We start from the raw sequence: 111,676 nt of genomic DNA, 5'->3' as shown, positions 1-111,676 counted from the left end.
AAGGCGCGCTTCAGGCGTCCAATAAGAATATCGCTGAAGCGGTCAACTCTGTCCTGACTGACACCATCGCCGATATGGCGCAGGACACCAGCGTTCACGAGTTCATCAAGCAGAACGCCCGTTAATCTCACCTTCACTGGCCCGGCATGCCGGGCCAGCTTTTTATTATGCCCATGTCCAGTCACGCGCTTCGTATCTTTCAGCAGCCTAAATCCGCCATCCTCCTGATGCTGGGCTTCGCCTCCGGTTTGCCGCTTGCGCTGACCTCCGGCACCCTTCAGGCATGGATGACTGTCGAGAATATCGATCTGAAGACTATCGGCTTTTTCTCGCTGGTAGGGCAGGCCTATGTCTTTAAATTCCTCTGGTCGCCGCTGATGGACCGCTATACGCCGCCGTTGTTTGGCCGTCGTCGCGGTTGGTTGTTGTTGACGCAAGTTCTCTTACTGATTGCTATCGCGGCCATGGGTTTCCTCGAACCGGCCACTCACCTGCGCTGGATGGCGGCGCTGGCTGTCATTATCGCCTTCTGCTCCGCTTCGCAGGATATTGTATTCGATGCCTGGAAAACGGACGTTTTGCCTGCGCAAGAGCGCGGCGCGGGCGCGGCTATCAGCGTACTCGGCTACCGCCTCGCCATGCTGGTTTCCGGCGGGCTGGCGTTATGGCTTGCCGACCGCTGGCTTGGCTGGCAAGCGACTTACTGGCTGATGGCCGCTCTGCTTATTCCCTGCATTATCGCCACGCTATTTGCGCCAGAGCCGCACGACGCTATTCCCGTACCGCGCAGCCTTGAACAGGCGGTGGCGGAGCCGCTGCGTGATTTTTTCGGCCGAAATAACGCCTGGTTAATCCTGCTGTTGATCGTGCTTTACAAGCTCGGCGACGCCTTTGCCATGAGCCTCACCACCACATTTTTGATTCGCGGCGTGGGGTTTGATGCAGGCGAAGTGGGCGTCGTAAATAAAACGCTGGGGCTGTTTGCGACCATTGTCGGCGCGCTCTATGGCGGCATATTAATGCAACGACTGTCGCTGTTTCGCGCACTGCTGATTTTCGGCGTGCTGCAGGGAGCGTCTAATGCTGGTTACTGGCTGCTCTCCATAACGGATAAACATATGGTGAGCATGGCGGCGGCGGTATTTTTTGAAAACCTCTGTGGCGGCATGGGCACCGCCGCTTTCGTCGCCCTGCTGATGACGCTGTGCAACAAATCTTTCTCCGCCACGCAATTCGCCCTGCTTTCCGCGCTTTCAGCCGTAGGCCGGGTCTATGTCGGGCCGATTGCAGGCTGGTTTGTGGAAAGCCACGGCTGGCCGAGCTTTTACCTCTTTTCCGTCTTCGCCGCCGTGCCGGGCATTGTGCTGCTGCTGATTTGTCGCGATACGCTGGAATACACTCAGCGAACCGAAGGCTTCCTGCAACGCCGCGCTTTCCCGCAGGCTTATCGCTTCTCGCTCTGGTTGCTTGGCGCAGGCGCTTTGCTGCTGGGCATAGGGTTATCAGGTCTTATCGCTGATGCACTGGATGCCATCGTTTTCGTCCATAGCGCCATTTTGCTGGAAGGCGGCGCGCTGCTGGCATTGGCAGGCGTCGTGCTGGGCGCAACGCTTGACTATCTGGCGCTGCGTAAACAGACCTGACGGCATTTTTACTCCTTAATGGGTAGCCATAATAAAAAGTTATTTGCCGTGGCAATCACGAAGGGGAATTATAGCGGTGAAATAAGCAACAATTTATTTACCAACATTTTTGTTTTTTTGTGCGACTAAAAACGATGAAAATTAATCAATCGAAAAATATGAATAAATTGCCTTTATCGATTCAGCTCAGGTAATATTAATTTTAAGTTCTTTAATTGTCCTTTTATTGATAATTAATTGTTAATTATTTGTGTGTTTAAATTCCTGTTTATGCCCTTGTCCCGCGCGTTCCTCCTTTGAAAGCCTCTTTCGTTATAAGCCTTCTCAGCAGCCCATTCCTTGTATAAATTTGAAATGCGCTGAAACAGCTGTGACCTATGCGGCAGAAGCCACTAACACGGGCCTGACAGTACTTCAACCATGTTTACAGTAATGTAACCTTCCCGTAAAATGCCGCCACACTTTAAGCGACAATAGAGCCCCCTGAATTGAGGTCGTTAAATGAGACTCAGGAAATACAATAAAAGTTTGGGATTGTTGTCATTATTCGCAGGCACTGTATTACTCAGTGGTTGCGATTCTGCACTTCTCAATCCAAAAGGACAGGTTGGACTGGAGCAACGTTCGCTGATACTGACAGCCCTCGGGCTGATGTTGATTGTCGTTATTCCGGCCATCGTAATGGCGATTGGCTTTGCCTGGAAATATCGGGCAACCAATAAGGACGCTAAATACAGCCCCAACTGGTCGCACTCGAACAAAGTTGAAGCTGTAGTCTGGACCATTCCTATCCTTATCATCATCTTCCTTGCGGTACTGACGTGGAAAACTACACACTCACTCGAACCCAGCCGTCCGCTGGCAAGCGATGTGAAGCCGGTTACCATCGAAGTAGTCGCACTGGACTGGAAATGGTTTTTCATTTATCCGGAGCAGGGTATCGCTACGGTGAATGAGATTGCCTTCCCGGCAAACACCCCGGTGGAATTCAAAATCACCTCTAACTCGGTGATGAACTCCTTCTTTATTCCGCGCCTTGGTAGCCAGATCTATGCGATGGCGGGCATGCAGACTCAGCTGCACCTGATCGCCAACGAAGCCGGCACCTATAACGGTATCTCCGCTAACTACAGCGGTCGCGGCTTCTCCGGCATGAAGTTTAAGGCCATCGCCACGCCGGATACCGAAACCTTCAACCAGTGGGTAGCGAAAGCGAAGCAGTCTCCGAACGCCATCAATGACATGGCGACCTACGAGAAACTGGCGGCGCCGAGCGAATACAACAAGGTTGAATACTTCTCCAGCGTCAAACCGGGTTTGTTTAAGGATGTTATTAACAAATTCATGGGACACGGGAAAAGCATGGACATGACCCAGCCGGAAGGGGAACACGCATCCCATGAAGGTATGGAAGGCATGGACATGAGCAAAGCGGAAACCTCTCATTAAGGGGCCGAGGAATATTACGATGTTCGGAAAACTTACACTGGATGCAATCCCGTACCATGAGCCGATTATCATGGTTACGGTGGCTGCGATTCTCGTCGGGGGACTGGCGTTAGTTGCAGGCCTCACTTACTTCGGTAAGTGGTCTTATTTGTGGAATGAGTGGCTCACCTCCGTGGACCACAAGCGCCTCGGGATTATGTATATTCTCGTGGCAATCGTTATGCTGGTGCGCGGCTTCGCCGACGCCATCATGATGCGTACCCAGCAGTTGCTGGTTTCCGCCGGCGAGCAAGGCTTCTTGCCACCGCACCACTACGACCAGATCTTTACCGCCCACGGCGTTATTATGATCTTCTTCGTAGCGATGCCGTTCGTTATCGGTCTGATGAACCTCGTGGTGCCGCTGCAAATCGGCGCTCGCGACGTGGCCTTCCCGTTCCTGAACAACCTGAGCTTCTGGTTCACCGTTGTTGGGGTTATCCTGGTGAACGTATCGCTGGGTGTGGGCGAGTTCGCGCAGACCGGTTGGGTTGCTTATCCGCCGCTGTCGGGCATTGAGTACAGTCCGGGCGTGGGCGTTGACTACTGGATCTGGAGCCTCCAGCTCTCCGGTATCGGTACAACGCTGACCGGTATTAACTTCTTCGTTACTATCCTGCGCATGCGTGCGCCGGGCATGACGATGTTCAAAATGCCGGTATTTACCTGGGCGGCGCTCTGCACCAACGTGCTGATTATCGTCTCCTTCCCGATCCTGACCGTGACTATCGCGTTGCTGACCCTGGACCGCTATCTGGGCACCCATTTCTTCACCAATGATATGGGCGGCAACATGATGATGTACGTGAACCTGATTTGGGCCTGGGGCCATCCGGAAGTGTACATCCTGGTTCTGCCGGTATTCGGTGTCTTCTCTGAAGTTACCGCGACCTTCTCCAAAAAGCGTCTGTTTGGTTATACCTCACTCGTTTGGGCGACCATCGCGATTACCGTGCTGTCGTTCATCGTGTGGCTGCACCACTTCTTCACCATGGGCAGCGGTGCGAACGTTAACGCCTTCTTTGGTATCACCACGATGATTATCGCCATCCCGACCGGGGTGAAGATCTTCAACTGGTTGTTTACCATGTACCAGGGTCGTATTCAGTTCCACTCCGCCATGCTGTGGACCATCGGCTTCATCATCACCTTCTCCATCGGTGGTATGACCGGCGTACTGCTTGCAGTACCAGGCGCAGACTTCGTTCTGCACAACAGTCTGTTCCTGATTGCCCACTTCCATAACGTGATTATCGGTGGTGTGGTATTTGGTTGCTTCGCCGGTATGACCTACTGGTGGCCGAAAGCCTTTGGTTACACCATGAACGAAACCTGGGGCAAACGCGCCTTCTGGTTCTGGATAATCGGCTTCTTCGTGACCTTTATGCCGCTGTACGCTATGGGCTTCATGGGTATGACCCGTCGCGTGAGCCAGGACATCGATCCGATGTTCGAACCGCTGATGATTGTGGCTGAAATCGGTGCGCTGCTGATTGCCTGCGGTATCTTCAGCATCATCATGCAGATCTACACCTCTGTTCGCGATCGTGACCAGAACCGTGATCTGACCGGTGACCCGTGGGGCGCGCGTACGCTGGAGTGGGCAACCTCTTCTCCGCCGCCGTTCTACAACTTTGCCGTAGTGCCGGAAATCCAGGAGCGCGACGCGTTCTGGGAAATGAAGAACAAAGGCGAAGCGTATAAGCAACCGACGCATTATGAAGAAATTCATATGCCGAAAAACAGCGGCGCAGGCGTGATTATCGGCTTGTTCAGCACCATCTTCGGTTTCGCCATGATCTGGCATATCTGGTGGCTGGCGGCGCTGGGCTTCGTAGGTATCCTGGTTACATGGATTGCGAAAAGCTTCGATGAAGACGTGGATTACTACGTACCGGTCGCTACCGTTGAGAAACTGGAAAACCAGCATTTCGATGAAATTAGCAAAGCAGGGCTGAAAAATGTCAACTGATTCACTTGCACACTCTGGAGCCCATGCGCACGACGTAGGGCACCACGATGCGGGAGCCAATAAGGTCTTTGGCTTCTGGATCTACCTGATGAGCGACTGCATTCTGTTTGCAACGCTGTTCGCTACCTATGCCGTTCTTGTGAACGGCACGGCGGGGGGCCCGACCGGGAAAGATATTTTCGAGCTGCCGTTTGTGCTGGTTGAAACTTTCCTGCTGCTGTTCTCCTCCATTACGTACGGCATGGCGGTTATCGCCATGAACAAAGACAACCGCAGCCAGGTTATGGCCTGGCTCGGTCTGACGTTCCTGTTTGGCGCAGGCTTCGTCGCTATGGAAATTTATGAGTTCCATCATCTGATCGCCGAAGGCTTCGGTCCTGACCGCAGCGGCTTCCTGTCCGGGTTCTTTACCCTGGTAGGCACCCACGGCGTTCACGTAACCTCCGGTCTTATCTGGATGGCGGTGATGATGTTCCAGATTTCCCGTCGCGGCCTGAACAGCATGAACCGCACTCGTCTGATGTGCCTGAGCCTGTTCTGGCACTTCCTGGACGTCGTGTGGATTTGCGTATTCTCTGTTGTCTATCTGATGGGGGCGATGTAATGAGTCATTCTACCGATCACGCAGGCGCCCATCACGGCAGCGTAAAAACCTATCTGACCGGCTTTATCCTCTCCATCATCCTGACGGTCATCCCGTTCTGGATGGTGATGAATGGCTCTGCGTCTCACACGGCTATTCTGGGTACCGTCCTGGTCACGGCAGTGGTTCAGATTCTGGTTCACCTGGTGTGCTTCCTGCACATGAACACCTCCTCTGAGGAGCGCTGGAACCTGGTGGCCTTTGTCTTTACCGTGCTGATTATCGCCATCCTGGTAGTAGGCTCAATCTGGATTATGTGGAGCCTCAACTACAACATGATGGTTCACTAAGAGCGGCGAGTATGTTTAAGCAATACCTGCAAGTAACGAAACCAGGCATCATTTTCGGCAACCTGATCTCCGTGATCGGGGGGTTCCTGCTGGCCTCCAAGGGCAGCATCGACTATCCCCTCTTCCTCTTCACGCTGGTTGGGGTGTCGCTGGTAGTGGCGTCGGGTTGTGTGTTCAACAACTACATCGATCGCGATATCGATCGCAAGATGGAAAGGACCAAGAATCGGGTGCTGGTGAAAGGCCTGATCTCTCCGCAGGTCTCGCTGGTGTACGCCGCGTTGCTGGGTATTGCTGGCTTTATGCTGCTGTGGTTTGGCGCCAATCCCCTGGCCTGCTGGCTGGGGGTGATGGGGTTCGTGGTCTATGTGGGCGTTTATAGCCTGTATATGAAACGCCACTCCGTCTATGGCACGCTGATTGGTTCGCTCTCCGGCGCTGCGCCGCCGGTGATTGGCTATTGCGCCGTGACCAATGAGTTTGACAGCGGCGCGCTCATCCTGCTGGCTATCTTCAGCCTGTGGCAGATGCCTCACTCCTACGCCATCGCGATTTTCCGCTTTAAGGATTATCAGGCGGCGAATATTCCGGTTCTGCCGGTGGTGAAAGGCATCTCTGTCGCCAAGAACCATATCACGCTTTACATCATCGCTTTTGCTGTCGCTACGCTGATGCTGTCGCTTGGCGGTTACGCCGGCTACAAATATCTGGTGGTTGCGGCGGCGGTGAGCGTCTGGTGGCTCGGTATGGCCCTGCGCGGCTATAAAACCGAAAACGACAAGGTGTGGGCGCGCAAGCTGTTCGTCTTCTCCATTGTCGCCATCACTTCGCTTAGCGTGATGATGTCGGTCGATTTTATGGTGCCTGACTCACATAATCTTCTGACTTACGTCTGGTAAGACGCCAGTCTGCTAAAAGGGTGCTTCGGCACCCTTTTTTATTAGCAGCATCAATAGATAACCTCTGAAATATTTCCTAAATAAGCGATTATTTACCCTCCCCCGCCGTGGCACTACACTAGGGCCTGCTTTTTATCTGAGGTGGTAATGAACGATAACAAAATGACGCCCGTCGAGCTGCGAGCGACGTGGGGTTTAGGGACGGTGTTCTCGCTGCGCATGCTCGGCATGTTTATGGTGCTGCCGGTTCTTACTACTTACGGAATGGCGTTACAGGGCGCGAGCGAAGCGCTGATTGGCTTCGCGATTGGCATCTACGGCCTGGCGCAGGCCATCTTCCAGATCCCTTTCGGCCTGCTTTCCGACCGTATCGGCCGCAAGCCGCTGATTGTGGGCGGTCTGGCGATTTTTGTGGCCGGCAGCGTGCTGGCCGCGCTTTCTGATTCTATCTGGGGCGTTATCCTCGGGCGCGCGCTCCAGGGCTCCGGCGCGATAGCCGCCGCCGTCATGGCCCTGCTTTCCGATCTCACCCGCGAGCAAAACCGCACCAAAGCGATGGCATTTATCGGCGTGAGCTTCGGCGTTACCTTCGCTATCGCCATGGTGTTAGGGCCGATTATCACTCATGCGCTGGGGTTGCAGGCGCTCTTCTGGATGATAGCTCTGCTGGCGAGCTGCGGCATCGCCCTTACTCTGTGGGTTGTGCCGAACAGCACCACGCACGTGCTGAACCGTGACTCCGCGATGGTCAAAGGCTGCTTTACCAAAGTGCTGGCGAATCCGCAGTTGCTGAAGCTGAACTTCGGCATTATGTGTCTGCATATTCTGCTGATGTCGACATTCGTTGCCCTGCCCGGCCAGCTTGAAGCCGCCGGTTTCGCCGCCGCTCAGCACTGGAAAATCTATCTTTGCACCATGCTGATTTCCTTTGTCTCCGTCGTGCCTTTCATTATTTACGCCGAAGTGAAACGCCGCATGAAGCGCGTATTTCTGTTCTGCATAGCGGTTCTGCTGATTGCCGAAATCGTGCTGTGGGGTTCAGGACCGCACTTCTGGGAGCTGGTGGCGGGCGTTCAGCTTTTCTTTCTCGCCTTCAACCTGATGGAAGCGCTGCTGCCTTCGCTTATCAGCAAAGAAGCCCCGGCGGGCTATAAGGGCACCGCTATGGGCATCTATTCCACCAGCCAGTTCCTCGGCGTGGCCATTGGCGGCTCGCTGGGCGGCTGGATTGACGGTCTTTTTGATTCCCAGACCGTGTTTCTGATTGGCGCGTTGCTGGCGACATTCTGGCTGCTGGTGAGCTCTACCATGAAAGAGCCGCCCTATGTCAGCAGCCTGCGCATTGCCTTGCCTGAAGGAATTGAAATCGGCAGCGCGTTGCAGCGGCGCCTGCTGGAGAAGGAAGGGGTGAGCGAGGCGGTGATTGTGCCGCAGGAGCGCACCGCTTACGTGAAAATTGACAGTAAAGTCACCAACCGGTTTGAAATCGAACAGGTTGTCAAAGGAGCATAAAAAAGGGCGGAATTTCCGCCCTTTCCTTTTGCTTAATCGCGGAAGTTTTTGAACTGGAACGGCTGCCCCAGGTTTCCGCCGCGCACCAGCGCCATGGCTGACTGAAGGTCGTCGCGGGATTTCCCCGTTACGCGAATTTCTTCGCCCTGAATCTGGGTTTGCACCTTCAGTTTGCTGTCTTTAATCAGCTTAACGATTTTCTTCGCTACGCTGGCTTCGATGCCCTGCTTGAGCTTCGCTTCCACGCTCCAGGTTTTACCGCTGTGCACGAACTCTTCCGGTACGTCCAGCGAACTGTTTTCAATGCCGCGTTTAAGCAGCTTCGCACGCAGAATATCCAGCAGCTGATTTACCTGGAAATCGGACTCGCTCGTGACTTTTATCGTCTTACTGGCGTCATTGAGCTCAAAGCTTGCGGTCACGTTACGAAAATCGAAGCGCGTATCCAGTTCACGGGTCGCATTTTCCACCGCGTTACGCACTTCCTGCAGATCAACTTCCGACACAATATCAAAAGATGGCATGTTTTCTTCTCCCTCTCTTTTTGTTGCGATGCATAATACCCGCAAAGTTGCATAAAACAACCCGTAATCGGGCCGCCAGACGCAGCCTGGTCGACAACGCTATAATAGACGCAATATAAAACGCCTGGCGCCGTTGCAGGTGGGGAGGAGCAATGAAAATTACCGTACTGGGGTGCGGTGCGCTGGGGCAACTGTGGCTTTCCGCGCTAATAAAGCAAGGCCACGACGTACAGGGATGGCTGCGGGTACCGCAGCCTTTTTGTCAGGTAAACCTGCGTGAAACCGACAACACGGTGTTCAACGCCTCGCTCATGGCCAATAACCCGGATTTCCTGGCGCAGAGCGATCTGCTGGTGGTGACGCTGAAAGCCTGGCAAGTCTCCGGCGCGGTGAAAGCGCTGGCTGAACGTCTGCCGGCCAGCAGCCCTGTGCTGCTCATCCATAACGGCATGGGCACGATAGAGGAACTGAAAAACCTGGCGCAGCCGCTGCTGATGGGGGTAACCACCCACGCTGCGCGCCGTGAAGGCAACCTGATCATTCATGTTGCGAACGGCATTACCCATATCGGCCCGGCCTCCTCCTGCCGTCAGGATTACAGCCAGCTTGCGGCGGAACTCCACCACGCCCTGCCTGACGTGGCCTGGCATAACGACATCAGCGCCGCCTGCTGGAAGAAGCTCGCGGTAAATTGCGTGATCAACCCGCTGACCGCGCTCTACGACTGCCCGAACGGCGAACTGCGTCATCGGCACGACGAGATCCGGGAAATTTGCGAAGAGGTCGCGCAGGTTATGGTGAGTGAAGGTCTTCACACTTCGGCCGAAAGCCTGTTCCTCTATGTGGAGAGGGTCATGGAGAGCACCGCGCAGAACATCTCATCCATGCTGCAGGACGTACGCCAACAGCGGCATACCGAAATCGACTATATCACCGGCTATGTGTTGCGCCGCGCCCGGGCGCACGGGCTAACGCTGCCTGCCAACACCCGCCTGTATGAACACATCAAGCGTAAGGAGAACCATTATGAGCGCATCGGCACTGATCTGCCTCGCACCTGGCACTGAGGAGACCGAAGCGGTCACCACCATCGACCTGCTGGTGCGGGGCGGCATTCGCGTTACGACCGCCAGCGTGGCGAGCGATGGCGATCGGGTCATTACCTGTTCACGCGGCGTGAAGCTGCTGGCGGATGCGCCGCTGGTGGAAGTCGCAGATGGCGATTATGACGTTATTGTTCTGCCGGGTGGGCTGAAAGGGGCGGAATGTTTTCGCGACAGTCCGCTGTTGGTGGAAACCGTACGCCAGTTCCATCTTTCAGGTCGCCTCGTCGCCGCCATTTGCGCGGCGGCCGGCACGGTGCTGGTTCCGCATGATCTCTTTCCCATCGGCAACATGACCGGTTTCCCGGGGCTTAAAGACCGCATTCCACAAGAGAAGTGGATGGATAAACGCGTGGTATGGGACCCGCGCGTCAAGCTGCTGACCAGCCAGGGCCCCGGCACAGCGATGGATTTCGCGTTGAAGATTATCGATCTGCTGGCGGGTCGCGAGAAAGCGCGGGAAGTGGCGGCGCAACTGGTGCTGCCGCCCGGCATTTACAACTATCACGACTAATAAAAAAGCCTCCGCAAGGGAGGCTTTTTGTTTACAGACAATCCATAACACGTTAAGGGCGATACACTTTCACGTTTTTAAAGCCCTGTTCGTGCAGATAGAGCGCCTGCAGGCGGCTCATCACGCCACGCTCGCACCACAGCAAGTACGTTTTGCTCTGGTCGAGGTCGCCGAATTTAGTGCTGAGCTTATAGAACGGCAGGCAAACTACCTCTACTCCTTCGACTTGCAACGGCTTGTCGTCCTGTTCGTCGACAGAGCGGATATCCAGAATCGCGTCGTCAGGGCCAAAACCGTTTACGGTTTCCACCTCCACCACGTCCTGTTCGGTCTGCTCGGCGATTTCACGAATATCGACGTTAGTCGCGTTTTCCACAACGCTATCGAGGATAGAGAAATCGAAGTTCGCCTCTTCCGCTTCAATCTTCGCTTTTACCGCTTTCACGGTCGGGCTTTTTGAAATCACGCCGCAATATTCCGGCATGGTGCGGGCAAAATCTTCGGTGCCGATTTTTCTTGCAATATCAATAATATGCTCTTTGTCGTGCGAAATAAGCGGACGCAAAATCAGCGTATCGGAGACATTATCGATAAGGCGCAGGTTGGTCAGCGTCTGGCTGGAAACCTGCCCCAGCGCTTCGCCGGTCACCAGCGCCTGCACGCCGTAGCGTTCGGCGACTTTCGACGCGGCGCGCACCATCATGCGCTTGAGCACCACGCCCATCTGGCCGTCGTCCACTTTCTCGAGAATTTCGCCGACCACTGGCTCGAAGTTAATGGCGACAAAGCGAACGCGATGCGAGCTGCCGAAGCGGTTCCACAGATAATGCGCGACCTGACGCACGCCGATTTCGTGCGCCGCGCCGCCCAGATTAAAGAAGCAATAATGCACACGGCAGCCGCGGCGCATCAGCATATAGCTGGAGACGCTGGAGTCGAAGCCGCCGGAGATAAGCGACATCACATCTTCCTGCGTGCCGATCGGGAAACCGCCAATCCCTTCGTAACGTCCTTTTACCAGCAGCAGACGATCGTCTTCGATTTCAAGATGCACGGTGACGTCCGGGTGCGTCAGCTTCACTTTCGCCGATTCAATATGCTGATTGAGACCGCCGCCGACGTAGCGTTCTACTTCAATAGAGCTAAACTCATGCTTGCCGCGACGCTTTACGCGTACGCAGAAGGTTTTGTTCTGGAGCTTTTCGCGCCAGTCGGCGAGCGTTTTTTCGAAAATATCGTGCAGGTCGGTAAAGGGAACATCCTCTACCTCCAGAATATGGTGAATGCCCGGGATACGGGTCAGGGCGTCGCGCACGGCGGGACGCTGGTTTTCATCTTTAGCGCGAACTTCGATGTGGTCCCAGTGACGAACGACAGCGATCTCTTCGCTGTAAGGCTTCAGAACGTTACGAATGTTCCCGGTCAGGATTTTAATAAAGCGCAAACGCACAGATTGGCTTTTAATGGTGATTTCCGGGAACAATTTAATGATAAACTTCATGGCGGCTATGATTCGTTGGCAAGCCCTTTGGGCTTAGAAAGTAGTACCGCAAGGCAACCATCGCGCTTGCATCGTGAGCGCGCAAGTATATCACCATCGTGATGCGACTGCGCACATAACCAACCCACAAGGCGTTATTTGCTAATCAATTCGTCTCCGCTACCATGCAGTGTTGCGAAGATGATAATTAACCCAAGAGTCAGACATTCACTATGCCGAAGAAAAACGAACGCCCGGCCAGCTTTGAAACGGCGCTGGCGGAGCTTGAGCAGATTGTCAGCCGTCTGGAAAGTGGCGATCTGCCGCTGGAAGAGGCGTTAAACGAGTTTGAACGCGGCGTGCAGCTGGCGCGCCAGGGGCAGGTGAAGCTGCAACAGGCCGAACAGCGGGTACAGATCCTGCTCTCTGACAGCGAAGAGGCGCCGCTGACGCCTTTCACTCCGGACGCTGAGTAATTCAATGGATTTTAATCAACAGCTCAAGCGGCAGGCTGAACGGGCCAACGCCGCGCTACAACACTTTCTTGAACCCCTGCCGTTTCAGAACAGTCCACTGGTTGAAGCGATGCACTACGGCGCACTATTAGGCGGTAAGCGCCTGCGCCCGTTCCTGGTTTACGCCACTGGCGAGATGTTTAACGTATCGCCTCAGGCGCTGGACGCGCCCGCCGCCGCCGTTGAGTGCATTCACGCCTATTCGCTGATGCACGACGATCTTCCTGCAATGGACGATGACGACCTGCGCCGCGGTCAGCCGACCTGCCATATTAAATTTGGCGAAGCAAACGCAATTCTCGCCGGTGACGCGCTGCAAACGCTCGCTTTCTCTATACTTACGGATGCGCCGATGCCCGACGTGGCGCTGCGCGACCGACTGGCGATGGTGTCTGAACTGGCCCGCGCGAGCGGCGTCGCAGGCATGTGCGGCGGCCAGGCGCTGGATCTGGATGCGGAAGGCAAGCAGGTATCGCTGGAAGCGCTTGAGCGCATTCATCGCCACAAAACCGGGGCGCTGATCCTGGCGGCGGCGCGCATGGGCGCGCTTTGTGCAGGCGACGCCGGACGTGAAGCGCTGCCTTATCTTGACCGCTACGCGCAGAGCATCGGTCTGGCCTTCCAGGTACAGGATGACATTCTGGATGTGGTGGGGGATACTGCGACCCTTGGTAAACGCCAGGGCGCCGATCAGCAACTTGGCAAAAGCACCTACCCCGCCCTGCTGGGTCTTGAGCAAGCCCAGGCCAAAGCGCGCGATCTCTGCAATGAAGCCCTCGCGGCCCTGCAACCTCTGGCCGCACAGTCGCTGAATACCGCGACACTGGAAGCGTTAGCGAATTATATAATTCAACGTGATAAATAACGTATAAACACCACAACGAGTCTCTGATGAGTTTTGATACAGCCAAATACCCGACCCTGGCACTGGTGAACGCCACGCAGGAGTTGCGCCTGTTGCCTAAAGAGAGCCTGCCGAAGCTGTGCGACGAGCTGCGTCGCTACTTGCTCGACAGCGTGAGCCGCTCCAGCGGCCATTTCGCCTCCGGGCTTGGCGCAGTGGAACTGACTGTGGCGCTGCATTATGTTTACAACACGCCATTCGACCAGCTTATCTGGGATGTCGGCCATCAGGCTTACCCGCACAAAATTCTCACCGGGCGTCGCGATCGCATCGGCACCATCCGTCAGAAAGGCGGCCTGCACCCCTTCCCATGGCGCGGCGAGAGCGAGTATGACGTATTAAGCGTCGGCCACTCTTCTACCTCCATCAGCGCAGGCATTGGCGTGGCAATCGCCGCGGAGAAAGAAGGTAAAGATCGCCGTACCGTCTGCGTGATTGGCGATGGCGCCATTACGGCGGGCATGGCGTTTGAAGCGATGAACCACGCGGGCGATATTCGCCCTAACATGCTGGTTATCCTCAACGATAACGAAATGTCGATTTCAGAAAACGTCGGCGCGCTGAATAACCATCTGGCGCAGCTGCTTTCCGGCAAACTCTACTCCACGCTGCGCGAAGGCGGAAAAAAGGTCTTCTCCGGCGTGCCGCCGATCAAAGAGCTGCTTAAGCGCACCGAAGAGCATATTAAAGGTATGGTGGTTCCCGGCACGCTGTTTGAAGAGCTGGGCTTTAACTATATCGGCCCGGTGGATGGCCATGACGTGCTGGGGCTGGTGCATACCCTCAAGAACATGCGCGACCTGAAAGGCCCGCAGTTCCTGCATATCATGACTAAAAAGGGCCGTGGCTATGAGCCTGCGGAGAAAGATCCCATCACGTTTCACGCCGTGCCGAAGTTCGACCCGAAAAGCGGCACGTTGCCGAAAAGCAGCGGCGGTCAGCCGAGCTACTCGAAAATTTTTGGCGACTGGCTTTGCGAAACAGCGGCGAAAGACGACAAGCTGCTGGCCATTACGCCTGCGATGCGCGAAGGCTCCGGCATGGTGGAGTTTTCCCGCCAGTACCCGAGCCAGTATTTCGACGTGGCGATTGCCGAACAGCATGCGGTAACGCTGGCGGCGGGCTTCGCCATCGGCGGTTACAAGCCGGTTGTCGCCATCTACTCGACCTTTTTGCAGCGCGCCTACGACCAGGTTATCCACGATGTCGCTATCCAGAAGCTGCCGGTGCTGTTCGCTATCGATCGCGCCGGTATTGTCGGCGCCGACGGACAAACTCACCAGGGCGCGTTCGATCTCTCGTTCCTGCGCTGCGTGCCGGATATGGTCATCATGACCCCGAGCGATGAAAACGAATGCCGACAGATGCTTTTCACCGGCTACCACTATAACGACGGTCCCAGCGCGGTGCGTTACCCGCGCGGCAACGCCCTCGGCGTAGCGCTTCAGCCGCTGCAAAAGCTGCCGATTGGCAAAGGGGTTATCAAGCGTCAGGGCGAGCAAGTCGCCATCCTCAACTTCGGCACCCTGCTGCCGGAAGCGGCAAAAGTGGCCGAGGCGCTCAACGCGACGCTTGTGGATATGCGCTTTGTGAAGCCACTGGATGAAGCGTTAATTCTGGAACTGGCTTCTCGCCATGCGTCGCTGGTCACCGTGGAAGAAAACGCCATTATGGGCGGTGCGGGCAGCGGCGTAAACGAAGTGTTGATGGCCCACCGCAAACCGGTGCCGGTACTCAATATCGGCCTGCCGGACTGGTTCATCCCGCAAGGCACTCAGGATGAGGCTCGTCAGGAGATAGGCCTTGATGCCGCCGGTATGGAAGCGAAAATTCGCGCCTGGCTCGCCTGAGCCCTTCCGCCCTCCCCTTTCCGCTCCTGCTATGCTTAAAGGTAATCTTTGTTACCCTATGGCAGGAGTGGAACCATGCAATACAACATGTTAGGAATAACGGATCTCAGGGTTTCCCGGCTGTGCCTTGGCTGTATGACCTTTGGCGAACCCGATCGCGGCAAGCACGCCTGGACGCTTCCCGAAGAGAGCAGCCGCCTTATCATCAAGCATGCCATTAACAGCGGCATCAACTTTTTCGACACCGCAAACAGCTATTCCGACGGCAGTAGCGAAGAGATCCTCGGTCGTGCGCTGAAAGATTTCGCCCGCCGCGATGACGTGGTCGTCGCCACCAAGGTTTATCACCAGGTGGGGGACTTACAGGAAGGGCTTTCCCGCGCGCAGATCCTGCGCTCCATTGATGACAGCCTCACGCGGCTCGGCATGGATTATGTTGATCTCTTTCAGATTCACCGCTGGGACTACAACACGCCGATTGAGGAGACGCTGGAAGCGCTTAACGATGTGGTAAAAGCGGGCAAAGCGCGCTATATCGGCGCCTCATCCATGCACCCTGAGCAGTTTGAGCAGGCGCTGAAGCTTCAGCAAAGCAACGGCTGGGCGCGCTTCGTCACTATGCAAAACCATTACAACCTGATTTACCGTGAGGAAGAGCTGGAGATGCTGCCGCTCTGCCTGCGAGAAAATGTGGCGGTCATTCCCTGGAGCCCGCTGGCCCGCGGCCGTCTGACTCGCCCCTGGGGCGAAGCCACGGCTCGCTCGGTATCGGATGAATTTGGCAAAACGCTCTATAACGAAAATGACCAGACCGACGCGCAGATTGCCGAGCGTCTGGGACGCATCGCAGAAGATAAAGGGCTGACCCGCGCGCAAGTGGCGATTGCCTGGGTGCTCAGCAAGCCTGGCATTGCCGCGCCGATTATTGGCGCGTCGCGTGAAGAGCAGCTTGAAGAATTAGCGCAGGCGGTGGATGTGACGCTTACCGATAGCGAAATCGCCGAGCTGGAAATGCCTTACCAGCGCCACGCCGTGGTGGGTTTCCGCTAAAAAAGCCTTCCCCCTCCCCTGACGGCGAGGGGGAATAACTCAGAGGATGCCAATCGGCCAATGGTGGCCAATGTAGTAGAGGATCCCGGCCGAGATAACCCCGGCGACAATATCATCCACCATGATCCCCATGCCGCCGTGCACGTTACGATCGAACCAGCGGATCGGCCACGGCTTCCACATATCCAGAATGCGGAAAATAACAAACCCCGCGGCGACCCATTGCCAGTCGCCAGTGGGCAGCGCCATCAGCGTTATCCACATGCCGATAAATTCATCCCAGACGATAGCGCCATGATCGTGCACGCCCATATCTCTGGCGGTCTGATGACACAGATAAACGCCAAGGCTAATGCCTAGCATTATTACCAGCGAGTAAAGCTGCCAGGGTAAAAAGGTCATCAGATACCAGAACGGGATAGCGGCAAGCGACCCCATGGTGCCGGGCACCCAGGGACTTAGCCCACTGCCGAATCCCGTCGCCAACAGATGCCAGGGATTACTGAGTTTGAGGCGGCTTTTCGCCACATCCTTAAGCGGTTTTGAAGTGGTCATAGCCTTTCCAGTTTAGTGTTACCGGCTCGCCGTCGCGCACAAACTGCATGCCTTCCGAAGGCGGCATGACCTGGCCGATACAGGTAAACGGCACGCCCAGATGACCGAGCGCCACATCCAGCGCGCCGCGGTTAAGCTCCGGTACGGTGAAACAGAGTTCATAATCTTCGCCGCCGGAAAGCGCCCAGCGCTGCGCCTGTTCGAGCGTCGTCACGCTGCGCAGCTGTTCCGATAACGGCAGATCGTTGAGTTCTACGCGGGCGCCGCAATCGCTCGCCTTAAGGATATGACCGAGATCAGAGATAAGCCCGTCAGAGAGATCGATAGCGGCGCTGGCGCGATCGCGTAGCGCCTGGCCCTGCAGCACGCGCGGCGTCGGCCGCAGGTGACGCTGCACCAGGTAGTCAGCGCATTGCGCATCGGAAACCTGAAGCTGCTTTTGTAAAATCGCCAGCCCGGCGGCGCTGTCGCCCGGCGTGCCGGTCACATAAATCCAGTCGCCCGGACGCGCGCCGGCGCGCTTAAGCGCGCGACCCACCGGCACCAGGCCGTGAATGCCAAGCGTCATGGAGAGCGGGCCGCGGGTCGTGTCGCCGCCAATCAGCTGCATTTCGTAATAGCTCAATTGCTCAAACAGGCTATCGCTGAATGCCGCAAGCCAGGCCTCGTCCACTTCCGGCAAGGTCAACGCGAGCGTCAGCCATGCGGGCGTCGCGCCCATGGCGGCCAGATCGCTTAAGTTCACCGCCAGCGCTTTATAGCCCAGATCGCGCGGATCGATATCCGGCAAAAAATGGATGCCCGAAACCAGCGTATCGGTGCTTATCGCCAGCGTCTGTTTTTCCGGCACGTTCAGCAGCGCGCAATCGTCGCCAATACCGGTTTCCACATCCAGGCGGGCCGTTCTGACGCGATCAAAGTAACGAGCAATCAATGAAAATTCGCCGCAAGCCATACGTTATGCCTCAGCAGGAAAAGAAGAAAGGGCCGGAAAACCGGCCCTGAGATTACTTTTTGTGGGGGCGGATCTGCGGGGCGGCTTTATCGAGAACGCCGTTGACGAACTTGTGGCTGTCTTCAGCGCCGAAGGTTTTCGCCAGTTCGATCGCTTCGTTGATGGCGACTTTGTAGGGCACATCGTCACGTTTAGAGAGTTCGAACAGGGCGATACGCAGCACCGCTTTCTCGACCTGGCCCAGCTCTTCGAGCTGACGGGACAGGTAAGGCTTCATCAGCCCATCGAGATATGCGCTGTTGGTCGCCACCCCGGAGAGCAGTTCGCGGAAATACATGACGTCCACATCTTTTACGTCCTGTTCCGCCAGGAACTGGTATTCAACATCAGCGATGTCGTTCTGGGACAACTGCCAGGAGTAGAGCGCCTGGACGGCACACTCACGGGCGCGGCGACGAGCAGCAGGTTTCACGGAATTCCCCTTACAAAATTCAGGCTTGGATAGCTTTCAGGACATTAATCATTTCAAGCGCGGTCAGCGCCGCTTCGGCGCCTTTGTTGCCGGCTTTGGTGCCAGCGCGTTCGATGGCTTGTTCAATACTTTCAGTGGTGAGTACGCCAAAGGCTACCGGGATTTCGCTCTCCTGGGCTACGTGAGCCAGGCCATTGCTGGCGCCGCCTGCCACATATTCAAAGTGGGCGGTGCCGCCGCGAATCACCGTACCGAGCGCGATAACCGCGTCGTATTTACCGGTTTTTGCCAGCGCCTGCGCCGCGAGCGGCAGTTCATATGCGCCTGGCACCCAAACCACGGTGATATTTTCATCTTTTACCTGGCCGATGCGCTTGAGCGCATCGACAGCGCCTTCAAGCAGGCTGTCGTTGATGAAGTTGTTAAAACGCGCGATGGTGATGGCGACGCGAGCGTCCGGGGCAGCAACGGTAGCTTCAATAATGTTCATACTCTTACCTTAGGGTTATGTAGCCCCCGCAGGGGGGCGGATTTTATCATAATCTTTGCAGCACTGCTTACGTTTTACCGCACCGGTTTCACGCAGGCGTTAAATGCAGACAGATATCAGGGCCAACGGGACGTATCTCGTTGAATGCAAACTGCGGCGCATCGGCAAGCCGCTCAAGGCCCGGCAGTTGAAAAAGACCGCGCGCATTATCGCCCAGCAGCGTCGGCGCGAGGTAGACGATAAGCTCATCCACCAGCCCCGCCTGCAGCAGCGCGCCCGCAAGCTGCGCGCCAGCTTCCACCCAGACGCTGTTAATCTGCCGCTTGCCAAGCTGCATCATCAGCAACACCAGGTCGAGGCGGCCGTTATGCTCCGGCACAATCAGCTGTTCGACGCTCTGCGGCCATAGCGCGTCATCCGCCCGGGTGCGCGCAAGCCAGGTTTCTCCCGGCTGCTGCACAACGCGATGCTGCGGCGTAACGCGGTTATGGCTGTCGATAATCACGCGCAGCGGCTGGCGAAGATTCTCCTGAGGATAAAGCGCCTGCGTATCCGCGCCGAGCTCTTCCCGGCGCACCGTCAGCGCCGGGTCGTCCGCCAGCACCGTTGCGCTGGTGGAGAGAATGGCGTGGCTCTGCGCGCGCAGACGCTGTACGTCGCGGCGCGCTTGCGGTGAGGTTATCCACTGGCTTTCGCCGTTCGCCATCGCCGTGCGGCCGTCGAGCGACGCGCCAAGCTTCAACTGAATATAAGGAAAGCCGGTGCGCATGCGTTTAAGAAAACCTTTATTAAGCCGCTCGGCTTCACTCATCATCAGCCCGTGGCTGACTTCGACGCCCGCCTGTTGCAAGCGATAAAGGCCGCGCCCCGCGACCTGAGGATTCGGGTCCTGCATCGCCGCGACGACACGGGTTACTCCCGCCGCAATCAGCGCTTCGCAGCAGGGCGGCGTGCGCCCATGATGACTGCAGGGCTCAAGCGTGACGTACGCCGTCGCGCCTCGCGCTTTCTCCCCAGCCATCCGTAATGCATGCACTTCCGCATGCGGCTCGCCCGCCCGCAGGTGAAACCCCTCGCCGACGATGTCGCCATCCTTAACAATGACACAACCGACGTTAGGGTTAGGATGCGTGGTAAAGCGTCCGCGGCTCGCAAGCTTAAGCGCGCGCGCCATGTAAATTTCATCGGACATGCGTTAATCCTGTAAGCGGGCGATCTCTTCGCCAAATTCGCGGATATCTTCGAAGCTGCGGTAGACCGAGGCGAAGCGGATATAAGCCACCTTATCGAGCTTTTTCAGCTGATCCATCACCAGGTTGCCGATCATTTTGCTGGGCACTTCGCGCTCGCCGGTGGCGCGCAGGTGCGATTTGATATGGTTGATAGCCATTTCCACGTCATCAGAGCTGACCGGACGCTTCTCCAGCGCCTTCTGCATGCCGCTGCGCAGCTTGTCTTCATTGAAAGGCTCGCGCACGTCATTGCTTTTTACCACGCGCGGCATAACCAGCTCCGCCACTTCAAAGGTGGTGAAGCGCTCGTGGCAGACCAGGCACTGGCGGCGGCGGCGAACCGAGGAACCTTCGCCTACCAGGCGGGAATCAATGACTTTGGTGTCCACAGCGAGACAAAATGGGCAATGCATAGCGCTTCCTGAAAGACAAAGTTAACTTCCCGTAGTTTACCCTGAACTGCCGGGACTACAAAGGCGCAACGTTTTGAGAATAAATCGCTATGGCAACAAGGGTAGCCCGTTCTACGCTTAGCAGAGGCTATTTTTAAGGAATTTCTACTATGACAAGACGTTACCTGAAGCTGTTAACCGCCGCCAGCGTGCTGGTGTTAAGTGCCTGCGCCCCGCAAAGCGAGGTGCGCCAGATGCACCAGAGCGTGAGCACGCTAAACAGCGAAATGACGCAGCTGAAAAAAGAGACTGTAAAAATCACCCAGCAAAACGCACTTAATGCGAAATCCGCCAGCGGCGTTTATTTGCTGCCGGGCGCCAATACCCCGGCGCGGCTCAACAGCCAGCTTGGCATGCTGCGCATGTCAGTAAGCAACATTAGCGCCACCGCGAATGGCACGCAGGCCACGCTGAATATTCATGGCGAATCAAACACGGCGCTGCCCTCTTTTACCGGCACCGTTGAATGGGGACAACTGCAGGGCACGACCGAAAATTACCAGGAAGTGAACGTGCAGAACCAGCAGTTCAGCGCCCCGGCGAGCCAGCTTGCGCCGAGCGATATCGCCATTCCGCTGACGCTCCATGGTATTACGCCGGAACAGCTGGGTTTCTTGCGTATCCACGATATTCAGCCGCTTTTGCAGGATTAACGCACTCACAGGCCGGCAGAGAAACCGGCCTTGCGTTTTGTTACAAAGCACAGCACAGAAAGCTTATCCCCCGCCTTGCCTTTTTCGCACAAATTTCATTCAACCGTCATCCTTTGATGCCGTTTTGTTTGGCTTGGAAAACCAAAGCCGCTAGAATCGCGACGTTCAATGTACGCAAACGTGAACGCAATCGATTACGTACATGAGAAGAATGTGAAACAACACATATTTTTGTGAGCGAGGATTTCTATAATAGGGGCCTCATCCAGACGGTAACGGTTGTTCGCGAATTACCGGGTGCGTTTTACTCTTCCCGCTTACGGGATTTCCTTAAAACAGTGGCATAATTATGAAAAAAATTATTCTGGCTGCCGGTGCTGCGCTGGCGCTTTCCGCTTCTTTCGCTGCAAACGCTGCTGATACCAGCAACAGCGAGTTCGTTTCTGACTGGTGGCACCAGAGCGTTAACGTTGTAGGGAGCTATCACACCCGCTTCGGACCGACTATCCGCAACGATACCTATCTGGAATACGAAGCCTTCGCTAAGAAAGACTGGTTTGATTTCTATGGTTACCTGGACGCTCCGGTGTTCTTCGGCGGCAACACCGACGCTAAAGGTATCTGGAACCATGGCTCCCCGCTGTTTATGGAAATCGAACCGCGTTTTTCTATCGACAAGCTGACCGGCACCAGCCTGGCGTTCGGTCCGTTTAAAGAGTGGTATTTCGCGAACAACTATATCTATGACATGGGTCGCAACGAGTCGGGCCGCCAGAGCACCTGGTATATGGGTCTGGGTACCGATATCGACACGGGCCTGCCGATGAGCCTCTCTCTGAACGTGTATGCTAAATACCAGTGGCAGAACTACGGGGCGGCAAACCAGAACGAGTGGGACGGTTACCGTTTCAAAGTGAAATACTTTGTGCCGATCACCCAGCTGTGGGGCGGCAACCTGAGCTATATCGGCTTCACCAACTTTGACTGGGGTTCAGACCTCGGCGATGAATCCGGTTATGCCCTGAACGGCGTGAAGTCGCGCACTAATGACTCCATCGCCTCCAGCCATATCCTGGCGCTGAACTATGACCACTGGCACTACTCCGTAGTGGCGCGTTACTGGCACAACGGCGGTCAGTGGAATGACGATGCTGAACTGGCCTTTACCCGCTACAACACCCGCACTACCGGCTGGGGTGGTTACCTGGTGGTCGGTTACAACTTCTGATTTGCCAACGCCAGCCGTTATCCAGCGGCTGGCTTTTTATTCCCTCTCCTTTTCCCGCTTTTCCCGCTTCTGCCGTCGTAAAAAGTCCTGTAGCGATAAATCCGCGCGCGGCGAAAACGCCCTGCCCGCAAGGCTTATGTCACTGCAGCGATCAAGCCGAAAGCAGCGGTAATCCTCACGGGTTTCGCACCAGCTCACCATGACCCAATGCTCGCCCCAGAAAGACAAACCGAGCGGATATATATTTCGCTGCGTCGCTCTCCCCTGCTCGTCCTGATAGCGGATATGTAAAACCTGAAGGCTATTGATAGCTTCATGGCAGACGTCAAACCAGCGGCGGACCTGGGGATAGCGGTCAAAATCGGGGGCCAGAATGCGGCTTCGTTCGGCGATGAGGCGCCGCTCGGGTGAGAGCACGGCAAGCAGCTTTTCATGAGCCGACTCCGCCGCCTGGGCCATCGCATTTCCGCTCCAGGTTTGCACCATTCTCAGCGCGGCGATCGTCGCTTCCACCTCCCCAGGCGTCAGCATTAACGGCGGCAGGTCGAAGCCGGCAAGCAGGCTGTAACCGCTCCCCGCCTCGCCCCGTACCGGCACGCCGGAAAGCGAAAGGTCCTGGATATCGCGATAAATAGTGCGCTCTGAAACCGCTAACCGCTCGGCCAGCAGCCGCGCGGTGACGTGTCGTTTTCCACGTAAAATCTGCACTATCTGAAAAAGCCGGTCAGCTCGTCTGCTCATGGAACGCCTTTTGTTGAAGCCCTGCCCGGTATGCAGGCAGGGCTGGCGAGTATATCAGCCGTCAGGCAGGCTGATGCAACCCAACGCGGTTGCCTTCGCTGTCGATAATCATGGCTATCTTGCCGATATTATGCGGCAGCGCCTGTGGGGGCATACAGCAACGACCGCCCGCCTCCTGCACTTTCTCAAGCGCCGCCTGAAGGTCAGGCGTGTGCAGATAAACCACCGTGCCCTGGTCGCCGGGCGTAAGCCCCGCCATTTTTACCAGCGCGCCCCCGGTTGCAGGCTTAACGTGCGGGAAAACAGCCATGTCGATACCGGCTATCGTTTCGCGTCTGAAAGCAGCATCGAACAGCTTTTCGTAAAAGGCGATAGCGCGATTTAAATCTTCTACAGGAATTTCAAACCAGTTGATTGGGTTATTCATTGCGTTGTTCCTCTGTTGATTAGCGACAAGGCAGCGTAACCCCCTGCTCCTGACAGCATCCTGTCAGGAGCCTTTTTGCAGACGAAAAAAAACCGCGAAACAGGTTCGCGGTTTTTTCAGTTTCCAGGCCTTACGGCAGGATTGAGGGCTGGTCCGCCCCTTCTTTCTCGACCTTCTGCTGCAGCATGTGTTCACGCTTCATACCCAGCTTCAGCGCCAGCGCAGAAGCCACGTAGATAGACGACGCGGTACCGATGGAAACACCGATAAGCATTGTCAGCGAGAAGCCCTGCAGCATCGCGCCGCCGAAGAGGTAGAGCATCAGGATCACCACAAGCGTCGTGCCGGAGGTGATTAAGGTCCTGTGCAGCGTCTGGGTCAGCGACACGTTAAAAATTTCGTAAGGCGTTCCGCGGCGGATCTTACGGAAGTTTTCACGAATACGGTCGGAAACCACGATGCTGTCGTTCAGCGAGTAACCGATGACCGACATCAGCGATGCGATGATGGTCAGGTCAATCTCAATATGGAAGAGCGACAGCACGCCCATGGTGATCACCACGTCGTGCGCCAGCGCGATAACCACGCCCGCCGCCAGACGCCATTCGAAGCGAAAGCCGACGTAAACGAGGATGGAGATCAGCGCCACCAGCAGGGCCATCGCCCCCGCCTGGGCGAGGTCGGCGCCGACGCTCGGGCCGACAAACTCGATACGTTTCACCGCGGCGTTCTGGCTGGTGGCGTCATTAATGACGCTCACCACTTTGCTGCCGAGTTCCTGGCCCCCGGTTTCGCCCTGGGCAGGCGGCATGCGCACCATAATATCGCGGCTGCTGCCGAAGTTCTGCAGCAGCGGCTCTTCAAAGCCCGCTTTCTCCAGCGCTTCACGCATCAAATCCATATCCGCCGGTTTTTCCAGCGAAATTTCAATGACTGTACCGCCGGTGAAATCCAGCCCCCAGTTAAAGCCGCGCACGCCCATGATGATGATGGAAGCGACGAGCAGCAGACCAGAGATGGCGAAGGCCCAGTAGTCCCAGCGCATAAAGTCATAGACTTTACGGCCGTGGTTCAATTGTTCAACGGTATATTCCTGTGCCACAACGCACTCCTCAGATAGACAGCTTGTTGATGCGTTTGCCGCCGTACAACAGGTTTACGATGGCACGGGTGCCGACGATGGCAGTAAACATAGAGGTCGCCACGCCGATGCCGGTAGTAATGGCGAAGCCTTTAATCGCGCCGGTACCCACCGCATACAGGATGATAACCTTGATGAGCGTCGTCACGTTCGCATCAAAAATCGAGCTGAACGCGCCGCGGTAACCTTCATCGATCGCCTGCTGCACCGTACGCCCGTTCTTGAGCTCTTCTTTGATACGCTCGTTGATAAGCACGTTGGCGTCCACCGCCACCGCAAGGGTTAACACAATGCCCGCAATACCCGGCATGGTCAGCGTCGCCCCCGGCAGCAGCGACATGATGCCGACAATCAGCACCAGGTTGGCAATCAGCGCGGTAGTCGCGATAAGACCAAACTTCTTATAGAAGAAGACCATGAAGATAATGGAGACAGCAAGACCGGCGAGGCATGCTTCCAGACCCTGCTTGATGTTTTCCATACCAAGGGTTGGGCCGATGGTGCGCTCTTCAACAATCTGAATCGGCGCAATCAGCGCGCCCGCACGCAGCAGCAGCGAAAGCTGACGCGCTTCGTTCGGGTTATTGATGCCTGTGATGCGGAAGCTGTTGCCAAGACGCGACTGAATATTCGCGACGTTGATAACCTCTTCCTGCTTCACCAGCACCGCGCGGCCATTAGCGTCTTTCTTACCGCTGTCCTTGTACTCCACAAACAGGGTCGCCATCGGCTTGCCGATGTTGTCCTTGGTGAAGTTAGACATGATGTTGCCGCCCGCGCTGTCCAGCGAAATGTTAACCTGCGGCTGGTTATATTCATCAGTGCTGGAAGTGGAGTCGGTAATATGATCGCCGGTCAGGATAACGCGCTTATAAAGTACAACCGGCTGGCCTTCACGCGTCTGTTTCACTTCCGAATCACCCGGCACGCGGCCGGACGCGGCGGCGGCCTGATCAACGTTGGTGTTTACCAGACGGAACTCAAGCGTGGCGGTCGCGCCCAGAATCTCTTTAGCGCGCGCGGTGTCCTGAATACCTGGCAGCTCAACCACGATGCGGTCTGCGCCCTGGCGCTGCACCAGCGGTTCAGCAACGCCGAGCTGGTTTACGCGATTACGCAGGATGTTGATATTCTGCTGCACCGCATATTCACGGGCTTCTTTCAGACGAGCGTCGGTCATCACCGCGCGCAGGCTGTTGTCGCCCTGGTTGGAGATAACCAGATCGCGGTGGCGGCCTGTCAGGTAAGTGACCGCGTTATCACGCGCCGACGCGTCGCGAAACGCGATGGTCACGCCATAGTTATCCGCTTTGCGAACGTTGGTATAAGCAATGCCTTTTTCGCGCAGGTCACTACGCAGGCCATCGATATTCTGCTCCTGAAGCTTGCCGAGAGCGGTGTCCATATCCACTTCCATCAGGAAGTGAACGCCGCCGCGCAGGTCAAGACCCAGCTTCATCGGTTCAGCGTTGAGCGCCGTCAGCCAGCGAGGGGTTGCAGGCGCGAGGTTCAGCGCGACGACATAGTTGTCGCCCAGCACGCCCATCAGCGCTTCGCGGGCGCGCAGCTGCGTGTCGGTGGAGTCAAAACGGGCGAGAATAGCGCCCTCTTCCAGTGCCACAGACCTGGCGGTAATTTTTTCTTCTTTTAAGGTGTTCTGGACCTGGATCAGCGTTTGCTCACTGGCGGCGACGCCGCGCGCGCCAGTGATCTGAACAGCCGGATCCTCACCATACAGGTTGGGAAGTGCGTAAAGCAGGCCGACGAGAATCACGACGACCAGCATGATGTACTTCCACAAAGGATAACGGTTTAACACGGCAGTTCCCTTTGGGAAAACGAAAGATTACAGCGCCTTCATGGTGCCTTTCGGCAGGACGGCTGCGACGAAGTCACGTTTGATAACCACTTCGGTGGTGTCGTTCAGCGCGATTGCAATGTAGCCGTTTTCAGCCACTTTGGTCACGCGGCCCACCAGGCCACCGTTGGTCAGCACTTCATCGCCTTTCGCGATGGAGTCCATCAGCTTTTTATGCTCTTTGGTGCGCTTCTGCTGCGGGCGCAGGATCATGAAATAGAAGATCAGACCAAAAACCACCAGCATCAGGATCAGTGACATCGGGCTGCCCTGCGACGGAGCACCAGTCGCCGCTACCGCATCAGAAATAAAAAAGCTCATTAAAATTCCCTCATTATTAAATTAATCAACGTTCAACGGAGGCACCGGCCGCCCCTGACGTTGGTAGAAGTCCGCTACGAAGTGCTCTAATTTACCCTCTTCAATAGCCTTGCGTAAACCAGCCATTACGCGCTGGTAATAGCGCAGGTTATGAATGGTATTCAGGCGCGCGCCCAATATTTCGTTGCAACGATCGAGATGATGCAAGTAGGCGCGTGAATAATTGCGACAGGTATAGCAATCACACTCTTCATCAAGCGGCGCCGTGTCGCTTTTGTACTTCGCGTTACGGATTTTTACCACGCCGGTGGTGACGAAAAGATGGCCGTTGCGGGCGTTGCGCGTCGGCATAACGCAGTCGAACATATCGATGCCGCGACGCACCCCTTCGACCAGATCTTCCGGTTTGCCCACGCCCATCAGGTATCGTGGCTTGTCCGCCGGGATCTGCGGGCAGACATGCTCCAGAATGCGGTGCATATCTTCCTTCGGTTCGCCGACCGCCAGGCCGCCGACAGCGTAGCCATCAAAGCCTATTTCCACCAGACCCTTAACGGAGATATCGCGTAAATCTTCGTAAACGCTGCCCTGAATAATGCCGAACAGCGCGTTTTTGTTGCCGAGCGAGTCAAAACGGTCGCGGCTGCGTTTCGCCCAGCGCAGCGACATCTCCATTGAGCGTTTAGCGTAATCCCAGTCCGCCGGGTAAGGCGTGCACTCGTCGAAGATCATGACGATGTCGGAGCCAAGATCGTACTGGATCTCCATCGACTTTTCCGGGTCAAGGAAGATAGCGTCGCCGTTGATCGGGTTGCGAAAGTGAACGCCCGCTTCGGTGATTTTACGGATATCGCCCAGGCTGAAAACCTGGAAGCCGCCGGAGTCGGTCAGGATCGGGCCTTTCCACTGCATAAAATCGTGCAGGTCGCCGTGCAGCTTCATAATTTCCTGACCCGGGCGCAGCCACAGGTGGAAAGTGTTGCCAAGGATAATCTGCGCGCCGGTGGCTTCCACCTCTTCCGGCGTCATCCCTTTTACGGTGCCGTAGGTACCAACGGGCATAAAGGCCGGCGTTTCCACCACGCCGCGATCGAAAATCAGACGGCCGCGGCGCGCGCGCCCGTCAGTGGTTTGCAGTTCGTACTTCACATTTCCTCCAGCATCAGAGAAACAGTCTGATGAGTAAACAAGCGCCGCAGAGAGATTCTGCGGCGCGGTATGCTGTATAAATTTATCGCCGCCAGCCCGACAAGCGGCTGCGCATCGGCCTTTCCCGCAAGGTTACTCGCCGGGGCGTTCGTTTACGGCCTGCGGATTATGCGTGATAAACATCGCGTCGCCGTAGCTGAAAAAGCGATATTCCGCTTTTACCGCCTCTTTATAGGCGCGCATGGTGTGCTGATAACCGGCAAAAGCGGAAACGAGCATGATAAGCGTCGATTCCGGCAGGTGGAAGTTGGTGACCAGCGCATCAACGACTTTCCACTGGTAGCCCGGATAGATAAAGATCTGCGTGTCGCCGAAGAAGGGTTCGATAAGGCTGTTTTTCGCCGCCTGCGCCGCGCTTTCCAGCGAGCGCACAGAGGTCGTACCCACGGCCACCACGTTGTTGCCGCGCGCTTTCGCGGCCAGCACCGCATCCACCACATCCTGCGGCACTTCGGCATATTCAGAGTGCATGATGTGATCTTCAATGCTGTCCACGCGCACCGGCTGGAAGGTGCCTGCGCCTACGTGCAGCGTCACAAACGCCATCTCGATGCCTTTTTCACGCAGCGCGGCGAGCAGAGGCTCATCAAAATGCAGGCCCGCCGTCGGCGCCGCGACCGCGCCAGGCTTCTGGCTGTAGACGGTCTGATAAAGCTCGCGGTCCGCCTCTTCGTCCGGGCGCTCGATGTAAGGCGGCAGCGGCATATGGCCGATGGCGTTAAGGATATCCAGCACCGGGCGTTCGTCGTTAAACTTCACTTCGAACAGCGCGTCGTGGCGCGCCACCATGGTAGCCTGTACGCTTTCATCATCGCCCAGCAGCAGCTCAGCGCCCGGCTTCGGCGCTTTCGACGCGCGAATGTGCGCCAGCACGCGGGTTTCATCCAGCATGCGCTCTACCAGCAGTTCGATTTTGCCGCCGCTGGCTTTACGGCCATACAGGCGCGCCGGGATAACGCGGGTGTTGTTGAACACCAGCAGGTCGCCAGGCTTGAGCTTATCGAGCAGATCGGTGAAAGTGCCATGCGTGAGCTGCCCCGTTGGTCCGTCCAGCGAGAGCAGACGGCAGGCGCTGCGTTGCGGTTGAGGATAATGAGCAATCAGGGATTCAGGCAGTTCAAAGGAGAAATCAGCTACGCGCATGGCAAGAAACTCAGACGTAAAAAACAAGCGGCTTAGTCTAGTGCCGGGGCGCTTTCCCTGCAACCAGTAAGCCGCTTTATGGCCCATTTCGGAAAAGAGAATTATGAATTTCCTTGCACACCTCCACCTTGCCCACCTTGCTGAAAGCTCGCTGCTTGGCAACCTGATGGCGGATTTTGTCCGCGGCAATCCCCATGACGAGTGGTCTGGCGAGGTGGCGGCGGGCATCCAGATGCACCGTCGCGTTGACGTGATGACCGATAACCTGCCGGAAGTGCGCGAGGCGCGAGAGTGGTTTCGTCCACAAACGCGCCGCGTGGCGCCCATCACGCTTGACGTGATGTGGGACCATTTTCTTTCGCGCCACTGGGAGACGCTCTCCCCGGCGCTGCCGCTTGGCGATTTTGTCGCGCTCTCGCGCGAGCAAATCGTTCCGGCGCTGCCCTCTACTCCGCCCCGCTTTGTGAATCTCAATAACTTTCTGTGGTCGGAGCGCTGGCTTGAGCGCTACAGCGAAATGGATTACATCGCAGGCGTGCTCGACAGAATGGCTATCCGCCGCCCGCGCCTCGCCGCGCTGGGCGACTCCTGGCACGACCTGGACGCCCACTACGATGCGCTTGAAGCGAAATTCTGGCAGTTCTACCCGCGCATGATGGCGATGGCGCAGGAGAAAACGCTCTGAGTCAGACCGCTTTCCCTGCGTTGACCTCCCGCCACAGCCGCCAGGCGAGCAGCAGCAGCCCGGCGGCGCCCGCCACCAGCACGCCCCAGATAAGCCAGGTTTGCAGCTGGTTGCGCTGCGCAGCCGGGTCTTTCGCCGTCAGGCGCGCCTCGCCGCCCAGTTCAACCTGCTTACCGGTCTGAGCGTAAGGCAGCGCGTCCAGGCTCGCCGCCTTATTTGCCTTTGCAGGTATGAGCGCCTGCAATGCCAGCGTCTGGGGCGTCGCCGCGCCGTTGCCCCAGGCAAGCAGGAACGGGCCGTTGCCCTGGGCGTTAAAGATAAGGGTCTTTTCATCGCGCTCGCCGGTCACCTCTACAAGCGTGTCTCCCAGGCGCTGGTTGATTGCCTTCACGCGAACGGCTGCAATCGGTTCGCCCTGAAGGGGCACAGACACGGCAGGACTATCCGGAAGACGATAAATCACGGTGCGGGCCAGCGGTCGCCACGGCGCTTTCTCATCGCTGCGGTACTCAATTTCCACCGGCATGACGGCATTCTCCTGCGCCGGGCGCAGCGTCAGCGCATCCAGCGGCTGCGGCCGCGCCCAGCGATAGACCGCCGTGTCCTCCGCGGTTTTTTCGCCTTGCGCCGGTAAAGCGATACGCGCCGGTTGCAGGTGCGCAGTCTGCCATTCTCCGCTGACGGCGGTGAAATCGAGCGGTGCGCTGGCGTTTTTTACAATCACCAGCAGGTACTTAGCGCCGGAAAGCGCCAGACCTGCGTCAAAGTCCAGCTTATCGAGCAACAGCCGGTTATCGCCGGAGGTCAGGTCCATCAGCGGCGCATCGCTTATCTCCGGCTGCCAGTGGCGCAGCCCTTCGCTGCTGTAGATATCGACGCGCGCCTGCCAGCCCTCGCGCTGGCGCGGCCAGCTAAAGCGCAGTTGCTTCAGTGCGCTCCCGGCTTCGCCTTCTCCCAGCGGGATAAGCCAGGTACCGCTCAGCGTTTCATCACGTTGGCTGGCGAGGCGGATCTCCACGCCCTCTGGCGTTTTCAGCAGCACGGCGCGGTTACCCTCTTCATCCTTTTGCTGTAAAGGCTGCGATTCAAGCTTATACAACGTCAGCGGCGCCGTCTGCGGCGCTGGCGCAGGCGGGACGGTGGTTTCCAGCGCAAAAGGCAGGCTCTCCCCTTGCTGATTAAAGACCCGGATGTCGCGCAGATCCGCCCAGGCGCTTTGTTGATAGACCGCCTCAGGCAGCGGAACCTGGTACCAGGGAGAGCCGCCTTGCGCGCTTAGCTCCACGCCGCGCAGGTAATCCTGCGGGCTTTCCGGCGCGTTTTGCCCGTAGCAGACGGCGGAAAACGCCGCCATCGCGCCAATTACGCCTGCGTATAACCTTTTCATTGCGCATCTCCTTGATCCGCAGAAACCGGCTGCGCCGCTTTGGGCGGCAGCGGAGAAAAATAGCCGACGATGAGCACCAGCACCGCCACGCCAATAAAAGCCACGGCGCGCGCCAGTCCGCCACCGCCCGCGCTGTCCACCAGCATGAGTTTCACGATGACCACGCCCAGCAGCCCGGCTCCGCAAAACCAGCTCTGGCGCGCGCGACGCCGGGTAGCGCGCACCATCAGCAGCAGCGCGAGCAGCATCCACAGCAAGGCGAAAGTGGTCTGCACCAGCCTTGATCCCCAGAGCGTCTCCATCTGCCAGGGAATGGCGTCTGCCCAGGCGAGGGTCCGCAACACCACGCCATTGCCCCACCAGAAAAGCAGCGCCGGTAAAACCAGCGGTGTCCATGAGGCCGTCTGGCGCAGCCGCGCGGCCCACCAGCGCGAGAGCAGCCGCCACCATACCGCCAGCGCCAGCAGCCCGAACCCAGCGCCGAGCTCAAGCGGGTTGATAAGCGGCAGGTAACGCCACGTCGTCATCACGCCATCCATCAGGTTGGCGGTTATCAGCAACAGCAGCAGGCCGGGCGCCAGCGGTAATAAACCGGGTCCGCAGTAAAGCGCAGGCCAGCGGGCGAAGGGCCACCACTGACGGCGAATCGCCTGATTCACCAGCAGCACGATAAGCGCGCTGAACGCCAGTATGATACCGGCTCGCCACTCCTCGCTGCCCCAGGGCAGGCTTTGCGTAAAGCGCCAGATCTCCGCGCCGAACGCCAGCAGCACTAACCAGAAAAGCGTAAGGTGCAGCCCCTGTTGAAGCCTGACGGAGAGCGCGGCGGCGTCTTTTCTCAGCAGCCATAACGCCGAGGGGAGCGCCAGACACCAGACGAGGCTCGGCCAGCCCGCCCGCAACAGCGTGCCATCAAGCAACAATTGACAGGCAAGCGTCGCCGCCATGCCCGGCCACAGCAGCCAGACGGCGAGTGAAAGATCGGGCCAGCGGAACCGAAGCGCGCTGAATCGCCATAGCCAGACGGAGAGCGTCAGCAGCGCCAGCATGCAGGCGACGCCGGCGCCCGGCGCGTTAAACGGCCAGCGCGCCAGTTGCAGCAGCGCCGTCAGCCAGAAAAACAGGCCGCCGCCAAGCAGCGTCCGGCTGAGAATGCGCAGCGGCTCTCGCCACAGCCAGCCGCCCGCCAACCAGCAGAGCGCCAGCACGGCGCTGATAAACGAGGCGTTCAACACCCCCAGACCGTTGCTCCAGGCGTAAACGCCGCTCGCCGCCGCCAGCACCAGCAGCGCGCTGCCGCTGTAGCTCATGCGACGCTGCCCCTGCTGCATTCCAAACCACAACAGCCCCAGCCCTTCCAGCGCCCAGGCCATCGCCGTCCAGCGCGCCGAAAGCGCGAGCGGGATAGCTAACGTGACAAACGCGCCGCCCAGCGCCAGCCCACCGAGCGCCAGCATTTTGCCCTGGTCGGGATAGCGGCGCAGCGCCATTCTTGCGAGCAGTAAATAGACCAGCCCATAACCGAGCGCCGAAAAGGCGGGGCCATAAGCCCAGTGGCGCGTAATGGCATACTGCATGCCAAAGCCCACCAGCGGCGGAACGAACAGCAACACGCCGTCGATAATCTTTTGCTGTTTTTGCGCGCGCAGCGACAGCGCCACGCACAGCACGCCGAAAAGCAGAATATTGGCTATCAGGAAGAGCTGGCAACTCAGCCAGTCGCCGGGCTGCCAGGCCCGCATTCCCCACAGACCGGCGACCCCGAAGGTAAACAGCAGCCCCAGCAGGTTAAGCTCCCGCCAGTGCTGCCAGAAACTTATCGCCGCAATACCAAGCGACAAAAGCAGATAGAAAGAGAAGAGCGCGATATGGCTCCCGCCGCCGCTTGAGAGCAGCAGCGGCGCAAGATAGCCGCCAAGGCTTGCCAGCATCGCGAGGCTCAACGCCCGCTGCAGCACCGCGAGCGCCACGCTCGCCGCGCAGACGACAAGCATCAGGCCGAAGGCGAGCGGCATCGGCAGCATCTGCCAGAGCCGAAAAGCGCCAAAGAGCGTGATATAGAGCGCGCCCACCGCGCCGCCCTGCAAGATCAACCCATACAGCGGCGCTTTGCGACGCAGCCGCCAGCCGAACGCCAGCAACGCCAGCGCGGCGACGCCCGCGCCCGCCACGCGCAGCTCCAGCGGCAGCAGGTCGCGCTCGACGCCATAGCGCAGCAAAAAAGAGAGACCAAGGAAGAGCAAAATAACGCCAATTTTGGCGAGCGGATTGCCCTGCATAAACCAGCGCAGCAGACTGGAGAGAAGGCCGCCCGCCGCCCGGCCGGAAGCCTCTTCCTGCGGGCTCGCGCCGCGGCGCGGGAAGGCTTTACGCAGGTTTTCTGCCGCCTCTTGCCGTACAACGCGAACCGCCCGCGACCAGACCGGGGATGCCGACTCACTGGCTGCCGCTGGTTCGGGTGCGGGTTCAGGTACAGAGGTCAAAGCAGGCGACGGCGCAGTCTGCGGTGCATCCGCCGTTTCGACGGTGACAGAGACGTGGCCCGCGGTTTCGCCTGCGGCGGCAGGCGGCGCGGCGGCAAGCCGCGCTTCCAGCTCCTCAACCCGCGCGCGCAGGCGAGCAAGCTCAAATTCGTTACGCCCGCTTTTGTTGAGCGCCATGATGGCAAGCGTCGGCACCACCACGACGCAAAAAAGCCCAAGCAATGCGGCAAAAACAAAAATCTCATCCATTGATTTCAGACCCTGCGGCGAAAGTGCGGCTACTTTCCCATATCTGAGCAAAAAGCGGTATTCCTTTACCGCTTTCCCCCTAAGGCTAGTAGTCGGAGCGCAACACCGCCGCCGTGTTTGCTGCAAGCCGTAAAGACAGCCCGGCTATTTCCCCCGCTCCTTCCAGACGTTGCCATTCACAACCCGCCAGCAGCGGCTCGTCAAAAAGCGTCACCTCGCAAGCCTCGCCGCGGTTTATCGCCACCAGCACCCGTTCGCGCTGATAAACGCGGACAAAGACGATGACATCCCCTTCGGCATAGAGCACCTGGCAGCCTCCGGCGCGCAGGGCCTGGCTGCGGCGGCGCAGTGTCGCCATGCGCTGATAAAGCGCCAGCAGTTCGCCGTCCTGCTGCTTTTTATCCCACGGGAAAGGCTTGCGGCAGAAAGGATCGTGGCCGCCATCCAGCCCTATTTCGTCGCCATAATAAATGCACGGCACCCCCGGCCAGGCGAACAGCCACACCACGCCAAGCGGCAAACGCGTGACATACTCTCCCAGCCGCGTTTTAAAACGCGGCGTATCATGGCTGTCGAGCTGATTAAACATGCGCAACTGCTGCTGGTGAGAAAGCCCGGCGCGGTACTGGTTCATCCAGGCGACGCAGTCGGCGGCGTCGAGCTGCTGCGGCTCATCTGAGTTATCTACGCACGCCAGGAAACTCCACACCGGAATAGAGAAGCCCCGGTAGTTCATCGCCGCGTCTTCGGCATCATTTTGCAGCCACTGGCGGGCATCGCCGAAGTGCTCGCCCACGATATAAGCTTGCGAATTAACGGCTTTCGCCGCCTGGGAAATGCCCGCCACATGGATAAGATTGTTTTTCGCCCCGCCTTCTTCGCCAATCATATGCGCCACGTCCAGCCGCCAGCCATCCATGCGCCACGGCTCGCTTAGCCAGTGCTTCACGATGCTGTTCTCGCCTTCGTAAATTTCGTCCACCAGCCCTGCGGAGCGGAAGTCGAGCTTGGGCAGGCTTGAGAAACCCAGCCAGTCGAGCGCCTGGCCCTCCGGCGAGAAGCTGTACCAGTCGCGCCAGGGCGACTGCGGATTATGGCTGGCGCCTTTTGCGTGCGTTTTATGGCGGTCAAACCACGGGTGCGTTTCGCCGCTGTGGTTGAAGACGCCGTCGAGAATCAGCTTCATGCCTGCTTCAAGGGTATTTTTGCGCAGGCGCAGCAGCGCTTCGTCGCCGCCAAACTGCGGGTCAACGTGGCGATAGTCATGGGTATCGTACTTATGTACGCTCGGCGCGCTGAAGATGGGGTTGAGGTAAAGCGCGGTGACGCCGAGCTTTTTCAGGTAGGGCAGCTTTTCGCTGATGCCATCAAGGTCGCCGCCGTAAAAGGTAGAGCCGCCCTCTTCCTGAGTGACCGGGTCATCCCAGTCGCGCAGCGTAATATCCCGTTTTGCCGCGTGGTAATAATAGACATTGTCCTGACCTGGCTTGCGCGGTTCGCTGCGGGCGAAACGGTCCGGGAAAATTTGGTAAAAGATTTGATCCTGCACCCAGTGCGGCCCGTCGTCCGGCCTGTCGACGGCGAACATCTCAAGCCTTGCGGGCGGATAAGCGCTAAAGCCCAGCGGCGAAAACCAGCGCTGCCTCGCTTTCCAGAGCAGCTTAAAAGCGTAGCGGCGACGCGGCTGCCCCTCGCTCAGGTCGATGGCGGCGCGCCAGGCGCTCACCCCTTTCGCAGGAGAAGCGCGTTGACGTTTCATCTCAACCGCGGTCTCTTCGTTGTCTCTTTCATAACGCATCATGACCTTTTCCGGCAGGTCGTCGCCCGCCAGCCAAAGGGTGATATACAGCCGCGCTTTACGCTCCTGAAGGAATGGCGCAACCGGCAGGTGCCAGGCTTTCAACATTCTACTGCTCCCCATGTCAGAAAATGCGCTCACCATGCCACACCCGCTTCGCAAAGCACTCCTCACCGGCAGTGATTTTGCCGGAGGAGACGGGAGGCGGAGCCAACTTTCGAAGCGTAGAGCCAAAACAACATCCCCGCCAGGCGGCGGGGATGGAGGAGAGCGGTATCAGGCAGGCAGTCGCGCGGCGCGGCGGCGTTTAAACGCCCAACCCACCAGCAGCAAGGCTATCCAGGCGAAGCCCACATAGAGCGAAATGCGGGTGTCGGGGTGGTAGCCTATCAGCGCGATGATAAAGGCGAGGAACACCAAGCCGACGATAGTCGTCGCCACGCCGCCCGGCACTTTGAACTTCAGCGCCTTAACCTCTTCTTTCGACAGCCGACGGCGGAACGCCACCTGCGACAGCAGGATCATGATCCACACCCAGACGGTGGCGAAGGTGGCAAGCGAGGCGATAACCAGGAAGACATTCTCCGGCATTACGTAGTTGAGGTAGACCGCCAGCAGCATCGCCAGGCACATCACCACCACCGTTACCCAAGGAATGCCGTTGCGGGAGGTTTTGGCGAACGCTTTCGGCGCGCTGCCCTGTTCCGCCATGCCGTGCAGCATGCGGCCCACGCCGAACACGTCGCTGTTGATAGCGGAAAGCGAAGCGGTCAACACCACAAAGTTCAGGATGCCCGCCGCGAAGGTAATGCCCATATGCTGGAAGGTCAGCACGAACGGGCTGCCGTTGGTGCCCACCTCGTTCCACGGGTAGATAGACATAATCACAAACAGCGTGCCGACGTAGAACACCAGAATACGCAGCGGTACAGAGTTAATGGCTCGCGGAATAGAGGTTGCCGGGTCTTTCGCTTCGCCGGCGGTGATGCCGATAATTTCAATGCCGCCGTAAGCGAACATCACCATCTGCAGCGCCATTACGGTGCCAATCCAGCCGTTGGCGAAGAAGCCGCCGTTGCTCCAGAGGTTATGAATGCCGGTCGGCTGGCCGCCGTTGCCGATCCCCCAGATGATGATGCCAAAACCTGCCAGAATCATGATGATAATGGTGGCGACTTTGAAGAACGAGAACCAGAACTCCATCTCGCCGAACACCTTCACGCTCATCAGGTTGATGGCGCAGATAATCAGCACCACGCTCAACACCCAAACCCAGTGCGGCACGGTGGGGAACCAGACACCCATATAGATGCCGAAGGCGGTCACGTCGGCGATGGCGACAATCAAAATCTCAAAGCAGTAGGTCCAGCCGGTGATATAGCCCGCCAGCGGCCCGAGGTTCTCCTGGGCATAGCGAGAGAAGGAGCTGGCCGCCGGGTTATGGACCGACATTTCGCCAAGCGCGCGCATGATGATATAGGCCGCCACGCCGCCGATAATATAGGCCAGCAGCACGCTCGGCCCGGCCATTTTAATGGCGTCCGCAGAGCCATAAAAAAGCCCGGTGCCGATAGCGGAGCCGAGCGCCATAAAACGGATATGTCTGGTGCTCAACCCGCGTTTGAGCTTGTTGTTTTCCATCGTTCCAATACCACTTAACAAAATAAAAAACCACGGGGCGGGACCCCGTGGTTAAACATTAACCCATCGATTTAGTGGGCGGCGGAGGTAACCTGCCGTCCGGCTGCGCGGTCCCAGACTGCCGTGATGATAACCATCGCGACGGTCGGCAGCAGCCACGCCAGATTCTGGTCGCCCAGCGGCAGGTGTGCGGTCCAGCCGGGGAGTATACCGCTCAACGCCGACGCTTTCACGCCATCAATTAAACCAAACAGCAGGCTGATGAGCATCGCCGGGGCGATAACGCGGGCGGAGCGGTGCCACCACGGGCGGGTGAAGCTCAGCACCACCAGCACGATGCACGGCGGATAAATAGCCGTCAGCACCGGAATGGAGATCTGAATCAAATGGCTCAGGCCCAGGTTCGAGACCACCATGGAGAAACCGCCCAGAATAAAGACCAGCGTGCGGTAAGAGAGCGGCAGATACTGGGCGAAGAACTCCGCGCAAGCGCAGGTCAGACCCACCGCTGTCACCATGCAGGCGATGAAAATCAGCGCCGCCAGCAAGAAGCTGCCCGCCCCGCCGAAGGTGTGCTGAACATAAGCGTGCAGGATAGCCGCGCCGTTCGCAGACTGCTCCACCAGCGCAGAGCTGTCGGAGCCCAGACGGAACAGCGCCAGGTAGAGCAGCGTCAGGCCGATGCCCGCCATCAGGCCCGCCCAGATGGTGTAACGCGTCAGCAGGCGAGACTCGTTAACGCCGCGCGAGCGAGCGGCATTGACAATAACAATGCCGAACACCATCGCGCCCAGCGTATCCATGGTCAGATAGCCATTCACAAAGCCGTTGGAGAACGCCGCTTTCTGATAAGCGTCGGTCGCCACGCTGATATCGCCCGCCGGCCAGATAATCGCGGCCACGGCCAGCACAATCAGCGCCACAATTTTAAGCGGCGCAAGGAAGTTGCCGACGGTATCGAGGAGCTTGCCCGGGTAGAGGGACACCAGGATGACCAGCGCGAAGTAGATAAGGCTGTAGATGAACAGCGGCAGCGCGCCGTCGCCAGTCAGCGGGGCGATGCCCACTTCAAAAGAGACGGTGGCGGTGCGCGGCGTGGCGAACAGCGGGCCGACGGCCAGATAGGCGACGGTGGCGAGCAGAATGCCTGCGCCGCGGCCAATCGGGGTACTGAGGCTATCGATGCCGCCGCCTACGCGGGCGAGTGCCACCACGGTCAGCACCGGCAGGCCCACTGCGGTAATCAAAAAGCCCAGCGCGGCGGTCCAGACGTGTTCACCCGCCTGCAACCCCACCATGGGAGGGAAAATGATATTGCCCGCGCCAACGAATAACGCAAAGGTCATAAAGCCCAGTGCGATAATGTCGCGCGTTGTTAACTTGTGGGTCATAAGATTTACTGCCTGTGGATGTGGTGTTGAAATCGTTGAAATTATTACGTTCGCCGCATGACGAAACGCGGCCATTTCAGACAAAAGACAGCGGGATATGCTTCCCGATTGCGTTGGCGAAGAATTGTTTTTCGATTAACCACGCAAATTCAGTCGGTCTGCCAACGGCAGGGGCGCAATTTAAACGCTTATAACGTTTGAAGGCAATACGGGATCGCAAAACCAGACTATTATTCTGCATGGACCATCAGACATAGTGGGAAACGCTAAGATATAAAAATAGCACCACCTTTTCGTGCGAACAAAAAATAATCAACAGAGTAAGTGCGGCATAAGAAAACGTAATAGAAGAAAAAAAGGCCAGTCAGACTGGCCTTTGGCAAGCAGCGTTTACACCATGAAGGGAATTACTCGGCGAGCGCTTTCTCTTTGGCAATCAGCCGTTCGGGCAACAGAAAGGAAAAACGGGCGCCTTTGCCGGGCGCGCTGTCGATTTCAAGCCGCGCGTCGTGGTGGCTGATGGCGTGCTTGACTATCGCAAGCCCAAGGCCGCTGCCGCCCGTCTGGCGTGAACGGGCCTTATCCACGCGGTAGAAACGCTCCGTCAGACGCGGAATATGCTCCGCCGCAATGCCCGGCCCGTCATCCTCCACGCTAAACAGCGCGCCGTGCGGCGCACGCTGCCAGCGCACGGTAATATGCGTGCCTTCCGGCGTATGGTTCACGGCGTTATAGACCAGGTTAGACATCGCGCTGCGCAGCTGTTCTTCATTGCCCAGCACCTTAAGCGTGGCGTCAACATCAAAAGTCAGCGTATGGCGCTGCTGGCTGAGGGTTGCCGCCTCGCGCTCCACCACGCGCAGCATCATCGGCACGTCGACTTTTTCATTCAACTGCAGCGCGGGCGACGCTTCAATTTTCGACAGCGTCAGCAGCTGTTTCACCAGCCCTTCCATACGGGACGTTTGCTCGCGCATGGTATGCAGCGCTTTGTCCCGCAGCGGCCCTTCCAGCGTCTGCTCCTGCATCATCTCCAGGTAGCCCTGCAATACCGTCAACGGCGTACGCAATTCATGGCTGACGTTAGCGAAGAAGTTACGCCGCGCGCCTTCGAGCTGGTGCATCTGCGTCACGTCGCGCGCCACCATCAGCCACTGCTGTTCGCTGTAGGGCATAACGCGAAACTCAAGATGACGGCCGTTGTTCAGCACCAGATTAAGCGGGCGGGTGAAGTTTTTTTCGCGCAGGTAGCGGGTGAACTCCGGGTAGCGCAGCAGGTTGAGGATATTCTGGCCGTTGTCGTCCGGCCAGCGCAGGTTAAGGAGCTGCTGCGCCAGACCGTTGCACCAGAAGATAGTGCCCTCTTCAGTGGTCAGGATCACCGCATCGGGCAGCGATTCGGCGCCGCTGCGAAAGCGCTTGATAAGATTGCCAAGCTCCCGGCGGCGCTTTTTATTGCGCAACTGCATCTGGTGCAGCCCGTACAGCAGCGGCTCCCAGCTTCCTCTTCCCGGCGGCGGCGTCATGCTGCGATCGACCCATAACCACCAGGAGAGACGCAGCAGGTTCCAGTAATGCCAGATAAGCAGCCCGGTCACCGCCGCCAGTAAAAACCAAGCCAGATAGCCGAAAAACGCCCCGAGGATCAGCGCCGGGAGACAACACAACACCAGCTCCAGAGCCAGCCTTTTCCATGACAGCCGTTCGAGCACGGTCACACTCCAGGTTATGAGTTAAAAACGGGTTGAGAAACGATACCCCGTACCGCGCACCGTCTGCACCATTCTGTCATGCCCGCTGTGCTCCAGCGCCTTGCGCAGGCGGCGGATATGCACATCCACCGTACGATCTTCGACATACACATTGGTACCCCAGACATGGTTCAGCAGTTGCTCACGGCTGTAAACACGCTCCGGGTGCGTCATAAAGAAGTGTAAAAGCTTAAATTCGGTCGGCCCCATGTCCAGCGGATTTTCGCCGGTCATGACGCGGTGAGAGGTCGGGTCCAGGCTCAGGCCCTGCATCTCGATAACCTCTTCCACCGCCATAGGCGAGATGCGGCGCATAACGGCTTTGATGCGCGCCACCAGCTCTTTTGGCGAGAACGGCTTGGTGATGTAATCGTCCGCGCCGGTCTCCAGCCCGCGTACGCGGTCCTCTTCTTCACCGCGCGCGGTCAGCATCATCACCGGGATATCGCGGGTCATCGCTTCGCGCTTGAGGTGCTTAATAAACTGAATGCCCGAACCGCCGGGCAGCATCCAGTCGAGCAGGACCAGATCGGGCCAGGGTTCGTTGAGCTGGTTTACCGCACTGTCATAATCTTCAGCTTCAACGGGCTGGAAGCCGTTTTGCTCGAGCACAAAACAGACCATTTCACGAATCGGTGCTTCATCTTCTACGACCAGAATACGTCTCGCCATAATTAGCCCTGTAATATAAAGTCAACATTATCCAATGCGGCGCCATTATGCGTCAGATTTATGACAGATTTATGAAAAGATGACCGTCTGATGACTCCCTCAGCGGCATTTATGACACCCGTCCGGCAAGCCGTTCAGGACACCAGCCCGCCTGCTTGTTTATAATCACCCTCTTGCTTTTTCGCCACAGGGAAATCTATGCGCATCCTCCACACTTCCGACTGGCATCTTGGTCAGAATTTTTATACCAAAAGCCGCGCCGCCGAGCATCAGGCCTTTCTCGACTGGCTGCTGGAGGCCGCGGTGGAACATCAGGCAGACGCCATCATCGTGGCGGGGGATATTTTCGACACCGGCTCGCCGCCAAGCTACGCGCGCGAGCTTTATAACCGCTTCGTGGTGAAGCTGCAGGCCACGCAGTGTCAGCTAATTGTGCTGGCGGGCAACCATGACTCGGTGGCGACGTTAAATGAATCCCGCGAGCTGCTCGCCTGCCTGAACACCCGCGTTATCGCCAGCGCCCAGCAGGATCCGGCAAGCCAGGCGATTATCCTTAACCGTCGCGACGGCGCGCCCGGCGCGGTGCTCTGCCCTATTCCGTTTCTGCGCCCGCGCGATATCCTGCGCAGCCGCGGCGGCCAGTCCGGCAGTGAAAAACAGCAGCAGTTGCTGGAGGCTATCACGCAGCATTACGAACAGTGCTACAACGCCGCCTGCGCCCTGCGCGGCGAACAAGCGCTGCCCATCATCGCCACCGGCCACCTCACCACGGTGGGCGTGACCAAAAGCGACGCGGTACGCGATATCTACATCGGCACGCTGGACGCTTTTCCCGCTCACCTCTTCCCGGCGGCGGATTACATCGCGCTCGGCCACATTCACCGCGCCCAGAAGGTGGCGGCAAGCGACCATATTCGCTACAGCGGCTCGCCCATCGCCCTGAGCTTTGATGAAACAGGTAAAGAAAAAAGCGTCTTTCTGGTGGAGTTCACGCAGGGCAAGCTGCGCGACGTGACCGCGCTGCCGGTGCCGGTAAGCCAGCCGCTCGCGGTGGTAAAAGGCACGCTTGAGGAGATTGCCCAGGCGCTGAACCAGTGGCGCGACGCGCCCGCCGGGCCGAAAGTGTGGCTTGATATTGAAATCGCTACCGAACAGTTCCTGCACGACATGCAGCGCCAGATAACCCAGCTCACCGAAAACCTGCCGGTGGAAGTGGTGCTGCTGCGCCGCAGCCGCGAGCTGCGCGAGAAAAACCTCGGTACGCTGCAAACCGAAACGCTGAGCGAGCTGGGCGTTGAGGAGGTTTTTGAGCGCCGTTTGCAGCAGGAACAGCTGGAAGAAGAGGAAGCGCGGCGGCTGCGCACCCTCTTCGCGCAAACGCTGGAAAGCCTGCATCAGGAGGAAGAGGCGTGAAAATACTCAGCCTGCGGTTAAAAAACCTCAACTCGCTTAAGGGCGAATGGAAAATCGACTTTACCGCCGAACCCTTCGCCAGCAACGGCCTGTTCGCCATCACCGGCCCGACCGGCGCGGGGAAAACCACGCTGCTGGATGCCATTTGCCTTGCGCTTTATCACCAGACGCCGCGCCTGAACACTATTTCACAGACGCAAAACGACCTGATGACCCGCGATACCGCCGAGTGCCTGGCGGAGGTGGAGTTTGAAGTAAAAGGGGTGGCCTACCGCGCTTTCTGGAGCCAGTACCGCGCCCGCAACCAGCCGGACGGCAAGCTCCAGGCGCCGCGCGTGGAGCTGGCGCGCTGCGATTCGGGCAAAATCCTCGCCGACAAAGTAAAAGACAAGCTCGATCGCATCGCCACCCTGACTGGCCTCGACTACGACCGTTTCACCCGCTCGATGATGCTCTCCCAGGGGCAGTTCGCCGCCTTTCTGAATGCCGACGCCAAAGACCGCGCCGAACTGCTGGAAGAGCTGACCGGCACCGAGATTTATGGTCAGGTTTCCGCCCGCGTGTTTGAACAGCATAAGCTCGCCAAAGCGGAGCTGGAAAAACGGGAAGCGCAGGCCCAGGGAGTGAAATTGCTGAGCGATGAAGAGCAACAACAGTTGCGCTCAGGTTTGCAGGCGCTTACTGATGAAGAAAATGCGCTGCTGTCTCGCCAGCAGCAGACGCAGCGCCAGTACGAATGGCTCACGCACGCCGCGAAGCTTGAGCAGGCGCAGGTGGCGGCCCGCAGCGGTGTGGAAAACGCCGCGCGCGCGTTACAGGCTGCCGCGCCGGATCTTGCAAAGCTTGAAGCCGCTCTGCCCGCGGAAAAACTGCGGCCTTACTGGCAACGCTTGCAGGAACAGGAAGCGGCGCACGCCGAAACCCAACGGCAGTACGAAGAAGTAAGCGTTCGCTTACAAACTGCCCGAACCCGACGTCAACAAATCCGCCAGGTGGCCGCCGACGAGCTTGCGCGCTGCGATGACGGGCTGCGCCAGCTTGCCGCATGGCTTACTGAACATGAACGCTTTCGCCAGTGGAGCAGCGAGCTGGCGGGCTGGCGGGCCGCCTTCAGCCAGCAAAAGCGCGACCAGCAGCAGGCGCAGACGCTGCGCGAAAGTCTCGCGGCGATTGAGCAAAAACGCGCAGCGCTGGCTCCGGTCAGCCTGACGCTCTCCCCCGATGAGATTGCCGAACAGCTCGCCGCCAGCACCCGCCTGCGCGCCACGCGGGAAAAGCTCTCCGTCCTGCACGCCCAGTTCGCCCCGCTGGCGCAGCGCAAAACCCGCCAGGCGCAAAGGCAGGCCGCGCTTGAGCAGGAGCTACAACAGCTGGAAACACAGCTTGCCGATAAGCGCCAGCGCTACAAAGCCAAACAGGAAGAGGTGGCGCAGGCGAAAAAAGTCTGCGAGCTGGAGAGCGCCATCGCAAGCCTTGTGGAGGAGCGCAACCGCCTGCAGCCCGGCAGTCCCTGCCCGCTCTGCGGCGCGACGGAACACCCGGCCGTGGAACACTACCAGGCGCTGAAGCCCGATCTCAATAAACAGCGGCTGGCGTTGCTTGAGCAGGAAAAAGATGAGTTGGGTAAAGAAGGCGCCACCCTTCGCGGCCAGCAAGAAAGTCTGTTAAAGCAGAAGCAGCAACTGGAAAGCGAAGCGGCAAGCCTTGCACAAGAGGAGCAAGCGCTCACCTCACAGTGGCATGCTCTCTGCGCGGCGCTGGAGATAGCCTTTCTGCCGCAGGACGATATCGCCACCTGGCTTGAGGAACAGGCGCAGCATGAACAGCAGCTTCATCGCCTCCAGCAGCATCAGTTGCTGGAAAACCAGCGCCAGCAAACGCAGCAGCAGCTCACGCAGACAGAATCCGCCTGCCAGGCGCAGCAGGAAAGCCTGCATCGGCAGCTCAGCGAGCTGGCGCTGACGCCGCCGCAGCCGGGCGACGAGGCGCGCTGGTTCAGCGAACGCGAGGCGGAAGCGAAAACCTGGCAGCAGCAGCAGGAGCAGCAGACGCAGCTGCGCGAAAAACGCGCGCACTATGAAACGCTGTTGACTGCCCTGCCGCAGGAGCAGGAGGTGGCGCCGCTGCCGGAATCGCAGCGGCAGGCAGCGCTTAGCGAAGGTCAGCAGAGCCACACGCTTTGCCTTTCGCTTGAGGCGCGCAGCCAGGCGCTGCATCAACAGATGCGCCAGGAGCAGGCGCGCTGTCAGCAGGCCCGTGCCGATTTTGAAACGGCGCTGGCGGCCAGCCCCTTCAGCGAGCAGGCCGCCTTTTCCGCCGCCCTGCTGGACGAGGCGACGCTTCGCGAGCTGGAAGGAGTGAAAGCGCGGCTGGAGCGGCAGCTGCATCAACAGCAAACCCTGCTGGAGCAAGCGCAGGCCCAGCTGGCGCAGCACCTTACGCAACGTCCGGCAGAATTAAGCGAGCAAGAAAACAGCGAAGCATTGCAGCAGGCGCTGGCCTCAGTCGCCGGCATGCTTCGCGACAACGCCAGCCGCCAGGGCGAGATCCGCCAGCAGCTGCGCCAGGATGAGCATAACCGCACGCAGTTGCAGACGCTGATGCAGGAGATTGCGCAGGCGACGCGCACACTGGCGGAGTGGGGACATCTCAATTTGCTGATTGGCTCGCAAAAAGGGGACAAATTCCGCAAGTTTGCTCAGGGGCTGACGCTTGATAACCTGGTCTGGCTCGCCAATAACCAGCTCACGCGCCTGCACGGGCGCTATTTGCTCAAGCGCAAGCTTAGCGAGGAGCTGGAGCTGGAGGTGGTCGATACCTGGCAGGCCGACGCGGTGCGCGACACCCGCACGCTTTCCGGCGGCGAAAGCTTCCTCGTGAGCCTCGCGCTGGCGCTGGCGCTCTCGGATCTGGTGAGCCATAAAACGCGCATCGATTCGCTGTTCCTTGACGAAGGGTTCGGCACGCTGGACGCCGAAACGCTTGATACCGCGCTGGACGCCCTCGACGCGCTGAACGCCAGCGGCAAAACCATTGGCGTAATCAGCCACGTTGAAGCGATGAAAGAGCGCATCCCGGTGCAAATCAAAGTGAAAAAGGTGAACGGCCTGGGCTTCAGCCGGCTCGCGCGCGAGTTTGCGGTGGCGTAAAAAAGGGCGCTTTACGCGCCCTCGCTTTTACTCACCGAGCGGCCAGAGCCACGCCGCGCCGCGCACGCCGCTGGAGTCGCCGTGTCGCGCCTTGCGAATGGGAGTTTCGCACTCGCCGCCAAACACCCACGGCTTGATGAGCTGCGGCACGGTTTTATAGAGCCGGTCGACGTTGCTCATGCCGCCGCCCAGCACAATCACGTCCGGGTCGAGAATATTCACGATATGCGCCAGCGACTTCGCCAGCCGCAGCTCGTAGCGGCTGAGCGCCAGCTCCGCCAGCGCGTCCTGCTCGCTTACCAGGCGAATGATTTCGTTGCCCTTTAATGCATGTCCGCTCAGGCGCTGATAGTCGGTGGCAAAGCCCGTGCCGGAGATAAAGGTTTCGATACACCCCTGTTTGCCGCAGTAGCACGGCACTTCTTCGCGATAGCGCAGCTCATCTTCGTCCATCCACGGCAGCGGATTGTGCCCCCATTCGCCCGCGTTGCCGTTGCCGCCAATATGGCTGTGGGCATTAAGCGCGATGCCCGCCCCGCAGCCGGTGCCAATAATCACGGCGAAAACCGTCTGCGCGCCCGCCGCCGCGCCATCCACCGCTTCGGAAACGGCAAGGCAATTGGCGTCGTTCGCAAGGCGCACTTCACGTCCCAGCCGGGCGCTGAGATCTTTATCGAAAGGCTGGCCGTTCAGCCAGGTGGAGTTGGCGTTTTTCACCACGCCGGTATAAGGCGAAATCGTGCCGGGGATCCCTACGCCGACCGTGCCGCGCTCGCCGGTCGCCTCTTCCGCCAGACGCACCAGTTCGGCGATGGTTTCAATGGTCTGATGATAGTCGTTGCGCGGCGTCGGCAGGCGGTGGCGAAAACGCTGTTCGCCCTGGTCGCTGAGCGCGATGACTTCAGTTTTGGTACCGCCTAAGTCAATCCCAATACGCACGTGTTGCTCCTTATATCTGATGAATTATCAAGAGAGTAGAAGGCGCGCCCCGGAAAGGCAATGAAACGGAACCCCCGATTCGCTATCATGCCCGCTGCGTTTAATAAGCAGGCCGTGGAAAAGATTATGCTGTGGTTCAAAAATGTAATGGTATACCGTTTAAACCGCGACGTTTCCCTTCGCGCGGATGAGATGGAGAAACAGTTAGCGCCCCTTTCCTTTACCCCTTGCGGTAGTCAGGATATGGCGAAAACCGGCTGGGTGTCGCCCATGGGCTCGCACAGTGATGCATTAACCCACGCCGCCAACGGACAGATTGTGATTTGCGCCCGCAAAGAAGAAAAAATGTTGCCCGCGCCGGTTATCAAGCAGGCGCTGGAAGCGAAAATCGCAAAGCTTGAGGCAGACCAGGGCCGCAAGCTGAAAAAAACCGAGAAAGACTCGCTGAAAGACGAAGTGCTGCATTCGCTGCTGCCGCGCGCCTTCAGCCGCTTCAGCCAGACCATGATGTGGATAGATACCGTCAACGGACTCATTATGGTGGACTGCGCCAGCGCCAAAAAAGCGGAAGATACGCTGGCGCTGCTGCGCAAGAGCCTGGGTTCGCTGCCGGTGGTGCCGCTGACGCTTGAGACGCCCATCGAACTGACGCTGACCGAATGGGTGCGCAGCGGCAGCGCGGCGCAGGGCTTCCAACTGCTGGATGAGGCCGAACTAAAGGCGATTCTTGAAGGCGGCGGCGTGATCCGCTGCAAACAGCAGGAGCTGGTAAGCGACGAGATTGCGGTGCATATCGAAACGGGCAAAGTGGTCACCAAACTGGCGCTCGACTGGCAGCAACGCATTCAGTTTGTGCTGGCCGACGACGGTTCAATTAAGCGGCTGAAATTCGCCGATGAGCTGCGCGACCAGAACGAAGATATTGACCGGGAAGATGTCGCGGCGCGTTTTGACGCCGACTTCACGCTAATGACCGGCGAACTGTCGGCGCTTATCCAGAACCTGGTGGAAGGGTTGGGCGGCGAAGCGCAGCGCTAATCCTCGTGTTGCGCCACAAAGAAAAAAGCACCGTTTAACGGTGCTTTTTTACAGGGTTCGGCTATCAAAGGTAGCGGCAGAGGTAAGTGGTGGTATCTGCCACCTGCAGATGAAACTCGCTGTGGCCCGGCACGTTAAACAGCTGACCCGCTTCGTAGGTTTTCCATTCCGTTTCGCCCGGCAGCAGAACATGCAGCGCGCCGCTTATTACCGTCATCTCTTCCGGCTGCGCGGTGCCGAAGGTGTATTCACCCGGCTCCATCACGCCTACGCTGGCGCGGCCCGTGCTACTGCTGGTAAAACCGATGGATTTCACTTTACCGGAGAAGTACTCATTACTCTGAAGCATGGCCTGGCCCTTTTAAAAATGGTTGGAAAAACAATATAGAGGGCAAGCCGTCAGCCTGTCACGCAAATTGTTAACGCCTCTCAGACCAGCAATTCCGCCGCCAGGCGGGCTACCAGCACGTTTGATAGCAGTACCGGCACATCCAGCGCTTTTTGCAGTAGATCGCGGTGTTTTTGATAAAAGCCGAGGCAGTCGAGCACCAGCACATCGGCGCCGCGGCCAACAAGTTCGCGTCCGGCGTTTACCAGCTCTTCATCGGTGCCAAATACCGGGTTCGCCAGCGCGTAAAACGGCGCTTTCTCCAGCGTGTGCCACTTTTGCGCCTGCACATTTAACAACTCCGGCACCGGAATGATGACCCCCACCTGATGCCCGTCGACAATAGAAGCCACCAGCGGCGGGATAATACGCTCCGGCTCCAGCAGCATGGAATTGCGTGCTTTGAGGTAGTTGAAGCGGTAGGTGCTCATCAGCAAAATAACGTCGTAGCCCTGGTTATCCAGCACCTCGACCAGGCCCTGCAGCGCCTTCTCCACTTTATTGCGCGAAACCTCCGCCGCGCGGTTATCATTAAGCAGCGTCAGCATGACCTCATCGCCCGGGTCAGGCGAGTAATCTTCCATCACCTCTTCGCGGGTAATCTTCCCAAGCAGGCTGATGTGCGTTATCTGGTCTTCAGAAATGTGTTCGGTTAATAGCGGCAGAACTGCACTTACCGGCACCACACCGACAGTAAGTATCGCCAAGGTTGCACTCATTCTTATTCCGCCTTTCTTAACTCCAGTTTGCTGCGACAGTTTGCTGCGACGCAGGCTACCTGACCTGGCAGGATTGATAGGTGAGATCAAAAAGCGTAGCAGTTTTCCTCTTATGCGCTTCCCGGCTTTTGGCTGCATTCACCGCAAGGCATAACTTAATAGTAACGGATTATTAACGAAGCGAATGGATTAATGGTGTGATAATTCACTGCGGGGACGATTTTCAGAATCAGGGACAGGGTTGCTTATGCAACCCACTTCCCTTGTCATGGCGGTCAGGTTTTATCCGGGTCTTCATAGCGGCGCTGCGCGTCCAGCGCTTCCTGCTCGGTCGGGTGTTCGCTGATAAGCGTGTTCGGCTCCGGATGATCCGCGCGCAGTTGGTACCAGGTGACGGTTTTGTCTGTACCGCCCTTTTCAACGGTAACAATGCGCGATTCGCGGGGGTAAGGGGGTCTTGTCGGCATAATGCTTCCTTTTTATGGTGAAGAAGCAGTAAGTATAGACAATCCCGCAGGTTAGCTTGCCTGAGCCAGACGCAATGCCGCGAGGATTGCCGCGACAACCTGCTCCGGGGACCGGGCTGCGTTAATCACATGATGGGCGGCCTGACGGTAAAGCGGCTCACGGTCGGCGAGCACTTCGCTTATCTCTTGCGAAACCGGTTTGCCGGTGAGCGTAGGACGCTGCCCCTCTTCCGGAAACGCCTCCAGACGACGCGCCAGCTCTTCCGGCTCCACCTGGAGATAGATAACCGCACCTTTCTCGCGCATAAACTGACGGTTTTCCGCCGCGAGGACCATTCCGCCGCCGGTCGCGACGAGCGTGGAAGGCGCGGTGACCGACTTAAGCGCCTGCGTTTCACGCGCGCGGAATCCCGGCCACCCTTCGCTTTCTACAATTTCTGCGACGGTCATGCGCGTGCTTTCCAGCAGCCAGTGATCGGTATCGACAAAGGCGTACCCCAGGGCTTTCGCCAGAGCTTTCCCAATGGTGGTTTTGCCGCAACCGCGGGCGCCGACCAGGAAAATGGGTTGGGTCATGGATGGATTATCCTCAGTCGCTGTTGCCAGGACAGATTAAGCGTAAAGATGATGACGGATGCGTCATCATATCATTAAACTAGTACGCAAGACAGGCGTAAAATAAAAGTTACAGCTATGTTTCAAGTCTCTGAATTTACAATTTAATTTCATTTGAAACCTGGCGTCAGCTGTAAAGCTTATCTGGCACATTTGAGAGCGCCCACCTTACTTGAAAAAGATGGCCGGGCACAAGCCCCTGCGGGCGAGCCTTCGGTAACACATTTCTTAATAGCTTTACGAATCAGGCTGTTTACAACCGCCAAATTTTCTCCAGACTTAGTTTTATGACTCAATGACAGAGGTGTAAATCATGCAATCGGAAGAACAACGTCTGATTGATGGACTTTTTTCCAGACTGAAAACCGCTGAGGCCAACAGCGCGCCGCGCGACGCGCAAGCCCAGCAGTTAATCGAACAACACCTGCGCGAGCAGCCCGCGGCGGGCTACTACATGGCGCAGACGATCCTTATTCAGGAAGCGGCGATTAAAGAGCTCAACAGTCGTATTCAGGGGCTGGAGGCGCAGGTCGCGCAGCTACAGCACGCCGCGAAACAGCAGCAGAGCAGCGGCGGCTTCCTGGCGGGCCTCTTTGGCGGCGGTTCCCGCGCGAGCGAACAACAACAGCAGGCGCAGACGGGTCGCAGCGCAGACCCTATACCTGGCGCGCAAAACTACCAGGGCGCCGCGCCGGGCAGCTATAACAATGCCCCTGCGCAGGGCTACGCCCAGCAAAACTACAGCGCGCCGCGCGGCGGCGGCTTTATGGCGGGCGCGCTGCAAACGGCGGCAGGCGTGGCGGGCGGCGTGGTGCTTGGCAACATGCTCACCAGCATGTTCAGCCATCACCAGCCGGAAGAGATTGTGAATATTATCAATGAACCGGCGCAACCGGCTGATAACAGCGCGGTTAACGCGGTGGAGGATTACAACCAAGCCGATGACAGCCAGCTTCTGAACCAGGACGCCGGGCTGCAGCAAGACGACACCAACGACTATTACGCCAGTGAAGATATCAACAATGACTTCAGCGGCGATGATTTTGGCGGTGACGACTTCGGCGGCGACGACGACAGCTGGGTTTAAGCCTTAACCTTTTTTGCCGCTGAGCCACTTATCGAGCTCGGCGGCAAAACGCTGCCGGTCGCGCTGGCTCAGGCTGTCAGGCCCGCCGGTCTGAATGCCGCTTGAGCGCAGCGTATCCATAAAATCACGCATCGTGAGGCGCTCTTTAATGGTCGCTTCGCTATAAAGCTCGCCGCGCGGGTTAAGCGCCGCCGCGCCTTTCGCCAGCACTTCCGCCGCCAGCGGGATATCCGCGGTAATCACCAGATCGCCCCGCTCGCATAACCGCACAATCTCGTTATCCGCTACGTCGAAGCCCGCCGGCACGCGCATAGCGCGTATAAACCGCGATGGCGGCACCCGGATATTCTGGTTCGCCACCAGCGTGACGGGGGTTTGCGTGCGCTCCGCTGCGCGGAACAGCACCTCTTTAATAACATTCGGACACGCGTCGGCATCCACCCAGACTGGCATTACGACTCCTGTTTTTCGGCGGGAATAACGGCAATTTTGCCGTTTTTCTCAAGAATGGCGAATTTTATCTGATCCAGCCGCTCAATGCCCTGGCTAGTGCGTGCCGAGCTTAAAATATCCTCTTCGGAAATCCCCGAGCGCCGCATTCGCTTCTCCAGCAGCTTGCCGTTTTCCACCAGTATCAGCGGCGAGCCGTCAATAATAAGATCAAGACGCGGGATCGTATTTTTCAGGTAGCTAAAGAGAATATCGAGCACGATCAGGGTGATGATGGTAATCGCCGCGCCGGTCACAGAGAAGTCGTTGCCCAGCAGCGCCTGCTGCGTTGCCTCGCTGATAATCAGTAGCAGCACGAAATCAAAGGAATTCATCTCCAGCAGCGTGCGCCGCCCGGCTATTTTCAACACAATCAGCAGCAGCACGTACATTCCCGCAGCGCGAAGTACGCTTTCCATTTTTCTCTCCTAGGGATAAACCCACTGTTTCAGCGTGACGGCGTCAGCGCCTTCAAGCGCGATCTGCGAGGTGAAAAGCCCTGCCGTTTGCGGCTGGGTCATCAACCAGACGGCGTGTTCTCCCGTTTTTGTGGCAGGAAAGGTCAGCGAGATTTCATGCGTTGAGGAGTGCGTGACCAGCGGCTGCGGGCGCAGCGTCTGGATAACAAACTTATCCATGAAGTCGCCGGCAAGCCGCACGGTTACCGGTTTATCAGGCTCGCCTTTAATACGCAGCGTAAAAGGCTCATCGCTCTCTGAGCGCAAAAAACGTTGATATTCCACCGTCAGCGTCCCCTGCGCGTTCGCCTTTGACGTTTCGCTCAGCCAGCCGTCGGAGAAGCCGCCAAGCAAGGCGATAACCACAATGACATAAAGCAGCCAGTTGCCGCTACGCTGCAGTACCCACTCCACTCGCTGGGCGCGCATATCTTCCTGAATCGGATAGTGACGACTGCGGTATTCATCCGTTGTCTTATCCATATCAGCCTCCTGGTTTTTCATTTAAGCCTAGCCGAAGCCTTAACGAATCGCCCGAAAGCGCGTTAAGCTATACCCCTTCTGACTACTTACGCGACAGAAACGGAGTGAAGCTGTGGAAAAGAAAATAGGGTTTATCGGTTGCGGCAATATGGGCAAGGCTATCCTGGGCGGGCTGCTCGCCAGCGGCCAGGCGCGGGCGGACCAGATTTGGGTATATACGCCGACGCCGGAAAATGTCGCTGAGCTTCAGGAGGAGTATGGCATCAACGGCGCCGGGAGCGCGCAGGAAGTGGCGCAAACCGCCGATATCGTTTTTAGCGCAGTGAAGCCGAACATTACCGTGAAAGTGTTGAGCGACATCGCTTCCAGCTTCAATAAAGAGTCGCTGGTGGTCTCTATCGCCGCGGGCGTTACGCTGGATCAGCTCGCCACGGCGTTGGGCCACGACCGAAAAATCATCCGCACGATGCCGAATACACCGTCGCTGGTGCAGGCGGGCATGACCTCCATCACCCCCAACGCGCTGGCGACGGCGGACGATATCGACGCCGTGCTGGCTATTTTCAGAAGCTTCGGCGAAGCGGAAGTGGTGGCCGAATACCTGATTCACCCGGTTGTGGGCGTTAGCGGCTCCGCCCCGGCGTATGTCTTTATGTTTATCGAAGCGATGGCCGATGCCGCCGTGCTGGGCGGCATGCCGCGCGCGCAGGCTTATAAATTTGCAGCCCAGGCGGTGATGGGTTCGGCGAAAATGGTGCTGGAAACCGGCAAACACCCGGGCGAGCTGAAAGATATGGTCTGCTCCCCTGCCGGCACGACTATCGAGGCGGTACGGGTGCTGGAGGAGCGCGGTTTGCGTTCCGCCGTGATTGAAGCGATGCAGGCTTGCATGGCGAAGTCGGAAAAGCTCAGCAAAGGGTAAGAAAAAGGCCCCCGCAGGGGCCTTTTTTTATCGTCCGATGTCGCGAAGCTTTTTGCCCGCCATCAGGTTTTTCTCGATATGTTCCAGCGTGACGTTTTTGGTCTCCGGAATAAGCCAGAAGGTGACGCCGATAAAGGCGACATTCAGCAGCGTATAGATCCAGAAGGTGCCCGCCGCGCCAACGTTATCAATCAGCGTCAGAAAGGTCGCGCCGATAACCATGTTCGACACCCAGTTGGTGGTGGTTGAACAGGTGACGCCAAAGTCGCGGCATTTCAGCGGCTGGATTTCAGAGCACAGGATCCACACCACCGGCGCGGCGCTCATGGCATAACCGGCGATGCACATCATGGTCATGCCGACGGAAAGCCAGGAGATGCCGCGCGAGACGTCGCCGCCATTGACCTGCATCAGGCAGTAGCCCAGCACCAGCGTGCCGATGGCCATGACGCTAAAGCCTATCTTCAGCGCCGGTTTGCGCCCGGCTTTATCCACGGTAAACACCGCAATAAACGTGGCGAGCATAAAGGTCAGCCCCACGACTACAGTGGCTATCATCTGCTGTTCAGTGCTGGCGAACCCGGCCATCTCAAAAATTTTCGGCGCGTAATACATGATGATGTTCATGCCGGTGAACTGCTGCATCGCCTGCAGCAGCATGCCGAGAAAAACGGCGCGGCGCACATTGCGGTTGGCTTTGAATAATGACCAGCCGCCCTGCTTCACCTTCAGGCTCTCACGAATATCGTTAAGCTCCTGACGCGCTTTCTCGGACGTGTCACGCAGCATGCGCAGCACCTCTTCCGCTTCGATATGCATCCCCTTCGCCGCCAGCCAGCGCGGGCTGTTGGGCAAGAAAATCACCATAATCAGCAGCGCGATGGCGGGCAGCGCCAGCACACCGAGCATGGCTCGCCAGTTGCCGCTGTAGCTCAGCGCCGTGTCGGATAAAAAGGCGAGCAGGATCCCAAGCGTCACCATCAGCTGATAGAGACTTATCATCTTGCCGCGGACGTTCTCCGAGGCCATTTCAGAGAGGTAGAGCGGCGCGGTATAAGAGGCGATACCCACCGCCACGCCGAGCACCACGCGGAAAATCAGTAACATCTCAAGCGAAGTGGCGAAAGCAGAGCCCAGCGAGCCGAGAATAAATAAGATTGCCCCCGCCAGCAGGCTATATTTTCGTCCCAGCCGCGAGGAGAGCCAGCCGTTAAAAAGCGCACCAAGCGCGGCGCCTAGCATCATGCTGCTCACCACCCACTCCTGCGCCCGGCTGCTCAGGGAGAAATGGTGAGTAATAAAAGGCAAAGCTCCGGAAATAACGCCGATATCAAGGCCGAACAATAACCCGGCGACGGCGGCGGACACGGAAACAAAGAGATTCATGCGGCGCACTTTACGCTCGTGCGCGGTTAATCCAGGCGTGACATCACTTACCGAGGACATCTTTACTTCTCCCGTTGAGAGGCACGTTGCCAACACGATAACGGTAGAAGAATCCTGCAAAGAGAGTCAGGCGTTAAAGCGGCGCAGATATGGATAAATATGCTGCACACCTCTGTTTTGTGACGCAACCATCAAAATAAAAGGGCGAGTGACGTCACCTTATTGCTCAATTAATCACCATAAAATGTGATTGCTGCACAATTAACCGTTCCGTTTGTCACTTTCCTGTGAATAAGCGGCATGGACGATTATGCAATGAGGAGTCGTTACGAAAAAGCCACGGCGCGCCTGATATGTCCATAAAAAAACCGGGCGCTAAATAAACGCCCCGGTTGTTCTGGCTGCATAAAACGCTCTGCGGTGATTACCCCTGCGCCGATAAAATAATCTCCTGCGCTTCTTCCAGGGTTAATGGCTGCTGCATTCGCAGCAACAGCGCCGCCGTGCCGGTGTAATAGCCGCAGCTGAACACGGCTTTCAGCACGCCAGCTTCACCGTAAAGGGCGATAAATTTTTTCTCTGCAAAGGAGCCGATAAATTTAAAATTATCCCAGTTCTTCGTGTGGCCGAGATATTCATAGCGAGTGCCGTAATGGGTGGTCCAGAAAAAAGGCGCACGGTCGAACACCTCATTTTTGCCCAGCATATTGCGGGCGGCGATACGCCCCTGCTGCTGCGCCACGCGCCAGTGCTCAACGCGCCGCACGTCTTCCGGCGCCGGATAGCTGGCGATGTCGCCCACCGCCCAGATGTCGGCGCTGGCTTCGAGCCGATCGTTGGTGCGCAGGCTGCCGTCCTCTTCCTGCGCCAGCGTATGCGTAAAACCCGTAACCGGTTTGATACCGGTGGCGAAAACGACCACTTCAGCCGCAACCTGGCGGCCATCTTTGAGCGTCACGCGGTGAACGTGTTCGTCGCCTTCCAGCGCCTGCGGCTCGCCAATGACAAAACGCACGCCGTTTTGTTCGTGCAGCTGGCGAAATCCTCGCGCCACCTCTTCGCCAAACTGCTTCTCAAACGGCTGCGGATGGCGTGCGATTACCGTTACGTCGATATCCTGATTGCGCAGCGCTGAGGCGAGTTCGAGAGCGATAAAGCTGTTGCCGATAATCACTAACCGCTGCTCGCTATTGACCTCCCTGAGCAGACGTTCAGCCTGCCCGATGCTACGCAGCACATGAACGCCTTTTAGCTGGTTGCCGGGCAACGCAGGGCGCTGCGGCGCGCCGCCGGTCGCCAGCAACAGTTTGTCGAAAGCCAGGGTTTCTCCGCTGGCAAGACGCAGCTCGCGAAGCGAAGGGTCAAGGGATTCGACCTCTTCACGAATAACCTCCACGCCGGGCTGCTGCCAGAAATTTTCATCCAGCGGGTGCGGCACCTCGCTGATTTTCATTTTGCCGGAAGGAACGAATTTACTGAGCGCGGTGCGGTCGTAGGGCGCTTCGCGCTCCCGGTCGATAAGAATTAATTTGCCGCTGAAGCCTTCATCACGCAGCGTAATGGCCGCCGCGCTGCCCGCCGCCCCGACGCCGAGGATAACGAAGGTTTGCGAGCCATCGCCGCGAATTTGCGGGCGTGAGCCGGGCGACATCGCCTTCGGGCTCACGTAGACCTTGCCCTCTTCCACGCGCACCGGATACTGACGCAGGCTGGAGAGCGCTAACGGCTCGCGCCATGCACCGTTGCTGATGTCAAACACCGCTTTATGCCATGGGCAGACCAGATGCCCTTCGCAGACCGCGCCTTTTTCCAGCGGCGCCCCCGCATGCGGACATTTGCTCTGAAATGCGCGCACCGTCTCACCAGTGCGGATTAGCACCACCTCGCTTTCGCCCACTTCCGCTTTCTGCGGCTGGCTTTCCGGTAATTCATTCATGCTCGCCACATACTGATAATTCATCGCAATGCACCTCCTGATTGTTATTGTGCGTCGACGCGGCTTATCCGCCGCGTCGCGAGAGTCGGTTATGTTGCAGCGCTCTTTTAAGCCTGGCAGAGATGGCGGGGTCGGCAAACGAGGAGGATCAGGCGGCCACTTCAGTGCGGTTGCGGCCCGCTTTTTTGGCTTTGTAAAGGGCGTTATCCGCCGCTTTCAGCCATTCGCGGTAGTGGGTCATTTGCGGCGTGAGCGGCGCCACGCCTACGCTTATGCGCACCCGCAGATCCGGCGCGGAGTCAAAGCGATAGTCATCAAGATGTTCATGCACCCGGTGCATGGCGGCGATGGCGCTCTGCACCGACGTGCCTGTCATAAACACCGCAAATTCGTCGCCGCCAAAGCGGCCGATAACGTCGGTGGTGCGTAACGTGAGCTGTAAATGCTGCGTGATGGCAAGAATCGCTTCATCGCCGACATCATGCCCGTAGGTATCGTTAATCGTCTTGAAGTGGTCGAGATCGATTAACAACAGCGTGGAAATGCGCTGATAGCGTCGGCAGTTGTCGAACTCGTTATGCAGCAGATGCTCCCAGTGGCGTCGGTTATAGACGCCGGTCATGCCGTCGCGGGTACTGAGAAGCTGAAGCCGACGCTTGCGTTCAGCCAGGTTGATGGCGGTGCGGTAGGTCACAAAGCCAAAGAAAACCGGGTAAATAAGCAGCGCGGGCAGGCAAACCCACATCTCAAGGGGCGTGGTGGTGATATCCACCGGCAGGTTAATTATCGCAATCGTCGTAAAGCAGGCCGCCGCTTGCAGCAACAGACCGACCAGAAACAGCTTTACGCCCCCTGCCCCCATATTATTCATGTTGACCATCATCAGAATAAGTATGGAGGGCAGCGCGTTGAGCCCAATTGCGCCGATCCAGACGCCGCCCATCACTGAATCGAACGTCAGGTTACGCTGTTCGGCGGCCATCGGGTTCGCGGCGCGGTCCGCCAGCAGCCAGGCGACATGCGGCCAGATAAACGCGTAAATCGACAGCACCAGCCACCACCACGCGGAGAGCGGCTGGGTGAGCAAAATGGGGGCGAGAAAAAGAAAGCTGATGCCGTGGCCTACCGTGCGCGGCAGCCAGATGCGGCGTGCGAAGCGTTGCCCGGAGCGCAGATAGTCATCCGTAAAGCGAGCCTGTTGGCGGGCCTGCCAGGAGGTCCATCGACTAAATATTTGTTGTTGATTCATTTTTTCGGGACGGTTTCGCAACATTTCCCAAAGTATAAGGAGGCGGCAAACGGCCCGAGTATGAAATTTCGGGTGAGCGGTTTTAGCCACTCACCCATATGAACTACCAGCCAGATTGCGCCATACAGTCGCCTGCCGCGCGGCGGCGTTCGTCGCCATCCAGCATCTGCGTCTGCGCGCTGCATTTTTTCATTTGCTGCTCACGCGGCGTAAGGCTTTTATCGCGAGGCGCGCTCTGGCGATTTTGCAGACAGTTGCGAATATAAACCTTGCGGGCGTCGCCGGTGATTTGCGCGGCGGTGGCCTGCTGATTGCAGACGGTGCGCGATGGCGGAAGCAGAGCGCCGCGCTCGGCGCTCCAGGTCGGCGCTGGAGAGAGCATCCCCATCACCAGCACGGTAAGCAGCGTGGTTTTCATTGTTTCTCCTGCAAGCGATAGCCGCACTTTAAGCCTGGTCAGGAGAGCGGAGGAAAACCACCCGCCAGCGTCAGGAATGTCTGCCCGGTAGCATTTTTTATTACAGGCCGGGGGGTTCCTGATGCACAAGCGCGGGCTTGATCGGTTATGCACGCTACAGCGGCCGCGTGCGGGATGTTGTCAATTTTCACGCCGCGGCGCAAGCGGCGGCGCCAGTAATGAAGCCGGGCTTATGGTTTGCTTATCAAGGAGATAGCGGGTGTACTGGTCGGTCAGCGGCAGCGCGGCAATATCTTTAAAAAAGCCGCCGGCACCCTCGGCGTCATTGCGCGCTGCCGTTATTTCCGAATCATCGATACCATCGTCAATTCACAGAATACTTTTTTGCTGGCCGATTATTTAATGAGGCGCCAACGCTTCAGTTTTATCGCTCGTCAGACGGCGCGCGCCGGCTGGCTGAGTAATATCACCTCGCGCCGCCCGATTATCGAGCCCGGACGGTTTGCATGCGCGACACTGGCCACAACACAATTCAACGATGATATTAAGGCAATTGCTATCGCGCACTTTTTCACCCTATTTTCGACCTTTAAAAGATAAAAAAGAAATAACAACAGCGCGACGATAGAATCAAATTATGACGGCATCATGACGAACCATGATGCCGTTAACAGACTAGCTTCTGGGGTGCCGTAAAAGCTTTTTTACATATTGGTTGAGTAATTCAGTGTCGCGATGTGGAACTTCGCTCGGCGGGGTTGCTTCCTGCAAGGCTCCCTCAATGCCCTGAATCAGCGCTTCCTGCTCTTTCTGCTCCATCCGGCGCAGCATGGCAGTCACGATAATTTCCAGTGCCTCGACCTGGGCCACCAGCTCTTTTGACTCTTCCTCTTTTTGTGCAAGCTTTACCAGCAATTCGGCAATAAGATTTTTCATAACCCAATTCCCTTAGTTAATACCGGGGGGAAGTTATCACCCCGTTTCAAAGTTGCAAAGTAAAAATGAACCAATTTTTATATTAATTTAATGGAAGTGTGGTTCAGAACAAAAAGCAAGCAACAGCGAAACGTTTTTGTTATTTAACTTAAATTCCTGGCACAGATATGCAAAAAAAACCCTTCTTTTTTCTTATTGTTATTAAGTAAAGATTAATGCAATACATTTCATTAAGTTAAGTCCTGCTTTCGCTGCAAGGCGCTTAACTGCTGCTGGCGCAGCGCACAGGCTAACTGAACCACATTCACCAGCACCACCAGCGCGGTGGCGATAAAAACCCAGCGATAGCCCGCCATCGCCGAAATGCCCGCCCCCATCAGCGGCCCCAGCACGTTGCCCAGATACATAAACGACTGGTTGTATCCAAAAATGCGTCCTGTTACCTGGTCGCTTGAATACTTCACCAGCAGCGTCTGCACCGCAGGCAGCATGGCGCCGTCGGCGAAGCCGAGCAGAAAGCGCAGCACGGCGAGCTGGGTTGGCGAGGTGACAAAGGACATGGCGAAAAAGAGCGCGACGGCGAAGATAAGCGTCGCCATCAACACCCGGGCGGTGCCGATGCGGTCGCCAAGCTTGCCAAGACGCGGGGCGGAAAGCAGCGCCGAGACGCCCGGCACGGCGGCGATCATACCGCTCAGAAAAGCGATATTGTCACTCTGCGGCGAAAGCGCCTTAATAAATAGCGCCAGTATCGGGCTGATGGAGCCGTTGCAAAGCTGGATAACCATGGTGGTAATAAAGAGACTGATAACCAGCCCCGGATAAGGCAGCGAGGCGAAGACCGCCTTGCCGGAAAGGCGCTGGGCTTTGCTGCCTGCAGGACGCACGCCTTCTTTTATCAGCAGCAGCGTCACCAGGAAACTTATCATCAGCAGAAGCGCGGTCACCAAAAAGACGGTGCGCAGACCAAGATGGTCCGCCAGAAAACCGCCCATCAGCGGGCCGCAAATCACGCCGCTGATTTGCGCCGTGGAGAGGGTGCTGAGCGCCCAGCCGCTGCGCTCGCGCGGCACTTGCGAAGCCACCAGCGCCATGGCGTTGGGAATATAACCCGAGGTCAGCCCCATGATGGCCCGCAGGAAAAAGAGCTGCCAGACGTTGGTGGCGAACGCCTGCAACAGAATCGCTATCGCCATGCCGAGGGAAGCGCGCAGCAGCATCAGCTTGCGGCCTTTGCGGTCGGCCAGGCTGCCCCACATGGGAGAGACAATCGCCGAAACCAGAAACGTGACGCTGAAGGTTAAGCCCGACCACATCGACAGGGCTTCATGAGAGGTCACACCCAACTGGGCGACATAGAGCGGCAGAAACGGGAGGATTTGACTGATGGCGAGGCCGGTGAAAAAGCAGCCGAACCAGACCGAGATAATATTGACCTTCCAGGATTCCATACGCCCGCGACAAAAAGAATTAAATGAATAAGCCCACCATACCAGCCGCCCGCTTCCGGCGCGTGGCATCCCTTGCGCTCTGATTCATTTCAGGATTTTATCTTTCAGAAGGAGTTATTTGTGATATTTATCACATAAGCCGCCGTCACTGCCGCACTTTCCTCTTTAACGGCAGATGCCGAACCCCCGCATGCCCAGGTGAAAATGGTTGGCATGGGCGGCGTTATAGTCCGGCCCCAGCGAATTGCCGAAGAAAGGACAGCTCTGGTCGAACAGCGCGCGCAGCGTTTCTCCTCGCGCGTTTTGCTCGTTCCACCCTTTCAGCACGGTGATGTGCTGACCATTGGCGAAACGAAAGCCGCTGATATCCAGCGCGTCCGCCGTCGCGTGCTCACTTAACCGCGCGCCGGGGCGGTTGTAGATATTGCGGCAGGCATAGCTGCCTAAATGATCGATGCGCGTCAGCTCGCTCTTCATAATGGAAGCGGCAACGGGCTTTGCGCGCTGCTGGACATACATGGCGCTGCTTAGCGCCAGCGGACAGCTGGCGAGAAACGAACTGCTGAGCCGCACGTCGCCAAATTGGGTGACGCGCACCGGCGCGTCGAGCGGACATTTTCCCGCTACATTATTTTGCTCGCGAAAGCTAATCATGCCCTTGTCGCTCGCCTGCCTGAGGATGGCAAGGCAGGCCTGCGGCTCGCTTGCCATCTGGCGCAGCTTATAGCGAGTCACCATGGTGGGCGGGTCATCGGGCGAGAGCGGCGCAAAGGGGTTGTACCAGGCGGGAAGCCAGTTATACAAGCTGTACGCGATAAGCGCCGCTACCCCGACTCCCGCCACCACACCTCCCGCTTTCGCCATGCGCTCTCCCTTTTTCTGACCTGAATCCTGAGTATAGCCGTCGCTTTCCAGCGTACCGCAGGAAGCGCATGAAACGCGCCTTATCGCGTGCTATGTTGTCAGCTTTCGTAAGCATTCAGGATGGATTGTGTGATGGCAAAACTGCGCGTGGGCATCGTCTTTGGCGGAAAATCGGCGGAGCATGAAGTGTCGCTCCAGTCGGCGAAAAATATCGTCGACGCCATTGATAAAGAGAAGTTTGAGGTTGTACTGCTGGGAATTGATAAACAGGGCCAGTGGCACGTCAACGAGGCGTCCGGCTACCTGCTGAACGCCAACGACCCGGCGCGCATCGCGCTTCATCGCTCAGAGAAAACCGTCGCGCTGGTGCCAGGCCAGACCGAAGCGCAGTTAATTGAGGCGAACAGCCGTCAGGCGCTGGATCAGGTAGACGTGATTTTCCCCATCGTGCACGGCACGCTTGGTGAAGATGGCTCCCTGCAGGGCATGCTGCGCATGGCCAACCTGCCGTTCGTCGGCTCCGGCGTGCTCGGCTCAGCGGTCAGCATGGATAAAGATGTCGCCAAGCGGCTGCTGCGCGACGCGGGCTTAAACGTGGCGCCTTTCGTTACGCTCACCCGCGCCAGCCGCAACCGCGTGAGCTTCAGCGAACTTGAGCAAACCTTCGGCCTGCCGCTGTTTGTGAAGCCCGCGAATCAAGGCTCATCCGTCGGCGTAAGCAAAGTGACCAGCGAAGCGCAGTTTCACCAGGCGGTGGCGCTGGCCTTTGAATTCGACCATAAAGTGGTGGTGGAACAGGGCATTAAAGGACGTGAAATCGAATGCGCGGTGCTCGGTAACGACGAGCCGCAAGCGAGCACCTGCGGCGAAGTGGTCGTTAACGACGAGTTCTATTCTTACGACACCAAATACCTTGATGACAAAGGCGCACAGGTGGTGGTGCCCGCAGCCATCACGCCGGATATTAACGATACGATCCGCGCCATCGCTATCCGCGCTTATCAGGCGCTGGAGTGCTGCGGCATGGCGCGCGTCGATGTCTTTCTGACGGCGGATAACGACGTTATTATTAACGAAATCAACACGCTGCCAGGCTTTACCAATATCAGCATGTATCCCAAGCTGTGGCAGGCGAGCGGCCTTAGCTACCAGGCGCTGATCACGCGCCTGATCGAGCTGGCGCTGGAGCGCCACCGCGCCGACAGCGCGCTGAAAAGCGCCATCACCCGCTAACGGTTATTCTTTTGCCGCGTCCGGTTTCTCTTCTTCCGGACGCCGGCGAATAATCAGCCCCGCCAGCCAGAAGCCAATCACCCAAGTCACCAGCCCGACGGCGTAGTTTTGCCAGCCTTTTGTCTCAACGCCCAGCAAGCCGATAATTCCATTGAGGATAAAAATAAGCCCGATCGCGAAAGCATAATAATGCCAGTCGCGGCGGATTTTCACAGGCAGGTTCATTGCGGCTCCGGAGGAAAAAAAGCCATCATCGCATATCCTTTTCAGGCTGTCTGTGGCACGGATCGCGGCGGATGGGGAAAATCTGAAATGTTACCTGTTGATTAATAAAGTTACGTAAATGTGAGTATCGACATAAAACTGACATCCAGGAGTAATCCACCCCTGAAATTACCAGAAATCCGATATTGACATTTGTTAACTCCTGTCAAACTCACCTCTAGTCAGCTGGCATAACGCCAGCGTGCAGGTATACCCCTGGAGGTCTGTATGGCAGAGATTATGTTGTCGAAACCTGGCTTCGCCAGGAAAAAACGCGAAACAACCCTGCCTGGCAATATCGCTTATGCCGTGTTTGTGTTGTTCTGCTTCTGGGTAGGCGCACAGATTCTGAACCTGCTGGTTCATGCGCCAGGCGTGTTTGACCATCTGATGCAGATGCAGGAGAACGGCCGCCCCCGCATTGAGATGGGGCTTGCGGTGAGCACGCTGTTTGGCGTGGTTCCCTTCCTGCTGGGTTGTGTTATGGCTGGCGCCTTTGCGCTTTATCTGCGCCTGCGCCAGCGCTTTTTCTAACCCTTCTTCATACAGCGGGCCCGGCGATCGTCCACGCGTTTAGCAAACCAGGCGGTGGTTAAATTGCGGGTAATTTTCGGGCTTTCCAGCTGAATGCCGGGCAGCATCTCCCTCGGCAATTTTTTGCCTGCCTTTTGTTCAGCCAGCTTATACACCTTCTGGTAAAGATCGGTCTCTTCAAAATCCAGGCTGTCGCCTTTGCTGAGCGCGCGGTGAATGGCGCTGTCGCTCATGCCGATTTTGCCGGCGAGCTTGCGTACCGCCAGTTCCGTACTGCCCGGCTCGTCGCTGTTATAGCGAATCAAATCGCCGTCGAGCGCCAGCTTCACGCCGCTCGCCTTGCTGACCGCGTTCTGGAAAGCGGCGTTACGGCTGGCGTACCAGCCCGCGTTAAAGTCCGCAAAGCGGTAAAGCGGCTGCGTGTAGTTCGCCGGATAGTTAAGCAGATGATAGGTGCCAAACCAGAGGCCGCCGCGCCGGGTAAACACCTCCTGGCGCACCGTGCCCTCCATTTTGTATGGGTAGCCGCGCTCATGCTGCTCGGCGAAAGCGATGCTTACCTGCATCGGCCCGCCGGTATGCACCGGGTTAAGGTTGCCAAACAGGGTCTGGCCGAGCGGCACCATGCCGATAAAATCGTCAAAAATGGCGCTCAGCTGCTTTTCCGTTTTCACCTTATCGAGCCGCTCGCTGTAGCTTTTGCCGTTGGGGGATTTAATCAGCAGCGCCGTGCGCACCACGAAAGCCGGAATATGCAGCTTCCCGGCGCGGCGCTCAATCTCCTTCCAGGCGATGTTGTTGAGGCCGGGCACCGTCGGGTCCGCCTGATAGTTCGCCTCCTGTTCCGCCACGGCCAGCACGGAGCAGATGTTCTCTTCGGTAGCGGGCAGCTTCTGGCTTTCAAAAGCGGTGGCGATATCTTTCGCCCAGCCGTCGCGGTCTTTCACGCTTGCCGGCATTTTCTGTTTCACCACGCTCTTCACATCCAGCGGCTTAACCTTTTCCGCCGTTGGTTCGCTTTTTTGACTGGTACAGCCCGCCAGCGTGAAAAAAGCGGCCAAGCCAAGCGTGAGGGCGCGCCGCGACGGGCGGGCTATCGGGGGAAGCGCGTTTTCCATACCGTTCCTGTTTCGTTTTAAAAGTCCGCCCGAGCGTAACATTTTCGCAAAAAGCGGAGAATCGGAATCGGCTGGCGTAACGGCATAAAAAAACGCTCCCGAAGGAGCGTTGAGGTTACAGCGCCTGCTGCGGCTCGTTGAGCGGCTCGTTATCCAGCTCGCGCTCGAAGCTGCGCAAACGCTTATAGATGGACATCAGCTCCACAAGCGTCGTCCAGGAGCTAATCAGATACTGGAACGCGCCGCGCACCTGGCCGAAGACGTTGTTGATCTGCTGCATCAGGCCAAGCGTGATAGCGCCCGAAACAATAGACGGGAAAAGCAGGAACAGGCCAAACACGTTATCCACCTGCAGATACAAAATGCGGGCGATGTTGAAATACATGTAGTGGAAATAGAGGCGGAAGTAGTTGCGGCGCACGTTGGCGAACAGCTCGCTCACGGTTGGCGGGCTGGCGCGGGTCGGGTCATCTTCGCCGTAGACCAGCTCTTTACGGTAAGCGGCTTCCACGCGCTGGTTTTTAAACTCCAGCCCCGGCAGCTTAATGCCCACGACCGCCAGCAGCCCCGTACCGAGCAACGACCAGACAATCGCCGCAATCACCAGACCGTAAGGGATATGCCCGATAATCGGCAACTCCTGCACGTGAGGCGACAGCGCCACCAGCACCGGCAAGAAAGCGATAAGCGTCATCACCGCGCTGATAAAGCTCACGCCCATATCTTCAAGCGTGGTGGCGAAGCGCATGGTGTCTTCCTGCACGCGCTGCGCGGCCCCTTCAATGTGACGCAAGCGCTGCCAGTGCGCCATGTAATATTCGTTCATCGCCGTGCGCCAGCGAAACACGTAATGGCTGATGAAAAAGTTATTCAACACGCCGACCACCACGGCAATCAGCGCGATGCCGAGGAACACGCCAACCTCATGGTAAAACTGCTCGATCTTAACCTTATGGGGCGCGCTTAACGCCGTCTGGATGAGATCGTAGAACGGCGCATACCAGGCGTTGACCGCCACGCCCACTTCCACCAGAAACCAGGTCACGAAAATAATCAGCGCCGAGCCAAGAATCGACCAGTGCTGCCAGCGGTGCGGGCTGTAGAGCATCCAGAAGAGCGCAAAAACCCCTACGCAAAGCGCGTAGTACGCGTAGAAGACCAGATAATTCACCGACCAGAAGCGCGCCGCGCTGATGGGGACCTCTTTTTCAGCGCCAGCAAGACGCAGCAGCCAGTCGCCGCCGCCCGCCTGCCAGAAAATGACGGCAAGCATCGCCCAAATAAAGGCCGACACAAAGAAGGCGGTCGGCCGGGGGAAAAAAGATTTAAACATCACTTCACTCCTGCACTTCTGATTGTTATCGCGTTGCTGCGCTTCATCTTCGCCGTTTTTAACCACGGAGGGCGTTAGCTTACCTAAAACCGTCCGTAAGGCGCGGTGAATGTTGTTGCTAAAAATAAAAGGCGCCAGACCGCGCTGCGCCTGTTAAGACAAAACGGGAAAAGGTGAGTTCGTCCGCCACGCGTCAAGGATAGTTTGGGTGGGAAGCACCTGCGGCGGATTAGCCGGCGCAATGAACGAGCGCCAGACATCGTTGTAGTGACGGATAAGCACGTCCGCTGGCGCTGCCGGACGGTCGGCGGTGGTATGGGCGTCTTCTGCAATGGTAATGCGATAACCCCGGCTGACGCCGTTTTTGATGGTGGCGTCCACGCAGTAATCTGTCGCGCAGCCGCAAATCACAAACTCATCGATGCTTTGCTCGCGCAGCAGCGCATCGAGCGACGTATTATAAAACGCGTCGCAGGCGCTTTTCGTCACGTAAAACGCCCCTTCAGGCTGGTTAAGCTCCGCCAGCAGCGCAAACGCCTCGCTCCCTTCCGGCAACGCTTCCTCATCGGCATGCTGAATAAAGATAACGGCGTCAGCCGCCTGCGTCAGCGCATTGATGCGCGCCGCGCACGCTTCGCGGTTAAGCCGCGGCGTGGCGAAGACGCCGTTTTGCATATCAACAACCATAACGATACGTCGGGTCGGCATGAGAGGCTCCACAATGAATTAAAAGGGAAGATTGTAGCCTGGCGCAACGTAACGGTGAAAAAGAGTATGAGGGGAGAAAAGAAAAAGTGCTGTGGTTACTCATCGTTACGCTTTTTCGCGTTTTATGTCGCTAATCGGCCCTTTGCACAACGGCGCAGAGTAGTATAAATAGCCTTTACCCCTTAATAACTGTATGGATCCGTCCGTTGAAACGTTGCTTGCTTTTTCTCGCTGCGCTGAGCGCTGCGGTGTTGCCTGCGGCCCAGGCTGCCCCCGCCTCGCCTGACCCGGTATTTGCTTCCGAAATCGTTGACCGTTATGCCAATCATATTTTTTATGGCAGCGGCGCCACCGGCATGGCGATGGTGGTTATCGATGGCAACCAGCGCGTCTTTCGCAGCTTCGGCGAAACCCGCCCCGGCAATAATGTGCGCCCGCAACTCGATTCGGTCATCCGTATTGCTTCCCTGACCAAACTGATGACCAGCGAAATGCTGGTAAAGCTGCTCGACCAGGGCGTGGTGCAGCTTAACGATCCGCTCAGCAAATATGCGCCTGCCGGCGCGCGCGTGCCCACTTATCAGGGCAAGCCGATTACGCTTGTGAACCTCGCCACTCACACCAGCGCCCTGCCCCGCGAGCAGCCCGGCGGCGCGGCGCACCGCCCAGTGTTTGTCTGGCCGACCAAAGAGCAGCGCTGGAACTGGATTAGCCAGGCGAGCCTGAAGGCGGCGCCAGGCTCTATCGTCTCTTATTCCAACCTGGCGTTTGATCTGCTGGCGGATGCGCTTTCGCGGGCGGCGGGCAAACCGTATCCCCAGCTTTTTGAAGAGCAGATAACCCGCCCGCTCGGCATGAAAGACACCACCTTCACCCCGTCGCCCGACCAGTGCAAGCGCCTGATGGTGGCGGAAAAAGGGGCCAGCCCCTGCAACAACACGCTGGCGGCCATCGGCAGCGGCGGCGTGTACTCCACGCCTGACGACATGATGCGCTGGATGCAGCAGTTCCTCGCCTCCGACTTCCATTCACGCGGCGCGCAGGCGGACCGGATGCAGACGCTGATTTACCAGCGCGCGCAGTTCGCCCGCGTGGTCGGCATGGATGTGCCGGGCCGGGCCGACGCGCTGGGGCTGGGCTGGGTCTACATGGCGCCGAAAGCGGGCCGCCCTGGCATTATTCAAAAAACCGGCGGCGGCGGCGGCTTTATTACCTATATGGCGATGGTGCCGCAAAATAATATCGGCGTTTTCGTGGTGGTGACCCGTTCGCCCCTAACCCGTTTCGTGAACATGAGCGACGGCGTTAACGATCTGGTTACGGAACTGAGCGGCAACAGGCCTTTGCCAACGCCCGCCTCCTGAATGCCTCTACGGCGCGGGGTGTCAGCCTGCGCCGTTTTTTACGCCTCCTCCCCTTCCCCACAAGAAAAGCGCGTCAATACCCCGGCCTCGCCGCTCCGTTAATGGCCAGAGTGTCATCTATACTCCTTAGGGTTCTGGTTACAGGAGATAAAAATGAATGATGCTATCGAACGCGCTACCACTAAAGTCAGAGAGTACCTTCGTGCGAAAGGCCTGAAGCTTGCCACGGCAGAGTCATGCACCGGCGGGCTTATCGCCTATTCGCTGTGCGCCACCGGCGACACCACCGATTTCTTCTCCAGCGGCTTTACCACTTACACCAATAAAGCGAAGCAGAATATGCTGGGCGTCAGCGAAGAGACGCTGCGCTTGTACACCGCCGTCAGCGAACAGACGGTAAAAGAGATGGCGCAGGGCGCGCGCGACCGCTCCGGGGAGGATGTCAGCCTGTCGGTCAGCGGCTACGCCGGGCCGGACGGCGGCGAAGACGGCACGCCCGCGGGCACCGTCTGGTTTGGCTGGGCGCTAAATGACGGTCGCGTGGTGGCGGAAAAGCGTCATTTTAACGGCGACCCAAAAACCGTTATCGACCAGGCGGCGGCCTTCGCCCTGGAACGTTTAATCGAACTGCTTAAAGAGCAAGAGTAACCCGCCTTATGGTCTGCCTGTAAACTCAAAACATGGCCCTGTAAGGCAGACCATACTCCCGGCACAATGACGCCAGTTCATTCAAACACGTCGGGAGAATCACCATGTCACAACGTCTTAACTACTTCCAGGCCGCGGGCGATCTGGCGAAAAAGTGTATGGAGCTCAGCGCCGCGCTCAACCAAAAACCGGTCATTAAAGAGCTGGGGCAGCTTATTATGCTGCGCGCTTCTCAGCTTAACGGCTGCGCCTTTTGCGTCGATATGCACGTAAAAGAGGCGAGAATGCACGGCGAGCGCGAGCTGCGTCTGCATCATGTCGCCGTCTGGCGCGAATCCACGCTTTTTTCCGCCCGCGAACGGGCGGCGCTGGCCTGGACCGAGGCGCTAACCCGCCTGACCAACCAGGAGGTCTCTGACGAAGAGTGGGGCGCGGTGCGCGAGCACTTCAACGAAGAAGAGATTGCGCAAATCAGTTTCCAGATAGCCGCCATCAACAGCTGGAACCGCATGGGCGTGGCGTTTCGCGCGACTCCCGGCTCCGCCGACGCGGCTTACGGGCTGGATAAAGCGGGCCTGAATTAACCCTGCAGGGCCAGGGATGGCCGTTTAGCGACCATAATCGTAAAACGTCGCGCAATAAATCGGGTAAAATAAGGGTCTTTCTTGCAGACAAAAGATAACCGCCATGTCCGATTTCTCCCTGATTTCCCGTCCGCGCCGCCTGCGTAAATCTCCTTCGCTGCGCGCTATGTTTGAAGAAACCTCGCTGAGCCGCAACGACCTGGTGCTGCCAATCTTCGTTGAAGAGGGGCTGGATGATTACAAACCTATCGCTGCGATGCCGGGCGTCGTGCGCATTCCGGAAAAATACCTCGCCAAAGAGATTGAGCGTATCGCCAACGCGGGCATCCGCTCGGTGATGACCTTCGGTATCTCCCACCACACCGACGAGTGCGGCAGCGACACCTGGAATGAAAACGGCCTGGTGGCGCGCATGTCCCGCATCGCTAAAGACGCGGTGCCGGAGATGATCGTCATGTCTGACACCTGCTTTTGTGAATACACCACCCACGGCCACTGCGGCGTGCTGTGCGACCACGGCGTGGATAACGACCAGACGCTGATTAACCTCGGCAAGCAGGCCGTGGTGGCCGCACGCGCGGGCGCGGACTTTATCGCCCCTTCCGCCGCGATGGACGGCCAGGTAAAAGCGATTCGTCAGGCGCTGGACGCGGCGGGCTTTACCGACACCGCCATCATGTCTTACTCCACTAAATTCGCCTCGTCTTTCTACGGCCCGTTCCGTGAAGCGGCGGGCACCGCCCTGAAAGGCGACCGCAAAACCTACCAGATGAGCCCGATGAATCGCCGCGAAGCGATTCGCGAGTCTCTGCTGGATGAGGCGGAAGGCGCGGATGCGCTGATGGTGAAACCGGCAGGCCCGTATCTGGATATTCTGCGCGATATCCGCGAACGCACCGCCCTGCCGCTCGGCGCCTATCAGGTGAGCGGCGAGTACGCGATGATCAAATTCGCCGCGCAGGCGGGCGCGATTGATGAAACCAACGTCGTGCTGGAAAGCCTGGGCGCCATTAAGCGCGCCGGCGCGGATCTCATCTTTACCTACTTCGCGCTCGATCTGGCCGAAAAAAACATTATCTGATGCGTTAAAAGGCGGCTTACGGGCCGCCTTTTTTATTAAGCCCCGCCATTGTCGTTTTTTAACGATCGTTTTTGAGCTTTTTCGCTTACCAACTCGTCTGAATGCCTTACCAGCCTTGCGTTTTACGGGCAGAACCTCAATGGTTAACAATTACGCTACAACACATATTATCTTTCGCCATAAAGTCGTTATTCCAGGCTAAAGAGAGGTTATTTACGCCCATTTGATGACCCATTCGCGTCAAAAAGCGTTAAGCGCTCTTTTTTCGCTGCGCTCACGCTGTGACGTTTCCTTCATGGTGCTGACACGGCGCCGTCATCTTTTCTCGTTATGTTCACCTCGTTAACGCGAGGAGAGCCTGGCATGTTCAGTATCGATAACGTTCTGCACGACCTTAACCCCCACGGCAACACCGCCCCCTGGCTAAAGCGCGTATTAAAAAGTCTGCTTCACGAAGAGGAATTCCGGCTTTTCGCCGACCGCCACCGTCACCTTAAAGGGCTGGATATGGTGGAACAGGTGCTGGAACATCTGCAGATCCGCTGCGACATCGCGGCAAGAGAGCTTGAGCAAATTCCCGATCGCGGGCCGCTGGTGGTGGTGGCGAACCATCCCAACGGCACGCTTGACGGCCTGCTGCTGCTCTACACGCTCTCCCGCGTGCGGCGGGATATCAAAGTGGTGGCTAACCGCATGTTGAGCCATCTCGAACCGCTCTCTTCGCTCTTTATCGCCGTGGATAATCTGGGCAATCGCACCCGGAAAAGCGCCATTAAGCAGATGGAAGCGCAGCTTGAGCGCGGCGGCGTGCTGATCTTTTTCCCGGCGGGCGAAGTGTCGCGTCCGGCGACGCAGGGCATTGTGGATAAAGCCTGGAACCCGGGCTTTGTTAAGCTTGCCAGCCGCTATCGCGCTACGGTGCTGCCGGCGTACCTGGCCGGGCGCAACAGCCTCGCTTTTTACGGCGCCTCGCTGCTCTCTCCCACGCTCGCCATGCTGATGCTGATTGGCGAAATGTTCCGCAAGCGCGGCGCCACGCTGCCTGTGCGCATCGGCGAACGCATCCCCTGGACTTGCTGGCATGAGCCTGACGCCGCGGCGAAAGAGACGGCGGCACGCTTTCGCCGCCATGTGCAGCAACTGGGTAAAGGCCGCAAGGGCGTTTTTAACAGCGAATGCGCTATCGCCAGACCGGAAGACCGCGCCACGCTGCGCCACGCGCTGGCGCAGGCGGAAGTGTTAGGGCAAACCCCCGACGGCAAGACGATTTACCTCTGGCAGCGGCGCGGCGCGGAAGAGGCGCCGGTGCTGCGCGAACTGGGCCGCCTGCGGGAAATCGCCTTTCGCGCGGTGGGCGAAGGCAGCGGCAGACGCCGCGATATCGACCGTTACGATGACGACTATCAGCACCTGATCCTCTGGGATGACGCGGCGCTGGAGATAGTCGGCGCTTACCGCTTCGCCCCCTGCGCCGGGCTGGTGGCGCAGCATGGCTTTGACGCGCTCTACAGCCACACGCTCTTCCACTATGACGAGCGAATGAAGGCGATAGTCAGCCAGGGTATTGAACTGGGACGCAGCTTTATTCAGCCGCAATACTGGGGACGTCGCGGGCTGGATTATCTGTGGAGCGGCATCGGCGCTTATCTGGCGCGTTATCCGCACTACCGCTATCTTTTTGGACCGGTCTCTATCTCCGGCGGGCTGCCGCCTGCCGCGCGCGATTTGCTGGTAGCGTTTTACCGGCTCTGGTTTCCGGCCCCCGAGGCGCTGGCCGCCTCCCGTCGCCCTTATCCCGTTTCGCTGCCCGAGGCCCTGGCGCAGTTCAGCGGCGCAGATTATGTGGAAGATCTGACGCGCCTGAAAACGCTGCTCGGCAATCTCGGCTGCGGCATTCCGCCGCTCTATAAGCAATATTCGGAGCTTTGCGAACCCGGCGGCGTGCAGTTTATCGACTTCGGCAGCGACCCGGCGTTTAACGACTGCATTGACGGGCTGGTGCTGGTGGACTTAACGCGCCTTAAAGCGTCGCGGCGCGAGCGTTACATCAGCGCCCATCAACGCGCGGCGGACGGTTAAGACAAACGATGCGCTGACGCAGCGCCAGCCTATGCCAGTTCGTTTCCCCGTCGCCGCAGCTGGCTCAGCTTGCGGTACTTTTGCGGCGTCATGCCGACATATTTATTGAAGGTGCTGTAAAAACGGCTGCTGGAGCCAAACCCGGCGGTCAAGGCGATATCCAGAATGGTTTTGTCCGTATCGCTAAGCAGCGCGCGCACGTGGTTGATGCGCATGGCGGTAATGTACTGCTTCATGGTGAGCTGCATGACGCGCTGGAAAATCCCCATCGCATAGTTGGGATTGAGCTTTACATGCTCGGCAATCGCGTCAATGGTCAGCATCTGATCATAATTAACGGCGATAAATTCCAGCATCTGGCTGACGTAAAACTGCGCGTGCCGCGAGACGCTGTTTTTATGGGTGCGCGAGGTTTTGTTCACCAGAATCGGCTGCCAGCCGGAGAGGCTAAAGCGCTTGAGCATCAGGCCGATTTCATCTATCGCCAGCTGGTGTATCTGTTCATTATCGCTGTTGAGTTCGTTCTGCCAGCGCTGCACCTCGAAGGCGCTTAACTGCTGGGCGGCCAGCGACTTAATCACCATGCCGTGAGTAACGTGGTTAATAAGTTCGCGATCGAGCGGCCAGGAGAGAAACAGGTGCATCGGCAGATTGAAAATCGCCATTTGCGTGCAGTCGCCAGGCCGCGTCAACTGATGCGGGGTACAGGCCCAGAAGAGCGTGATGTAACCCTGTTTAATGCGCACCACTTCATTGTTTATCAAATACTCCACGTCGCCGTCGAACGGCACATTCACCTCCACCTGTCCGTGCCAGTGGCTGGCGGGCATCGCGTGCGGCGGGCGCAGTTCAACTTCCATCCGCTGATATTCTGAATAGAGCGACAGCGGGCCGCGGGTCTCTTTCTCATCGCCGCTGCACATATCCGGTCTTGCCGGGGATGGCGTCGTTAGTTTTCCCATCTTCTCCCTCTTTCCTGGATTCTCATTTTCATGCAGCGGATGCCGGCTTGCTCTTCCAGTTTAGCCAGTCGGGTTGCCGTTAACTCTGCTAAATCGTCTCTTTTTTCCCGAAACCTCAGATCCCGCGCGCCGCATGGCGCGATCTGAGGTTTCGGGAATGCCCTGCCGGGAAGAGAGCGGATAGCGCAAAAAGGGCGTGCCACGCTAAGCAGACATCACCACACCAGGGAGAAAGCTATGTCCGCTCCAAAAATTACCTTTATCGGCGCCGGTTCCACGGTTTTTGTGAAAAACATCCTCGGCGATGTCTTTCAGCGTCCCGCGCTGAAAGCGGCCCACGTCGCGCTGATGGATATTGACGCCGCGCGGCTGGAAGAGTCGCATATCGTGGTCCGTAAACTGATGGACTCCGTCGGCGCGCACGGGCAGATAAGTTGCCATACCGACCAGAAAAGCGCGCTTGCCGACGCCGATTTTGTCGTCGTCGCCTTCCAGATTGGCGGCTATGAGCCCTGCACCGTCACCGACTTTGAGGTCTGCAAGCGCCACGGCCTTGAGCAAACCATCGCCGATACGCTCGGCCCGGGCGGCATCATGCGCGCGCTGCGCACCATTCCGCACCTCTGGCGGATTTGCGAAGAGATGACGGAAGTCTGCCCCAACGCCATCATGCTCAACTACGTCAACCCCATGGCGATGAACACCTGGGCGATGTATGCCCGCTACCCGCACATCAAACAGGTTGGGCTGTGCCACTCGGTACAGGGCACGGCGGAGGAGCTGGCGCGGGATCTTGACCTCGACCCGGCTTCCCTGCGCTATCGCTGCGCCGGCATCAACCATATGGCGTTCTATCTGACGCTTGAGAAAAAGTGCGCGGACGGCAGCTACGTCAGCCTCTACCCGGAGCTGTTGCAAGCTTATGCCGAAAAACGCGCGCCGAAGCCTAACCTGCACGGCAACCCGCGCTGCCAGAACATTGTGCGCTACGAAATGTTTAAAAAGCTGGGCTATTTCGTGACCGAATCCTCCGAGCATTTCGCCGAATATACGCCCTGGTTTATCAAACCCGGACGCGAGGATCTGATAGCCCGCTATCAGGTGCCGCTGGATGAGTATCCAAAACGCTGCGTGGAGCAGTTAGCGAACTGGCGCAAGGAGTTAGAGCAGTTTAAAACGGCCGACCGCATCGACGTGAAACCCTCGCGCGAATACGCCAGCACCATCATGAACGCCGTCTGGACGGGCGAACCGAGCGTGATTTACGGCAACGTCCGCAACGATGGGCTTATCGACAACCTGCCGCAAGGCTGCTGCGTGGAGGTGCCCTGCCTCGTGGACGCCAACGGCATCCAGCCGACCAAAGCAGGCCGCCTGCCCGCACATCTGGCCGCCATGATGCAAACCAACATTAACGTGCAGACTCTGTTGACGGAGGCGGTGTTGACGGAAAACCGCGATTACGTTTACTACGCCGCGCTGATGGATCCGCATACTGCCGCCGTTCTGGGTATTGAGGAGATCTACGCGCTGGTGGACGACCTTATCGACAGCCACGGCAGTTGGCTGCCCGCCTGGCTGCACCGCTAATGCCTGCACGGCAGCCGGGCCAACGAGCCCGGCTGCTTTCGCGCTCCCCCTGCCCGACACTGAAAGAGGCAATCGGTACCCTATGAGTATTTCAATGACAACAAAGCTCAGCTACGGATTCGGCGCGTTTGGTAAGGATTTCGCTATCGGCATCGTCTACATGTACCTGATGTATTACTACACCGATATTGTCGGCCTGTCGGTCGGCATGGTCGGCACCCTGTTTTTGATAGCCCGCATTCTCGATGCGCTGGCGGACCCGATCATGGGCTGGATTGTGGAGTGTACCCGCTCACGCTGGGGGAAATTCAAGCCCTGGATCTTGATTGGCACCCTGACGAATTCCGCCGTGCTCTACATGCTGTTCAGCGCGCACCACTTCGAAGGCGCGACGCAGCTGGTATGGGTCTGGGCGACCTACCTGCTGTGGGGTTTTACCTACACCATCATGGATGTGCCGTTCTGGTCGCTGGTGCCGACCATCACGCTCGACAAGCGCGAGCGGGAACAACTGGTGCCCTACCCGCGCTTTTTCGCAAGCCTTGCGGGCTTTGTCACCGCAGGCGTGGCGCTGCCTTTCGTAAATGCGGTGGGCGGTGCGGATCGCGGTTTCGGCTTTCAGATGTTCACGCTGGTGTTGATTGGCTTCTTTGTGCTTTCCACCTTCGTCACCCTGCGCAACGTGCATGAGGTTTACTCTTCGGATAAACAGGCTGGCGCCGGGAGCGACACGATGGGCCTGAAGCAGATGCTGATGCTTATCGTTAAAAACGATCAGCTCGCCTGTCTGCTGATTATGGCGCTGGCCTATAACACGGCGGCCAACATTATCGACGGCTTCGCCATTTATTACTTCACTTACGCGCTCGGCAATGTCGACCTCTTCCCGTACTACATGTCTTATGCGGGCATCGCCAATTTGCTTATCCTTATCCTGTTTCCGAAGCTGGTGAAACTCTTCTCGCGGCGGATTTTATGGGCCGGGGCGTCGATATTGCCGGTGCTGGGCAGCGGCGTACTGCTGTGGATGGCGATGACGGGTTTTACCCATGCGTTCATCATCTTGCTGGCGGGCGTGCTGTTTAGCATCGGCAAAGCCTTCTTCTGGGTGTTGCAGGTGATTATGGTCGCCGACACCGTGGACTACGGGGAATATAAACTGAACGTGCGCTGCGAAAGCATCGCCTATTCGGTGCAGACGCTGGTAGTCAAAGCGGGCGCGGCGTTCGCGGCGTACTTTATCGCGGTTGCGCTTGGTCTTATCGGGTATGTGCCGAATGCTGCCCAGTCCGCCGGCACCCTGATGGGGATGCAGCTTATCATGCTGGCGCTGCCTGCGATCTTCTTCCTCGTTTCGCTGCTGGTTTACTTCCGCTTCTACAAGCTCAATGGCGATCTGCTGCGCCGCATTCAGATCCACCTGCTGGATAAATACCGGCATGTCGATCGGTCGCCGGCGAAGCCGGATCGGGCGGTCACGGCTGAACAGGTCGGGGCGTAGGTATGGAATGGGTGAAGATAATCGGGTATCTGGCGGCGAGCCTGACCACGCTGTCGTTTCTGCCGCAGGCGATAAAAGTGCTCACGACCCGCAATACGCAGGGTATTTCGCGGATGATGTACGCCATGTTTGTCTGCGGTCTGGTGCTCTGGCTGGTGTATGGGATGTTGATTAACGACATCGCGGTTAGCGCGGCCAATCTGCTGACGCTGCTGCTGGCGTTGCCGATTCTGCTGATGACGCTGCGCCGGGAGTAAGCGCGGCTGAAACGTCACAAAAAAACACCCGGCGAGCCGGGTGTTTTGCGGGGGGAACAAACGAATGAAACTTATGCGGCAGGCTGGGCAGCCGGTTTAGCGGCAGTATGTTTTACCGCTTTTTTGTGATGCTTTTTAGCCGCCTGCGCTTTCTGCTCTACCGGTTTCTGCTCGGTGGTGGCAGCCGCTTTTTTGTGGTGCTTTTTAGCCGCCTGCGCTTTCTGCTCTACCGGTTTCTGCTCGGTCGTGGCAGCCGCTTTTTTATGGTGCTTTTTAGCCGCCTGAGCTTTCTGCTCAACGGCTTTCTTGTGCGCTTTCTTATGGTGCGTTTTCGCAGCCGGGGCTTTCGCCGGCGCGGAAGTGGTGGCGGTGGCAGCCGGAGCCGGCGCAGCAGCGTTATCTGCAGCGAAAGCGGCGGCGGACAGGCCCATGGTCGCAGCAACAATCAGTGCTAATACTTTTTTCATCTCTTTACCCTCAACGTTGTTTTGTTCGCTACCCCACTGCGGGGCCGTTGAAGTCACTATAGAGAAGCCGCGCCGCCGCTTCCGTGAGTGATTGGTATCGGCGTGTAACCGAATGTACAAGGCGGGAGAGCCGCCCCTTTCGGGGCGGGAAAAGCATGTTTATGCGCTACGTTGACGGGCAAGCGCGGCGATATCCTGCGGCGTGGTGCGACAGCAGCCGCCAATCAGCTTCGCGCCCGCTTCCCGCCAGGCGGGCAGGTAGTGTTCAAGCGTATGGCAGGCGTGGCCGCGGTGGCGCCAGGTTTTACTTGCCGCGTCATACTCCTCGCCGGAGTTGGGATAAACCACCAGCGGCAGCGGCGTTAAGCTGTGCAGGTGAGAAAGCGCGGCGGTGGTTTTCTCAAGGGCGATGCAGTTAATGCCGAGCGCCACAATCTGCGGATTATCCTTCAGCGCTTCCACCACCTCGCCGAGCGGCGAACCGTCGCTGATGTGCTCGCTGTCGCGAAGCGTAAACGAGAACCACGCGCGAGCGGCGGGAAACTCTGTCAGCAGCGCGGCCAGCGCCCGCGCCTCGGCCAGCGACGGCAGCGTTTCGCAGGCCAGCAGATCCGCCCCCGCCGCCAGCAGCGCCGCAACGCGCGGACGGTGGAACGCGTTAAACGCCGCTTCGCTAAGCTGGTAGTCGCCCCGGTATTCCGCGCCGTCGGCAAGAAAAGCGCCATACGGCCCTACCGAGCCCGCCACCAGCAGCGGCGCAGCCTGCGGCTGTTCTTTAAGAAAATCCTCCCGCGCCTGGCGCGCCAGCTCCACGCTGCGGGCTATCAGCGCGCAGGATTGCGCTTCATCCAGCCCGCGCGCGGCAAAACCTGCGGGCGTGGCCTGGTAGCTCGCGGTGATGGCGCACTGCGCTCCGGCGCGAAAGTAATCCAGATGCACCTGGTAAATCAGCTCCGGGTTTTCCATCAGCACTTTCGCTGACCAGAGGCTGTCCGCCAGGTTGCAGCCGCGCGCTTCAAGTTCGGTGGCGAGCGCGCCGTCCAGCACGACATAAGGCTGCTGGCTCAACAGCGCATTTAAAGGATTATTCAGTGGCATGGCGCGGTTCCTCACGGGTCTGACGCGTTGAAAAGGCGTGCGTAACATAATAGGCGCCATAGCAGAGCGCAACAAAAGGCAGCCCGCACCACAGCGCAATGCGCTGGCTCGGGTCAAACGCCAGGCCCACGCAGGCCACCAGGCAGAGGATAAAGCCCAGTATCGGCGTCAGCGGGAACCACGGCGCGCGGTAGTGCAGTTCATCAAGCGCGCGCCCCTCGGCCAGATGGCGGCGGCGGAAAAGGTAATGCGACGCGCAGATGCTCAGCCACACCGCCACCACCGCGAAGCCGGAAATGGCCGACAGCGCGACAAACACCGTATCGGGCGCGATAACGCTTGAGAGCAGCGCCAGCACGCCGCCCAGCATGCTCACCGAAAGCGCGGTCAGCGGCACGCCGCGACGCGTCAGGCGGGAAAAGCAGCGCGGCAGCGTGCGCTCGTTAGAGAGCGACCAGAGCATGCGCCCGGAAGCATACAGCCCGGAGTTCGCCGCCGACAGAATCGCCGTCAGGATGACAAAGTTAAAAATGTCCGCCGCATACGGGATGCCGACTTTTTCAAACACCAGCACGAACGGGCTTTTCACCACGCCCGCCTGGTCCATCGGGATGAGCGCCGCCAGCACCAGCACAGTGCCGATAAAAAAGATAATCAGCCGTGCGATGGTGGTGCGGATAGCCACCGGCACCACGTGCTGCGGATTTTCGGTCTCGCCGGCGGCGATGCCGATAAGTTCGGTGCCGGAGAAGGCGAAGTTCACCGCCACCATGGTCATCAGAATAGGCAGCACGCCGTGCGGGAACCAGCCTGCCGCCGTGAGGTTGTGCAACAGCGGCGCGGGCGAGCCGTCTTTCAGCGGCAGCCAGCCAAACATCGCCGCCCCGCCGAGCACGATAAAGGCGATAATGGTAATGACCTTAATCAGCGAGAACCAGAACTCCCCTTCGGCGAAAAGCCGGGTGGAGAAAACGTTGAGCGCAAAAATCATCACGCAGAACACAAGGCACCAGATCCAGACCGGCACCTGCGGGAACCAGTACTGCATGCAGAAGCCTGCGGCGGTAAAGCTTGAGCCGAGCGCCACGGTCCAGGTAAGCCAGTAAAGCCAGGCCACCGTGTAGCCCGTGGCCGGGCCGAGGTAGCGCGCGGCGTAAACGTGAAACGCGCCGGTTTCGGGCATGGCGACCGCCAGCTCGCCCAGGCACTGCATTACCAGCCAGACTACCAGCGCGCCGATAAGATAGGCCAGCAGCGTGCCCGCCGCCCCGGTGGTGGAAATAATGTAGCCGGTGTTGAAAAAGAGCCCGGTGCCGATCACGCCGCCGAGCGAGAGCATCACCAGATGGCGGGTTTTCATGGTGCGTTGTAGCTGTTGCGATTCCTGCATGTCACCTTCTATACGTTCAGACGTCTAAACATCCATAAGCGAACGTTATACCGACATGCGCGACAAATTGCAAAACCGCCTGTTTTCTCAGACGTTACTCTGCCTGTTTTCTGCGCGACTGCGCTATTTTTCGCGTTTCGCTTAGCCCTTACCGTACATACTTCGCAACATCCCTTTCTGGCGAAGCCCTGAGGCCATAGCTACCTTTAAACCACTATAACGAGAACGCATCCCGTCGGGAAAAGACGTTCTCATCAGCTGCGGCGCCGTTCGCCGACAGCCACTGGCAAGGTTGAGGAAGCATAATGAGTGAGTCTCTCTGCACCCTGTTTTACGACGGGCGGCCGGTTACTGGCCCTGCGAATGTCCCGTTGATCGATTTTCTGACCGCAGGGGGCCTGACGCTGCCCCACGTCTGTTACCACCCATCGCTTGAACCGATGCAGACCTGCGACGTCTGCTGGGTCGAATACCAGGGCGAACTGGTGCGCGGCTGCACGCTGAAAAGCGCAGAAGGGATGGAGATAACCAGCCGCACGGAAAAAGCCCAGGCGGCGCAGCACGAAGGCATGGACCGCCTGTTGGCGAAACATGAGCTTTACTGCACCGTTTGCGAACACAACACCGGCGACTGCATGTTGCACAACACCATGGCGGATATGCATATCCCCATTCAGCGTTACGAATACCAGCGCAAACCTTACGTTAAAGATCACTCCAACCCCTTCTACACGTACGACCCCGACCAGTGCATTCTCTGCGGCCGCTGCGTGGAGGCGTGCCAGAACGTCAAAGTAAACGAGACGCTGAGCATCGACTACACCATGGCGCACCCGCGCGTGCTGTGGGACGGCGGCGAAACTATCGCCGGCTCAAGCTGCGTGAGCTGCGGCCACTGCGTGACCGTCTGCCCCTGCAACGCGCTGCTGGAAAAAACCATGCAGCCCGACGCCGGGCCTTTCACCAACATCAAACAGACGCTCAAGCGCCCGATGATCGATCTTGTGAAAGCGATAGAGAACAGCACCGGGGCGGAAATCATCACCGGCATTTCGGTGATGGACATGCACTGGCGGCAGCCGGAAATCAAGCGCACCAAAACCGTCTGCACTTACTGCGGCGTGGGCTGTAGCTTTGAGATGTGGACGCGGGACCGCCATGTGCTGAAGGTGCAGCCGGTCGCCGATGCGCCCGCCAACGGCATCTCTACCTGCGTAAAGGGCAAATTCGCCTGGGATTTCCTGAATGACAAGGAGCGCCTGACCACGCCGCTGATACGCGAGAACGACCGCTTTCGCAAGGCGAGCTGGGACGAGGCGCTGGAGCTGGTGGCCCGCCGCCTGCTGCAAATCCGCGACCAGCACGGCCCGCAGAGCATTGGCTTTATCGGCTCCAGCAAGGCGAGCAACGAAGAGGCTTACCTGACGCAAAAAATCGCCCGGCTTATCATCGGCACCAACAGCGTCGATAACTCCTCGCGCTACTGCCAGAACCCGGCCACCAAAGGGCTGTTCCGCACCGTCGGCTACGGCGGCGACGCGGGCACCATCGATGACCTGCAAAAAGCGGAGCTGGTGATTATCGTCGGCAGCAACACTGCTGAAAACCATCCGGTTATCGCCTCGCGCCTCAAAGCGGCGAAAAAACACCACGGCCAGAAGCTGCTGGTGGTGGACCCGCGCCGCCACGAAATGGCCGAGCGCGCCGACCTGTACCTGCGCATCCGCCCCAGTACCGATATGGTCTGGGCCTCGGCGATGTCGCGCTATCTGTTTGACAACGGCTACGCCGACAAGGCATTTCTGGCGAACCACGTCAATCAGGTGGATGAGTACCGCCAGTCGCTGGCGCCCTTCTCGCTGGAGTTCGCCGCGAAAACGACGGGCCTTTCCGTGGAAGAGCTGACCGCCGCCGCCGAGCTTATCGGCAACGCGGGGTCGGTTTGCATTGTCTGGGCGATGGGCATTACCCAGCACAGCCACGGCGCCGACACCAGCACGGCGCTCTCTAACCTGCTGCTGGTGACCGGCAACTACGGCCGCCCCGGCACTGGCGGCTACCCAATGCGCGGCCACAACAACGTGCAGGGCGCGAGCGATTTCGGCTGCCTGAAAAACTACTACCCCGGCTATGAATCGGTGAGCGATGAAAGCGTGCGCGCCAAATGGGCCAACGCCTGGGGCGTTGAGCCGGAGCGGCTCTCGCTTGAGGTGGGTTCGGACAACTTCGAGATGGTCGAGCACGCGCGCACGAAGCAGATTCGCGCCATGTACGTTATCGGCGAAGAGACGGCGTTTTCGGATGCCGACACCACCAACGTTCACGAAGGGTTTACCGACCTCGATTTTCTGGTGGTGCAGGATCTGTTTTTAAGCCGCACGGCGCAGTTCGCCGACGTGGTGCTGCCCGGTTGCCCGAGCGTGGAAAAAGAGGGCACTTTCGTTAACACCGAGCGGCGCATCCAGCGCTTTTACGAGGCGATGGCGCCGCTTGGCGACAGCCGCCCGGACTGGCGCATCCTCACCGACCTTGCCGCGCGCATGGGTCACGACTGGGGCTACACGCACCCTTCGCAGATCATGGCGGAGGCGGCAAGCATCGCCACGATTTTCGCAGGCGTAAGCTATGAGCGGCTCGAAGGGTGGAATTCGCAGCTCTGGCCGGTGAAACCGGATGGCGAGAGCACGCCGCTGCTCTACACCGACGGCTTTACGTTCCCCGACGGGCGCGCCGTGCTCTACCCGCTGGAGTGGCAGCCGCCCGCTGAAGCGCCGGATGAAGAGTACGACTTTGCGCTCAACAACGGGCGCATGCTGGAGCATTTCCAGTCCACTAACCAGAGCGGACGCGGCGGGCGCACCATGTCGCTCTCGCCGGACTGGTTTGTGGAAATCAGCCCGCAGCTCGCCGCCGAACGCGACCTTGCAGAGGGGGACTGGGTGAAGCTCACCTCGCGGCGCGGCTCGCTGGAAGTGCCGGTCGTGGTGACGGACCGGGTAGCCGGCGGCTCGCTCTTTATCTCAATTCATCAGGGCAAGCCGGGCATCAACCTGCTTACCGGCGAACATCACGACCCGGTGGTCAACACCCCGGCCTACAAAGAGCTGGCGGTGAAGCTCGAGAAACTCTCCCGCGAGCCGCATCCCTCTCCCCTGCCCCGGCATAATTTCCGCTATGGCAAGCGCACTCCTATCACCCACGTGCCGGTCGAGGCGAAATGGCAGCGTGACGACTATACCCCGCCGCCCGCACAGGAACCGCATCCGGAGAAATTTTAATGGCTAAAGCGATTGAATATCAGGTGGAGCCGCCCAAAATCGGCCCCACCGCCGAGGAAGAACTTCAGCGCCTGTTGCAGACGCTGCATGAGCATGGCGTGCTGCGCCTCGCCAACGATCTGGTGGCGTCCAACAACGAGTGGATGCAGGTGATCGTAAGCGGCCTGAGCCGTAAAGGCTCGCTGAACACCATCCAGAACATCTCCGTGCTGCTGCTGGCGCTCTCCACTATTCCGCCTGAGCGCATGTACAAACTCGCCTTCGGCCTGCGCGATTTTATGGCCGAACTCAGCCGCGAAGAGCAGGAGGAAAGCGCGGCCGACAGCGCGCCCGGCGCGCGCGGCGCCTGGAAAATGCTGCACGACGACGAGCTGTGGCATTCGCTTACGCCGCTTTTAAATGGCCTGAAGGCGTTTTCCCGCCGCATGGAGGAAGAAGTGGATAAACCGATTTCGTCGTTCAGCGGTAAACCAAGCGACGCCTGAGTTTCTGCGGAGGAAGCATGATAAGCCAGGAGACGGCTTTACTACTGGCGCGCAGTCAGTTCGCTTTTACCATCGGCTTTCATATCGTGCTGGCGGCGTTCACCATCGGCCTCGCGCAGTGGCTGATGCTGCTGGAGGGGCTGTGGCTGTGGCGCAAGCAGCCGGTTTACCTCAACCTCTATAAATACTGGAGCCGGGTTTTCGCGCTTAACGTGGCGGTCGGCGTAGTGACCGGGGTGCTGATGGAGTTCCAGTTCGGCACCAACTGGGGCGCGCTTGCCAGCCGCGCCGGCGCGGTAATGGGGCCGATGATGTACATGGAGGTGCTGATCGCCTTTTTCCTTGAGGCTGGCTTTATGGGCGTAGTGCTGTTCGGCATGGGCAAGGTGCGCCCGTGGGTGCACTTCTTCGCCACCTGCGTGGTGGCGGCTGGCTCCATTTTCAGCGCCTTCTGGATACTTTCCGCCAACTCCTGGATGCAGACGCCCGCAGGCTTTGTCACTGGCGCGGACGGCCGTTTTCAGCCCGTCGACTGGTGGGCCGTTATCTTTAACCCCTCCTTTCCGTATCGTTTCGCGCATATGACGATAGCCGCGATGCTGACTGCCGCCTGCCTGATAGCCGCCGTGGGAGCATGGCACCTGCTAAAGCATCCCGATAACCGCGGCGCGCGGCTGATGTTCTCCTGGGGGCTGTGGCTGCTGCTGGCGGCGGCGCCGCTTCAGGCGGTGGTGGGCGACCTGCATGGCGAGAACACGCGCGATCACCAGCCGGTGAAGCTCGCGGCGATGGAGGGAAGCTGGAACCCGCCGCCGCCAGGCCAGGGGGAGCCGTTGCGGCTCTTCGCCATTCCCGATATGCAGGCGCAGCGCAACCATGCCGAACTGGCTATTCCCAATATCGGCTCGCTCTATCTGCGCCATAACCTTTCCGGCACCATCCATAGCCTGAACCAGTATCCGGCGGATGAGCGCCCCTGGGTACCGGGCGTGTTTTTTTCGTTTCGCGCCATGGTGGGGCTGGGGCTGCTGATGATCTTTTTCGGCGTGGCCGGGCTGGTGACGCGACTGCGCGGCAAACTCTGGAGTGCGCGCTGGCTGCAGCGCGGCATGGTGGCGATGGCCCCGGCGGGCTTTTTCGCCATGCTGGCAGGGTGGCTGGTGACGGAAACCGGACGCCAGCCCTGGACCGTCTATGGGGTGCTGCGCACCGCGCACAGCGCCTCGCCTGTCGCCCCCTCGCTGGTGTTGACCTCGTTTATCGCCATCGTGTTGGTTTATCTCGCTATCTTCGCCATCGGCCTCTGGTTTCTGCTGCGTCTGCTGGGCAGAGCGCCGCAGGGCGATGAGAAAGAGGCCAACGCCGAGGTGGCGGAACAGACCGGAAGCGGCATTACGCCGCAGAGCATAAGAGGACGCTACGATGCTTGAGGTTGCCCTCTCCCTGCCGCCGCTCACGCTGCTCTGCGCCATGGCGCTGGCCTGCGGCGTGCTGATTTACGTGCTGCTCGACGGCACCGACCTCGGCGTGGGGCTGCTGGCGCCGTTTCAGTCCACCGACGCCCGCCAGCAGATGAGCCTCACCATTCTGCCAGTATGGGACGGCAATGAAACCTGGCTGGTGCTCACCGCCGGCGCCCTGCTGGCGATGTTTCCCGTCGCCTTCAGCATTCTTTACAGCGCGCTTTATCTGCCGGTTTACATCATGCTGCTGTCGCTTATCGTGCGCGGCATGGCGATTGAGTTTCGCCACCAGCGCCCGGCGCTTTTTGATGCGCTGTTTATTGCCGGCTCATGGATCGCCTCGTTAAGCCAGGGGGCGACGATGGGCGCGTGGATCGAGGGGATCAGCCATAACGGCCAGCACTTCACCGGATCCGCCATGGACTGGCTCTCGCCTTTCTCGCTTTACTGCGCCGTGGCGCTAAGCGTGGGATACGCGCTGCTGGGCGCCTGCTGGCTTATCTGGCGCTGCGAAGGGGCGCTTGCCGCCTGGGGCCGACGTCAGGCGATGCGGCTTGCGCCGCTCACCGTCCTGCTGCTGGCGGCGCTGGTGGTCTGGACGATGCAGTTGCAGGAGAGCTACCGGCTGCACCTGCTGGCGTGGCGCTACAGCGGGCCGCTGGCGCTGATCGCGCTGCTGGCGCTGGCGGGGCTTGGCGCCGCGCTGCGCGGCAAACGTGAATTTTTACCGCTGGCCATGACGCTGACGCTGTTTGTCGTTGCCTTCGGCGGCATGCTGCTGGCGGTGTTTCCTTATTTATTGCCGCCCGACCTGCTGCTGACCCAGGCCGCCGCGCCGCCTGCGACTCAGAAGCTAATGCTTATCGCCTTCGGCGCGTTTGTGCCCGTCACGCTTATCTACAACAGCTGGGGCTTTTGGATCTTTCGCGGCAAGGTTCACGCCGCGCGTGAAGAAGAACGCCCCTGACGCAGCGCCTGCGGCGGCACGCCAAAGCCGCGCACGAAGACCTCGCGCATATGGCGGCGGTCGCGAAAGCCCGCTTCACGGGCGATGGCGTCCATCGAAAGACGGCTTTGCTCAATCATCAGGCGCGCCGCCTCCAGCCGTAAGCCTTCAATGGCTTTCGCCGGTGATTTGCCCGTCTCTTCGCGAAACAGGCGGCTGAACTGGCGCGGACTTAAATGCACGGCGCTGGCGAGATCCTCCACCGTCAGCGCGCGGCTTAAGTTTTTGCGCGCATACTCCAGCGCGCTCTGAATGCGATCGGATCGCGGCGAAAGCGCCAGCATCTCGGAGTGCTGCGTCTGGCCGCCGGAGCGACGGTGATGCATCACCAGCCGGTGCGCCACGGAGCGCGCCACTTCCGCGCCCAGATCTTTTTCTACGATGCCGAGCGCCATATCCAGCCCTGCCGTCATGCCCGCCGATGTCCAGACCGCGCCGTCGGTAATAAAGATGCGGTCTGATTCAATAAGCGCCGTGGGAACTCTGGATTTTAACGCTTCGGCGTGCGCCCAGTGGGTGGTGACGCGCTTGCCGTCCAGCAACCCCGCCTCGCCCAGCACAAACGCCCCGGTGCAGATGCCCGCAATGCGGCGTGAATGAAGACTCGCGGCTTTCAGAAAATCGACCACCGCAGGCGTTGGCGGCGCTTCCAGCGGGTTTATTACCCCGCCGACAAGCCAGGTATCGGCGCGCGAATGCTCGCTTAACGGCTGGCTGCTGACCGTGACCCCGGCTGACGAGCGCACCGCCCCGCCCGCTTCCGACCAGGTCTCCAGTTCGTAAAAAGGCTCGCCGATCACCAGATTGGCGAACTCAAACACCGAGGGCGTCGAGAGCGCCAATAGCTGAAAGCCGTCCGCCAGTAAAAAGCCAATCTTGTGCATGCACGCCTCCGGAGCGAAGAAGAGTTCTCTTTTTACGACAAAATGCGCGTCGTCGAACAGGGGGCAGCGCATTTTTCCTGCTCGCGCCGTTTCGCCCGTTCGGACACCGCCAGGCTTGCCAGCGCCAGCACCAGCAGCAGCACTGAAAGCCCGAGCAGCCCGCCATAGCCGAAGCGCGGATAGACCCACGCCGCCACCGCCGAACCAAAGCCGATGCCGCAGAACATAAAGGCGCTGGTGAGCGCGAGCGCAATACCCCGCCACGGCCCGGCGACCTCCACTATTCGCCGCTGCTGGGTCGGCCAGAGAATATCGGTGGCGAAAGCCCAGACGGTGAACGCGGCGAAAAGCAGCGAAAGGTGCGGCGGCGCGGCCAGCATCAGCAGCATGTCGACCATCAACAGCCCGATGCCCGCCACCAGCAGCCTCTCGGCGCTGAAATGACGCGCCGCACGAGCGACCGCCAGGTTGCCGACAATACCGGCGACGCCCAGCACCGCCAGCGCCACCGATACATCGTGCGCCGTGCCGTGAAAGCTGTCGCGCACCACCGGGGCGATAAACGCATAGGTGGCGAAGACGCCGGCGGCGATAAAAAAGACCACCAGAAAGGCGCTCAGCAGTTTCGCATTCGTCAACACGTCGCCGATAGTGGAGAGCCGGATGCGCACGCCCGCGCCCGTTTCCGGCACCGTCAGGCGAATATTCAGCGCCACCAGCAGACTGACCGCGCCCACCGCGCCAAACAGCGCTCTCGGCCCCCAGGCGTCGGCAAGCCAGGCGGCGAGCGGGATACCGAGCATGCTGGCGAGCGACAGCCCGAACAGCACTTTCGCAATCGCGCTGCCGCGCTCTTTCTCGTGCGCCAGTTCGGCGCCCAGCCCCACCAGCACCGGCCCCATCAGCGAGGCGCCAAGCCCCATCACGATGCGCGACGCCGCGAGCACGCCGTAATCGGGCGCCAGCGAAAAAAGAAACGCGCCGCCGCCGAAGGTCGCCGCGCCATAAAGCACCAGCTTGCGGCGCGGCAGATGGCCGAACAGCACCTGAGAGAGCGGCGCGGCAAGGGCGAAGGTGATGCCGAACAGCGCCAGCAGCCAGGCGCTTTGTGATTCGCTGATGGCCCACTCGCGGGCAATCGGCACCAGGCTGCCGGACACCGCCAGCGAACCGGTGGCCTGTACGAAATAGGCGAAGCTTAACGCCCGTAAGGCCCGGCGCTGGGGCAGTGAAAGTGAAGGTGTCATGCGCGTCTCCCGCCTGAGAGAAAGGCCGGGCGCCAGGCCCGGCATGAGAATTAATGAACCGGAATAGGGTTTTCCGCCATCGCCTGGTTGAACTGGTTCACAAGCCCATGTTCGTTGCGGCCAGGGTTGTCGCGCACCGGCAGGACGCGGTCGACAATCGCTTCCTCTTCACCCGCCGCCAGTTTCTCCAGCGTCTCGCGGATGAAATCATCCAGCGGCATGGCGCGCTCGTCGCCGCTTTTGTAGATAAGGTCGGTATCCACCCACGGCGGCGCAATCTCCACCACGCTGACGCTGGTATCACGCAGCAGGAAACGCTGAGAGAGCGTGTAGGAGTGGATAGCCGCTTTGGTGGCGGAGTAAAGCGCGGTGGCGGCCAACGGCAGGAAGGCGAGCACCGAGCTGTTGTTTATCAGCCACGCCTGCGGCTGCTTTTTCAGGTGGTCGACAAAGGCGGCGCTGACGCGCACCGGGCCTAACAGATTGGTGGTGACAAGCGTCACCGCCTGGTCGTCATCCAGCGCGCCGGCGGCGTCGTCAAACGGCATGATGCCCGCGTTGTTGATAACCACGTTCAGCGACGGGTACTTGGCGATGAGCTGCTGCGCCGCCTGTTTAATCTGCTGCGGGTCGGTGATGTCGAGCTCAACGAAATCCATACCTGGATTCGCTTTGCTGACCGCTTCCAGCAGCGCCCTGCGACGCCCGGAAATGATCACCTGGTTGCCAAGCTTGTGCAGCGCTTCTGCCAGTCCACGGCCAATACCGGATGTGCCGCCAGTGATGAAGATGGTGTTGTTGGTCAGTTTCATGGTTTTCTCCAGATTTGTTATTGAGCGGCCTGGTAACGAGGCGCGGGTTTATTCACGGAAAGGTGTTGCATCATGGTCTGGCGAGCGGCTTCAAACGCCTGCCATTCGCTTTCGTCCTGCAAAGAGGGCAGCGTAATCAGCTCGCCGCGGTCGAAGCCGACAAGGGCGGCATCCACCAGCGCCTGCGGCGTCATTACGATGTCGGGATCTAAATGCTCAAGCGCCAGCCCGCCGGTTTCCCAGAAGTCGGTGGCGGTCGCGCCCGGCAGCACCGCCTGCACCTGGATCCCCTGGCCGTGCAGTTCGTGGTGCAGCGACTGGCTGAAGGCCTGAACGTAGGCTTTCGAGCCGCCGTAAACGCCGTTTAAGATTTCCGGCGCGATGCTGACAATGGAGGCGATATTGATGATGGCCCCCTGCCCGCGCGCCACCATGCCAGGAACAACCGCGTAGGTCAGACGCGTGGGAGCAATGACGTTGAGATCTATCATCTGCTCCATGCGGTCAATATCGCTTTGCAGCAGAGAGGTATGGGTGCCGACGCCCGCGTTATTCACCAGCAGCGTGATGCTGGCGTCCTGACGCAGCTTCTCTTCCAGCGCACGCAGCGCCTGCGGGTTGTTCAGGTCAACCGCCGCCACCTCCACGTTCTGGCGCGTTTCGGCGGAAATCTGGCGGGCCTGCTGGTTCAGTTTGTCGCGATTGCGGGCGACGATAATCAGGTCGTAGCCGCGACGCGCCAGGCGGTCGGCGTAAACGGCGCCGATGCCGCTGGACGCGCCGGTAATCACCGCGGTGCCTTTGTGCTCTGCTGCTCTGTTCATGCTGCTTCTCCGGTTCAGGTAAGGTGTTGTTGTGTTTGTGTTGTGTCGATGTTGTGTCGATGAACAGAGATTACGCGAACCCGGCATGACCTGAATGACGAATAGGGTAGTGATTCAGGACATCCTGCAAAAAGGTGGCGGAAAACCGTCGCGGTCGGTAAAGGGGGTTATTTACAGGAAGGCTTAATAAACGCCGGCGACAATAAGCAAGGGAAAATGAAAACCAATGAAAATAATAAAAATAAAATGCGAGGCGGCTCGTAATTTAAAGCGGAGTGAAGAATGACAATTTATTAATAACGGCAAAAGTACGCACTTCGCCGGAAATAAATAGCTGAGATAAGGCAGGTTATTTATTATTTGCGCGGGCGCCTGAGGCTTTCTGGTTTCAGGCAACGTGTGGTTTCCAGAAAGATGAAGGCCCCGAGTTAATGACTTAACCCGAGGCCGACACATGAACCCAAACAGTCATGATGTTAGCCTCTTACTCGCCTCACGGCAAGGAGAAAAGGCTATGAAGCACAACACTTCTGTATGGCGTCTGGTTATCGTCTGCGCGACGGTGCTGGCAATAATACTCCTTACCCGGGAAAGGCTTTACGAACTCCGTTACCGGGATGGGGAAAAAGAGGTAACGGCTTTATTAGCCTGTAAGCCCTGAAAGTAAGCGTCTACGCGGGGAGCAATCCCCGCGAATCAGGCTGTCAGGATCATGCCCAACGGCGCCCTTTTTTCATTATTTTAATAACGGCTTTATGTAAGCCGTTATTTATTTTCGCTTCCGCCCTGGCTTTTTCTTAATTAATTAGCGCCAGGTTAATTTATTCCGTCGTTAATTGCGAAAGGCGACTGGCGGTGCGCGCAATGTCTTCCTGCTCCACGCCCGCTACCAGCTCCGTAAGCGGACAGGCGGCGGCGATAAACAGGCGGCGCTGCTGGTCGTAGAGCACATCGACCAGGTTGATAAAGCGCTGCTGCGCGGCGGGGCTGACGCGCGCAAGCGGCGGCACACCGTCAAGGAACCAGCGCTCATGCCCTTCGCACAGCGCCAGATAGTCCATTACCGCCGTGGGCGCCTCGCAAAGGCCAGCAAAGGTAAAATGCAAAAACTCGCCCGGCGCGGAGGCGGCGTGCAGCGTGCGGTGACCGACAGTCAGCGCAACCGCCCCGGAGGCGTCCGGCAGCCCCAAAGCCTGCCGCCGGGCCGCACTGGCGGGCCACAGATAAGCGCCTTCGCTGAAAACGCCGTGGCCCGTCGCCTGCTGGCGATAATCCCGCGGACCATTGAGCGCCATAACGGTCATGTGGCGCTCAATAAGCGCAATGGAAGGCACAAAGCGATCGTGATAAAGCGGGTTCGCCAGCAGCGCGCGCGGCGGATAGTTTGAGGTGAAGATAAGCGCCACGTTACGCGCTATAGCCAGCGCTATCAGCCTTTTCACCAGCATCGCGTCGCCGATATCGTGCAAATGGAACTCATCAAAGCAGAGCAACCGCGCCTCGCCCATCAACTCAAGCAGCGCGGCGTCCAGCCCCTGGCCGTTAAGCTGCTGATGCAGTTCGCGAAAGAAGGTATGAAAGTGGGCGCGCTTTTTTTGCGCCAGCGGCAGCGCGGCGAAGAAGCTGTCGACGATAAAACTCTTGCCGCGTCCGGGTTGCCCCCACAGGTAGAGCCCGGCGAAAGCGGCCCGGCGGCGCAGCAGCGTTTCGGCAAGCGTCTCCAGATGCCGGATGAGCCGCTGCTGGTCATTATCAAGCTGAATCCCTTTCTCCTGCGCTTTACGGTTCATCACGTCGGTAAAGTTCAGACGCGGTTCTTTCAGCAGCATCGCTTTTCTCAATTGTTTTGTGAATGAATTGTTATTTACCCATAAGCGGGCGTAATTTTCAAAAGCTTCACCAAAAGGGCGCACGCCCTGCCACTTCACGAGGCAGCGCCTCATACCGGCGGGTGAAAAGTTGCCCGTTTTGCCGCTGGTACACTCCTTGCAATAGCCCTGCGGGATATCCGTTTATTGGCGAGGTGAGTAATGAGAATGCAAACCGAACAGTCCGGATTAAAACGCACGCTGGGCAGCTTCCGCCTGTGGGGCATTGCCGTGGGGCTGGTGATTTCCGGTGAATATTTTGGCTGGAGCTACGGCTGGTCGCAGGCGGGCACCATGGGTTTTCTTATTGTAGCGCTGGCGATAGCCGCCATGTATTGCGCGTTTATTTTCAGTTTTACTGAGCTGACCACCGCCATTCCCCACGCAGGCGGCCCCTTTGCTTACGCCTACCGGGCATTCGGGCCAACAGGCGGGTTTATCGCCGGTTTCGCGACGCTGGTGGAGTTTGTTTTCGCGCCGCCCGCCATCGCCATGGCGATTGGCGCTTACCTCAACGTGCAGTTCCCTTCGCTCGATGCGAAATGGGTTGCCTGCACCGCTTACGTTATCTTCATGACGCTCAATATTCTGGGCGTAGGCATCGCCGCGACGTTTGAGCTTATCGTGACCCTGCTCGCCATTTTAGAACTGCTGGTCTTTATGGGGGTGGTGTCGCCGGGCTTCTCGTGGAGCAACTTCACCGCCAACGGCTGGGCCGGGTCGGAAACCTTCAGCAGCCTGGCGCTGCCGGGGATGTTCGCCGCCATTCCGTTCGCTATCTGGTTTTTCCTGGCCATTGAGGGCGCGTCGATGGCGGCGGAAGAAGCCAAAGATCCGAAACACACCATTCCCCGCGCCCTCGGCGGCGGCATCATTACGCTGACCTTGCTGGCGGTAGGAGTGATGATTTTCGCTGGCGGCGTGGGCGACTGGCGCACGCTCTCCAACATCAACGACCCGCTGCCGCAGGCAATGAAAATCATCGTCGGCGCAAACAGCGGCTGGCTGCATATGCTGGTGTGGCTGGGGCTGTTTGGTCTGGTGGCGTCGTTTCACGGCATCATCATGGGGTACTCGCGGCAAATTTTCTCGCTGGCGCGGGCCGGATATCTGCCGGCAAGCCTCGCCAGAATCAACCGTCGCACCCGCACGCCGCACCTGGCTATTCTTGCGGGCGGCGTGGTGGGCATTGCGGCGATTTTTTCTGATTCGCTCATCACCATTAACGGCATGCCGCTGACCGCCAGCATTGTCACCATGTCGGTTTTTGGCGCTATTGTTATGTATATCGTCTCTATGGCGTCGCTGTTTAAGCTGCGCCGCAGCGAGCCGGGGCTGGAGCGCCCGTTCCGCGCGCCGCTCTACCCCCTCGCCCCGGCCTTCGCGCTGGGCATGGCGGTGCTGTGTCTCGCGGCGATGGTTTACTACAACCTAGTGCTGGCGGCCATCTTCGCCGTCATGATGCTGGCGGGCTATCTGTGGTTCCGGCTGACGGCGCGCGCCCGCGCCAGCGCCGCGCTGGACCCGCAACTGCGCGTCGCCTCGTAAGGAGTCACTCGTGTACCAGACTACGCTTGCGCATACGGTTTACCGCTTCTCTTCTCTGAAAGATTTGCTGGCGAAAGCCTCCCCGGCGCGGTCCGGGGATGTGCTGGCGGGCGTCGCCGCGAAAAGCGCCGAAGAGCGCATGGCGGCGAAGATGGCGCTCGCCGACCTGCCGCTGCGCGAGCTGCTCAATAACCCGCTCATCCCTTACGAGCAGGATGAAGTCACGCGTCTGATTATCGACACCCACGACCGCGACGCGTTCTCCCCCATCCGTCATTTAACGGTGGGGGCGTTCCGCGACTGGCTGCTGGACGACGCCACCACCTCTGAGACGCTCTCCCGGGTCGCGCCTGGCGTCACGCCGGAGATGGCGGCGGCGGTGAGCAAGCTGATGCGCAACCAGGACTTGATTCTGGCGGCGAGCAAATGCCGCGTCGTCACCCGCTTTCGCAACACCATCGGCCTGCCGGGCCATTTAAGCGTGCGCTTACAGCCCAACCACCCGACGGACGACCTGCGCGGCATCGCCGCCAGCATGCTCGACGGGCTGTTCTACGGCTGCGGCGACGCGGTGGTCGGCATCAACCCGGCGAGCGACAGCCTGCCGGTGCTGGAGCGGCTCAACTATATGCTCGACGACGTTATCAGCCGCTTTGCGATCCCAACACAATCCTGCGTGCTGACCCACGTCACCAACACGCTCCAGCTCATCGAGCGCGGCGCGCCGGTGGACCTGGTGTTTCAGTCGGTGGCGGGCAGCGAGGCGGCCAACAGCGGCTTTGGCATCAATCTCGCCCTGCTGGAAGAGGCGCGCGAGGCGGCGTTAAGCCTGGGTCGCGGCACGCTTGGCGATAACGTCATGTATTTCGAAACGGGTCAGGGAAGCTGCCTTTCTTCAAACGCGCATCACGGCGTCGATCAACAAACCTGCGAAGCGCGGGCCTACGCGGTAGCGCGACACTTTAAGCCGCTGCTGGTCAATACCGTCGTGGGGTTTATCGGCCCGGAATACCTCTACGACGGCAAACAGATTATTCGCGCGGGGCTGGAAGATCACTTCTGCGGCAAGCTGATGGGGCTGCCGCTCGGCTGCGACGTTTGCTATACCAACCACGCCGAGGCGGACCAGGATGATATGGATACGCTGCTTACCTTGCTGGCGAACGCCGGGTTGACGTTTCTCATCGGCGTGCCGGGGGCGGACGACATCATGCTCAACTACCAGAGCACCTCGTTTCACGACGCCCTCTATATTCGCCGCCTGCTGGGCCTGAAGCACGCGCCGGAGTTCGCCGCCTGGCTTGAGAAGATGCAGATTATCAACGCCCAGGGGCAGCTGCGGCTCACCGGGGCCAACCATCCGTTGCTGGCGGCGCTGCCGCAGGAGGTATAGCGATGAGCACCCAAGACGCCTGGGATCTGTTACGCCAGTTTACCGACGCCCGCATTGCGCTGGGGCGCAGCGGCGCCAGCCTGCCTACCCGCGAAGTGCTGAAATTCGGCCTCGCCCATGCGCAGGCGCGGGACGCTATTCATCAGCCTTTCGACAGCGAACCGCTGCGCGGCGAGCTGGAGGCGCTGGGTCTGGAAACGCTCACTGTTCACAGCGCCGCCGCCGACCGCGATACCTATCTTCACCGCCCCGACTTAGGCCGCAGGCTGGATGAGGAGAGCCGCGCGCTGCTGGCGCGCCGTAAAGGGAATGCCGACCTGCTACTGGTGATTGGCGACGGGCTCTCTTCGCACGCCGTGCACCGCCAGTCCGTTGGGCTGATTCGCGCCCTGCTGCCCTATATTGAAACGCTCGGCTTAACGCTTGCGCCGGTGGCGCTGGCGCATCAGTCGCGGGTGGCGCTGGGCGATGATATTGGCGAAGCGCTCGGCGCGCAAGCGGTGGCTATATTGATTGGCGAGCGGCCCGGCCTCTCGTCGCCCGACAGCCTCGGGGTTTACCTTACCTGGAAACCCGAACGTTCGCGCATTGAGTCCGAGCGTAACTGCATCTCCAACATCCGGCCTGAAGGGCTGCCCTGGGAAGCGGCGGCGTTTAAGCTCGCCTGGCTGCTGGAGCAGGCTTTTTTGCGCAGGCTTACCGGCGTGAAGCTTAAGGATGAGAGCGACAACCCGGCGCTGCATGGCAAAGTAAAGCCGCTGCTGCGCTAACCTCCTGCAAAGCGGGGTCGACAGGCGCGCCGTTCTGTGTAAAAAACGGTGTTTTACTGTTGAGAAAGGAAGCCGTTATGACAGCGATTCCCGCCGCACCTGAACTTCATACCGAACGCCTGCTGCTAAAACCGCTCGCGCCGGAAGATGCAGAACAGATTCAACAGACCTTTCCCCGCTGGGAAATTGTGCGCTACCTGGTGGCGAGCATCCCCTGGCCCTATCCGCCGGACGCGGCGCGGCATTATGTGAATAACGTGGCGCTGCCTGCGGCGGCGGAAGGCCGCGGCTGGTTCTGGACGCTGCGTCGCCGCGAAGCGCCGGCGCAGCTGATTGGCGTTATCTGCCTGCTGGATGAGCCAGACAACAACCGCGGCTTCTGGCTGGCGCCGGAGCAACAACGCCTGGGGCTGATGAGCGAGGCGTGCCGGGCGGTGAACGACTTCTGGTTTACCGTACTCGATCGCAAGGTGCTGCGTGTGGCGAAAGCGCAGGCCAACGACGCTTCGCGCAATCTCTCAAACCGAAGCGGCATGCGGCTTATCCGCCGCGAAAAAAAGCAGTACGTCAGCGGCGAGCTGGATTCCGAAGTGTGGGAAATTACGCGTGATGAATGGCTGCAAGTAAAGCAGGCGGATGGCGTTTAAGGGATAACGCCGCGCTGCGCCGGGCGCAGCGCTAATAGTTTTTTATGGCTTCAGTTTAATTTTAGTGACACTAAACTCTTGAATAACGCTTAAGTTTGTTATTGCAGTAAAAGTGTCACACTTCTCCCCTACCCTAAGATAATTCTTACTTCGTAACGGGTTATCTGTTTAATGGATATTCCACTGGCGCTGGCCTCCTCGTCGCAGCAGCTTAACGCCGGGATCCTGCGCATCGCGGTGCCCCACGTCACGCCGGGTTCCACCAATCTGCAGGTGATGGCGCTCTTTAACGAACATAAATCGCTGATTGGCCTGCCAGTGCTGGAGAACAACCGGCCGATTGGCATGATCAACCGGCACATTTTTCTCTCACAAATGAGCCGCCCCTTTTTCCATGAGCTTTACGATCAAAAAAGCTGCATCGCGTTTATGGATAAAACGCCGCTTATCGTCGAGGCGGACGCCGGGCTGGAATATCTGGCCGAGCGGGTAGTGGAGACAGGCGACAAGGCGGTCGCTGAGGGGTTTATTCTCACCGAGGCGGGCGGCTACGTAGGCATCGGCCTTGGTATTGATCTGATTAAAACCGTCTCCGGCCTGCAGGCCCGTCAACATGAGCAGATTATGCAAAGCATCGAATACGCGCGCGTGATTCAGGACTCTATGCTCAACCGTTCGCGCCAGACGATGGAAGCGCACCTGCGCGACTGGTGTCTCTCCTGGTATCCGCGCGACTGCGTGGGCGGCGACATTTACGCTTTCCAGCGTTACGAGCACGGCTGGCTGCTGGTGATAGCCGACTGCACCGGCCACGGCGTGCCCGGCGCCTTTATGACCTTTATTTTCTCTTCCGCGCTGGAAAAAGCGCTGACGCAGGCGGCGCCCGACGAGCCGGACCGCCTGCTGAGCCTGATTAACCAGTACATCAAACAGACGCTGAGCCAGCTTCAGGCCACGCCTAACCATAGCCAGTCGAACGACGGCTGCGACGCCATCGCGCTGTTTGTCGACGCCCGCGACGCGCAGATTGTCTGGGCGAATGCGCAGATGCACGCCTTTGTGCTGGGCGAGGGGGAAGACGAAGTGGCGTTGCTGGAAGGCGATCGTAAAGGGATGGGTTATATCGACACGCCTGCCGATTTCCGCTGGCAGCGCCATCGGCGCGCGCTTACGCCTGGCGATCGGGTGCTGATTGTCACCGACGGCGTGACTGACCAGATCGGCGGCGAGCGCAACATCATGTTTGGCAAAAAACGCATCCAGTCGCTGCTGCTGGCGCAGCGTCACCTGCCGATGCGCGAGTTTTCCGACGCGCTCTTTGCCACGCTTCGCGACTGGCAGGGCAAACAACCTTCCCGCGATGACATGACCTGGTTTGGCTTTCGCTGGTAAATAAAGAGATGAGCATGAGTGAATTACAGGTAAAAACAGCGACGCTGTTGCCGCTGCTTACCCCACAGCGACAGGGCGGCGTCGCCCTCTCTTACACGGGTTTTATTTCGCAGCAGAATATTGTGTCGATGGGCGAAGTGGTCCGCGCCTGGCTTGATGAAAACGAAGCCTCCGCGGCGCTGCGCCGCAAGCTCTTTTCGGTGTTTGTCGAAATGGGCCAGAACATTGTGCGCTACTCCTCTGACGAACGCTTTTTGCATAAGGGTGAAGAGGCGCTACGCTACGGCTCGCTCTGCTTTCACGCCGACTGCACCCGCTATTACCTCGAAACCGCAAACCTGGTGGGGCCGGAAGAGTCCTCTTTGCTGCGCGCCAATCTGGAAGTGCTGCGCGCCATGACGCAGGACGAAATCCGGCAGGCCTGGAAGCGGGGATTGCGCAGCGAAGCGCCGCCCACCAGCAAAGGCGCCAACATCGGTCTGCTGACAATGGCGCGGGACACCAGCGAGCCGCTGGAATACCGTTTACATCCCCTGGCGGCGAGTCATCTGTCCGCCTTTCACCTGAAGGCGACGTTCTGCCATGACTGAAACTACCTTAACGCCTGCTGTTGTGCTGGCGGCGACCCACTCCACGCCGGAAGTGAATTTTGATTTCGCCGCCCATCGCCTGTGGCTGAAAGGCGAAGCCTACCCGGAAAACGCCGCCGCCTTTTTCCGCCCGCTCATTCAGGCGGTGGAGAACTGGCTTAACGCCTCGCCCGTCGATGCGCAGCCCATTGCGCTGCACGTGGCGCTTAGCTATTTCAACAGCTCCAGCACCAAGCTGCTGTTTGAGTTTTTCGAATGCCTCAACAGCTTCGCGAAGCGGGGCAAACGCTGCGAGCTGCACTGGTATTACGATGAAGAGGATGACATTTCCGAGGAGTTCGGCCAGGAGCTGAGCCTGGACTTCACCTCGCTGACGGTGCTGCTGAAGCCGGAACTGAACGCATGCTAGATATTAACGAGCTGTTCCAGGACGAGTATGCCGTGCTGGAAGAGGCCCGCCTCGCGGCCGCCAACCCGCAGCTTAGCGCCGACGCCTGTCGCGATAAGCTGTGGCTGATAGCCAAACATTATCAGCGGTTGATTCGCCACTCCTACCGGCTGATTTCCCGCAGCGACCGGGCGGAGCGGGAGCTGACGCGCATGAACGAACAGCTTCAGAAGCTGGCGCGGCAGCTGGAATACGAAGCCACCCATGACGCCCTCACCGCCGTCTTTAACCGCAGCGCCATTATCCACCAGATAAACCAGGCGCTGACGCAAGGCAACGTGGGGCTTATCCTGCTGGATATCGACCACTTCAAGCGTATTAACGACGAGCACGGCCACCCCACCGGCGACCGGGTGATCTGCTCGCTGGTGCAAAGGGTGCGCAAAGCCCTGCCCGCTCATGCCGCCATCGGCCGCGTGGGGGGCGAGGAGTTTACCGTGCTGCTGCCGGGCAGCCGCGTTGAAGAGGCGATGATTATCGCCAGCTATATTCACGCTTCGCTGAACGCCTCGCCGCTTGATGTCCTGCCCGAACAGCGGGTGACGGTAAGTCTTGGCGTCAGCCTTGGGCTGCGCGACAGCGATTTCGAAACGCTGTACGGCGCGGCGGACGCGGCGCTTTATGTGGCGAAAAAGCGCGGGCGTAACCAGGTGGCGCTCAGCGACACGCTTTTTCGCCCGCCGTCGCTGCCTTTAGCCGCGGGAAAGCTGCGAATGGAGTAACCCGCCGCACGTTGTTCGCCGCGCTGGCGGCGCGTTTCAGGCGCCGCGGATAGCGTCGTCAGAACGTGCCGGCGCCGCCGTCGGCGCAAAAGACCTGGCCTGACGAGTAGCTGGTTTCCGCCGCCGCCAGCGTCACGTAGAGCGGCGCTATCTCCGCAGGCTGGCCCGGGCGGCCATAAGGCGATTCGGCGCCAAACTGTTCGAACTTCTCTTTCTTTTTACCGCAGCTTGGTTGCAGCGGCGTCCAGAACGGGCCCGGCGCGACGGCGTTCACGCGTATCCCTTTTTCGGCGAGCTGCTTAGCGAGGCTTTTGCTGAAAGCGACAATGGCCGCTTTGGTGGAGGCGTAGTCGAGCAGGTTAGCGTCCGGCTTATGCGCCTGTACCGAAGCGGTGTTGATGATGGCGGCGCCCGGCTTCAGGTGCGCCATCGCCGCTTTGGTTATCCAGAACATGGCGTAAACGTTGGTCTTGAAGGTTTTGTCGAAAAACTCGGTGCTGAGATCGTTAATCGACTCCACGTTGCGCTGGCGCGCGGCGTTATTCACCAGAATATCCAGCCCGCCGAGCTGGGCGGCTGCGTCGTTCACCAGCTTCTGGCAAAAGGCTTCGTCGGTAATATCGCCCGGGATCGCCACCGCTTTGCGTCCGGCGGCTTCGATGAGCGCGATAACTTCACGGGCGTCCGGCTCTTCCACCGGCAGGTAGTTTATCGCCACATCCGCCCCCTCGCGGGCAAAAGCGATGGCCGCCGCGCGCCCGATGCCGGAGTCGCCGCCGGTTATCAGCGCCTTGCGCCCGGCAAGCCGCCCGCTCCCCTTGTAGCTCTGCTCGCCGTGATCGGGACGCGGGTTCATTTTGCTCGCCAGCCCCGGCGGCTCCTGCGTCTGGTATTCGAAAGGCGGTTTCGGGTAAGCGTCGCGGGGGTCTTTGCCGGTGAGCGGGTGCGGCCCGGGTTCCGTGGTTTGGGTTTGCGGGGTGCTTGCCGCGTTAGCGTGGCCCGCGACGGCGGTCACCGCCATGCTGCCCACGAGGCCGCCAACGAGCTGGCGGCGTGAAATGCCGGAGTTATCCTGTTGTGACATCTTTCCTCCTGCTTTAAGCCAGACGGTTCAACGAAAGTGACATCCGTAAAGCCTGGACGCTATCAGTACAATAAGCCCAGCGGGAGGCGAAAAAAACAGCAGTGGCGGCTCGTTACGACCCCATTCATGATCACTTGCCGTAATACATCCCCTCGAGCTTCATGCCATCCGGATCGAGGAAAAAGACAGCGTAATAGTCAGGATAATATTCACCGGCAGGGTCAACGATAGTCGCCTGCTGCGCCTCCAGCCACTGCTGGAGTTCATCCACTTCGGCGCGGCTGCCAAGGGACCAGGCGTAGTGGTGAAAGCCGGGGTTGCCTTTGCGATAAGGCGTTTCTTTTCCCTGTTCATCGGCCTGGTAAATCCACAGGCGCGTGACCTCATTGCGCCAGCCGATGGCGTTTTCCATTTCGTCCATTATCTCAAAACCCAGGAATTTCATTAGCGGGCCGTAGAAGGCTTTCGAGCGGGCAAAATCGCTGACGGACAGCACCAGATGGTCAACACCGGTTACGCGTGGCATGGGCGGCTCCTTATTTAAGGTAAAAAGTAACTATAGACCGCGGCGCGCGCCCATAAAAAAACCGGCGGCCTGGGCCACCGGTTTAGGGTATATCGCGTTACAGGTAGAGCGACGCTTCGCCCGCCGGGCGGGTCTTGAAGCGGCGGTGGATCCAGAGATACTGCTCCGGCGCGCGCAGGATTTCCCGCTCGATCACTTTGTTCATGTAGCACGCTGCGGCGGCTTCGTCGTTGCGCGGGTAATCTTTCAGCTCCGGCTGGATTATCAGCTGATAACCGCTGCCGTCCGCTTTTCTTATCATCACGATAGAGAGCAGCGCCGCGCCGCTCAGGCGCGAGAGCACGAAGGTGCCTTTGGTGGTGGCCGCGTCGTTCACCGCAAACAGCGGCGCGAAGGTGCTGCCGCGCGGGCCGTAGTCTTGATCCGGCGCGAACCAGACCGCTTCGCCTTTTTTCAGGGCGTTGACCATGCCTTTGAGATCTTTGCGATCGAGCATCGCCTTGTTTGACCGCATGCGTCCGCGGGTTTGCGCCCACTCCAGCGCCGGGTTGTTGTGCGGACGGTACATCGCCATCATCGGCCGACAAAGGCCCATTACGCGCCCGCCCAGCTCCAGCGACATAAAATGCACGCCGATAACAATCACGCCGCGGTTGCCATCAACGGCCTGTTGCAGATTGTGCAACCCTTCAACATCAAACCAGCGCTTGATGCGTTTATCCGACCAGAACCAGGCCATGCCCGTTTCCAGCAGCGCCATGCCGAGCGAGAGGAAGTTATCGGCAATCAGCCGCTCTTTCTCATCGGGTGAAAAATGGGGAAAGCAGAGCTCGAGGTTGCGACGCAGAATTTTCTCGCGTCTTTTCAGCACGGGCCGCGCCTTCGCGCCGAGAAAAGCGCCAAGACGCATCAGCAGCGGATAAGGTAGCTGCACCAGCAGCCAGAGCAGCCCCAGACCGCACCAGGTAAGCCAGTAGCGGGGATGCAGGAGCGATGAAGAGAAGTGTCCGGTTTTGTTCATGATTGACCCTTTATGCCTGTAGCGGTATCGCATAAAGAAACCCTTTCGTTAGCGGTACACTCTGTTTTGTTTGATGTAGACGACAGAAAAAACGTCCGTGCGTGAACCGGCAGTACCCCCTGCGACACGCGGACGCGAAAACATAATGCGCGAATGATAAGTAACCCTGATTAGCTGTTTAAACGTTGCGACGGTCTACGCGACCCGATTTTTTGTCCGCCGTGCGGCGAGAAAAAGGAGGGTTGAGTTGAAAAGACGAGCCACCTGTTTGGGGCGATGGTCAATGAAGCGATATGACTGCGACGATGAGGCCGCCCGTCACCACAGTGGGCTTTCCGCCGGTAAAAAGATAGCGAAATTTTGTAAAGTAAGTGAAGAAATTATGAAGCTCTGCGGGTGAAGCGAAGCGCTGGTTTCACCCGCAAGCGGTCTGTTCTGATTTTAACCTTTCGTGCGGTTAAAAGACGTTCAAATAGTGGTCCAGACCGTAGTAAGCCCAGTAGAGCGCGGAAGCGCCGACATAGGCCCAGCATCCCCACCAGGCTATCGGCTCGCGGTCCGTTTTGGCGCGGGGAAGAAAGGCGAACAGATAACACACCGCTGCGATCAGGGCGACAAAGTAAAAGAACTTCATAACACCGCTCCTTATGTCCCAAAGACTTAAGTTTTCAGGATAGACAGCTTTGGCGGGTTACGCCTGCGGCGGCGTGTGGCGGACAATGTTAAACCCTTCACCCGGAGCGGGGGCAGTAAAGTAGCGGGTGATCAGAGTAAACTGGGCGTCGGTGGCGGCGAAATCATGCGTTCCCGCTTCGTTGCGGGCGTGCAGCCGCGCCTTGCACAGCGCTTCCGGCACATCCAGATAATGCAGCTGATGCGCCGCGCCGCTCGCCTCGATGACCTGCTTCATCCAGGCGCGGTTTTCCACCGTATTGGCGGGAAAATCGAGCACCACCGACACGCCTGCGCGCAGCAGCGACGTCAGGTGCGGCTGCATCGCCTCCCGAAGCCTTGCGGCATAACGAACGTAATCGGCAACGCTTTGCATCTCCTCGCCATAAAGACGGGCGAGCCAGGCGTCTTCGCTGACGAGCACGGTGCCGGTCTTGTCGGCAAGCGTGGCGGCAAGCGTCGATTTTCCTGAGGCGATTTTGCCGCACAGCAGATGCAGTACGGGCGTGGATGTAACGGACATAGCGACCTCGCGCAGTGAATTTCAGTCACCCGATAATAAAGCGCCTGCGCTCTTGCGCCAGCCCCGCAAACGGGTGGGTTTTTGCGCTTTTGCCCGCCGGCGGAAAATAAAAAAGTAAGACGGTTTCTACGCCCGATTTTTTACTTAAGGTTACCCGCCTCGCTTTAAAAAAGCGTGCGTAAGGTTATCTGAAAACCAGCGGAAAATTCGAAGCGCTGGCAGCACATTATTTTACAAAACAAATTTCATTATTTTTCTCACCGCTGCGCTTATAAGGAATAAATAAAACCGTGCATGCCTATTCGCCGTTCCGTTTCTTGTTTTACCGTTGTTGACGCTTCTGGCCATACGGCCGTCCGGGCGCTTATGCGTTTAAAATAAACATTGCTTAATTAATTTTTCCATGTCTTAATAGCGTCATCGGTTTGGAAAACAGACCTTATGAAAGCAGTTTTAGTAAAGCAGTCCTCAGTTCAAGTGTTATCCCCAGATACCCTTCTTCATGAGTCTTCTCCTAAGCGCCTAATAAGTAACGCTCTGCATAACAGGCCATCATCGCCGCCCTGAGTGGCTCATTAATTAAGGAAGTATCTATGTCTGGTAAAATGACTGGTTTAGTAAAATGGTTTAATTCCGATAAAGGTTTTGGCTTTATCACGCCGAATGACGGCAGCAAAGATGTATTTGTACATTTTTCTGCAATCCAGAGCGATAATTACAAAACGCTGGATGAAGGTCAGCAGGTTTCTTTCACCATTGAAAATGGTGCTAAAGGCCCGGCAGCCGCCAACGTTACCGCGCTGTAATAAGCGTGAGTTATCGCCGACGCTTACGATAGCGATGAAGGCAATGACCTGAGCAGTGAAGCGTTGCGATAATCAATAAACCCGCCCCGAGCGGGTTTTTTATTATCCAAAATTTGTCTTGCCACGGTTTTAAATATTTCTGTCGCCTGCCCGGCCTGTTTACCTTGATAAAAATATTTGCAGCGAATGCCTACCCGTTCAGGTAGTTTAAAAAGGATGTTGTAACTAAGAAAGAAAAAACACGCTATGCTGTTTCTTTTCTGCTGCCGGAGCCTGAACGCGTATGTCCGCCTTTTCTCTTATCGCCATTCCGCTTTTTCTTTGCGGGATGATTATGCTGTTGCTGGCCGCCACGTTCAAAAAACGCGGTTTTCTTAGCTCGGGGGTGGCTCTGACATCTTCTTCGGTGGTTTTCGCCACACTCGGCATGACGCTTTAGCGGCATGAAAAAGCCCCTTTCGGGGCTGTGTTTATTACGGCTTCAGACACACGCTAACTGCGTCTGGTCGCTTACGCGCTTTTCAGCACCTGTTGAATGGCGGAAGAGAGTTCGTTAATTTCGAATTTCGCCACGTAAGCGTTGGCGCCCACTTTGCGCACGTGTTCTTCGTTGGCGCTGCCGGAAAGCGAGGAGTGGATAACCACCGGAATATGCTGCAACCGCGCGTCGCGCTTGATGTTGCGCGTGAGCGTAAAGCCGTCCATTTCCGGCATTTCCAGGTCGGTCAGCACCAGCGCGATTTTATCGTCGATCGACTTACCTTCCGCCTGCGCCTCGTCGGCCATGATTTTAATTCTTTCCCACGCCTCTTTGCCGGTGGTGTGCAGCAGCGCCGGAATGCCCATCTGTTTAAGCCCCTGCTCGAGCATGGTGCGCGCCACTTTAGAGTCTTCCGCCACGATGGCGACCGCGCCGGGCTTGAGGTTGAAGCTCTTCATGCGCGCCTCTTCCGCCTGCGGGCCGCGCGAAGCCGGGATGATGTCATAGAGAATTTGCTCAACGTCCAGCACCAGCGCGAGGTTGTTGCCCTGCCTGTCGCCATCGATGCAGGCGATGCTGGTAATGTTGCTGCGGCTGCTGACGCCTGCCTCCGCCGTATGCACCTGGCTCCAGTCCAGACGCACAATGTTATCGACAGATTCCACGGCGAACGCCTGGGTGCTGCGGGCATACTCGGTGATAAGCAGCAGATTGAGGCCGGTTTCCGGCTTGCAGCCCGCGATGGCCGGCAGGTCGATAACCGGGATAATCTGGTCGCGAATATTGGCCACGCCGAGCAGCGGCGACTTCATGCCGGCCGCTTTCGTCACGGCGGGCATCGGGATAATTTCGCGAAGCTTGAAAACGTTAATGCCAAACAGCTCCGTTTTGTCTTCCTGCGCGTCTTTCCCCAGACGGAACAGTAAAAGCTCAAACTTATTCGATAAGGCGAGGTTCGCCCTCTCATCAATCTCTTTCTGAAAATTGTCCATCTTTGCCTCTAAGCCATGTCAGGGAAGTACGCTCGCGAACCGAAAGCCGCAGGTCGCCTGTAAGGGTTATCGGCAGAGAAAAGAAAAAGCACAGGGAGATTTTTCGCCAGGTGATGTTTATCACGCTAACACCTGAATAACGATAAAACGTCGCGGCGTTTTTTTTAAGCGAAGCAGCAAAAGGGGACTATTCTTAGAACAAGCAGTAGAAATAAATAAGCCGTTTAATGACCCTCGCCAGAATAACGCGAAGCCAGCCCGCCATTTAGTTTTTTTGTATAAACCCTGAGCCAGAAATAAACATAAGGTCCGGAACATGAAAACGCTGCTGATAGCCTTAATCACGATACTGGCTGGCTGCACCACCACCACGACCACCCTGCCCGTACCGCACAGCAAAGCCGACTGCGAAACCACCGGCATTGGCGGTGACGCCTGTCACCTCACGCCATCGCCGCCTGCACTGCCGCCTGCCGCAGATAAATAAAGCTAACGCCAAAGCGTTAACAGGCCTGATAAAGCGGCAACCTGGTACGAGTTATCTTTCTGATTTTAGCCTACTTATTAATAGGTAATTTCCGCGAAATGTCCTGCCGCCTTGATTTCACGCAATAATCCCCTGCCCTGGGTTGCTATTTTCCCCCGCCGTAAATGGTCATAAAAAATGGGGATAAAATGAACGTCAGCCGCAGAAAGTTTTTTAAACTCTGCGCCGGCGGAATGGCAGGCACAACAGCGGCGATGCTCGGCTTTGCTCCGCAACCGGCGCTGGCGGAAGTGCGCGATTATAAATTGCTGCGCGCGAAAGAGACCCGCAACACCTGTACTTACTGTTCCGTAGGGTGTGGATTATTGATGTACAGCCTGGGCGACGGCGCGAAAAACGCCGCCTCCAGCATTTTTCATATTGAAGGGGACCCGGACCACCCGGTCAGCCGCGGCGCGCTCTGCCCGAAAGGCGCGGGGCTGCTCGACTACATTCACAGCGAAAGCCGCCTGCGCTACCCGCAATACCGCGCGCCAGGTTCCGACAAATGGCAGCGCATCAGCTGGCAAGAGGCGTTTGAGCGCATCGCCCGCCTGATGAAAACCGACCGCGACGCCAACTTTATGGAGCGCAACGCCGCCGGCGTGACCGTCAACCGCTGGCTCTCTACCGGCATGCTCTGCGCCTCGGCGGCCAGTAACGAAACCGGCATGCTCACCCAGAAATTTGTCCGCTCGCTTGGCATGCTGGCGGTGGATAACCAGGCGCGCGTCTGACACGGACCAACGGTAGCAAGTCTTGCTCCAACATTTGGTCGCGGTGCGATGACCAACCACTGGGTCGATATCAAAAACGCCAACGTGGTGATGGTGATGGGCGGCAACGCTGCGGAAGCTCACCCGGTCGGTTTTCGCTGGGCGATGGAAGCCAAAAACAACAACGACGCCACGCTGATTGTGGTGGACCCGCGCTTTACCCGCACCGCGTCGGTGGCGGATATCTATGCGCCCATCCGCTCCGGTACGGACATTACGTTCCTCTCCGGCGTGCTGCTTTATCTGATAACCCACAATAAAATCAACGCGGAATACGTTAAGCACTACACCAATGCGTCGCTGCTGGTGCGCGAAGACTTCAACTTTGAAGATGGCCTGTTCAGCGGCTACGACGAAGCTAAGCGTCAGTATGATAAGACCTCCTGGAACTACCAGTTCGACGAGAACGGCTTTGCGAAGCGCGACGAGACGCTGAGCCACCCGCGCTGCGTCTGGAACCTGCTGAAAGCGCACGTCTCGCGCTATACGCCGGAGGTAGTGGAAAATATTTGCGGCACGCCGCGCGCCGATTTCCTGAAGGTGTGCGAGGCGCTCGCCTCCACCAGCGCCGCCAACCGCACCGCCACGTTCCTCTACGCGCTCGGCTGGACGCAACACACCGTCGGCGCGCAGAACATCCGCACCATGGCGATGATCCAGCTGCTGCTCGGCAACATGGGCATGGCGGGCGGCGGCGTGAACGCGCTGCGCGGCCACTCCAACATCCAGGGGCTGACCGACCTGGGGCTGCTTTCCACCAGCCTGCCGGGCTACCTGACATTGCCTTGCGAGAAGCACACCACGCCTGAAAGCTACCTTGCAGCCAACACGCCGAAAGCGACGCTGCCAGGCCAGGTGAACTACTGGAGCAACTACCCGAAGTTCTACATCAGCCTGATGAAAGCGTTTTACGGCGACGCCGCGCAGAAAGAGAACGGCTGGGGCTTTGACTGGCTGCCGAAGTGGGACGTCGCTTACGACGTGCTGAAGTACTTCGACATGATGGACCGCGGCCTGGTCAACGGCTATATCTGCCAGGGCTTCAACCCGGTGGCGTCGTTCCCGGATAAAAACAAGGTGGTGGCGAGCCTCAGCAAGCTCAAATACCTGGTGGTGATCGACCCGCTGGTGACCGAGACGTCCAACTTCTGGCAAAACCACGGCGAGATGAACGACGTTGACCCGTCCGCCATTCAGACCGAGGTGTTCCGCCTGCCCTCCACCTGCTTCGCCGAAGAAGACGGCTCTATCGCCAACTCCGGACGCTGGCTGCAATGGCACTGGAAAGGGGCGGACGCGCCGGGCGAAGCGCGCAACGACGGCGAGATCCTGGCCGGGCTTTACCAGCGTCTGCGCGAGCTGTACCGCACCGAAGGCGGCAAAGGCGTCGAGCCGCTGCTGAAGATGCGCTGGGATTACAAACAGCCCGATAAACCGGAAGCAGAAGAGATCGCTAAAGAGAACAACGGCTACGCGCTGGAGGATCTCTATGACCAGAACGGCGTGCTGCTTGCGAAGAAAGGCGAGCTGCTGAGCTCGTTCGCGCTGCTTCGCGACGACGGCGCCACCGCGTCGGCCTGCTGGATCTACGCCGGAAGCTGGACCGCCCAGGGAAACCAGATGGCGAACCGCGACAACAGCGACCCGTCCGGACTTGGCAACACGCTGGGCTGGGCCTGGGCCTGGCCGCTCAACCGCCGCGTTATCTACAACCGCGCCTCGGCGGACCCGCAGGGCAAGCCCTGGGACCCGAAACGGGTGCTTATCGAGTGGAACGGCGCGAAGTGGGTCGGCAACGATGTGCCGGACTTCAACACCTCGGCGCCAGGCAGCGGCGCCGGGCCGTTCATCATGCAGCCGGAAGGTTTAGGCCGCCTGTTCGCCCTCGACAAGCTCGCCGACGGGCCGTTCCCGGAACACTACGAGCCGTTCGAGACGCCGCTTGGCACCAACCCGCTGCACCCGAACGTGGTTTCAAGCCCGGTGGCGCGCCTCTTTGCAGCGGACGCGAAGCGTATGGGCAACCATAAGGCGTTCCCGTATGTCGGCACCACCTATCGTCTGACCGAACATTTCCACACCTGGACGAAACATTCGCGCCTCAACGCGATTGCGCAGCCGGAGCAGTTTGTGGAAATCAGCGAACAGCTTGCGAAAGCGAAAGGCATCAGGAACGGCGACAGCGTGAAGGTGAGCAGCAAGCGCGGCTTTATTCGCGCGAAAGCGGTGGTGACGCCGCGCCTGCAAACGCTGAAGGTGGCGGGCCGCGAGGTAGAAACCATCGGCATTCCGCTGCACTGGGGCTTTGAAGGCACGGCGCGCAAGGGCTATCTCGCCAACACTCTGACGCCATCGGTGGGCGACGCCAACTCGCAAACGCCAGAGTACAAGGCGTTTCTGGTCAACATTGAGAAGGCGTAGGGAGCGAACTTATGTCCATGCAATCTCAGGATATTATCAAACGCTCGGCGACCAACAGCTTCACGCCCCCACCGCGAGGGCGCGATGATAAAGAGCACGTCGCCAAGCTTATCGACGTCACCAGCTGTATCGGCTGCAAGGCGTGCCAGGTCGCCTGCTCGGAGTGGAACGACATTCGCGACGAGGTGGGGCATTGCGTCGGGGTGTATGACAACCCCGCCGATCTCAGCGCCAAATCCTGGACGCTGATGCGCTTTAGCGAGACGCGCCAGAACGGCAAGCTGGAGTGGCTCATCCGCAAGGATGGCTGCATGCACTGCGAAGACCCCGGTTGCCTGAAGGCCTGCCCTTCCGCCGGGGCCATCATCCAGTACGCCAACGGCATCGTCGACTTTCAGTCGGAGCACTGCATCGGCTGCGGCTACTGCATCGCCGGCTGCCCGTTCCACATTCCGCGCCTTAACAAAGAGGATAACCGCGTTTACAAATGCACGCTGTGCGTGGACCGCGTGACCGTAGGCCAGGAGCCCGCCTGCGTGAAAACCTGCCCCACCGGCGCTATCCGCTTCGGCACCAAAAGGACGATGCTGGAGAAGGCCGAAGCGCGGGTTGAAACGCTTAAGGCGCGCGGCTACCCGAACGCGGGTCTTTATAACCCGCAGGGCGTTGGCGGCACGCACGTGATGTATGTGCTGCACCACGCCGACCAGCCGGCGCTGTATCACGGCTTGCCGAACGATCCGCAGATTGATACGCCCATCAGCCTGTGGAAAGGGATCCTTAAGCCGCTGTCGGCGGCGGGCTTTATCGCCACCTTCGCCGGGCTGATTTTCCACTACGTTGGCGTGGGCCCGAACGAAGAGACGGATGACGAGGAGGAAGAGCATGAGTAAACGCAAAATGATTGTCAGGACGACCTTCATCGACCGCGCCTGCCACTGGACGGTGGTGATTTGCTTCTTCCTGGTGGCGCTCTCCGGCATCGCGCTCTTTTTCCCGACGCTGCAATGGCTGACGGAGACCTTCGGCACGCCGCAGATGGGGCGTATTCTGCACCCGTTCTTTGGCGTGCTGATTTTCTTCGCGCTGATGTTTATGTTTGTGCGCTTCGTGCATCACAACATTCCGGATAAACACGATTTGCCGTGGCTGAAAGGGATTGTCGAGGTGCTGAAGGGCAACGAGCATAAGGTGGCGGACGTCGGTAAATATAACGCCGGGCAGAAGATGATGTTCTGGAGCATCATGAGCATGATTTTTGTGCTGCTGGTAACCGGCGTGATTATCTGGCGGCCTTATTTCGCCGACTTTTTCCCGATCAAGGTGGTGCGCTACAGCCTGCTTATCCACGCAACCGCCGCCATTGTGCTTATCCACGCCATTCTGATTCATATGTATATGGCATTCTGGGTGAAAGGCTCCATCAAGGGGATGATTGTCGGCAAGGTCAGCCGCCGCTGGGCGCAGAAGCATCACCCGCGCTGGTATCGCGCCATTCTCGCGAAAGAGGCGAAAAAGGAGAGCACCGAGGGGCTTTAGGGCCCGGTGCGCTGAAGTAAAAAAAGCCGGGGAAACCCGGCCTTTTTATTTTAATGAGCAGGATGAACAAGCTGCCCGGTGCAGTCTTCGTAGCCGCGTTCGGTCAGTACGAAGCAGGGTTCTTTAATGAAGTCGCACAGGTGGCAGACCAGGTCAAACAACAGGCCGGTGAGCGGCTTCGCCAGTTCCGGCGTTAAGGCGCGGCTCAACAGTGCCATGTTCAGCGCCCGGCAGTAGCCTGCCAGAATCGGCTCTTCGCTGCCAAGGCACAGGGGAAGCTCCGGGGAAAGTTCGCTTGCAGTGAGCGACGGGTAAAGATGCGCCGGGATGGGCCGCTCCAGCGCCGCCGACAGCGCGTCCAGCGCACAGGCGAGCCTTCCCGCAAACGCCAGAGAAAGCGAGTCATCGTGGCATTCCAGCAGCTCGCTCACCAGTTTCTCGCTCAGCGTGGCGAGGTGGAAGAAATCCATTTCTGACGTTATCGCACCCTCGCGGAGCGTTGTCTCGTTCAGGAAATCCGGCATGGGCGGAACAGGAGAACTGACGGCGGACAGCCGCGCCGTATTCCGCGGATGAAGTTTGGGAAAAGGGTAATCAAATTCAGGGCGAGCGTATGTGTTACTATTGGCGGTAGCCATAGCTGTTACTCCGTATAACAGATTGTGGTCAGACGCTCCGGTTGTGGTGGTGCACACCGGAGCGTTGCTTTCGGTTACGTTCGGTTTTATCGTACGTACGTAACGACACCCATCATCTTTATTACGTACGTACATGTCAACGATCAAACGAGACAAAAGCCCTAAAGGAACCGGCTGGTCCCCTACCTTTCAGATTCGGATTACCCCGGAGCTGAAAGCGCAGTTTGAAGAGGCTGCCAAAGCGCAGGGCATGAGCCTTGGCAACTGGTTTAAAAACCTGGGGCGGGAAGAGCTGAAGAAATTAGGTATTGAGCCGAAAGGGTAATGCAGGCATTTAAGAAATTTTGGTAACTGT

At 58.4% G+C, this 111,676-nt stretch carries 110 protein-coding genes and 1 pseudogene (2 of these 111 running past the window's edge); 52 read left to right on the top strand and 59 right to left on the bottom strand.

All coding sequences use genetic code 11. The annotated features are described in order from the left end of the window. The 8 genes from IEX01_RS01080 to IEX01_RS01045 form a co-directional block, all read left to right on the top strand. On the top strand, nt 1-125 hold the 3' portion of the coding sequence (locus IEX01_RS01080; protein WP_024557442.1) for a lipoprotein. Its footprint begins 454 nt before the window's first position; the window shows 125 of its 579 coding nt (coding positions 455-579); its start codon lies off the left edge, out of view; it ends in the stop codon at nt 123-125. Between the two features lie 48 nt (nt 126-173). Beyond that, entirely contained in the window at nt 174-1,643 is a 1,470-nt protein-coding gene (gene ampG, locus IEX01_RS01075; RefSeq protein WP_188723717.1) for a muropeptide MFS transporter AmpG, read from the top strand. A 501-nt stretch (nt 1,644-2,144) separates the two neighbouring features. Further along, nucleotides 2,145-3,092 carry a cytochrome o ubiquinol oxidase subunit II gene (gene cyoA / locus IEX01_RS01070; protein WP_034882051.1) on the top strand — a complete coding sequence of 316 codons (948 nt, stop codon included), beginning with the start codon at nt 2,145-2,147 and terminating at the stop codon, nt 3,090-3,092. 19 nt (nt 3,093-3,111) lie between these two features. Beyond that, complete coding sequence (gene cyoB / locus IEX01_RS01065; protein WP_024557445.1) at nt 3,112-5,103, top strand: cytochrome o ubiquinol oxidase subunit I; 1,992 nt, start codon at nt 3,112-3,114, stop codon at nt 5,101-5,103. Continuing rightward, nucleotides 5,093-5,707 carry a cytochrome o ubiquinol oxidase subunit III gene (locus IEX01_RS01060; protein ID WP_024557446.1) on the top strand — a complete coding sequence of 205 codons (615 nt, stop codon included), beginning with the start codon at nt 5,093-5,095 and terminating at the stop codon, nt 5,705-5,707. Before cyoB ends, IEX01_RS01060 begins: the two co-directional genes overlap by 11 nt. Next, nucleotides 5,707-6,036: a cytochrome o ubiquinol oxidase subunit IV gene (locus IEX01_RS01055; RefSeq protein WP_024557447.1), complete on the top strand. Its 330-nt coding sequence runs from the start codon at nt 5,707-5,709 to the stop codon at nt 6,034-6,036. The genes IEX01_RS01060 and IEX01_RS01055 overlap by 1 nt, the downstream gene beginning before the upstream one ends. Nucleotides 6,037-6,047: 11 nt before the next feature. Beyond that, entirely contained in the window at nt 6,048-6,935 is an 888-nt protein-coding gene (gene cyoE / locus IEX01_RS01050; protein ID WP_024552981.1) for a heme o synthase, read from the top strand. Between the two features lie 147 nt (nt 6,936-7,082). Next, nucleotides 7,083-8,447 (top strand): MFS transporter, encoded by a 1,365-nt coding sequence (locus IEX01_RS01045; RefSeq protein WP_188723119.1) that lies wholly within the window; start codon nt 7,083-7,085, stop codon nt 8,445-8,447. A 32-nt stretch (nt 8,448-8,479) separates the two neighbouring features. Here the strand turns inward: IEX01_RS01045 and IEX01_RS01040 are convergent, their stop codons facing one another. After that, on the bottom strand, nt 8,480-8,971 hold the full coding sequence (locus IEX01_RS01040; RefSeq protein ID WP_024557449.1) for a YajQ family cyclic di-GMP-binding protein: 492 nt from the start codon (nt 8,969-8,971) through the stop codon (nt 8,480-8,482). Nucleotides 8,972-9,123: 152 nt separating this feature from the next. Here IEX01_RS01040 and panE point away from each other — a divergent pair, with 152 nt between their 5' ends. Next, complete coding sequence (gene panE / locus IEX01_RS01035; RefSeq protein ID WP_024557450.1) at nt 9,124-10,038, top strand: 2-dehydropantoate 2-reductase; 915 nt, start codon at nt 9,124-9,126, stop codon at nt 10,036-10,038. Beyond that, nucleotides 9,998-10,588 carry a protein deglycase YajL gene (gene yajL / locus IEX01_RS01030; RefSeq protein WP_024559804.1) on the top strand — a complete coding sequence of 197 codons (591 nt, stop codon included), beginning with the start codon at nt 9,998-10,000 and terminating at the stop codon, nt 10,586-10,588. Before panE ends, yajL begins: the two co-directional genes overlap by 41 nt. A 52-nt stretch (nt 10,589-10,640) precedes the next feature. On the opposite strand, the gene thiI is transcribed toward yajL, so the two are convergent. Further along, on the bottom strand, nt 10,641-12,089 hold the full coding sequence (gene thiI / locus IEX01_RS01025) for a tRNA uracil 4-sulfurtransferase ThiI (RefSeq protein WP_024557452.1): 1,449 nt from the start codon (nt 12,087-12,089) through the stop codon (nt 10,641-10,643). Nucleotides 12,090-12,301: 212 nt separating this feature from the next. Between thiI and xseB the strand changes: the two genes are divergently transcribed. The 4 genes from xseB to IEX01_RS01005 all read left to right on the top strand — a co-directional run bounded on the left by xseB (nt 12,302) and on the right by IEX01_RS01005 (nt 16,387). Beyond that, nucleotides 12,302-12,544 (top strand): exodeoxyribonuclease VII small subunit, encoded by a 243-nt coding sequence (gene xseB / locus IEX01_RS01020; protein ID WP_024552987.1) that lies wholly within the window; start codon nt 12,302-12,304, stop codon nt 12,542-12,544. Between the two features lie 4 nt (nt 12,545-12,548). Further along, entirely contained in the window at nt 12,549-13,448 is a 900-nt protein-coding gene (ispA, locus tag IEX01_RS01015; RefSeq protein ID WP_024557453.1) for a (2E,6E)-farnesyl diphosphate synthase, read from the top strand. Nucleotides 13,449-13,474: 26 nt separating this feature from the next. Beyond that, nucleotides 13,475-15,337: a 1-deoxy-D-xylulose-5-phosphate synthase gene (gene dxs / locus IEX01_RS01010; RefSeq protein ID WP_188723118.1), complete on the top strand. Its 1,863-nt coding sequence runs from the start codon at nt 13,475-13,477 to the stop codon at nt 15,335-15,337. Between the two features lie 75 nt (nt 15,338-15,412). Beyond that, nucleotides 15,413-16,387, top strand: coding sequence for an aldo/keto reductase (locus IEX01_RS01005; RefSeq protein WP_024559801.1), 975 nt, complete (start codon nt 15,413-15,415; stop codon nt 16,385-16,387). A 39-nt stretch (nt 16,388-16,426) separates the two neighbouring features. Here the strand turns inward: IEX01_RS01005 and pgpA are convergent, their stop codons facing one another. The 6 genes from pgpA to nrdR form a co-directional block, all read right to left on the bottom strand. Continuing rightward, the gene (gene pgpA / locus IEX01_RS01000; RefSeq protein ID WP_024557456.1) at nt 16,427-16,942 is read right to left on the bottom strand and encodes a phosphatidylglycerophosphatase A; all 516 of its coding nucleotides are present in this window, start codon (nt 16,940-16,942) and stop codon (nt 16,427-16,429) included. Then, a complete protein-coding gene (thiL, locus tag IEX01_RS00995; protein WP_024557457.1) occupies nt 16,920-17,897 on the bottom strand; it encodes a thiamine-phosphate kinase in 978 nt (325 codons plus the stop codon). Before thiL ends, pgpA begins: the two co-directional genes overlap by 23 nt. Before the next feature lie 52 nt (nt 17,898-17,949). Continuing rightward, complete coding sequence (gene nusB / locus IEX01_RS00990) at nt 17,950-18,369, bottom strand: transcription antitermination factor NusB (protein ID WP_024552992.1); 420 nt, start codon at nt 18,367-18,369, stop codon at nt 17,950-17,952. Nucleotides 18,370-18,388: 19 nt separating this feature from the next. Further along, a complete protein-coding gene (ribH, locus tag IEX01_RS00985) occupies nt 18,389-18,859 on the bottom strand; it encodes a 6,7-dimethyl-8-ribityllumazine synthase (protein WP_024557458.1) in 471 nt (156 codons plus the stop codon). Between the two features lie 88 nt (nt 18,860-18,947). After that, the gene (ribD, locus tag IEX01_RS00980; protein WP_028019856.1) at nt 18,948-20,051 is read right to left on the bottom strand and encodes a bifunctional diaminohydroxyphosphoribosylaminopyrimidine deaminase/5-amino-6-(5-phosphoribosylamino)uracil reductase RibD; all 1,104 of its coding nucleotides are present in this window, start codon (nt 20,049-20,051) and stop codon (nt 18,948-18,950) included. 3 nt (nt 20,052-20,054) lie between these two features. Beyond that, nucleotides 20,055-20,504, bottom strand: a complete 450-nt coding sequence (nrdR, locus tag IEX01_RS00975) for a transcriptional regulator NrdR (RefSeq protein WP_024552995.1) — start codon at nt 20,502-20,504, stop codon at nt 20,055-20,057. Nucleotides 20,505-20,653: 149 nt separating this feature from the next. Between nrdR and IEX01_RS00970 the strand changes: the two genes are divergently transcribed. Both IEX01_RS00970 and IEX01_RS00965 read left to right on the top strand, forming a co-directional pair. Beyond that, entirely contained in the window at nt 20,654-21,196 is a 543-nt protein-coding gene (locus IEX01_RS00970) for a SadB/YajI family lipoprotein (protein ID WP_024557460.1), read from the top strand. Between the two features lie 349 nt (nt 21,197-21,545). Further along, nucleotides 21,546-22,424, top strand: a complete 879-nt coding sequence (locus IEX01_RS00965; protein ID WP_024557461.1) for a nucleoside-specific channel-forming protein Tsx — start codon at nt 21,546-21,548, stop codon at nt 22,422-22,424. Between the two features lie 36 nt (nt 22,425-22,460). Here IEX01_RS00965 and IEX01_RS00960 read toward each other — a convergent pair whose 3' ends face one another. The 7 genes from IEX01_RS00960 to queA all read right to left on the bottom strand — a co-directional run bounded on the left by IEX01_RS00960 (nt 22,461) and on the right by queA (nt 29,264). Next, nucleotides 22,461-23,165: a helix-turn-helix transcriptional regulator gene (locus tag IEX01_RS00960; protein WP_024561185.1), complete on the bottom strand. Its 705-nt coding sequence runs from the start codon at nt 23,163-23,165 to the stop codon at nt 22,461-22,463. A gap of 61 nt (nt 23,166-23,226) precedes the next feature. Then, nucleotides 23,227-23,592, bottom strand: a complete 366-nt coding sequence (locus IEX01_RS00955) for a VOC family protein (RefSeq protein ID WP_188723117.1) — start codon at nt 23,590-23,592, stop codon at nt 23,227-23,229. A 130-nt stretch (nt 23,593-23,722) separates the two neighbouring features. Continuing rightward, nucleotides 23,723-24,694 carry a protein translocase subunit SecF gene (gene secF / locus IEX01_RS00950; protein WP_188723116.1) on the bottom strand — a complete coding sequence of 324 codons (972 nt, stop codon included), beginning with the start codon at nt 24,692-24,694 and terminating at the stop codon, nt 23,723-23,725. Between the two features lie 10 nt (nt 24,695-24,704). Further along, nucleotides 24,705-26,552 carry a protein translocase subunit SecD gene (gene secD, locus IEX01_RS00945; protein ID WP_071788474.1) on the bottom strand — a complete coding sequence of 616 codons (1,848 nt, stop codon included), beginning with the start codon at nt 26,550-26,552 and terminating at the stop codon, nt 24,705-24,707. A 27-nt stretch (nt 26,553-26,579) separates the two neighbouring features. Continuing rightward, on the bottom strand, nt 26,580-26,912 hold the full coding sequence (gene yajC / locus IEX01_RS00940) for a preprotein translocase subunit YajC (protein WP_024557466.1): 333 nt from the start codon (nt 26,910-26,912) through the stop codon (nt 26,580-26,582). 21 nt (nt 26,913-26,933) lie between these two features. Beyond that, nucleotides 26,934-28,061, bottom strand: coding sequence for a tRNA guanosine(34) transglycosylase Tgt (gene tgt / locus IEX01_RS00935; RefSeq protein WP_024553001.1), 1,128 nt, complete (start codon nt 28,059-28,061; stop codon nt 26,934-26,936). A gap of 132 nt (nt 28,062-28,193) precedes the next feature. Beyond that, the gene (gene queA, locus IEX01_RS00930) at nt 28,194-29,264 is read right to left on the bottom strand and encodes a tRNA preQ1(34) S-adenosylmethionine ribosyltransferase-isomerase QueA (protein WP_024557467.1); all 1,071 of its coding nucleotides are present in this window, start codon (nt 29,262-29,264) and stop codon (nt 28,194-28,196) included. Nucleotides 29,265-29,367: 103 nt separating this feature from the next. On the opposite strand from queA, the gene acpH reads away from it, so the two are divergent. Further along, the gene (gene acpH, locus IEX01_RS00925; protein WP_024557468.1) at nt 29,368-29,949 is read left to right on the top strand and encodes an ACP phosphodiesterase; all 582 of its coding nucleotides are present in this window, start codon (nt 29,368-29,370) and stop codon (nt 29,947-29,949) included. A gap of 1 nt (nt 29,950) precedes the next feature. Here acpH and IEX01_RS00920 read toward each other — a convergent pair whose 3' ends face one another. The 7 genes from IEX01_RS00920 to phoB all read right to left on the bottom strand — a co-directional run bounded on the left by IEX01_RS00920 (nt 29,951) and on the right by phoB (nt 41,321). Beyond that, complete coding sequence (locus IEX01_RS00920) at nt 29,951-31,336, bottom strand: DUF3999 family protein (RefSeq protein WP_188723115.1); 1,386 nt, start codon at nt 31,334-31,336, stop codon at nt 29,951-29,953. After that, on the bottom strand, nt 31,333-34,068 hold the full coding sequence (locus tag IEX01_RS00915) for a DUF2339 domain-containing protein (protein ID WP_188723114.1): 2,736 nt from the start codon (nt 34,066-34,068) through the stop codon (nt 31,333-31,335). Before IEX01_RS00915 ends, IEX01_RS00920 begins: the two co-directional genes overlap by 4 nt. A gap of 85 nt (nt 34,069-34,153) precedes the next feature. After that, nucleotides 34,154-35,974: a maltodextrin glucosidase gene (malZ, locus tag IEX01_RS00910; protein WP_188723113.1), complete on the bottom strand. Its 1,821-nt coding sequence runs from the start codon at nt 35,972-35,974 to the stop codon at nt 34,154-34,156. A 168-nt stretch (nt 35,975-36,142) separates the two neighbouring features. Further along, a complete protein-coding gene (proY, locus tag IEX01_RS00905) occupies nt 36,143-37,507 on the bottom strand; it encodes a proline-specific permease ProY (RefSeq protein WP_024560701.1) in 1,365 nt (454 codons plus the stop codon). Nucleotides 37,508-37,578: 71 nt separating this feature from the next. After that, complete coding sequence (brnQ, locus tag IEX01_RS00900; RefSeq protein WP_024559371.1) at nt 37,579-38,898, bottom strand: branched-chain amino acid transporter carrier protein BrnQ; 1,320 nt, start codon at nt 38,896-38,898, stop codon at nt 37,579-37,581. Between the two features lie 407 nt (nt 38,899-39,305). After that, nucleotides 39,306-40,610, bottom strand: coding sequence for a phosphate regulon sensor histidine kinase PhoR (gene phoR / locus IEX01_RS00895; protein ID WP_024559370.1), 1,305 nt, complete (start codon nt 40,608-40,610; stop codon nt 39,306-39,308). Between the two features lie 21 nt (nt 40,611-40,631). Further along, nucleotides 40,632-41,321 (bottom strand): phosphate response regulator transcription factor PhoB, encoded by a 690-nt coding sequence (gene phoB, locus IEX01_RS00890; protein WP_024553010.1) that lies wholly within the window; start codon nt 41,319-41,321, stop codon nt 40,632-40,634. A gap of 198 nt (nt 41,322-41,519) precedes the next feature. Between phoB and sbcD the strand changes: the two genes are divergently transcribed. Next, nucleotides 41,520-42,734, top strand: coding sequence for an exonuclease subunit SbcD (sbcD, locus tag IEX01_RS00885; protein WP_024559369.1), 1,215 nt, complete (start codon nt 41,520-41,522; stop codon nt 42,732-42,734). Continuing rightward, nucleotides 42,731-45,883 (top strand): exonuclease subunit SbcC, encoded by a 3,153-nt coding sequence (gene sbcC / locus IEX01_RS00880; RefSeq protein ID WP_188723112.1) that lies wholly within the window; start codon nt 42,731-42,733, stop codon nt 45,881-45,883. The genes sbcD and sbcC overlap by 4 nt, the downstream gene beginning before the upstream one ends. A 27-nt stretch (nt 45,884-45,910) precedes the next feature. On the opposite strand, the gene mak is transcribed toward sbcC, so the two are convergent. Then, entirely contained in the window at nt 45,911-46,822 is a 912-nt protein-coding gene (gene mak, locus IEX01_RS00875; protein WP_028019858.1) for a fructokinase, read from the bottom strand. Between the two features lie 126 nt (nt 46,823-46,948). Between mak and rdgC the strand changes: the two genes are divergently transcribed. Beyond that, a complete protein-coding gene (gene rdgC, locus IEX01_RS00870) occupies nt 46,949-47,860 on the top strand; it encodes a recombination-associated protein RdgC (protein ID WP_125454194.1) in 912 nt (303 codons plus the stop codon). 64 nt (nt 47,861-47,924) lie between these two features. Here the strand turns inward: rdgC and ppnP are convergent, their stop codons facing one another. From ppnP to aroL, 4 genes are all read right to left on the bottom strand, one after another. Continuing rightward, nucleotides 47,925-48,209: a pyrimidine/purine nucleoside phosphorylase gene (gene ppnP, locus IEX01_RS00865; protein WP_024555692.1), complete on the bottom strand. Its 285-nt coding sequence runs from the start codon at nt 48,207-48,209 to the stop codon at nt 47,925-47,927. A gap of 80 nt (nt 48,210-48,289) precedes the next feature. Continuing rightward, nucleotides 48,290-48,967, bottom strand: coding sequence for an AroM family protein (locus IEX01_RS00860; protein WP_024555691.1), 678 nt, complete (start codon nt 48,965-48,967; stop codon nt 48,290-48,292). 275 nt (nt 48,968-49,242) lie between these two features. Next, complete coding sequence (locus IEX01_RS00855) at nt 49,243-49,434, bottom strand: YaiA family protein (protein WP_024555690.1); 192 nt, start codon at nt 49,432-49,434, stop codon at nt 49,243-49,245. Between the two features lie 51 nt (nt 49,435-49,485). After that, entirely contained in the window at nt 49,486-50,010 is a 525-nt protein-coding gene (aroL, locus tag IEX01_RS00850; protein ID WP_024555689.1) for a shikimate kinase AroL, read from the bottom strand. A 352-nt stretch (nt 50,011-50,362) separates the two neighbouring features. On the opposite strand from aroL, the gene IEX01_RS00845 reads away from it, so the two are divergent. Then, nucleotides 50,363-51,136, top strand: coding sequence for a DUF2076 domain-containing protein (locus IEX01_RS00845; RefSeq protein WP_188723111.1), 774 nt, complete (start codon nt 50,363-50,365; stop codon nt 51,134-51,136). 3 nt (nt 51,137-51,139) lie between these two features. Here the strand turns inward: IEX01_RS00845 and IEX01_RS00840 are convergent, their stop codons facing one another. From IEX01_RS00840 to IEX01_RS00830, 3 genes are read right to left on the bottom strand one after another with little or no spacing between them, the layout of a single operon-like run. Then, nucleotides 51,140-51,589: a YaiI/YqxD family protein gene (locus IEX01_RS00840; RefSeq protein WP_024560709.1), complete on the bottom strand. Its 450-nt coding sequence runs from the start codon at nt 51,587-51,589 to the stop codon at nt 51,140-51,142. Then, nucleotides 51,589-52,044: a DUF421 domain-containing protein gene (locus tag IEX01_RS00835; RefSeq protein WP_024555686.1), complete on the bottom strand. Its 456-nt coding sequence runs from the start codon at nt 52,042-52,044 to the stop codon at nt 51,589-51,591. Before IEX01_RS00835 ends, IEX01_RS00840 begins: the two co-directional genes overlap by 1 nt. Before the next feature lie 9 nt (nt 52,045-52,053). Beyond that, the gene (locus IEX01_RS00830) at nt 52,054-52,566 is read right to left on the bottom strand and encodes a hypothetical protein (protein WP_024555685.1); all 513 of its coding nucleotides are present in this window, start codon (nt 52,564-52,566) and stop codon (nt 52,054-52,056) included. Nucleotides 52,567-52,678: 112 nt separating this feature from the next. Here IEX01_RS00830 and proC point away from each other — a divergent pair, with 112 nt between their 5' ends. Next, nucleotides 52,679-53,488: a pyrroline-5-carboxylate reductase gene (proC, locus tag IEX01_RS00825; RefSeq protein WP_024555684.1), complete on the top strand. Its 810-nt coding sequence runs from the start codon at nt 52,679-52,681 to the stop codon at nt 53,486-53,488. Nucleotides 53,489-53,515: 27 nt separating this feature from the next. On the opposite strand, the gene IEX01_RS00820 is transcribed toward proC, so the two are convergent. The 8 genes and pseudogenes from IEX01_RS00820 to IEX01_RS00785 all read right to left on the bottom strand — a co-directional run bounded on the left by IEX01_RS00820 (nt 53,516) and on the right by IEX01_RS00785 (nt 61,728). Then, complete coding sequence (locus tag IEX01_RS00820; protein ID WP_024555683.1) at nt 53,516-54,934, bottom strand: sugar porter family MFS transporter; 1,419 nt, start codon at nt 54,932-54,934, stop codon at nt 53,516-53,518. A gap of 364 nt (nt 54,935-55,298) precedes the next feature. After that, nucleotides 55,299-56,834 carry an FAD-dependent oxidoreductase gene (locus tag IEX01_RS00815; RefSeq protein ID WP_188723110.1) on the bottom strand — a complete coding sequence of 512 codons (1,536 nt, stop codon included), beginning with the start codon at nt 56,832-56,834 and terminating at the stop codon, nt 55,299-55,301. 124 nt (nt 56,835-56,958) lie between these two features. Further along, entirely contained in the window at nt 56,959-58,059 is a 1,101-nt protein-coding gene (gene adrA, locus IEX01_RS00810; RefSeq protein WP_024555681.1) for a diguanylate cyclase AdrA, read from the bottom strand. Between the two features lie 103 nt (nt 58,060-58,162). Continuing rightward, nucleotides 58,163-58,477 carry a PsiF family protein gene (locus IEX01_RS00805; RefSeq protein ID WP_024560713.1) on the bottom strand — a complete coding sequence of 105 codons (315 nt, stop codon included), beginning with the start codon at nt 58,475-58,477 and terminating at the stop codon, nt 58,163-58,165. A 190-nt stretch (nt 58,478-58,667) separates the two neighbouring features. Next, nucleotides 58,668-59,013 (bottom strand): annotated as a pseudogene (locus tag IEX01_RS21465) (alkaline phosphatase); the annotation flags it as partial. A gap of 139 nt (nt 59,014-59,152) precedes the next feature. Beyond that, nucleotides 59,153-59,413 carry an anti-adapter protein IraP gene (gene iraP / locus IEX01_RS00795; protein ID WP_024555678.1) on the bottom strand — a complete coding sequence of 87 codons (261 nt, stop codon included), beginning with the start codon at nt 59,411-59,413 and terminating at the stop codon, nt 59,153-59,155. Nucleotides 59,414-59,643: 230 nt separating this feature from the next. Next, the gene (locus tag IEX01_RS00790; protein ID WP_024555677.1) at nt 59,644-60,864 is read right to left on the bottom strand and encodes a multidrug efflux MFS transporter; all 1,221 of its coding nucleotides are present in this window, start codon (nt 60,862-60,864) and stop codon (nt 59,644-59,646) included. 165 nt (nt 60,865-61,029) lie between these two features. Beyond that, entirely contained in the window at nt 61,030-61,728 is a 699-nt protein-coding gene (locus IEX01_RS00785) for an extensin-like domain-containing protein (protein WP_188723108.1), read from the bottom strand. A gap of 132 nt (nt 61,729-61,860) precedes the next feature. On the opposite strand from IEX01_RS00785, the gene ddlA reads away from it, so the two are divergent. Then, nucleotides 61,861-62,961, top strand: a complete 1,101-nt coding sequence (gene ddlA, locus IEX01_RS00780; RefSeq protein ID WP_024555675.1) for a D-alanine--D-alanine ligase — start codon at nt 61,861-61,863, stop codon at nt 62,959-62,961. Between the two features lie 3 nt (nt 62,962-62,964). On the opposite strand, the gene IEX01_RS00775 is transcribed toward ddlA, so the two are convergent. Beyond that, nucleotides 62,965-63,186, bottom strand: coding sequence for a DUF2754 family protein (locus IEX01_RS00775; RefSeq protein WP_024561063.1), 222 nt, complete (start codon nt 63,184-63,186; stop codon nt 62,965-62,967). A 267-nt stretch (nt 63,187-63,453) separates the two neighbouring features. Here IEX01_RS00775 and IEX01_RS00770 point away from each other — a divergent pair, with 267 nt between their 5' ends. Then, on the top strand, nt 63,454-63,759 hold the full coding sequence (locus IEX01_RS00770) for a DUF2755 family protein (protein ID WP_024555673.1): 306 nt from the start codon (nt 63,454-63,456) through the stop codon (nt 63,757-63,759). Here IEX01_RS00770 and IEX01_RS00765 read toward each other — a convergent pair. The 3 genes from IEX01_RS00765 to IEX01_RS00755 form a co-directional block, all read right to left on the bottom strand. Further along, nucleotides 63,756-64,877, bottom strand: coding sequence for a DUF1615 domain-containing protein (locus IEX01_RS00765; protein WP_034882052.1), 1,122 nt, complete (start codon nt 64,875-64,877; stop codon nt 63,756-63,758). The genes IEX01_RS00770 and IEX01_RS00765 overlap by 4 nt on opposite strands. Nucleotides 64,878-64,992: 115 nt before the next feature. Beyond that, entirely contained in the window at nt 64,993-66,210 is a 1,218-nt protein-coding gene (gene sbmA, locus IEX01_RS00760; RefSeq protein WP_024561065.1) for a peptide antibiotic transporter SbmA, read from the bottom strand. A gap of 153 nt (nt 66,211-66,363) precedes the next feature. Then, entirely contained in the window at nt 66,364-66,918 is a 555-nt protein-coding gene (locus tag IEX01_RS00755; protein WP_188723107.1) for an isochorismatase family protein, read from the bottom strand. Nucleotides 66,919-67,124: 206 nt separating this feature from the next. Here IEX01_RS00755 and ampH point away from each other — a divergent pair, with 206 nt between their 5' ends. The 5 genes from ampH (at nt 67,125) to olsF (ending at nt 72,674) form a co-directional block, all read left to right on the top strand. Next, nucleotides 67,125-68,282, top strand: a complete 1,158-nt coding sequence (ampH, locus tag IEX01_RS00750; RefSeq protein ID WP_024555669.1) for a D-alanyl-D-alanine-carboxypeptidase/endopeptidase AmpH — start codon at nt 67,125-67,127, stop codon at nt 68,280-68,282. A gap of 153 nt (nt 68,283-68,435) precedes the next feature. After that, nucleotides 68,436-68,930: a 2-oxo-tetronate isomerase gene (locus tag IEX01_RS00745; protein ID WP_024555668.1), complete on the top strand. Its 495-nt coding sequence runs from the start codon at nt 68,436-68,438 to the stop codon at nt 68,928-68,930. Between the two features lie 104 nt (nt 68,931-69,034). Next, nucleotides 69,035-69,514 (top strand): carboxymuconolactone decarboxylase family protein, encoded by a 480-nt coding sequence (locus IEX01_RS00740; RefSeq protein ID WP_024555667.1) that lies wholly within the window; start codon nt 69,035-69,037, stop codon nt 69,512-69,514. Nucleotides 69,515-69,617: 103 nt separating this feature from the next. Continuing rightward, nucleotides 69,618-70,595 (top strand): porphobilinogen synthase, encoded by a 978-nt coding sequence (gene hemB / locus IEX01_RS00735; protein ID WP_024555666.1) that lies wholly within the window; start codon nt 69,618-69,620, stop codon nt 70,593-70,595. A 363-nt stretch (nt 70,596-70,958) separates the two neighbouring features. After that, the gene (gene olsF / locus IEX01_RS00730; RefSeq protein ID WP_188723106.1) at nt 70,959-72,674 is read left to right on the top strand and encodes a bifunctional ornithine lipid synthase OlsF; all 1,716 of its coding nucleotides are present in this window, start codon (nt 70,959-70,961) and stop codon (nt 72,672-72,674) included. 29 nt (nt 72,675-72,703) lie between these two features. Here olsF and melR read toward each other — a convergent pair whose 3' ends face one another. Further along, a complete protein-coding gene (gene melR / locus IEX01_RS00725; RefSeq protein WP_024555664.1) occupies nt 72,704-73,636 on the bottom strand; it encodes a transcriptional regulator MelR in 933 nt (310 codons plus the stop codon). A gap of 237 nt (nt 73,637-73,873) precedes the next feature. Between melR and IEX01_RS00720 the strand changes: the two genes are divergently transcribed. From IEX01_RS00720 to IEX01_RS00710, 3 genes are all read left to right on the top strand, one after another. Then, nucleotides 73,874-75,226: an alpha-glucosidase/alpha-galactosidase gene (locus IEX01_RS00720; RefSeq protein ID WP_188723105.1), complete on the top strand. Its 1,353-nt coding sequence runs from the start codon at nt 73,874-73,876 to the stop codon at nt 75,224-75,226. 82 nt (nt 75,227-75,308) lie between these two features. Continuing rightward, nucleotides 75,309-76,727, top strand: a complete 1,419-nt coding sequence (melB, locus tag IEX01_RS00715) for a melibiose:sodium transporter MelB (RefSeq protein WP_188723104.1) — start codon at nt 75,309-75,311, stop codon at nt 76,725-76,727. Between the two features lie 2 nt (nt 76,728-76,729). After that, nucleotides 76,730-76,984, top strand: coding sequence for a SemiSWEET transporter (locus IEX01_RS00710; RefSeq protein ID WP_024555661.1), 255 nt, complete (start codon nt 76,730-76,732; stop codon nt 76,982-76,984). Between the two features lie 71 nt (nt 76,985-77,055). Here IEX01_RS00710 and asr read toward each other — a convergent pair whose 3' ends face one another. From asr to mmuP, 3 genes are all read right to left on the bottom strand, one after another. Continuing rightward, a complete protein-coding gene (gene asr, locus IEX01_RS00705) occupies nt 77,056-77,451 on the bottom strand; it encodes an acid resistance repetitive basic protein Asr (protein WP_024555660.1) in 396 nt (131 codons plus the stop codon). A gap of 159 nt (nt 77,452-77,610) precedes the next feature. After that, nucleotides 77,611-78,549 carry a homocysteine S-methyltransferase gene (gene mmuM, locus IEX01_RS00700; RefSeq protein ID WP_188723103.1) on the bottom strand — a complete coding sequence of 313 codons (939 nt, stop codon included), beginning with the start codon at nt 78,547-78,549 and terminating at the stop codon, nt 77,611-77,613. Next, entirely contained in the window at nt 78,536-79,939 is a 1,404-nt protein-coding gene (gene mmuP, locus IEX01_RS00695) for an S-methylmethionine permease (RefSeq protein ID WP_188723102.1), read from the bottom strand. Before mmuP ends, mmuM begins: the two co-directional genes overlap by 14 nt. Nucleotides 79,940-80,244: 305 nt before the next feature. Between mmuP and fdhF the strand changes: the two genes are divergently transcribed. The 4 genes from fdhF to IEX01_RS00675 are packed head-to-tail and all read left to right on the top strand — an operon-like array spanning nt 80,245 to nt 86,132. Further along, nucleotides 80,245-83,217, top strand: coding sequence for a formate dehydrogenase subunit alpha (gene fdhF / locus IEX01_RS00690; protein WP_188723101.1), 2,973 nt, complete (start codon nt 80,245-80,247; stop codon nt 83,215-83,217). Continuing rightward, on the top strand, nt 83,217-83,702 hold the full coding sequence (locus IEX01_RS00685) for a helical membrane plugin domain-containing protein (RefSeq protein WP_024555656.1): 486 nt from the start codon (nt 83,217-83,219) through the stop codon (nt 83,700-83,702). The genes fdhF and IEX01_RS00685 overlap by 1 nt, the downstream gene beginning before the upstream one ends. Before the next feature lie 17 nt (nt 83,703-83,719). After that, complete coding sequence (locus tag IEX01_RS00680) at nt 83,720-85,132, top strand: cytochrome ubiquinol oxidase subunit I (protein WP_188723100.1); 1,413 nt, start codon at nt 83,720-83,722, stop codon at nt 85,130-85,132. After that, nucleotides 85,125-86,132, top strand: a complete 1,008-nt coding sequence (locus IEX01_RS00675) for a cytochrome d ubiquinol oxidase subunit II (RefSeq protein WP_188723099.1) — start codon at nt 85,125-85,127, stop codon at nt 86,130-86,132. Before IEX01_RS00680 ends, IEX01_RS00675 begins: the two co-directional genes overlap by 8 nt. Here IEX01_RS00675 and IEX01_RS00670 read toward each other — a convergent pair. Genes IEX01_RS00670 through IEX01_RS00655 form a run of 4 tightly spaced genes read right to left on the bottom strand, consistent with a single transcriptional unit; the run spans nt 86,102 to nt 89,938 of the window. Then, nucleotides 86,102-87,055, bottom strand: coding sequence for a GlxA family transcriptional regulator (locus tag IEX01_RS00670; RefSeq protein WP_188723098.1), 954 nt, complete (start codon nt 87,053-87,055; stop codon nt 86,102-86,104). The two genes, IEX01_RS00675 and IEX01_RS00670, sit on opposite strands and share 31 nt — an antisense overlap. A 32-nt stretch (nt 87,056-87,087) precedes the next feature. Continuing rightward, nucleotides 87,088-88,302, bottom strand: a complete 1,215-nt coding sequence (locus IEX01_RS00665; RefSeq protein ID WP_188723097.1) for an MFS transporter — start codon at nt 88,300-88,302, stop codon at nt 87,088-87,090. A gap of 50 nt (nt 88,303-88,352) precedes the next feature. After that, entirely contained in the window at nt 88,353-89,114 is a 762-nt protein-coding gene (locus IEX01_RS00660) for an SDR family oxidoreductase (protein WP_024557794.1), read from the bottom strand. Between the two features lie 17 nt (nt 89,115-89,131). Beyond that, the gene (locus IEX01_RS00655; protein WP_188723096.1) at nt 89,132-89,938 is read right to left on the bottom strand and encodes an SDR family NAD(P)-dependent oxidoreductase; all 807 of its coding nucleotides are present in this window, start codon (nt 89,936-89,938) and stop codon (nt 89,132-89,134) included. A gap of 454 nt (nt 89,939-90,392) precedes the next feature. Here IEX01_RS00655 and IEX01_RS00650 point away from each other — a divergent pair, with 454 nt between their 5' ends. Further along, nucleotides 90,393-90,599 (top strand): Hok/Gef family protein, encoded by a 207-nt coding sequence (locus IEX01_RS00650; protein WP_373289610.1) that lies wholly within the window; start codon nt 90,393-90,395, stop codon nt 90,597-90,599. A 160-nt stretch (nt 90,600-90,759) separates the two neighbouring features. Here the strand turns inward: IEX01_RS00650 and zapE are convergent, their stop codons facing one another. Continuing rightward, entirely contained in the window at nt 90,760-91,767 is a 1,008-nt protein-coding gene (gene zapE / locus IEX01_RS00645) for a cell division protein ZapE (RefSeq protein ID WP_373289608.1), read from the bottom strand. Nucleotides 91,768-91,974: 207 nt separating this feature from the next. Between zapE and eat the strand changes: the two genes are divergently transcribed. From eat to IEX01_RS00605, 8 genes are all read left to right on the top strand, one after another. Further along, nucleotides 91,975-93,354: an ethanolamine permease gene (gene eat, locus IEX01_RS00640; RefSeq protein ID WP_188723095.1), complete on the top strand. Its 1,380-nt coding sequence runs from the start codon at nt 91,975-91,977 to the stop codon at nt 93,352-93,354. A 10-nt stretch (nt 93,355-93,364) separates the two neighbouring features. Continuing rightward, nucleotides 93,365-94,747: an ethanolamine ammonia-lyase subunit EutB gene (locus IEX01_RS00635; protein ID WP_024557790.1), complete on the top strand. Its 1,383-nt coding sequence runs from the start codon at nt 93,365-93,367 to the stop codon at nt 94,745-94,747. A gap of 2 nt (nt 94,748-94,749) precedes the next feature. Next, entirely contained in the window at nt 94,750-95,517 is a 768-nt protein-coding gene (gene eutC, locus IEX01_RS00630; protein WP_188723094.1) for an ethanolamine ammonia-lyase subunit EutC, read from the top strand. Nucleotides 95,518-95,594: 77 nt separating this feature from the next. After that, entirely contained in the window at nt 95,595-96,164 is a 570-nt protein-coding gene (locus IEX01_RS00625; RefSeq protein ID WP_024557788.1) for a GNAT family N-acetyltransferase, read from the top strand. 171 nt (nt 96,165-96,335) lie between these two features. Then, nucleotides 96,336-97,556, top strand: coding sequence for a SpoIIE family protein phosphatase (locus tag IEX01_RS00620; protein ID WP_188723093.1), 1,221 nt, complete (start codon nt 96,336-96,338; stop codon nt 97,554-97,556). Between the two features lie 14 nt (nt 97,557-97,570). Beyond that, nucleotides 97,571-98,146: a SiaB family protein kinase gene (locus IEX01_RS00615; protein WP_029697732.1), complete on the top strand. Its 576-nt coding sequence runs from the start codon at nt 97,571-97,573 to the stop codon at nt 98,144-98,146. Beyond that, a complete protein-coding gene (locus IEX01_RS00610) occupies nt 98,139-98,555 on the top strand; it encodes a DUF1987 domain-containing protein (protein WP_188723092.1) in 417 nt (138 codons plus the stop codon). The genes IEX01_RS00615 and IEX01_RS00610 overlap by 8 nt, the downstream gene beginning before the upstream one ends. After that, nucleotides 98,549-99,316, top strand: coding sequence for a GGDEF domain-containing protein (locus tag IEX01_RS00605; RefSeq protein WP_024557784.1), 768 nt, complete (start codon nt 98,549-98,551; stop codon nt 99,314-99,316). Before IEX01_RS00610 ends, IEX01_RS00605 begins: the two co-directional genes overlap by 7 nt. 58 nt (nt 99,317-99,374) lie before the next feature. On the opposite strand, the gene IEX01_RS00600 is transcribed toward IEX01_RS00605, so the two are convergent. The 5 genes from IEX01_RS00600 to IEX01_RS00580 form a co-directional block, all read right to left on the bottom strand. Beyond that, entirely contained in the window at nt 99,375-100,400 is a 1,026-nt protein-coding gene (locus tag IEX01_RS00600) for an SDR family oxidoreductase (protein ID WP_024557783.1), read from the bottom strand. Between the two features lie 130 nt (nt 100,401-100,530). Then, nucleotides 100,531-100,926, bottom strand: a complete 396-nt coding sequence (locus tag IEX01_RS00595; RefSeq protein ID WP_024557782.1) for a VOC family protein — start codon at nt 100,924-100,926, stop codon at nt 100,531-100,533. A 97-nt stretch (nt 100,927-101,023) separates the two neighbouring features. Next, on the bottom strand, nt 101,024-101,947 hold the full coding sequence (lpxP, locus tag IEX01_RS00590; protein ID WP_024557781.1) for a kdo(2)-lipid IV(A) palmitoleoyltransferase: 924 nt from the start codon (nt 101,945-101,947) through the stop codon (nt 101,024-101,026). A 457-nt stretch (nt 101,948-102,404) separates the two neighbouring features. Beyond that, the gene (locus IEX01_RS00585; protein WP_167541506.1) at nt 102,405-102,581 is read right to left on the bottom strand and encodes a hypothetical protein; all 177 of its coding nucleotides are present in this window, start codon (nt 102,579-102,581) and stop codon (nt 102,405-102,407) included. A gap of 57 nt (nt 102,582-102,638) precedes the next feature. Further along, nucleotides 102,639-103,142 carry a P-loop nucleotide/nucleoside kinase family protein gene (locus IEX01_RS00580; protein WP_188723091.1) on the bottom strand — a complete coding sequence of 168 codons (504 nt, stop codon included), beginning with the start codon at nt 103,140-103,142 and terminating at the stop codon, nt 102,639-102,641. A 593-nt stretch (nt 103,143-103,735) separates the two neighbouring features. Between IEX01_RS00580 and cspE the strand changes: the two genes are divergently transcribed. Both cspE and IEX01_RS00570 read left to right on the top strand, forming a co-directional pair. Continuing rightward, nucleotides 103,736-103,948: a transcription antiterminator/RNA stability regulator CspE gene (gene cspE / locus IEX01_RS00575; protein WP_024557779.1), complete on the top strand. Its 213-nt coding sequence runs from the start codon at nt 103,736-103,738 to the stop codon at nt 103,946-103,948. Nucleotides 103,949-104,231: 283 nt separating this feature from the next. Further along, nucleotides 104,232-104,387: a hypothetical protein gene (locus IEX01_RS00570; RefSeq protein WP_175306411.1), complete on the top strand. Its 156-nt coding sequence runs from the start codon at nt 104,232-104,234 to the stop codon at nt 104,385-104,387. Nucleotides 104,388-104,458: 71 nt separating this feature from the next. On the opposite strand, the gene IEX01_RS00565 is transcribed toward IEX01_RS00570, so the two are convergent. Then, nucleotides 104,459-105,421: a chemotaxis protein gene (locus IEX01_RS00565; protein ID WP_048887285.1), complete on the bottom strand. Its 963-nt coding sequence runs from the start codon at nt 105,419-105,421 to the stop codon at nt 104,459-104,461. Between the two features lie 316 nt (nt 105,422-105,737). On the opposite strand from IEX01_RS00565, the gene IEX01_RS00560 reads away from it, so the two are divergent. From IEX01_RS00560 to fdnI, 4 genes are all read left to right on the top strand, one after another. Then, a complete protein-coding gene (locus IEX01_RS00560; RefSeq protein WP_154663426.1) occupies nt 105,738-105,908 on the top strand; it encodes a hypothetical protein in 171 nt (56 codons plus the stop codon). A 188-nt stretch (nt 105,909-106,096) separates the two neighbouring features. Next, nucleotides 106,097-109,144, top strand: a complete 3,048-nt coding sequence (gene fdnG / locus IEX01_RS00555; RefSeq protein WP_188723090.1) for a formate dehydrogenase-N subunit alpha — start codon at nt 106,097-106,099, stop codon at nt 109,142-109,144. Between the two features lie 11 nt (nt 109,145-109,155). Beyond that, nucleotides 109,156-110,037: a formate dehydrogenase subunit beta gene (fdxH, locus tag IEX01_RS00550; protein ID WP_188723089.1), complete on the top strand. Its 882-nt coding sequence runs from the start codon at nt 109,156-109,158 to the stop codon at nt 110,035-110,037. Next, on the top strand, nt 110,030-110,683 hold the full coding sequence (gene fdnI, locus IEX01_RS00545; RefSeq protein WP_024557774.1) for a formate dehydrogenase-N subunit gamma: 654 nt from the start codon (nt 110,030-110,032) through the stop codon (nt 110,681-110,683). Before fdxH ends, fdnI begins: the two co-directional genes overlap by 8 nt. A 50-nt stretch (nt 110,684-110,733) precedes the next feature. On the opposite strand, the gene IEX01_RS00540 is transcribed toward fdnI, so the two are convergent. Further along, nucleotides 110,734-111,153 (bottom strand): hypothetical protein, encoded by a 420-nt coding sequence (locus IEX01_RS00540; protein WP_229701795.1) that lies wholly within the window; start codon nt 111,151-111,153, stop codon nt 110,734-110,736. Nucleotides 111,154-111,454: 301 nt separating this feature from the next. Here IEX01_RS00540 and IEX01_RS00535 point away from each other — a divergent pair, with 301 nt between their 5' ends. Continuing rightward, nucleotides 111,455-111,646 (top strand): toxin-antitoxin system HicB family antitoxin, encoded by a 192-nt coding sequence (locus tag IEX01_RS00535; RefSeq protein ID WP_024557772.1) that lies wholly within the window; start codon nt 111,455-111,457, stop codon nt 111,644-111,646. Between the two features lie 9 nt (nt 111,647-111,655). On the opposite strand, the gene IEX01_RS00530 is transcribed toward IEX01_RS00535, so the two are convergent. After that, nucleotides 111,656-111,676: the final stretch of an HNH endonuclease gene (locus IEX01_RS00530; protein WP_188723087.1), read on the bottom strand. 825 nt of this gene lie beyond the right edge of the window; only the last 21 of its 846 coding nucleotides appear in the window; the start codon falls outside the window, past its right edge — the gene reads right to left on this strand; its stop codon occupies nt 111,656-111,658.

It is taken from the genome of Franconibacter daqui (assembly GCF_014644275.1).
GTDB classification, from domain to species: domain Bacteria; phylum Pseudomonadota; class Gammaproteobacteria; order Enterobacterales; family Enterobacteriaceae; genus Franconibacter; species Franconibacter pulveris.
This window is presented reverse-complemented; position numbering and strand designations above follow the sequence as displayed.

Bases quoted from the DNA above. Each gene is read 5' to 3' on its own strand.
- malZ (WP_188723113.1), bottom strand. From the start codon at position 35,974: ATGTTGAAAGCCTGGCACCTGCCGGTTGCGCCATTCCTTCAGGAGCGT.
- IEX01_RS00770 (WP_024555673.1), top strand. From the start codon at position 63,454: ATGGCAGAGATTATGTTGTCGAAACCTGGCTTCGCCAGGAAAAAACGC.
- IEX01_RS00605 (WP_024557784.1), top strand. From the start codon at position 98,549: ATGCTAGATATTAACGAGCTGTTCCAGGACGAGTATGCCGTGCTGGAA.
- IEX01_RS00600 (WP_024557783.1), bottom strand. From the start codon at position 100,400: ATGTCACAACAGGATAACTCCGGCATTTCACGCCGCCAGCTCGTTGGC.
- proY (WP_024560701.1), bottom strand. From the start codon at position 37,507: ATGGAAAACAACAAGCTCAAACGCGGGTTGAGCACCAGACATATCCGT.
- fdnI (WP_024557774.1), top strand. From the start codon at position 110,030: ATGAGTAAACGCAAAATGATTGTCAGGACGACCTTCATCGACCGCGCC.
- IEX01_RS00585 (WP_167541506.1), bottom strand. From the start codon at position 102,581: ATGAAGTTCTTTTACTTTGTCGCCCTGATCGCAGCGGTGTGTTATCTG.
- IEX01_RS00835 (WP_024555686.1), bottom strand. From the start codon at position 52,044: ATGGAAAGCGTACTTCGCGCTGCGGGAATGTACGTGCTGCTGCTGATT.
- IEX01_RS00595 (WP_024557782.1), bottom strand. From the start codon at position 100,926: ATGCCACGCGTAACCGGTGTTGACCATCTGGTGCTGTCCGTCAGCGAT.
- IEX01_RS00815 (WP_188723110.1), bottom strand. From the start codon at position 56,834: ATGAATTATCAGTATGTGGCGAGCATGAATGAATTACCGGAAAGCCAG.
- IEX01_RS00665 (WP_188723097.1), bottom strand. From the start codon at position 88,302: ATGACACCTTCACTTTCACTGCCCCAGCGCCGGGCCTTACGGGCGTTA.
- IEX01_RS00560 (WP_154663426.1), top strand. From the start codon at position 105,738: ATGAAAACGCTGCTGATAGCCTTAATCACGATACTGGCTGGCTGCACC.
- lpxP (WP_024557781.1), bottom strand. From the start codon at position 101,947: ATGAACAAAACCGGACACTTCTCTTCATCGCTCCTGCATCCCCGCTAC.
- IEX01_RS01045 (WP_188723119.1), top strand. From the start codon at position 7,083: ATGAACGATAACAAAATGACGCCCGTCGAGCTGCGAGCGACGTGGGGT.
- IEX01_RS00620 (WP_188723093.1), top strand. From the start codon at position 96,336: ATGGATATTCCACTGGCGCTGGCCTCCTCGTCGCAGCAGCTTAACGCC.
- IEX01_RS00625 (WP_024557788.1), top strand. From the start codon at position 95,595: ATGACAGCGATTCCCGCCGCACCTGAACTTCATACCGAACGCCTGCTG.
- dxs (WP_188723118.1), top strand. From the start codon at position 13,475: ATGAGTTTTGATACAGCCAAATACCCGACCCTGGCACTGGTGAACGCC.
- sbcD (WP_024559369.1), top strand. From the start codon at position 41,520: ATGCGCATCCTCCACACTTCCGACTGGCATCTTGGTCAGAATTTTTAT.
- IEX01_RS01040 (WP_024557449.1), bottom strand. From the start codon at position 8,971: ATGCCATCTTTTGATATTGTGTCGGAAGTTGATCTGCAGGAAGTGCGT.
- IEX01_RS00915 (WP_188723114.1), bottom strand. From the start codon at position 34,068: ATGGATGAGATTTTTGTTTTTGCCGCATTGCTTGGGCTTTTTTGCGTC.
- sbmA (WP_024561065.1), bottom strand. From the start codon at position 66,210: ATGTTTAAATCTTTTTTCCCCCGGCCGACCGCCTTCTTTGTGTCGGCC.
- IEX01_RS00860 (WP_024555691.1), bottom strand. From the start codon at position 48,967: ATGAGTGCAACCTTGGCGATACTTACTGTCGGTGTGGTGCCGGTAAGT.
- cyoA (WP_034882051.1), top strand. From the start codon at position 2,145: ATGAGACTCAGGAAATACAATAAAAGTTTGGGATTGTTGTCATTATTC.
- IEX01_RS00615 (WP_029697732.1), top strand. From the start codon at position 97,571: ATGAGTGAATTACAGGTAAAAACAGCGACGCTGTTGCCGCTGCTTACC.
- IEX01_RS00680 (WP_188723100.1), top strand. From the start codon at position 83,720: ATGATAAGCCAGGAGACGGCTTTACTACTGGCGCGCAGTCAGTTCGCT.
- ppnP (WP_024555692.1), bottom strand. From the start codon at position 48,209: ATGCTTCAGAGTAATGAGTACTTCTCCGGTAAAGTGAAATCCATCGGT.
- thiL (WP_024557457.1), bottom strand. From the start codon at position 17,897: ATGGCTTGCGGCGAATTTTCATTGATTGCTCGTTACTTTGATCGCGTC.
- IEX01_RS00965 (WP_024557461.1), top strand. From the start codon at position 21,546: ATGAAAAAAATTATTCTGGCTGCCGGTGCTGCGCTGGCGCTTTCCGCT.
- yajL (WP_024559804.1), top strand. From the start codon at position 9,998: ATGAGCGCATCGGCACTGATCTGCCTCGCACCTGGCACTGAGGAGACC.
- fdhF (WP_188723101.1), top strand. From the start codon at position 80,245: ATGAGTGAGTCTCTCTGCACCCTGTTTTACGACGGGCGGCCGGTTACT.
- xseB (WP_024552987.1), top strand. From the start codon at position 12,302: ATGCCGAAGAAAAACGAACGCCCGGCCAGCTTTGAAACGGCGCTGGCG.
- yajC (WP_024557466.1), bottom strand. From the start codon at position 26,912: ATGAGCTTTTTTATTTCTGATGCGGTAGCGGCGACTGGTGCTCCGTCG.
- hemB (WP_024555666.1), top strand. From the start codon at position 69,618: ATGTCCGATTTCTCCCTGATTTCCCGTCCGCGCCGCCTGCGTAAATCT.
- rdgC (WP_125454194.1), top strand. From the start codon at position 46,949: ATGCTGTGGTTCAAAAATGTAATGGTATACCGTTTAAACCGCGACGTT.
- IEX01_RS00685 (WP_024555656.1), top strand. From the start codon at position 83,217: ATGGCTAAAGCGATTGAATATCAGGTGGAGCCGCCCAAAATCGGCCCC.
- ddlA (WP_024555675.1), top strand. From the start codon at position 61,861: ATGGCAAAACTGCGCGTGGGCATCGTCTTTGGCGGAAAATCGGCGGAG.
- ribH (WP_024557458.1), bottom strand. From the start codon at position 18,859: ATGAACATTATTGAAGCTACCGTTGCTGCCCCGGACGCTCGCGTCGCC.
- brnQ (WP_024559371.1), bottom strand. From the start codon at position 38,898: ATGACCCACAAGTTAACAACGCGCGACATTATCGCACTGGGCTTTATG.
- asr (WP_024555660.1), bottom strand. From the start codon at position 77,451: ATGAAAAAAGTATTAGCACTGATTGTTGCTGCGACCATGGGCCTGTCC.
- IEX01_RS00745 (WP_024555668.1), top strand. From the start codon at position 68,436: ATGAATGATGCTATCGAACGCGCTACCACTAAAGTCAGAGAGTACCTT.
- IEX01_RS01055 (WP_024557447.1), top strand. From the start codon at position 5,707: ATGAGTCATTCTACCGATCACGCAGGCGCCCATCACGGCAGCGTAAAA.
- olsF (WP_188723106.1), top strand. From the start codon at position 70,959: ATGTTCAGTATCGATAACGTTCTGCACGACCTTAACCCCCACGGCAAC.
- IEX01_RS00710 (WP_024555661.1), top strand. From the start codon at position 76,730: ATGGAATGGGTGAAGATAATCGGGTATCTGGCGGCGAGCCTGACCACG.
- IEX01_RS00720 (WP_188723105.1), top strand. From the start codon at position 73,874: ATGTCCGCTCCAAAAATTACCTTTATCGGCGCCGGTTCCACGGTTTTT.
- IEX01_RS00845 (WP_188723111.1), top strand. From the start codon at position 50,363: ATGCAATCGGAAGAACAACGTCTGATTGATGGACTTTTTTCCAGACTG.
- fdxH (WP_188723089.1), top strand. From the start codon at position 109,156: ATGTCCATGCAATCTCAGGATATTATCAAACGCTCGGCGACCAACAGC.
- cyoB (WP_024557445.1), top strand. From the start codon at position 3,112: ATGTTCGGAAAACTTACACTGGATGCAATCCCGTACCATGAGCCGATT.
- acpH (WP_024557468.1), top strand. From the start codon at position 29,368: ATGAATTTCCTTGCACACCTCCACCTTGCCCACCTTGCTGAAAGCTCG.
- IEX01_RS00830 (WP_024555685.1), bottom strand. From the start codon at position 52,566: ATGGATAAGACAACGGATGAATACCGCAGTCGTCACTATCCGATTCAG.
- IEX01_RS00580 (WP_188723091.1), bottom strand. From the start codon at position 103,142: ATGTCCGTTACATCCACGCCCGTACTGCATCTGCTGTGCGGCAAAATC.
- IEX01_RS00785 (WP_188723108.1), bottom strand. From the start codon at position 61,728: ATGGCGAAAGCGGGAGGTGTGGTGGCGGGAGTCGGGGTAGCGGCGCTT.
- melB (WP_188723104.1), top strand. From the start codon at position 75,309: ATGAGTATTTCAATGACAACAAAGCTCAGCTACGGATTCGGCGCGTTT.
- IEX01_RS00740 (WP_024555667.1), top strand. From the start codon at position 69,035: ATGTCACAACGTCTTAACTACTTCCAGGCCGCGGGCGATCTGGCGAAA.
- phoB (WP_024553010.1), bottom strand. From the start codon at position 41,321: ATGGCGAGACGTATTCTGGTCGTAGAAGATGAAGCACCGATTCGTGAA.
- IEX01_RS00610 (WP_188723092.1), top strand. From the start codon at position 98,139: ATGACTGAAACTACCTTAACGCCTGCTGTTGTGCTGGCGGCGACCCAC.
- IEX01_RS00570 (WP_175306411.1), top strand. From the start codon at position 104,232: ATGTCCGCCTTTTCTCTTATCGCCATTCCGCTTTTTCTTTGCGGGATG.
- IEX01_RS00765 (WP_034882052.1), bottom strand. From the start codon at position 64,877: ATGGAAAACGCGCTTCCCCCGATAGCCCGCCCGTCGCGGCGCGCCCTC.
- IEX01_RS00775 (WP_024561063.1), bottom strand. From the start codon at position 63,186: ATGAACCTGCCTGTGAAAATCCGCCGCGACTGGCATTATTATGCTTTC.
- pgpA (WP_024557456.1), bottom strand. From the start codon at position 16,942: ATGACCACTTCAAAACCGCTTAAGGATGTGGCGAAAAGCCGCCTCAAA.
- adrA (WP_024555681.1), bottom strand. From the start codon at position 58,059: ATGAATCAACAACAAATATTTAGTCGATGGACCTCCTGGCAGGCCCGC.
- IEX01_RS00675 (WP_188723099.1), top strand. From the start codon at position 85,125: ATGCTTGAGGTTGCCCTCTCCCTGCCGCCGCTCACGCTGCTCTGCGCC.
- nrdR (WP_024552995.1), bottom strand. From the start codon at position 20,504: ATGCATTGCCCATTTTGTCTCGCTGTGGACACCAAAGTCATTGATTCC.
- IEX01_RS01005 (WP_024559801.1), top strand. From the start codon at position 15,413: ATGCAATACAACATGTTAGGAATAACGGATCTCAGGGTTTCCCGGCTG.
- eutC (WP_188723094.1), top strand. From the start codon at position 94,750: ATGAGCACCCAAGACGCCTGGGATCTGTTACGCCAGTTTACCGACGCC.
- IEX01_RS00565 (WP_048887285.1), bottom strand. From the start codon at position 105,421: ATGGACAATTTTCAGAAAGAGATTGATGAGAGGGCGAACCTCGCCTTA.
- IEX01_RS00650 (WP_373289610.1), top strand. From the start codon at position 90,393: ATGAACCCAAACAGTCATGATGTTAGCCTCTTACTCGCCTCACGGCAA.
- ribD (WP_028019856.1), bottom strand. From the start codon at position 20,051: ATGTCCGATGAAATTTACATGGCGCGCGCGCTTAAGCTTGCGAGCCGC.
- IEX01_RS00670 (WP_188723098.1), bottom strand. From the start codon at position 87,055: ATGCACAAGATTGGCTTTTTACTGGCGGACGGCTTTCAGCTATTGGCG.
- IEX01_RS00840 (WP_024560709.1), bottom strand. From the start codon at position 51,589: ATGCCAGTCTGGGTGGATGCCGACGCGTGTCCGAATGTTATTAAAGAG.
- IEX01_RS00970 (WP_024557460.1), top strand. From the start codon at position 20,654: ATGACAAGACGTTACCTGAAGCTGTTAACCGCCGCCAGCGTGCTGGTG.
- IEX01_RS00920 (WP_188723115.1), bottom strand. From the start codon at position 31,336: ATGAAAAGGTTATACGCAGGCGTAATTGGCGCGATGGCGGCGTTTTCC.
- cyoE (WP_024552981.1), top strand. From the start codon at position 6,048: ATGTTTAAGCAATACCTGCAAGTAACGAAACCAGGCATCATTTTCGGC.
- IEX01_RS00540 (WP_229701795.1), bottom strand. From the start codon at position 111,153: ATGGATTTCTTCCACCTCGCCACGCTGAGCGAGAAACTGGTGAGCGAG.
- mmuM (WP_188723103.1), bottom strand. From the start codon at position 78,549: ATGCCACTGAATAATCCTTTAAATGCGCTGTTGAGCCAGCAGCCTTAT.
- mmuP (WP_188723102.1), bottom strand. From the start codon at position 79,939: ATGCAGGAATCGCAACAGCTACAACGCACCATGAAAACCCGCCATCTG.
- ampG (WP_188723717.1), top strand. From the start codon at position 174: ATGTCCAGTCACGCGCTTCGTATCTTTCAGCAGCCTAAATCCGCCATC.
- thiI (WP_024557452.1), bottom strand. From the start codon at position 12,089: ATGAAGTTTATCATTAAATTGTTCCCGGAAATCACCATTAAAAGCCAA.
- IEX01_RS00660 (WP_024557794.1), bottom strand. From the start codon at position 89,114: ATGAAACTGACCAACAACACCATCTTCATCACTGGCGGCACATCCGGT.
- IEX01_RS00535 (WP_024557772.1), top strand. From the start codon at position 111,455: ATGTCAACGATCAAACGAGACAAAAGCCCTAAAGGAACCGGCTGGTCC.
- IEX01_RS00805 (WP_024560713.1), bottom strand. From the start codon at position 58,477: ATGAAAACCACGCTGCTTACCGTGCTGGTGATGGGGATGCTCTCTCCA.
- IEX01_RS00960 (WP_024561185.1), bottom strand. From the start codon at position 23,165: ATGAGCAGACGAGCTGACCGGCTTTTTCAGATAGTGCAGATTTTACGT.
- IEX01_RS00790 (WP_024555677.1), bottom strand. From the start codon at position 60,864: ATGGAATCCTGGAAGGTCAATATTATCTCGGTCTGGTTCGGCTGCTTT.
- melR (WP_024555664.1), bottom strand. From the start codon at position 73,636: ATGGGAAAACTAACGACGCCATCCCCGGCAAGACCGGATATGTGCAGC.
- IEX01_RS01060 (WP_024557446.1), top strand. From the start codon at position 5,093: ATGTCAACTGATTCACTTGCACACTCTGGAGCCCATGCGCACGACGTA.
- aroL (WP_024555689.1), bottom strand. From the start codon at position 50,010: ATGACCCAACCCATTTTCCTGGTCGGCGCCCGCGGTTGCGGCAAAACC.
- iraP (WP_024555678.1), bottom strand. From the start codon at position 59,413: ATGAAAAATCTTATTGCCGAATTGCTGGTAAAGCTTGCACAAAAAGAG.
- IEX01_RS00655 (WP_188723096.1), bottom strand. From the start codon at position 89,938: ATGAACAGAGCAGCAGAGCACAAAGGCACCGCGGTGATTACCGGCGCG.
- queA (WP_024557467.1), bottom strand. From the start codon at position 29,264: ATGCGCGTAGCTGATTTCTCCTTTGAACTGCCTGAATCCCTGATTGCT.
- zapE (WP_373289608.1), bottom strand. From the start codon at position 91,767: ATGCTGCTGAAAGAACCGCGTCTGAACTTTACCGACGTGATGAACCGT.
- IEX01_RS00955 (WP_188723117.1), bottom strand. From the start codon at position 23,592: ATGAATAACCCAATCAACTGGTTTGAAATTCCTGTAGAAGATTTAAAT.
- IEX01_RS00820 (WP_024555683.1), bottom strand. From the start codon at position 54,934: ATGTCCTCGGTAAGTGATGTCACGCCTGGATTAACCGCGCACGAGCGT.
- IEX01_RS00855 (WP_024555690.1), bottom strand. From the start codon at position 49,434: ATGCCGACAAGACCCCCTTACCCCCGCGAATCGCGCATTGTTACCGTT.
- ispA (WP_024557453.1), top strand. From the start codon at position 12,549: ATGGATTTTAATCAACAGCTCAAGCGGCAGGCTGAACGGGCCAACGCC.
- IEX01_RS00755 (WP_188723107.1), bottom strand. From the start codon at position 66,918: ATGCCGACCCGACGTATCGTTATGGTTGTTGATATGCAAAACGGCGTC.
- cspE (WP_024557779.1), top strand. From the start codon at position 103,736: ATGTCTGGTAAAATGACTGGTTTAGTAAAATGGTTTAATTCCGATAAA.
- panE (WP_024557450.1), top strand. From the start codon at position 9,124: ATGAAAATTACCGTACTGGGGTGCGGTGCGCTGGGGCAACTGTGGCTT.
- eat (WP_188723095.1), top strand. From the start codon at position 91,975: ATGCAAACCGAACAGTCCGGATTAAAACGCACGCTGGGCAGCTTCCGC.